The organism is Bacteroides ndongoniae (genome assembly GCF_900108345.1).
GTDB classification, from domain to species: domain Bacteria; phylum Bacteroidota; class Bacteroidia; order Bacteroidales; family Bacteroidaceae; genus Bacteroides; species Bacteroides ndongoniae.
This window is the reverse complement of record NZ_FNVV01000014.1, coordinates 2,132,659-2,248,001: the sequence shown is the minus strand read 5'-3', so window position 1 is coordinate 2,248,001 and position 115,343 is coordinate 2,132,659. Positions and strand designations below refer to the sequence as shown.

Below are 115,343 nucleotides of genomic sequence, written 5' to 3'. Positions count from 1 at the left end.
TGTCCAGTCCGTAGTCTTCCGCAAAGGCTTCTATTCCAATCAGACAATACCCCATATTGCGGTGTACCGTTTCTGCATTGATTTCCATAGAGTCATCTGTTCCTTTGGGGAGTACAGCCTGCTCCTTCAATTGACGGATCTTGTATTGCAGGCCGGAGGCGAGCCTTTCCATGTTCCTGTCATGGTAGGTCAGCCCGTCCTTGCGGATACAGTATTCCACTGTCTGCCCCATGAAAGAGTTGCGGAATATTTCGCAACCCAGTATGGTACGGATATGTTCCACCTCATAATACCGCATGGCCTGTACATCCTTCAAATCCTTTTGAATCTTCGGAATCCGGAATTGCGGGTCGTTGTCACATATTGTCTTTTCCAGCCATGTCCGGTGGAATGTAGTAATCTGTTTTCTGAACACTGTCTTGGCAGGCATATATCGGTTGGGATGGCGTGTCATGATAAGATAGTATTCACTTTCATGCCATCCGCGTTTACATTTTTGTAAGGCGATGTAAGCGAGTCCTATACGGCAGTATCGGCGGCTGTCATCACGGTCCCTGATATGCTTGAAATCCGTTTCACATCCATAGAATTCGGCTGGAAGCCCTGTATATTTTTGGAATTCCATGACCCGTTCCTTGAAATACCGGATATTATCCTGGTCTTTTTGACATAACAGCCTGGACATTTCAGGTGTGATGAATTCCATCCGCAGATAATGGAAGTATTGAGGCTTCTCCTTGAGAACCTTCTGGGCAAGTTTTCTGGTCTGTAGTTTCTTCGGCAGTTGAGGGAGCCAGCGCAGACTATGGCCGTATTCGGTGAAATATTCCACAAGTTCCCTGTTCCAGCGTTCCGATGGAATATCAGGGTAGAACGAATCCCTTCTGGCCAGTGCCATACAGACCTCTTTCGTCATCAGGTTCGGTTCAAGAATGAAGTTGTAACTGTTGATTTCTCTTTTTACTTCAAGTGTATGAATAAGTCTTTCCGGTGTCCGGAACCGTCTGGGAAGTTTGTTAAACAGGTTAGGTTCCAGCTCCATTGCTTTGTCAGCCATGGCATCATCCGCATGTTTGGAGAACCACTCGTAATGTCCGTATGAATCGAAAATGCCATGCAGGTTGCCTGTCTTGTGACAGATGGCCTTCCATACGGTGTCATAGTCAAGCCAGCGTGTATCCACTTCCTTGATACAGCGTATGGCCCATTCCTTGTAGTATGCTGCCTGTTTGAAACATTTAGGCATCATTTTGTCGATAGTCATGGTTGCGATACGTCCGTCATGGATCAGTTCTTTCCAAAGTCTGAAATCCTTGGCTTGTCGCGGAACGAAAGAAAGCATGACGCTTGTTTCATATAAGAACTGCTGTTCATACCTCTCTGAACAGTACCGGTAACCTCCGTTTTGCTGTACGTCACGGTAAAGGGAGTATATTGCATCACGGACTGGTCCGTTGTTCCATGAGGATGAAGGTATCAGATGCAGGTAGTGCATGAAATTCCTGTGTGCGAACAGCGATTCAAGTATGTCACTGTTCCTGTATTTTTCCGGTATGTCAGGAAAATTACTCTTTTCGGCCTTTATTGCCCTTAGACAAATCTGGCGATTACGTTTTTCTTCAGGTATCTTCGAAAGCTGCCAGGAACGCCATCCGTAATCATCTGTTTTGAATATACTGTCAAGTATTTCAGAAGTAATATATTTCTCCGGCAGATAGTTGACCAATTCCGGACGGTGTTCGGTTGCGGCCAGTTCAACCATTTCCATTGTAATGAATTTGTCCGGCATACATGATATGGCCGTTGTCATATTGATTTCTTTCATGATTCCAGTTTTTTAGGTTTGATGACTTTTATAAGTTGTGTTTTGCGGAATACATATACCGTTTTTCCTTTTTCACTGACTCTTTTGGGAAGGCTTTTCCAGGTATCCCATCCGTTTACAATTTCCGGAGTGAATTCCAGTTTTCCCGTTTCGCCGATTACGGCAAAGGAAAGTCCTTTGTCCAAAGGGGAAGGCGTATGGTCCTTGTCGGGAACAAAGACTGAAAATTCAGGATGGCTGATTTCATAAATTTTTCCTCCGTAGCCCAGAAGCCATCTGCCATTTTCATACAGGTAAGTCCAGTCACCGAGCAGGAAGAACTTTTCCTTGCCTGATATTTCCTTTGCTTCGTGAATGGGATTCTCATTATTCAAAGGCCAACAGCTTTTCTTGTTTTCGTTTGATGACAGGCTTCCTTCCAGATGGAACTGGTTTCCCAAAGCGAGCAGTTTTTTCACCCTGTTTTCCGTACTGTAGAATGTCCTGAGTATTCTTCCGCAGTTTTCAAAATCCCCTTTTTCAAAAACGGTGATGTACCGTATTCCTTCCGGCAGGGACATTCCGATGTAAGTGCTTTCGCCATTTGTCATAGTCGTATATTTTTATATGATTGTTTATGAATGGGATTCTTTGTCATTCCAAGTCTCTTGCACGGACTGGATTGTAGGGACAGGACTGTACCAGGTAATTGGTATTCCTGCCCTGAGTCTGACTGTGCTGTCTGAAACATTCGACGTCATCTTCCTCCAGTTTCAGTTTTCTTCTGTTCTTCTGCAGGAAGTCTGCTGCCTTTTCTATGGAAGAGAAAACTGCCTTTGGTTCGAATGAACTGTATTCGTGCCATGCGTTGCAGCTGAAAAGGATATACATTTCAGCCTTTTTTCTGTTACTTGCTGCCATATCTTATCTGATTATTACAGTTAATAAAATACAAAGCCCGATTCCGCTGGTGACGGAACCGGGCCTGTTGTCTTCGGTCTCAGATTCTAATTCTGGTTATATGAAAGCAGGAAATCGGCCATTGCTCCATTTTGTGGAATCATGGCAGGAAAATCAGTCTTTCCAGGCTTGTAGATTTCTGTCGCTACATTGTAGACATCCCACGCTGTAATGCGTGGCTGTTCAAGTGAGAGTTTGAGCAGTTCTTCCGTAAACACGGAAATCTGTCCCTGGTTAAGCGGATAGGTGTCCACCTGTGATGCCAGTCTTTTGTCTGCACTGTCATGGGATACACGCAGAGCCGTCAGCATACCGATGATCATGTACAATTCACCGGGTGTCAACACCTTTTCCTTGAGCCTTTGGATTCGGCTTCTGTCCGCATCCATGTCACGCTCAAAATTGCGCATCCAGCATCTACCTTCCCGAACAGTTCCTCGGTAGTCACCTTGTCCTTGCCGTAGTTGGCAACGCTTCGTTCGGGTGAAAGGATACACTGGTTGTGGCAGATACGTACACAGGGACCTATTGCCGCCTGGATACCGTCCTGATGGTAGGCTACCACGAGTGTGGTTGTCAGTTCATCGGTATCCCCGTTCAGAATGCGGATGGTCGTGAAGATCCTGCGCAGTACATGTGCTTCTACCGCCTTCTCTCCATAGGTCTGTTCCACCTGTGGCAGGATGACCACTCCGGGCTGTGTACGGTTCTTGTTCTGGGCGGCGAAGATTTCCTCCACCTCGTAGTTCAGGTTGTGACGGCGGCAGATGTCCGTCATGCGCTGGATGACCTGGTAGTGGTAGATTCCCCTTACCGGATTGCCGTAGATGTCGTTCTCCTTGTAGGTACGCTGTAGTGTTTCAAGGTCCATTACTTCGATTCCGTTGTTCTGGAAATCAAACTGTCTCTGATTGTTCAATGTTGCTAAAGCTTCCATAATTATATTTTTTAAATGGTTGGTAATTATTTGTCCAATAGGTTGATGATACGGACTGCCTCTTTGAAGCGTCCGATATTTTCCGGAAGAGGATTCCTGTATTCCTCTTCCTTCATGCGTCTTATAGAAGGTATTCCCGTCAAGGGCAGAGCCTGGTTGACTTTCCATCCGTCGGTGAATGCCTTCGGCTGGAGACTGTCATGACAGATCACTTCCCCGACACATCCGTGGACGAGCATGTTGCATACGGTCATCATACAGCAGGTCCGGCTGATGTCTTCTCCGACCAGATAGTTTCCCGGATTGTGCGCATGGTATGCCAGCAGGAGCCTTCCGCTGCCGCATGTGGGGTCTCCCATCCTCTGTCCGGTCTCTTTTTTACCTGCCGCGCACATGACCATGAGTTCACAGATATGTGACGGCGTGAAGAACTGTCCGTTTGCCTGCTGTCCCGGTTTTGAGCAGTAAGCCATGTGGAGTTCACCGAAAGCGTCGAACCAGCCCGACCTGCCGATTTGTTTCTGCATGATACGTGTCCATTCGGCTGTCATTTCCATGAACGAGGCGTTTTGCTGACGCTTGTATTTCCATTTGCTTATTGGCGGTGCTCCCGGAGAGAAGCCGTGGATGATGAAACGCAGCAGGTCGTTGAATACGGTCTGTATTTCATAGCCGCATGAGGAGGCAAAGCCTGTGATGAGCCTGTCGAGCGGCCTGACTTCGTTGGAGATTTCATATCGTGCCATATTCCTTTATTTTATAAATGGTTATAGACTGTCGTTGATTCTGTATACTGTTACGGTATGGTTTTCATTGTCCGTGTGGATTCTGACCGGACCGTATCCCATGAATTTCATGCGGATTTGTCCGTGCTGTCCCATACCGTTCCACTGCTCACGTGATATTTCCCTTATATCCATGCGGTAACCCCACTTTCCGTAACTCTTTTTCTGAGATGAGATGTATAGCGTTCAGCCTGTCGGGTGATCATATCACAGAATTTCTGGCCGTTTTCTTCCTCACCCCTGAAATAGGCGACCATCATCAGCAGGTTCTTGTTGTAATAATGCACCCATTTGTCATGGAAATGTGCGCCGGGAACCTGTCCGAATGTTTCCTGAAACAGTTCCAGTGTCAGATCCTCGTCCTGTCTCCTGTTGTATTCCCATATTGCCAGAAGCAACATATCATTGTAATTCAGTCTCATATTGCGTTGGTATTTGAAGTGGCCATTATGATGTTGCAGCAACCGATTTCCCCGACATTCTCCTTCAGCTTTCCGTTGTTTACCAGTCTGTCGTATGCTTCATGCACAAACCTGTATGCAGGCGAATCATATCCGATACCGTGCAGATGTGATGTCGTCGCCACATTTATCCGTGATGCCATCATGGAAAGTATGTCCTCTTTCCCTGCCCGGCGGTTGCTGAAGGCATCCAGTATATTCCGGTGGATGCACGTTCCGTATCTGGCACGGTAATATTCCATTTCTTCTTCATCGGTGAAGGAATACACTTCTTCCGCTATCGTATTCTTTACAAGACGGAATGTGCTGCCTCCTTTTTTCAGTATGGCTGTAACCTTTGGAATATGCAATGTCTCACAGTAGCCGCTTATTTCCATAGGATGCACGTGCAGGCGTGTCTTTCCTTTTACAAGATACATGGCCAGTGACGTACAGCCGGTTCTGACCGTATCGAATTCTTCTTCATGAAATTTTTCTTTTATTTCCTTGTAGAATGCGTCCGTTTTCTCATGGGAAAGATCTTTTTCCCATTCATATCCGGTTTCCAGACTGAAAAGCAGATGGAAGAGGGTTATCCGTCCGGTCTTGCTTTCCCAGTATCCGTAAAGGTCGGCCGTACTGGATTTCGGTCCGAACCTGTATCCGTCTGGAGTATAGCTTTCCATCACTTCCATGAGTGAATTCATGAAATTTTCCGATTCTTCGGAATTCCACCATTCTGACGTATCGTCATCCATGGCATAAGCCGGTATATGGTTCATAACCTGCAGATATTCCGGAGTCTCTTTCAGAATGTCCAGCATCCTTGTGACGGCTTCCTTCCTTTTTCTGATGGAGAACAGTGCCGTTCCGGTATCCGCGTGAAGCCTGTTCTGTGTCTTCTGGTCTGTAATCATGACTTCTGATATTTATTGTTATATATCGTCTGCCTGTAAGGTACAGGCATTCTTATTTCTTGTTGTCCCTGTTGTCTGTTTGCCCGCATCCTTGCAAGGCTTGGCGGGAAAAAATACCGGAGCGAAGCGAGGATGATTTTTTCCCGCCAACCAGCCCGGCAGGGCCGCCTTGCGGGAGTTGCGCGGCAAACAGCTATTTTTGCAGCAAGAAATGAGGATGCAGTCATTTTATCCTTGTAAAAACTGGGAATTTAATGATTATGATTATAGTAATAACATGCACATATGCCGAATTATGAAGCCTGCAAATATGGCTAAAATGATGTTGTAGGCTTTGTCTACATATAACACTGAAGACTTATAAACTAACGCCTTAGATTTTCCCGATAAATGTATCTTTGCTAAGATTAGCTTTGCTTACATATATTAATTTATGTACCTATAAACTCTTATAAATAATCATATTAGGACTATAAAACACATGAAGTCTTTATACAAAAACTGAAACAATTAGAAACTTAAAGATGATTGTTGCCTTTTGGCAAATGTTCATTATCGTAAAAAACAAAAGATTGCCTTGTGAAAAACTTCAAATTTTATAGGGTGAAAAAACACAATATTAGCTATAATAAAAAAATCCTATCAGTTCCTCAATAGGGAGTCTGATAGGATACTTTTCATATTCACCCTTTTATAATTTGGATGAAATATTCAATATAGTTTTAACTTTTACTTTATTAGAATTTAGTGTTGATGTTTCAGTAAGATCAAGTTATTAATAATATAAGACTATAAACAGTTGCAGCGAGTATCGCACTTATTGGAATCGTAAGGGTCCAAGCCGTCATTAAGCTTTTGGTAATTCCCCAACGAACAGCTGATAAACGACGGGTAGCACCTACTCCTATAATGGCTCCTGATATGGTATGGGTAGTACTTACCGGAATCTTTAGGTATTCTGTGAGATAAAGAGTGAATGCACCCGCAGTCTCAGCAATGACACCTTCTAAAGGGGTAACTTTGGTAATTCGATTTCCCATGGTGCGCACTATTTTCCATCCTCCCGACATGGTTCCCAGTGAGATTGCGGTAAAGCAGGAAAAAGCGACCCAGTCGGGTAAATCGCCTACGTTGTTTACCCCCATGCCAATGCCTTGCGAATGGGCTGCTATCAGGGCAGCTGCAATGATACCCATTACCTTTTGCGAGTCGTTAAGTCCATGCCCGATGCTGAACAGGGCGGATGAGAGCAACTGTAGTCTTTTAAACCATTTCTCTGCGGTGTGGGGATGGGCCTTACGGCACAGATTCAGCACTATCAGAGTGAAGAGGAAGGCTACAAGCATACCTATGACTGGAGCCAGAAAAATGAAAAGCACGATTTTCAGGATAACCGAACTTTGAATGGCACCAAATCCATAAGCTGCAATGGCGGCTCCCGCAAACCCGCCGATAAGTGTATGGGATGAAGAAGAAGGAATTCCTCTCCACCAGGTCCACAGGTTCCAGATGATGGCTGCAATCACTCCAGACAAGATGACTGGCAAAGTAATGTATTGCTCATAGACTGTTTTTGACACAGTGTTGGCAATGCCGAAATCACCGATAAGGTATTTAGCGATGAAAAACGCCAGAAAATTGAAAAAGGCAGCCCAGATTACAGCCTGGAGCGGAGTCAGCACCTTGGTAGAAACAATGGTAGCTATTGCGTTGGCTGCATCATGAAAACCGTTGATATAGTCAAAAATCAGGGCCAGTACAATGATGGTGATGAGTAATTCCATGTGCAATTCTTTTTTTCAGGCATATTTTACGATAATGTTTCTCAGGAGCTTTCCTACATGGTCGGCGGCATCTGTCGTCTTTTCCAGTTCCTGCATGATTTCTTTTGTCTTGATCAGTTCAATGCAGTCTGTTTCTTCATTAAACAGTTGCATGATGAAAAGGTCATAGACCTCATCCGCATGGTTTTCTATCTCATGGAGCTTCTGACAGTAATCTTTCAGTCTGGACGGATTTTTGCTGAAGGTTTCCAGCTCATCCATGGCCTTGCAGATGATGGAGGCTCCTTGTTGTATGAGGACAGCCAGCTCTTTTCCGCTGTCTGAAATGGCGTGCGGCTTGTAGATGGCAATCCGCTTCGAGGCACTGTGAATGCGGTCGGTCACGTCATCGATGGAAAAGGCCAGGTCATGTATGTCTTCCCGGTCAAAGGGGGTGATAAAGGTCTGGCCTAGCTCCATGAAAATCTGCTGGGTTATCTGGTCGCCTTTTCTTTCAGCCTCCTTCACTTTGTGATAATACTCCTGCCATGTCTCTGGTGTGTCATGGTTCATGCTGTCAATCAGAAGTTCAGAAGCATTGAGTACGGTTTGTGACAATTGGTTTAATAAAGGAAAGAATTTGCTTTCTTTGGGTACAAATCGGTTTAACAGGGAATTTTTCATACTGTTGTTCGTTTATTTTTTATTCGTATATATTCAATGAGGGCAGGGCAGAGTGAAACCAGTACGATGCCCATCAAAAGTATTTTGAGGTTTTGCTGCACAAAAGGGATGTTTCCAAAGAAATAGCCTGTCATGCAAAAAAGTAAGACCCAGACAGCTGCCCCGACAAGGTTGTAAATCATAAACAAGTAATAATTCATGTGTCCCATTCCGGCGACAAACGGTGCAAAAGTGCGGACAATGGGGACAAAACGGGCAATGATTATGGTTTTTCCGCCATATTTCTGGAAGAAATGATGGGTTTTCTCCAAATGACTTTGCTTGAAGATCTTTGAGTCTGGTTGGGAGAACAGTTTTTTCCCGAAATAATGTCCAATCAGGTAGTTGCAGGAATCACCAAGCACGGCTGCGATGAAAATAACCATCATCAGCAGGCTTATTTCCAGTGGCATCCCCGGAAGGGATGCCACTGCACCGGAGACAAACAGAAGGGAGTCTCCGGGCAGAAAGGGGGTGACTACAAGTCCGGTTTCACAGAAAATGATTAAAAACAACAAGGCATATGTCCATTCATGGTATTCCTGCACGAGTGTAATCAGATGCTGGTCTATATGTAGGAAAATATCAATGAAGAAATCCATGTGACGTATGCAGGTTTTTTATGAATGTACTGGCTTTTTCTCCTTTCAGGCAGCACAGTTCTGTGACTGGTTTATACAAGAAAGAACTATAGGTCAGCAGTTGAAATGCGGCATATTGGTTGTCTTTTGAGTGAACAATCAGCAAATACAGCTGCGGCTCTTCTCTTGACATGGCAGGCAGGTCACAATAATCTGCCAGGTATTTTTTCAAGCCTTGGAACTGTTCTTTGCTGAATGTCAGGCTTTTTTTGCATACCATGCTGCCTGTTCCTGCATAGGCCTGATAGCGGGCACGGAAAATCAGAAAATAGAATGAAATGACTGCCAGCAAGCTTCCGGCAGCGATTTTCAGGGCATTAATATTGGATTCTGAGGTGCTTTCCGGTAAGAAAAACAGACTGATACCGGCAGCCAGCAAACAAATTGAAAGGCCTATGGTGAGGAAACTGGTGCGTTTCCGTATATCCTGTGTGGGATATGACTGTGATAGATTAAATGTTTCCATGAATTTCTTGTTTTTGTAGTTGAAAATTAAAGAGAACTATTGGGTAGCCTGAAGCCCTTGCAGGGCCTGTCTGGCCGTAGCGTTTTCCGGATCAAGTTCCAGAATTTTGTTCCAGTATGCTTTAGACTTTTCATAGTCCTTTTGCAGGAAATAATAGTATCCCAGGTAACTTTCACATTCGATGAGGAGTGATTTGGACGCGTCTGCTTTCTTTTCCAGCAAGGCCAGAGCCGATTCGTAATAAGGCTTGGCCAGTCCTTCCGTACTTTCAGGGTCGGCCATGGCATTGGTGCGGGCTCTCCAGAAATAGCCCAGGTAATTGTCGGGTACACGTTGAGATACTTCTGCAAAGATTTCGTCGGCTTTCTTCAAATAAGCTTCTTTTTCGGTTTCATTGGCGGTACTGCTTCCGGCCGCTATGTAATACAGTCTTCCCATCAAGAACATGTCGCTCACCTCGGCCTTTCCTTTCAGCCCGTCCAGATACACTTGGTACAGGCGGATGGCTTCAGGGTAATTTTGCAATTTTTCGTGGGCGGCAGACGCTTCCTTGGCTATTTCCGGATGCTCATGTGCCGCATCCGCTTCGAGGGCTTTTTCAAACCATTGCATTGCCTCGTCGTTCCTCTGGTCTGCCAATGACAGACGTCCACGGTATAGAAAGTCCAGGTAGACGTAGTCGCTTCCGTCCGGACGGTCAAAAAAAGCGTCAGCAGCTTCAAGCCCTTCTTTATAGGCGGCAATTTCATACAAATCGTACATACGCAGACGTTTCAGGAGATGGTTGTCCTTGTCTGTAGCAAGCCCTTTCTCTACGGCCTTCAGTGATTGCGCATAGTCTTTGTTCAAATATAGCAGCATGGCGTAATACCCGTAGTCTTGCGCATCAGGAGTTCCTTGTTGCATGAATTCGTCGTAAGCAGATTTTGCTTTGCCATAGTACCCTGCCTGATAGTACGCATTGGCTAATTCACGGTTTACTTCCAGCAGTTCAGGATGGTTTGCCTTCAATTTTGTCAGCATGTCAATAGAGAGCTGAGGGTTCACCCCGATGTAGGCACGTGCGTATTTGTAATAGGCATCGTAGCAATCTGCATCGAACAAAATGGCCTGTTCGTAATATCCGCATGCCGTGCCTACATTTTTCTGTGCCAGGGCAATGTCACCTGCCAGCATATATACCGGAGCCGATTTGGAGTCTGTTTTCATGGCACGGTCAGCATAAACTTGTGCTTCAGCCGGGCGGTTATGATCCAGATAGGCGTTGCCTATGGCAACCAGCAAGGAGATGTTTTTCTTGTTTTTCCCCTTTAGTAACTCGCTGAATTCTTTGGCGGCTGTTTCCGGTGTTTCATTGATACCGGAAGCTATCTGTGTAATTAGCCTGTGGGTTTCAGCTGTAAGAGTTTCCTGGGCATAGCAGTATGAGGCAGAAAATATCATTCCGCTGCATACAAAGCATAAAATTTTATTTTTCATCATAAATTGCTCATTAAATTAGAAATCATCTTTTACGTTTACAATCCGGACTGGCTGTGTAGCCGGTATCAGTCCTGACTTGAGGATAATCCGTTGTCCGCGCTCTCCTGTCAGAAACGTCATCAGTCCGGTAGGGAGTGCTCCTTTGGGGTCATTGATAAGGATGTACACCTCATTCGTCAGCGGATATTGTTTTAACGCCAGATAAGCCTGATAAGGTCTGTAACTGTTTTCTGGAGTAGCTTCACTGCTTTCCGAAACCGACATGACCCTGACTCTTTGGTTGAAGGAGAGCCGTGTCGTATCTGCCTTGTTGCCTATCCAGTTGGCACCGATAATGCCAATGGCATCCGGTGTGGCAGCTACATAATCAATTACTTCTTCATTGCTTTTCCGTGCCTTTAATGAGGAAGAAAGAGGTTTCCCTTGGCAGATGGAGTCGATGACATAATGTACGGTTCCTGAGTTCGGATTGTCGAACACTACTTGCATGCGTCCCAGCCTTGACTTTGGGTTTAACTCTTTCCATTCCGTGATTTCTCCGGTGGCGATGCGCCGGAAGTCTTCCACTGTAATGAGTGAGTCGGGATTGCAATGGTGGGTAATCAGTGCGATTCCGCTGGAAGCCATTTGAATGGATTCCGGAAAGAATTTGCGTGTATGAAAAGAAATTAATTCCTTTTCTGTCAGCCGGCGGTTGGTGATTGCCAGACGTACGCTGTCTTTCAGCAACAGGTTGACAGCTTCTACCTCACTGCAATAAACCGGGGTGATTGAAGCCTCGGGAGTCAGTGCCTGATATACTTGCAGCTCTTCTTCCATGATAGGCTTGAACGATTCGTCTACGGCAATGCGGATTTCTCCCGAATACAAGGTTTCCTCTTTACCGTTTTTCCCGGAGGAATTACAAGCCGAGAACGTGAGCATGCACAACAGATATAGCATTAATTTCTTTTTCATACACTTGGTGATTACTGTAATTTAAAAACAATAGGGCAGGTATAATAAACCGGTACGTTACGGCCGTTCTGTTTCCCGGGAATCCATTGTGGCAGCGATTTTACCACGCGTATCGCTTCTTTGTCGCAATAAGGATCCAGTGAACGGAGCACCTTGACATTTTCCACATGGCCTTGTGCATTGACAACAAAACGCAGAATGACTTTTCCTTGTATGCCATTCTCTTGTGCAATGACCGGATACTTCAGGTTTTTGGCTATGTATTTAAGAAGCTCTGCTGGCCCTCCCGGAAATTGTGGCATCTGTTCTACCATCATGTAAGGCTCTTCTTCTTGAGCTTCTGGTGCCTGGGTAATGACTTCCTGCAAGTCGGCAATGTCTTTTCCGTTCAGTTCGTCATTGCCTTTCACGTCGGCGATGGATATTTGTACCTTGGTCTCTGTCAGCTCATCCTGGCTCTTGAGCTCATCGTCATCGTGCACTTCCTCGTCTTTCTTGATGACCGGTGCCGTGAATTTGATGGTACTCTTGAGAGCCGGAGGGGGTGGGGCAATGGGTTCTACCTTTTTCAATGTTTCTTCTTTCACTTCCGGCTCCTCCAGGGCAGAAAGCTGTGTCACTTCCACCATTTCTTCTTTCTGTTCCGGCATAGCCATTTTGACAAGACGGGGTAAGGTGAATCCGGCAAATGCCACAACTGTGACAATAACCAGAGAGGCCGTCTGCCGTCTTCCCAGGTCACGGCGCATTTTATAGGCACCGTAATTTTTATTTCTGTCTTTGAAAATGAGTTCGCACCATTCCAAAGAAGTTAAATCAACCTTTGACATTTTTCCCTTTTTTGAAGTTATACATTCCTATCTGTCGCTTTTTGACTTAACTCACCATGAGAGAGGTAGTTGTCTATCAGGAAACGGTCGCCGTCCGTAATGTCGACAATTACGTATTTCCCTATGCTGCAAATCTGCATTTCGTCCAGCGCATCTATCAGATTCTTATAAGTCGACTTGTCCATTGCCTTAATGATGACGGTAGGAGTGTTTTTTCCCGATTTCACGCTGGCAATTTCCTTCTTACATTCCTCTTCGGTGATTTCAAGCCTTGCTTTCTTATCCTTAAGCTCACGTACTTTCTTGACTGCTTCGTAGTTTTTGCTGAGCAATAGTTTACGCAATCCGCTGGCTTCGTAGGTGGTTTCTTTTAGTGAAGCATAGTTCTTGTAGTCCGGTTCGCCTTCGTAATAATAGAGTTTTCCGTCCTCGCCCAGCAATAAAGTCAGTGCCTGAGAGGCCTTGACTTTATTCTGTTGCTCTTCGGTGATGTTTTTATCATTGGATGGCATGCTGATTTCCATTGTTTGCGGCTTGCTCAATGAAGTACACAGCATGAAAAAAGTAATCAGCAGCATATTCATGTCGACCATGGGAGTGAAATCCACGCGGATATTCATTTTTTTCTGCTTGTTACCTTTCTTTTCTTTATTGTTGTTTTCTTGAATTTCAGCCATATTTCTTTTTCTTTATTCTTCCGGACCCGATTTTAAGGAGGTAATCAGATTGTATCTGTTTTCCTTGAGGTCTTGAAGAGAGTTCATCACTTTTTTTATGACCGCGTAGGGTGTTTGCTGGTCGGCCTTGATGGCAATGCGCAAGTCATGGTTCGTGGCACGTGCATTGCGCACCCATGCTTTGAACTGGTTGTCGATACTGTCACAAGGGATTCCCTGGTTTTTTAAGGTGCGGTCCTGCTGTTCTGTGCTAAGGGCCAGGAAAGATTTCATGTGGCTTATTGGTACTCCGAAAGTCTGGCACAAAGAAAATTTCTTTATTTCTTGCGGGGTAAATGAAAGCCCGTATTCCTTTCCCATTGCTTCTAATGTGGCTGCCATGTCACTTTGCTTGTCAAGACTCATAAAGATTTTTCCATCAGGGCCTACCAGGATGGACATGATGTTTGTTTCGGGTATCTTTATTTCAGAAATTGATGCGGGAGTGACAACCTGCACAGGCTCTTTTTTCACAAAACTGGCTGTCAGCATGAAAAAAGTAAGCAGCAGTACGGTTACATCGCTCATGGCTGTCATGTCGATGAACATGCTTTTCTTCTGAATTTTAGCTCTACTCATAATTGAAAATTTTAAATCAAACTTCTGTTTCTGTCTGCATGAGGAAAACCTCGGCTGGCAGAATTAATGAGTAGCTGCGAAAGTCTGTACAATGGAGAAGCCCACTTCGTCAAGGCTGTACGTCAGCTTGTCTATCTTGTTGGTGTAATAGTTATAGGAAATAACGGCCAGTGCACCGGTCAAGATACCAAATGCGGTGTTAATCAAGGCTTCAGAGATACCTGTAGACAATGCAACTGAGTCAGTACCTCCTCCGGCAGAAAGCGCGGCAAATGAACGGATCATACCGATTACGGTTCCCAGCAATCCCATCAAGGTGCCTAAGGTAGTGATGGTAGCGATGATAGGCAAGTTCTGCTGCATCATGGGAAGCTCAAGTGCGGTGGCTTCTTCCAGCTCTTTTTGTATGGCAAGAATTTTCTGGTCTTTCGCCAGTTCATTGTTCTGCTCCATTTCGCGGTATTTACGGAGAGTGGAGCTCACTACATTGGCCACTGAGCCGCGCTGCTTGTCACATAATTCTTGTGCTTTCTCCATGTCTCCTTTATTCAAGGCATCTTTAATCTGCGCCACGAATTTGGAGAGCTTGCTTCTTCCGAAAGAGGCGCGAAGGGTAAAATAACGTTCTACGCTTAAGGTGAGCACAGTCAACAAAAGAGTTTGGATAACAGGCACAATGATACCTCCTTTATAGATAGTTCCCAACATGTTTCCTGGAAGCGGATGATTGTTAGGGTCATTGTTCATGAAGTTGGCCGGGTTTCCAAACACAAAATGATAAATGCAAATGGCTACGATGAAACATGCGATGATGATTAAACCTGCGGCTTCTATTCCTTTGAAAGATTGTTTTGAGTTATTCGTTTTCATAATTTAATCGTTTTATAGAGTTTTGTTTTTTTTGAAAAGTTTAGACAATAAGTAACTGGCTTGCGTCAAGCATGTGAAGCAAGAAATCCATATCCACTCCGACACTTTGCAAGGGTGCCGGAGCAGTGAAAAACAACTAACCTATAAAACGGCTAAATAATGATTTTCCTCATGGCAAATACATAGTATTCGCATGAAGGAATCACACAATGAATGTTTGTTGAAGGGTAAAGGCTCTCCTTGTCCTTCAATAAACCTACCTCACGTAGGGAATGATAGAATAATAATAAACGTAAGGAAAACTTGATGTTTTGTTCATCATTGCGCATCACACGTTTATCTAGCAATCTGTTGAATGAATGGTCGTGGGTAAGCGTGCTGAACAAATCATGCGTTTTATCCAGAGTCGCATAGATAAAATGGAAGGTTTCGTCTGCATCCGTCTGGTTTGATACCGCAGATGAGGTCTGGGCATCATGGAACGCATGGTTACATGAAACAGCCTCTGCCATCTCTACTCTCATAAAGATGACCGCCAGTAACAGCATTATTTTAAATATGGTCTGTTTCATATATTCAATTTCTATTTTTACTAAAACTCCGGCAAATATAGATAATATTCTTAATCTGGGCAAAATATTAATGAACTATTTTCCGTTTCTTCTAATTTTAAACTGTAATTAGCATAAAAATATCGGGTTTGTAATAATAGCATCGTAAGTTTTTCCGGACTTTTACTTTGTAAGTAATAAGAGGAATAATATAATACGATTCCTTGGAATTGTTATACTTCATTTTATAAGGTATATCTGCCTAATTCCTGCATAAAATATTTGTAGTTTAAATATATCAATATTCTAATTGATTTTGAAGTGAGTTTATCGATGTAATTACATGGATGAAGTATTTATAGGATGGAAAAACGTGAAAGTTTTATATACAAAAGACTATAATCTTGAAAAATTCCTGTCGTTGACAATGTAAGCATACTAGATTCAGTGATGCCTATATTTCCAAGGTTTTGTTTTCTTTATAAATTTCTAGACTTTAAGGTACATTATCGGATTGATATCAGTTATTGTAAAACTTAGGATCTATGTATGTATGCTCCATCCGTGGAAACGTTCCATGATGACGGCAAAGGACTCGTCCGGATTTCCATGATACAACAGTCCTCCGACAATGCCTGTATTTCCGTCCGGATAGCGTTCGCAGAATCCGAACGAATATGGTGCATGGTCGTAATAAAGTTCGATTTCGCATGGACGGTTCTCGTTCTTCTCCCATTGTTTGAGACGTTCAAGACAGTTTTCTAGGGTCTTGTCATTGATGGATTTTGCATACTGTACGACCTTGTCGTAATACTCTTGTGAACAGCAGATTTTCATATAATTTGAATTTATTGGTTAGTAAATGTTTTTTTAGTCAATCCAGAAAGTACCGCAATGAGGGCATCTGCATCCGGCAGGATACTCATTCGAATATCGCACGTCACGGTGGCGTTTGTAGTTCATGTCACCGAAGGTGCATTTCCCGCTTCGGAATGTCTGCTCGTAAGCGGCTTCCTGTTTCTTGTATTCAGCCATCCGGCTTTTTCGGACTGATCCGGTAAAAGGTTTCATGCCCGTTGCCCATTTTGTGGAATCACACCAATCATTGGTCATACCGCAGACTTCATTGGCATAAGAATAATGTACCTGTGAATCGACAAACAGGTTCTCCCTTCGGAAAGGGAAAGTGATGTCCAATGGAATCCGTACATGATGTCCGGAACCGTTCCGGCTGTCGGCAATGGCCACCACTACATTCCCGTGGAAACGGATGCTCTTGAAATCCTTCTCAGGGTCTTCACTGATGAGCCTGTCAAACATGGCGTTGAAGTAGATGCGCAGTTCTCCACCGTACGTGGCATTCTCTACCAGTTCTTCAATCTTCTCGTCAAACTGCCCCTTTTTCAGATGCAGTGCGCGGCGTACCTTATGGCAAGCCATGGCGACCGATTCTCCCCGCAGTGAACAACCTGTCAGATATCCGATGATTTCCACTCCAAGCGAATAGAAAAAATTAGTAACGGACGAGTTGCGTATCAGGTCCTTTACCGGGTCGGAATCGTTCCGGTCGTAGATAAGTTCCCTGATTTCATCCTCATGCTCTTCAAACTCTCCGGCAAGATTGTCCGCTTCCATATTCTTTCTTGTCTCCTCCAAATAGTCGTGCATGTTTGAGCTTTCCTGTTCCTCATACCATTCGTATGCCTTTTCATAGAGTTTTTCCATATTGTTGGAACGGATGCATTCCTCCTGGATGTCTTCATGCTCATCAAGATCATCCCGGTAGTCCACGTAGTAGAGGCTTACATACTGTGGAATATAGTCTGTAAGTTGTAATGTCTGGTTCATGATTCCTGATTTTAAGAGTTATACAAACGAAAAAGCCCTGCTTGTCGTGCAGGGCCTGATTCTTGTGGAACTGAAACCTTTGGAATGTCTGTTTGTATGGTATCTCCATGTCTCAAGCAGATAATCCTTGGTTCCCTTGATACTTCCGTGTACCATACATCCCTTTTCATCGTACAGGTAGCAGGTGTTAAGGAGAACCGGTATGCCGTCATGCACCTTGTACATGTGCAGCTCAATATCATTCTTTATGGCGGCAGACTTTTCCTTTTCCACTTCCGCATCTTCCTCGCTCAAATCATGGTTTTTGTAGTTGCACCACACGAAAAAGGCTTCCTGTTCGGTGTCGCCCAACTTTTCCACCGCATCCCGCAAGGTGAAGAAGTTCCCGGAAATCCAGCTTTCGGAAATCAAATTCTCCGGGATATTCTCGTAATCCTGAAACATAAATTCCGCATCTTCCTCGTCCTTGTGAAGCTCCCGGCAGGCTTCGTAAAATTCTTCTTTATCCGCATAGTCCGACAAGTCCAGCCATGCGCCGAACAGTGAACCGTTGTTATACTTGCCATAAGTGCCTACATAAACGCTCGCTTCTGATAATGCTGTTGTTTTCATATCGCTGTAATTTTTTAAGTTTTTAATTTTTATGCGGATTCGAGAGGTGAGGGAGTTGAAGTTTCACTGAACTTTTTTCCGTTTCCCGTAAATCCGACCTTTTTTTTATGCGTCTTCCGGTCGGGTCGGTCGTTTTCGTTTCACATAGGCAGGTTTGTGAAGGGGTCTTGCTATGCAAATTTTTCCGACAAAAAATTTTCCCCGACCAACGGAAGACGGAACAATTTTTTTCGATGAAACCTAATTTGCAGAGCCAAAAGCCCCCGTAGCTACCTTTGCCTATTGAAGCGTGAAAAACGACCTCCCGGCTGGGGGACTGCGTAAGGGGGAGGGTTTACCGATAGGGAAACGGGATAAAAGTTCTTGTTCCCTTTTATCTGATAGGGAACACTATACGAAGCGGGCGGGAAAGGCAAGGGTGTCGGAAGCCCGTCTTTCGATACGCTTGTGCGGTTTTCCGAAGGCTCTTTTCACGAAAAACAGTCAGCCATGCCCCGCACGGCTGGCGTTTCGGGGAATGTGCCGGAGGAAAAGGAGATAAAAAAATGCGGGTAGCCCGGTGGACTGCCCGCAAGATGAATGGATGCTATTTGTTGGAATACAATCCATTAAACAGCATTTCGTTACCGAAACCGTTACCTGTCTGTTCCCGGTTCGTCATAGGTAACGAATCCGATTCTGCGGCGTTGCTTTTGCTCTTGGGACTGGCTCAAAAGCTGTGTCAATGCCTGATAGATGTCGTTGAACTGTGCATCGGTGTTGGCTTCCAGTTCCTCAATGCGTTTCAACAGTTCCTCATACCCTGCGACCATCTGACGCATAAGGACAAATGCCCGCATGATGGAAATGTTCACCTCGATGGCGGTCTGGCTGCGCAAGACGGATGAAAGCATGGCTACGCCCTGTTCGGTGAAAGCCATAGGCAAGGCTGCGCCAAAGTTGTAATCAGGGGGTATCACATTTTGTGATACCCCTATGGATAACAATAAGTTGGCTTCCTCTTTCGAGAGGACAAACATAAAGTCGGACGGGAAACGACCGATGTTGCGTTTGACTGCCTGTTTCAAGGCTCGTGTTTCCACTTGGTAGAGTTCCGCCAAATGGAAGTCAAGCATCACCCGGCAACCCCTGACTTCAAAGATTTTGTTTTGAATGACCTGCAAATCCATAAACTTCAAAATTTTATTGTGATTAAACGCTTGTTTTCCTTTCATTCAGTCTTTGGGCGAACATATCCATGTCGGCACTCAGTTTCGTGTCGATGATTTGTAGGCTCGGCTGTCGGCGCCATGCCACCTTACGGTGGTAGGTTTCCGACAGCCTGCCTCCGAACCGTACGTACACGTCTCCATGTATACGGCTCTCCGCCCATAACGGCATTTTAGCTATTCTCCGCATGAATCATGTTATGACATTCTGCACAGACGATTAAAGATTTTCTATGCATTTTGAGCATTTTACGTTCCCATTCGGTTTTGCCTCTTAATTCTGAGAGTTTCCTGACGTGGTGTGACACAACATTTCCTTCTTTTCCGCACAACTCACACTTATTTGCAGTCAGTCTTTCGACCAGACTCATAGATGGAGTGTTGAACAGGTAGGGCAAGTTATCACATTTTTGAGTTCCCAAGTCGGTAATACGCTTGAAGCCCTCATTGTAAAACACCCTTGGTTTGCGTTCGCCTTTCTTGTCCGTATACCACACCACAAATTTATCATCTTCACGATACTTGTCTGTTATGGTTCTGACGGAACTGTTAAGTTTTTGCGCAAATGTCTTTAGCATACTGAACCTCATGATACATCCAAATGAACGTCCAAGTGCCGATGCATTGTTTGCAATGGAGTAGTAGTTGTAGAATCCTCTGATTTCTGTGTTGAAACGTGCTACTATGTCTTGTGGCTCATTGTCTATCAGGTATGTTCTACCTTTAGACCTCCACACTTCTTTGCCATTTTGTGTTTTCACATTCATGGCTTCAAGACTCAGTAACTTCTTCTTTATTACTTCTCGTGATACGTGTAGTATCACATTACCATTACGATGTCTACGAGTTTCTCCTCTTGCATTTTTCTGCGTTGTGTAATCTTTACGGACTGATATTTCATAGCCGAGAAATTTTGCACTGTCTTGTGCGTTGGTTATCAAGGTCTTTTCTTGCGACATCTCCAACTTTAGCTTTTCTTGCATAAATTGTGTAACATCCGCCTTGATTTTCTCGCACTCTGCTTTATTTCCAATGACCCCTATAAGGAAATCATCAGCGTAGCGTACATAATTCAATCTACGGAAATTCTCATCCATATCGTTACCGCTCGGCATAGTCAGTATTTGCTGTTGCTTATTACGAACTTCCTCCCGCATTGCTTCCAATTTATCAACGTCCGTCACCTCCTTCATTCTCTTCTTTAGATAGTGAACTCGATTGTTCAGTCTGCCGATATCCTTGTTGCGGTGTCTAACTTTACCCTTATGGAAATCTTGTGCATACTTCTTCATATACTTATCGAACTTGTCCAAGTAGATATTAGCCAGTATTGGACTGATAATTCCACCTTGAGGCGTACCCGAATAAGTTCTATTGAAGTGCCATTCTTCCAAATATCCAGCGTTGAGAAATTTACGTATTAACCGAAGGAAACGCTCGTCAGATATGCGTTCCCTCAGAATTTCTATCATCACGCCATGGTTGATATTGTCAAAGAAACCTTTTATGTCTCCCTCAATGAACCACTTTGTTCCGTTGAAATTATTCTGTAGACTCTTAAGTGCCGTGTGGCAGCTTTTGTGTGGTCTGAAACCATGTGAAGTCCGTTCAAAATATCCTTCGTATATGGCTTCGAGAACCATTCTCACTACCTCTTGCACTAATTTATCTGCAAACGTAGGGATACCGAGCGGACGTAACTTTCCGCTCTTCTTCGGTATGTAAACCCTCTTTGCCGGTTTAGGCCTATAGACTTCGCTTTTGAGACTGTCTATTAATGCGTGTATCTTGTCAATGCTCATGCCGTCCTCCGTCTGTCCATCAGTACCGGGTGTCATATTGCCTGGTTTTGCATGAATGCGCTGATATGCGACTAAGAACATCTGCTCATTGAACAGAATACGATAGAGTCGTTCGTATTTGTAACCTGACTCGTTGCTGTGTTCAGCTAAAATGTTTAATACTTGCTCGGGATTTCTCATACGTCTCTCACGTTTTCCTTTGTTTGTACTAAAGTTATGGACTGTTCCCCTTCGCCATGTACAAGCCGTTAACTTGCTCGGACTACTATGGGAACTCCGTTGCCATATCAGATATTCAGAGACCAGCTCTCATAGCCTTTGAGGCGTTCTGACTTAGGCAATCCCCAGTTAGTTTCACTTGATAACTATTAGCGTGACATATTGTCGGATGCGACTTTCGTTCTTGTCCGCTTATTGCGGCTGTGTCATAGTCGGTTCTTAATGCTCTGCACTAACGCACAAAATAGCCAGAGTACTATGAAATAGCGTATATAAAAGCCTTCCGCTATTGCAAGATGTGGTACCACCGAACTATCGTTCAACCAATCAAGGCTTCATCCTTGTATATGTCGTTTCGTCTTGCCCTTCAGTCGCTACTTGGCTATTAGTAGACTCAGGACTTTAATCAGCATGCTACACTCCCCGTTAGGTTTCCCCGTCGGATAAGCTGATTGACGATAGGATTATATTGAACCCAATCCTAACTTCTTACTACAGAAGTATTTATCAAGCGACCAATCTGGGCGCACTAGCGTAAATTTGTGTGGTTCTGATGTTTGTGTGTCCCAACATCTTGGAAACACTCTCAATGGGTACGCCGTAACTGATACTGAGGGTCGCGAAACTATGCCGGGCAACGTGATAGGTGATTTTCTTGTTTATGCCGCACACCGTTGCGATTTCTTTCAAGTAATCGTTCATCTTTTGGTTGCTGATTACTGGAAGAATCTTGCCGTCAGGCAACTTCCCGTCATACTTCTGTAAGATGGCTTTGGGAATATCCAACAAACGGATATTGGACGTTACGTTTGTCTTGTGTCTTTTCTTGATTATCCACAGGTTGCCGTCAAAGGAAACCTTGATGTTCTCCGCCCGTAACTCGCACACATCCACATACGACAAGCCCGTATAACAGCTAAAAATGAACATATCACGTACCTGCTCCAGCCGCTTGCTGGCAAATGTCTTCTGATAGATGCGGTCTAACTCGTCTTGTTCGAGATACCCCCTTTCCACATACTCAAACTTCAACTTGTATGCCCCGAAAGGATTAAAGTTAATCAAGCCCAGATTGTGGGCGAACAGCACAACGGTTCTGAAACGCTGCACAAACTTCATGGCGGTGTTGTGGGTACATGGATAGTTATCACGGATGAACAGGTAGAAGCCCTCGATGAACACCACGTTTATCTCCCGGAAGCTGATGTCCTCCACATGGTAGTTCGTGCGGATATATTCGGCGAGACGATTCTTTGTAAGTTCGTACCGGGTGTATGTCCGGTGTGTGGCGGTCTTTCCCACTTTCAGCGCATACTGCTCGTTATGCTGTGCGAACACTTGCAAGAGGGTCTTAGCCTTTTCCTCTTTGCCTAAAAAGGTGTTGCGTACCTTTTCAGCGGTAACATAACCGTCCCTTTCAGTATGGTCTGGTAGTGCTTGTACAGGGTGGCTTTGATACCGTCCAGCATTTCATTCATGCGGGTAAACTCCGCTCCACGTCCGGACACCTTTCCCGTCTTGGCTTGCCAGTTCTTGGGATTGACTTCAAGTTTAGTGTTGAACTGTGCCAGTTTCCCGTCAATGGTAATACGTGCCATAATAGGCATATTACCGTTCTTTTTTACCTTGTCCCGCTTCAAGAAGAACAATACTCGGAATGTCGATTTCATACCTCATTTTTTAAGTTACAAAACTACTTTTATTAACTCATAATGAGATAAATGCAGGGTCGCCAAATCCCGACAGCGTTCCGCCAATTTCCGACAAATCGTACCCCTTTTTTGAAAATCTTGTCGGGGGTACGAATTGGGTACTAATTTTTGTCCGTCAATGCCCTCTTTTTGGCGGTCAAGGTCGCCAAAGGGCAATAAAAAAAGTCCCACAAAATATTGATTTTGTAGGACTTGTCTTTTTATTGTCGCCTTTTGGCTTTTCTTTTGGTGATCCGCTTGGGGCTTGTTCCGAGCGAACCTATCTCCCTGATTACAAATCTCTTTAATCCATCTTAAAATCGTACCGTAACGATTTAGTAACGATTTTGGGTGATGCTCTTTGTCTGCCATCGGCAGCCGTTTGTCATCCGTTTTTGGATGCTGCAAAGGTAAGCAATCGCTTTTTATTTTCCAAACCTTTGATTATTAAAATCTTAATTTCCTCATTCAGTGCAAGGTGCGAGCCTATATATAGGATAGGCTTGCACCTTGCACTTGAAAAATGGTTGCATCCTGCTTAATACACCTGCAATTTTCGGGTTTCACCAATTTCCATCCGTCAGGAAATCGGCAATGTGCCGGTGTCTTACCCCTTCGATATTGTCCTGCCAGACATCATCCATACTCACAACATATTTGGGGTAATGGTCGCTGATGGCAAGCAAAGGGGCGAACTCGCGCTCTACCGTCGCGTCCGATTCCATCCGATAAGTTACCTGAACATAAATTTTTTCGTCCTTGCGGATGCCTACGAAATCGACTTCACGATTGTCCTGCTTACCAATGAACGTGTCATATCCGCGACGCTTCATCTCCCAATAGACAATGTTCTCCAACGCACCTGAAATCATCCGGTCTTTATAGCCCATTACGGCGTAAACCAGCGACAAGTCGCTGACAAAATACTTCTCGTTGGTCTGCAACTGTTCTTTCCCCTTGATGTCGTAACGGGGCACACGCTGGATGATGAATGCGCCCTGCAAGGCATCCAGATAATTATAAACGGTGTTGATGTCCACCCGCCGTTGCTGGCTCTTGAAGTAGTCGGCGATATTCTTTGCGTTAAGCCGGTTGCCGATATTATCGAACACGAAGCGTACTACCCGTTCCAGCAGTTCCACGTTGCGGATGCCATGCCGCTGTACTGTGTCGCGCAGAATGACGGAAGAATAGATGTCATACACCAGCTTATAAATGGATTCGAAGCTGTAATCACCCGTATGGACTGCCGGGAAACCACCCATGCGAAGGTATTTCTGAAACTCTTCCCTCAATGCTTCTTTGTTATCTGGATTTATACCATGAAACAAAAGATATTCATTGAAAGACAACGGCATGATATGGAAACTGACATACCTGCCTGCCAGATAGGTGGACAACTCGGAGGAAAGCAGCCGGGAGTTAGAGCCGGTTACATAAACATCTACATCCCAATCCACCATGAAAGAATTGACGGCCTTTTCCCAATCCTTCACCTCTTGTATTTCATCCAACAAGATATATACTTTCCCATCGGTCTTTTCCACTTTATCCTTGATATACAGGTACAAGGCTTTCGCATCGGCAATATCCATCCATTCAAAACTCTCAAAGTTCATATAGACAATGTGCTCTTTGGCAACCTCCTGACGCTCCAATTCTTCTGCTATCAGTTGCAATACGACTGACTTTCCGCACCGGCGGATACCGGATATCACCTTGACGAACGGACGGTTCATAAAGGACCGGATTTGTTTCATATATAGTTCTCTTTCTATCATGGCTGCGCGTATTTATGATTATACCTGCAAATATAGTAGATTTGTTTTTATTATTTATGGCTATAACCATAAAAACTGCAATTTCAGTACAATTTATATGGCATACAAAATGAGTATAGAGTTCTGACTAATGGCGGAAAACAAAAAATGATGGTGTAGTATACGTATAGTATACCATGCGTCCCTTTTTATTCCCATTCTTTTGCAGCAAACTAATTCAAAAAAGAGTTTGCAATGGAAGTAATCACAATGGAAAGCGACGCCTATAAGAGGCTCGTGAACAAAATCGAGCAGATAGCCGATTTTGTGGCGGAGGCAAAACTGCCCTCCGAAGAAAAGAAAGAAGCGTGGCTGGACAGCAACCAGCTTGCTGACGCGCTGGGCATCAGCACCCGGACGCTGCAACGGCTCAGGGACGACAATCTTATCAGCTACTCGATGCTTCGGGGACGGTGCATGTACAAGCTCTCGGAAGTGGAGCGTTGTCTGGAAGAACGGACTATCCGGTGCAAGCCGGGGAATCTGGAAGAATTTCGCAGGAACTACCTAAACAGAACGGGACATGATAAGAAAAGATGACATTCTGAAGGCAACCGACAAGGGGATTCATGTATTCCGCCATTATCTCGGCAAGGATTTCAAGGTGGGGAAGAATTTCCTGAACCCGTTCTACCGGGACACGAAAGCATCGTGCAATATCTATTACGACCGCAAAGCCGGGGTGTTCAAGATGAAGGATTTCGGCAACGAGGAATATTCGGGCGACTGCTTCGAGCTGGTGGGCAGGTTGAACGGACTGGACTGCCGCAATCCGAAAGATTTCGTGGAAATTATGCGGATTATCGACCGGGACCTGTATCTGGGGCTATCAAGGAATGATAACTTGGAGGAAAACCGTCCTATGGGAACCAATAGTGAGTTTGATGTGCCGGCTGATATTCCTGTAGAACGGCGCAAGCGTCCGTATGCCACCGTACAGAAGCCGTTTTCGACATTGGAACTTGCTTTTTGGGGCAAGTCCGGCATCCAGGAAAACATCCTGAAGCAATATCGGGCGGTTTCATTAAAGAAGTTCAGCAGCGAGAATGCGGATGGCAAGCCCTACACCCTTATCGCGACAGAACAAGAACCTATGTTCGGCTATTTAGGACGGAAACATGTCAAAGTATATCGTCCCCAATCGCAAATACGTTTCCTGTACGGGGGCGATATGGGGGAAAATTACTGTTTCGGGTTGGAACAGCTTCCGGCCAAAGGCGACCTGCTGTTTATTACCGGAGGGGAGAAGGATGTAATGAGCCTTGCCGCGCACGGGTTGAACGCCATCTGCTTCAATTCGGAAACAGCCATGATACCGCAAACGCTCATCCACCGGTTAAGTTTCCGTTTCAAACACATCGTGCTGCTTTTCGACACGGACAAGACCGGGCTGGAAAGTTCTTTGAAACGGGAGGAAGAACTCAGGCTATATGGAGTTAAAAGGCTGGTATTGCCGCTTTCGGGCCAGAAGGAGGAAAAGGACATCAGCGACTATTTCGCGTTGGGCAACAGCCGCGAGGATTTGATAAGGCTATTTCTGGAATATCTTGATACATTATATAACGAAGCTATGTCAGCACTAAAATCATGCGAGTTGGATTTCAACAACCCGCCACCTGTGGCACAAATGATAGTATCGGTGAACGATGTGCCGCTGGGAACACAAGGGAACCTGCTCTGCATCACCGGCGGGGAAGGTACGGGGAAAAGCAACTATGTGGCAGCCCTGATTGCCGGAGCTGTGAAACCGGAAAACGCGGAGGGCATCGACACGCTGGGCGTTTCCATCGAAGGGAACCCGAAAGACAAGGCGGTGCTGTTCTATGACACCGAGCAAAGCGAGGTGCAGCTATACAAGAACGTAAGCACCCTGCTGCGCCGTTGCGGACGCGACACGATGCCGGAATGGTTCAAAGCGTATTGCCTGACGGGGATGAGCCGCAAGGAGCGGTTGAAGTCCATCGTGCTCAGCATGGACAAGTTTCACTACCAATACGGGGGCATCCATCTGGTGGTGATTGACGGCATTGCCGACCTGATACGCTGCGCCAACGACGAGGCGGAGAGCATCGCCGTCGTGGAGGAACTCTACCGGCTGGCGGGCATCTACAATACGTGCATCGTCACGGTGCTGCACTTCATCCCCAACGGGCTGAAGCTGCGCGGACATTTGGGCAGCGAACTGCAACGCAAGGCTGCCGCCATCCTCTCCATCGAAAAGGACACGAACCCCGCCGTTTCGGTGGTGAAAGCCCTGAAGGTACGGGACGGAAGCCCGCTGGATGTGCCGCTCATGCAGTTCGCATGGGACAAGGAGAAGGCGATGCACGCCTACTTGGGCGAGAAACCGAAGGAGGAAAAGGACAAGCGCAAGGAGGAGGAACTCGTGGCAGTAGCACGCGAACTGTTCAGCCGGAAACGCTTCATCGGCTACATGGAGCTTTCAGAAGAGCTTCAAACGGCTTTCGAGGTGAAGGAACGCACGGCCAAGAGCTATATCCGCTTCATGCGAGAGAAGGAAATCATTGTGAAATCACCCGACAGCCCGAACAGCTACATGCTGGGCGAGGTATAAAAGCACAGGAGGAACGGCCATGTTAGTGGACAAGACTGAATTTGAGGCATGGATGGAGCGCATCATGGGCGAGCTTTACCGCATATCGCGCAAGCTGGACAAGGCGGAGAACCGGCAGAAACACCTGAACTACCTGAACGGGGAACGGCTGTACGACAACCAGGAGGTGTGCCAACTGCTGCGCATCAGCAAGCGCACGCTCCAGCGATACCGGAACAACGGGGCGTTGAAGTTCCATTCAATATACCACAAGACCTATTACAAGGAATCAGACCTGCACGAGTTCATCCGCAACAACTTTGACGAGAACGAAATCAAACGTCAGGCACGGAAGGACAAGCTGTCGGAAACCTATCCGATGCCCGAAGAAATAGATGAAAACGGCAGGGAGAAAGAAACAGAAGGAAAAGAACTCTCAGATGATTGTGGATAATGCATCTTGGATGTTCATCGTTCAGGGATACTCTCTACCGCTGTGAAGCAGGAAGTTCCCGCTATTTAGGTTAAACAACCGGCTTCATTCTGTCGGGAGGACAGGGTGAAGCCATTCTTTTTGCAATCCGGGAAGGTGTTTTATCATTTTTATTCTCCAAAATTTGTAGATTTTGCTGTTATAATCTTCAAAATTTGTAAGGCAAGAATTGGTTAGGGTACTTTTGCACATCAAAATTTGTGTCCTCAGTGAATAAAATTCCAGTTTCGTGTCGCAAAAGCTGGAATATGCTCCATTGGAAAAGCCACCAAACATATTTCATTTCCAGTTTTGCCATTCAAAATATGCTATTATTTCGTTGCTATGGTAGAGAAAAAACAGTATCTTTGCAACAGGTAACATTCACATAAGTAATGAATATTAGGTATTTCCTGCTAAAAATATGATAGATACAATAACCATAAAGAATTTCAAGTCCATTACATCGGCCACTTTCTCAATAGGAAATGTCAATGTATTTATCGGAGCCAATGGTTCCGGCAAATCCAATATATTGGAAGCTGTTGGGATGGTTGCCGCAGAGCGCTCTTGCCAAATAGAGGTCAATGCCATGATACAAAAAGGTATCCGTATTGCCAAACCGGATTTGATGTTCAGCTCTTTTTATGGGCAAGCGGCCAATAATACCATAAACGTGAATCTATCCGGTACGGAAGGAGAACGTATCCAATATGCAATAAATAATCCAACGCCAGAAGATATATATTCTACTTGGGCTGCTTCATGTTCAACCGGAGCAAACCGGGGAAATATGGATGTCGTTACAAGGAAAATGGAGATATTGCGGGCATACATCGCTAAATACCTTATCTATTCATTATCTATCAATGCACTTCGCGGATTGACTTCTGACAGTATGCAATATCCGTTGGGTGTGAACGGGGAAGGTCTTGATGTATTGCTGAACAACCTTCCCAAAGAGGAAATCGTCCAAATCAAGGAATCCGCAAAAGAATATATATCATGGATTGAGGACATATTTTTCGACAGTGAAGAAAGATATAAGATGCAAGGATATAAGTTGGGACGGAGCAAGTCCAATCTTTATTTCAGGGACAAATTCATGCAGAAAAAGAACAACTTGTTTTCTGCGGAAAATGCCAATGAAGGCGCATTGGAAGTATTGTTTTACCTGACTTTGTTCATCAGCAAGAAGACACCGGATTTCTTTGCCATAGACAATATAGAGAATGGACTCAATCCTCGTTTGTGCAGGTTTTTGATGAAAAAGATTGGCGAATTGGCTCTGAAGAACGGCAAACAGGTATTGATTACCACCCATAATCCGGCTATTTTAGACGGGATGAACTTGAATGATGACAGCCAACGGTTGTATGTCGTAACCCGTAATGACGAAGGGAAAACGCAGGTCAAACGTATCCAGACCAAGGAACAGAGCGGAGAACATCGCATGATGCTGTCTGAAATGTGGATGAAAGGATTGATTGGTGGTGTTCCCTACAATTTCTGACCATATGAGATTAGGAATAATAGCCGAAGGAAAAGCTGATATTGCCGTGATAAAAGCCGTCTTGAAAGCGGCAAAAGGCATTGACGGTAGCGACATCGTACAATTACGCCCGAGCGAGCAGTTTGACGAAACGGATTTGAACGAATTGAACTTCAGCAACTGGAATCTGGTCTTGAAATCATGCGGAGATGAACATCTGCTGCAACCATTTTTCGATGGTTTAATGGGAGATGCCCTGCTGGTTGTCCAGATTGACACGGCAGAACGTGGAGAGGCCGGATATGACATTGCAGAACCTTTACGCACGAAAGATACCGATTGGAAAGCATACAGCGAACAACTTTATGGCAACGTAAAAAGTAAGATAACCGAAATTATTCCAGAAGCATACCGGGACAAAATTGCTTATGCAATTGCCATAGAAGAAACCGATGCTTGGCTGATACCTTTGTTTGATACCTCTTGCAAAGAAACAGCCCAATATGCAAATCCTAAAGAACATCTACACTATTTGATTAACCGGATTGACCGTAAGAAAAGGAGCAAGTATATAGATACTGATAAAAAGAATCTGGATTATAGCAATATAGCCAAAGATATGAAGAAAGGGTTAAGGCTATGCAGACAAAAGAATAAAAGTTTGGATTTGTTCTGTTTGGACATTGAAAATAAAATAACGGAATAGGAAGTATGGCTCGACCGATTAAAGAAACGCCGGTGGTTACCGGTAAGGACGCTAAACGCTTTGCGGAGAAGATGGCTCACTTGAAACCTGAAAGCAGGGAAGAAAGGGAGGCTGCAAAGAATGTTTATGAGAAGTTCAAGGCTCAATATACATTCTGGTGAAAAACATATCAAGAATGTATTCGAGATTTGAGATAGAAAAACTTGGCAACTACCATATACGTGTAAGGAGGTTGCCAAGTTTTTCATTAAGTGTGCCCTGCTCACAGCTTCATCCTCCATTTCGGTTTTTCCTGCGGTTTCTCCGTGCCGTCCTCCGGCTGGGGGATGCCGTCAGTCATTCCCTTTTCCTTACCCGCGCTCATCAGTTCCTTGATGCTGATGCTCTTGGGCATGGCGTGCAGCACCGGCGGTTTATGCTCCGCCGCATGTTCCATATAGTCGGGCATACGGTGGATGTATGGCTCGGACGATGCCGGGACGGCAGGGTTGCCGGGCATTGAGGGGGCGGGTTGCGCTACCGATGGAGCTTGTGGCTCCGGCCGGATTTCCGTTACCCCTTCGGTGTTGGCCTCCTGCGCATCGACGGATTTGAGGGAGAGCAATATCCGGCGGTCGAGTGCGGCAAGCTCGGCCTTGAGCTGCTTTAGTTCATCCTCCTTCTTCCATGTTTCGTCCACGACCTGTTTCAGGACGGGGATTTCCTTTTCGATGTCGGCATTGTCCCGCGTGTATTTCTCTATCAGGCGGGGGATGCTGTCGAAGGCGTTGATGAAGTTCCGGCAGGCGGTCTGCGGGTCGGCCGCCAAGCGTCCGTTGTTGTAGTTGTACAGGAGCTTGCCCGCGCCGCACACGAAGAAGCGGTTCTCGCAGAAGTCCAGCCCTTCCTTGACGGTGGTGTCGGTCTTGACCACGATTTCGAAGCCGTAGAGGGAGCCGATGGGAACCGGCTGGCCGTGCGTGCGCTCCTTGTCCTCTATCTCGTGCAGTCGGGCGGCAATGACTTTGGGGTCGCTGCCCGTTACCCCGTCAATCTTCAGCGGGTTGAGCTTCTTGCCGTCCTTGTCGTACTGCACGCGGCTCTCGAAGTCGGCCATGTCCTGCCGCGCCCTCGCGATGATGTCGCTGTTGGAGGCTTGGTTAGCCAACAGGGTCTCCAACCGGATGCGCGAATCGCCCTTGCCGCGCTGGAACGCCTTGCGCTCGCCCTCCAGCCCTGCAATCTTCTTCTCCAGACGCGCCTTGTCCAAGAGGTCGGTGTTGCCGGAGAGGATGGCGACATACTCGGAGTAGTTCATGCCCCCTTTCTCGTCCATGCTGCCCTCGTCGATGGTGCGGCTGCCCATGCGGTTCTGCTTGAGCTGGGTGATGAAAAGCTGCTTGTTGTGGAGCAGGTTGAACTTGTAGCTGTCCAATGATTTCTCCACCGCATAGATGATGACATCGACCTTGTTATCGGCATAGAGCTTCGCCACCTCGTTGCCCTTGCGGATGCCGCGCCCGTCGCGCTGCTGGAGGTCGCTTGGGCGCCACGGTGCGTCCAAGTGATGGATGGCCACGCATCTTTTCTGCGCATTGACACCCGTGCCCAACATTTCGGTGGAGCCGAACAGCACACGGATGCGCCCCTCGTTCATCGCCTCAATCATCGCCTTGCGCTTCTTCTCGGTCTTGGCTTCCTGAATGAAGCGTATCTGGTCTTCGGGGATGCCGTGGTCTTCGACCAGTTTGCGCTTGATTTCGCTGTACGGGTTCCACTGGTCGGGCTTGTACGTGCCCAAGTCGCTGAACACGAACTGCGTGCCCTTATGCTCGGCGTATCGGTTGTAATACTGCGCAATCATGTCGGCGCAGTGGGTCGCCTTGTTGTCGCGGTCGTCGTCATATTTCAGCGGGTCGATAAGCCTCATGTCGAGCGACATCTTGCGGGCATAGTCGGTGGCGATGAGCATCTTGGCCTTTTCTTCCTTCTCGGTCAGCGGCGGACGGCCCAATACGGTGGCGTTGCCGGTCTTGGCGAACTCCATGAGCCTGGCGATGAACTCCTGCTGGTCGGGCGTGGGCGCGATGTTGTGCAGTATCTCGTTCTTCTTCGGGCGGTCGATGCCGATGTCCTCCGCCGTGCGGAAGTCGGTAATCTCGGAATAGAACGAGGCGAGTTCGGGCACCTTGATGAAATAGCGGAAGCGTTCCTTCTGCACAATCTCGTTGGTCACGGAAAACTCATAGTCAATGGACTTGCGTGCGAACACCGCCGCCCATGCGTCGAAGGAGCGGATGCCCTGCCGCTCCAGTTCGTTGGGGCGCAGGTATTTGAACAGGAGGTACAGCTCGGTCAGTGAGTTGCTGATGGTCGTCCCCGACAGGAATGTGGCTCCCAAGTCCTTGCCGGTGCGCTGCTGGATGGTGCGGATGGCAAAGAGCATGTTGAGCGCACGCTGGCTGCCCTCCGAGTTGCCCAGCCCCGCCACACGGTCGTGGCGCGTGGTGAACATGAGGTTCTTAAAGCGGTGGCTCTCATCGACAAAGATGTGGTCGATGCCCATGCGCTTGAAGTCCGCCACATCATCCTTGCGGGTTTCTATCTCGTGCGTCAGCTCCTTGAGCTTGACTTCCAAGTTCATCTTGCGCTTTTCCGCGCCCTTGAGTTGGGCATTGGTTACCTCGCTGCCTAACTGGTGCAAGACTTCCAAGTTTTCCTCCACGCTGTCCAGTTCCTGCTGCAAGATGTCGCGCTGGATTTCGGGCGACTGCGGTATCATGCCGAACTGCTCGTGCGAGAGGATGATGGCATCCCAGTCGTTGTTCTTCATCTGGTTGAAGATTTCCACGCGGCGGTCGGGCGTGAAGTCCTCCTTGCCCGGATAGAGTATCTTGGCATGGGGATAGGCGGTGCGGAAGGTCTGCGCAATCTCGTGGATGTTCGCCTTCAGGCCGGTAATGAGCGGCTTGTGCGCCAATCCGAGCCGCTTCATCTCGTAGGCGGCGACGCACATTATCAGCGTCTTGCCGCCACCCACCTCATGGTCAGCGATGCCGCCGCCGTTCATCTTCAGCATCCAGATACAGTCTTTCTGAGATGGATACAAATCCTTGATGCCCAGCCCTTTCAAGTCAAGGTCTGGAAAGGTCTGGTGGCTGCCGTCAAACTTGGGGCGCACGAAACAGTTGAACTTGCGGTTGTACATGTCCTCCAGCTTCTTCTTGAACTCCGGCGACTGCTCCATAAGCCAGTCGGAGAAGCCTTCACGTATCTCGTCAATCTTGCTGTTGGCCAGTTGCGTGGCTTCGGGGTCGCGCACCTTGATGTCCTTGCCGTCCTTGTCCGTGACGGTCTTGGTGATGTTGGGCGTGGTGTTGTGGATGGCGTGGCGCATGAGGGCCACGCCGTTGAACAGGCGCGTTTCGGAACGGACTGCATATTGGTTATAGATACGCGGGCTGAGTTCGGAGGCACGGATATTGTACTCGTCCGCGCTGGCGTTGTAGCGGACGGACACGTCGGTGTCGAACAGCCATGAGGCATAGCGGCTGTACACGGCAGCCGGTATCCAGCGTTCGCCGAAGTTGAAGTCCAGTTCCTCAAAAGGAATGGGTACCGGTGCCGCCTTACGCAATGCTTCAAGCGAAACGCGCGATTCGGCATCTTCGGGATGTGTCTGCAAGTATTCCTCGATATACTCCGCCTTTGCCACGACATTGCCCGCGATGAAGCGGTCGGCAATCTCGAAACGCTTCGCCAGCGGGTTGTAGAACACCCTGCCGCGCAGTTCATCCAGCAATTGTGCCTGCGGCTTGTCGGTGAGCGATTCCATATATTCCATGTCTGCCTCGCCATATTTGTTGAGCGAGGCCGCCAATGCCTCGTGCACATCGTCGGTGTGGGTAATCTCGTTCACGTTGTACGACACGGGATGGTCAAAGATGTCGGCCTTGACCGCCTTGCCGTCGGTATAACGCTCCAAGGCGAGGATTTCCCGGTTATCGGCATCCATGCGGAACAGGTCGATGTTCTTCTTGTCGTTCAGGTTGCCGAACTGACGGACAAAGCCGTCGTACAGCCCGTTCAGGCCCGCACGCAGTTCCCCGTTCTCCTGCCGGTGTTCCGCTTCGTCGTTGTACAGGCGGTGGTAGGTGTCGCGAAGTTCAATGTAGGATGCGGCACGCTGCTGCTGGCGGGCAGGCAGTTCCAGCGGATGGAACACAGGGATTCCCTTATCCATGCCGGAGAGGTAGCCGATTTGCCCGTCCATATCCACCAGTGAGCCGTTCCGGTAGTGCTCCAGCCTTTCGCCGGTGAAGGGGCGTGGCTTCATGCGCTCCTGCCGTGCGGCCTCTTCCTCCGCCCGGCGGCGCTCCCGTTCCCGGAGTTCTTCTTCCGACGGGGCTTGGGGTGCGGCTGCCGGTTCGGGCTGTGCAGTCCGGGCAGGCTTTTCTGCGGGCGATGCGGCAATGGCATCCCCCTTGTCGGGTACGGACTGGCCGCTGAGCGGTTCCACAATGTCGAACAGGGAGAGCTGCGGGGTGTCCTGCTTCTTCTTCCGCTTGGGCTTCCGTCCGGTGCTGAACGCCTGCCGTTCCTCCTGTGTGAAACCGAAAAGGTCATACAGGGACATCAGTGGCTCCTGCGTGACGGGTTTCTCCGGTTCAGAGCGGACAATGGGCGGTTCTTCCACAACCGCCTCCGGCGTTTCCGTCGCGACACGCTGCTGTTCCGGCTTGGATAACGCCCGCACCTGTGCAATGCGTTCCTGAAGACTTTCCGCCCGTACTTCCGCCAGTTCGCGCAACTCGCGCACCGGCGAGAAGCGGAGATAAAGGTCAAGGTCGAGGTTTTCCGACAGGTTCTTGTCCAGCATCCATTTCAGGTCTGCGGCGATGGCATCCATGCCCCCGTCATGCAGGAAGACGCGTGCCGGTTTGCCGTAAGGGTCGGTTCCCACATGGCCGCGCGTATGGACAATGGCGGCGGTACGCTCGAAGTATTCATTCTGGGTCGTGCCGTCGGCCTGCGTGCTGACTTCCACGAAGGCTTTTTCAAGGCCGGTGTATTCCCTTCCGGATGCCGTGTCCTTCTGCAACACAATGAGGTCGCTGCCCACCTCCGTACCGGCATAGTCGGTAAACAGGTTGTTGGGCAGGCGGATGGCGGACAGGAGCCGCGCCCTTTCCATCAGATATTGGCGCACGGGAGTGCCCATCGCGGAGTTCATCACCCCTTGTGAGGTGATGAAAGCCACGATGCCGCCCTCGCGCACGGCATCCAGCCCCTTGACGAAGAAATAGTTGTGCAGGGAACCGAGCGCGAAACGCCGTGCCGTACCATCGTCCATCAACGGGTCAAATACGCGGATGTCGCCGAAGGGGATGTTGCTCGCCGCCACGTCGAACCGCCCGTTGTCCTGCGGGGGAAGCTCCTCGAAGCCTTGCACACGGACATCCGTACCGGGCTGAAGCTGCCGGAGGATACGCCCGGTCAGCAAATCCTTTTCGTATGCCGCCATTTCGGGCTGGGCGGTGGCCGTGAAAAGATGCGATTGGAAAGCGGTGATGAAGTTACCCGTGCCCGATGACGGGTCAAGGAAGCGGTGCGGCGACACGCCATGCTCACTTAATGAGGATGCCAGTGCACCGATGATTTCCGGCGGTGTATAGAACGCGGTAAAGGTGGATGCCTTCACACTGTCCACCAGCCGTTTGTATTCCCGTTCATCCGTCGCCCCCTCGCGGAGCACGCCATGCAGTTCCGACACAAGGGGAAAGAGTTCGCGGTCGCTCTGCGTCCAGCGGAGGATGTCGGTGAGCTTGCCGAAAGGGGACAGCACCGCCTTGATGCCCCCGAAACCGGAATAGGCGGCCAATACCGCCTGCTCCTCCGGGGTGGCGGCACGCCTCTCCCGTTCCAGACGGAACATCAGGCGGATGGCCTCGATGTTGTCCCTAAGATGTGCCTTCTTGTTATATGCCATTTTCTTCGAGCCAGATTGAGATTACACCGGCCAGTTCCCCGCACAGCCGGTCAAAGTCGGGGGTAAACTCAAAACCGTCGCTCAGGTCGTAACCGCTGAACACCCTGCCGCATTCGGGCAGGAGCTGGAGAGCTACCTCGCGGGCGCGGCCTGCGGGTACCTCATCGGCAAACTCGTTCCACAACACGGTAATGAGCGTGTCGAGCCGGGAAAAGTGCAGACCCTGAAACAGCACCTCGTCCGCCTGTTGGACGGCTTCGTCATAATTCATGCCCGACCTGACGGCATTGCTGAACGCTTCGGCGGCAAGTTCGGCACGCGCGCGGATAAAAGCATCGTCGGCAGCCCGTTCGGGATGCGATTCGCGGAGGTAGGACAACAGGGTAAGGCGGTAATAGGACAGTTCGTCCGGCTCTACCGACGGAGCCGGCATGTTCGGTTTGTTCGGATTCATGATTCTTCTTTTTATTCGTGTTACAAAATACATTTTATGCCTGTATAGGATGAAGCCGTACCTGATGTAGCATCAAGCCGGACTTCATGGCACATCAAGTCCGACCTCATCCCGCTTCAAGTCCGAGTTGATGTCGGGAGGGTCATTTCTTGGAAGATTTGCCTTTGGATGGTTTCTTGTCGGCAAACTCGTAGCCCACGGAGAAGTCGGGGCGCAATACCAATGAAGCGTCGAAAGCCTTGCCCTCCCTGCTTCTGAAACCTTTGATAACACCGGTTCTGCCTTTGGTCAGGAGTTCGGCAAGCTGTTTGTCCGACAGTTCCTTGCCGCCCTTGTTACGGAAGAGGGTAAAGCCACAGTCCACATCGGCGCATTTGACGACCTTGGGGAAGAACAGCACCCGGCTGTTCCGGCATTTGGGACACGGGTATTCGCTTTCCGAAGGCGCTACGGACACTTTGGTTTCCAACAGTTCGGTCACAATCTGTGCGGTATATGCCTCGATGTCGCGCCGGAAGGCGGCTGCGTCGGCTTCGCCCGATTCGATGCGTGCCAGCGTGTCCTCCCATGCAGCAGTCATTTCCACATTGGCAATCTTCTTGTCCTTCACCGTTTCATAGACCGCCATGCCTTTGTCGGTGGGCACAAGGCTTTTCTTCTCCCTCCGGATATAACCGCGTGCGAACAGCGTTTCGATGACGGCAGCACGGGTGGCAGGGGTTCCGATGCCCGTCTCGCGGATGCTCGCCCGTAGCTGCTCGTCGTCAATCTCCCTGCCGCAATGCTCCATCGCCGAGAGCAGCGAGCTTTCGGTGTGCAGCGGCTTGGGTTTGGTCTGCCGCTCTACCGCTTCGAGTGCCTTTATCGGGAGCGTCTCGTCCTGTTCCAGATTTGGGAGTGCCATACCCCCGCCATCGTCCTCTTCCTTTTCGCCGCGCACGGCACGCCATCCGGCGGACTTGACCACCGTGCCCTTGGCCTGCACCGTGTCGTTGCCCACCGCCGCATGGATTTCCGTTACCTCCTTGATGCAGGGGGCGGAAAAGGCTTCGAGCAGGCGGGCGGCTACCATGTCGTAGATGGCCTGTTCGTCTTTGGACAAGCCGTCGGGCAGGTTCTCGGTGATAACCAGCGCATGGTGGTCGGTTACTTTCCCTCCGTCCACGCTGCGGCGGTTGAGCGGTGCGCCGGAAAGCGACGCGGCATACTGCCCGAAACGCGGATGTTGCCGCAAGAGGGCGATGCGCGAGGGGATTTCGTCGAACACGTCTTCGGAAATGTACCGGCTGCCGGTGCGCGGATAGCTCAGCACCTTTTTCTCGTACAGGCTTTGCGCAAGGGAGAGCGTGCGGTCGGCGGAGAAGTCCAGCCGGGTGTTGGCATCCCGCTGAAGGGCGGTCAGGTCATAGAGCAGCGGAGGTTCTTCTTTGACCTCCCGCCGGGCAAGTGCTGTTATGCGGAGCGTGCCGCACGCTTTCATTTCGCCCAACGCACTGTCTGCGGCGGTCTTGTCCTCGTAACGCTGTTCCGCTGTGGCATGGAACGCAATGCCATCCTTCTCCACCGTGATGCGTATCTGCATGTACTTCTTCGGGGCAAACGACTTGTTCTCCAGATAACGGGAGCAAATCATGGCCAATGTGGGTGTCTGTACCCGTCCGAGCGAGAACACGCCCCGCCCGGCGGCAAGGCTGAGCGCCTGCGAGCCGTTGATGCCGATGAGCCAGTCCGCTTCGCTACGTGCCTTGGCGGAAAGATAGAGATTATCATAATTGCTGCCCGGCAGCAACCGTTCCATCCCTTCGCGGATGGCCTTGTCGGTCAGGCTGCTTATCCACAGGCGGACAAACGGTTTGGTGCAGCCTAAATAATGGTAGATATATCTGAATATCAGCTCCCCTTCGCGTCCGGCATCAGTCGCCACGATGATGCGGTCGCCACCCTCAAACAGTCCTTTGATGATGTTCAACTGGCGCACTACGCCGGGGTCGTCCTTGTATTCCTTCCCCTCACGCTTCTGGCGGGGGATGAGCGTGAATTGGGCTGGCAGTATGGGCAGGTTCTCCTGCCGGAAACCGGCAAACCCGTAGGCTTCGGGCATGGCCAGTCCGACCAGATGCCCGAACGCCCATGTTACGGCATAGCCGTTGCCTTCCAGATAGCCGTCCTTCCGCTGTTCGGCTCCTACAATCGCCGCGATGCTTTGCGCCACCGACGGCTTTTCTGCGATAATGACATTCTTCATATACATTAGTTATTATAGGTGAATACTCAAAGCGATACGCCGGCACCTTTCTTCTCGGACTTCCGGACACGGCGGTTCTGCGTGGCGGCCTGTGCAGGCTTTTGTGCCTGTGTTTCTGCCTGACCTTGCGACTGCTTCTTGCTCTTGTCGGGATTCCAGCGGAAGAAGTCGAACTTCATCTTCTCGTAGTTGGGGCGTACATAGGCGTTGAACGTGCCTCCGACGCCGTCGGACATGCCCTTGACATAGGCCGCCTTGCCTGCTTTCAACGCATCTTTCTGTTCCTGGCTCAGTTCCACCCCTTTCAGCTTCTGCGGGATGATGATTTCGCGCTGTCCGCTCTGGCTCTGCCTCTGCTCCACCTTGCGGTTCAGCCCCCGGAAGTCGTAATCGAAGCCGCCCTTGCAGACGTTGTACTGGAGGCGTGCGTCGTAATGCTTCTGCCTTCGCTCAGACCACATGCCCTCGACCAGTACGGACTCGCCGTTCATCAGCCGTAGTCCCTGGTCTTCGGTCAGCGCGACCCCGTTGATTTCGCGTACCTGCTTCATATCCTGCATGGGAAGGTGGTGCAGGCGGTTGGTCTTGGGATTGAAGGACAGAAGACAGGACTCCACCGTACCGTCAGGTTGGCGGATGTCAATGGTTCGTCCGGCGTTATTCGTTTTCAGCAGGTTGTCCTGCACTTCTTGGGGCAGTTCCGTTCCCATGTACTCCTTCAAATCCGGATACCGTTTGCAGCATTCGATGTTGAGTACGGGTTTTCCGTCGGGCGATTCCACCAGCCGGATGCAGGCCGGTGTTTCAAAGCTGATGCCCTCGAAGTTGGTGCGGATGTCAAGCACGGCGGATTCATGCCCGTTGAGCAGGCGTGCCGTACCGATTTCGCCCAACGATTCGGGCGTGATGCCCATGCGTGCGAGCTGCTGCCAGTCCACCTGCTCCATGCTCCACTTCGTGGATTGCTGCGGGGCGGGTTCTTCGGTGGCGGGAGCCTGCCGCAAGTCCTGTTTCTGTACGTGCTGTTCCGGGTCTAACCTGTACCCGTCAATCATGGCCGCGTTCTCTTCCGGCTTGCGGAACAAGTCCGCCATATCCTTGGCGGCAGCAAGCAGTTCCGCCGGGATGTGGTAGAAACGGAAGTCGGACGGGTTGTCAAACTGCCGTTTGAAATTGGAGAAGAAGGCTTCGAGGATGGATTCGCTGCGGCCGATTTTCAGGAAATCGCCGTCGGGCTTGGCCTTTGCCAGCGGCTGGGTCTTCAATGAGCCGTCCTGTTCGATGCGCTCTACCACATGGGGCTTGTTGCCGTCGGAAGCGTTGGTCATTACCAGCACTTCGTCTTTCATGTCCTTGAGGTTGTCCATATACAAATGAATTAAATCGTGAAACAATAAGTTGATTGCGGCACGAAAGTAAACGGGCTGCCTTGCCGGGCAATGGGAAATCGGCGGACGGGAGGCAAGTGGCTATGGGGTGGCGTGAAGTGTCCGCCCGCTTCTTTTGAAAAAACATCCGACCACCCGGTTTGCCCTTCCGATTCTTTTCGTATCTTTGGGGCAGTGGGATTAGATATGTGCCTGACGGTGTGCTGAATACCGGGCAGGTTATTTACCATTAGCAATAAGATACGGCCATGAACATTAAAAGCAATATTTTAGGATGCCTTTCCTACATCGGAATAGCCATAGAGTTTCTGTTGATAATTCAAACCTATATATTCTTGGATATGGGGAAATACGGCTATATGTTGGTAACCGGAAGCCTTGCGGTGATTCCGTTTGCCATTATGTACTGGAATATGCGGAGAAGCCAAAGGCGGGAAGAAGACAACAAAAAGAAACACAAGGAATGGCTCCGTTCCAAAGGCGTTGCGTTGGAAGTGGATTTGAACAGTTGCAAAATTTCCGAAAACAAACGAACCGTCCATTATACCCGGATGGACATTCCTGCTTATTCGTTAAAAACACGTTTACATGCGCCTGCTTCACTGGATGAACCGGATTTGCCCTACCAATCATGGCGCAGCCAGAGTACGAATGCCAGCGAAGCACTTATGAATCCAGACCGGATGTATGAACCGTTTTCTTATGAACGCTGCTATTGCATCGTAAAAGCAACCTTGGATTACAAGGGTAAACGGACGCAGTTTTTCAGCGAACCCATACTGATGGACAAGTGCAGTTTGGGCGTTTTTCTTGCCTTGCATAAAAGCGGAATCATTTATGTCAATCCCCGAAATAAAAAGGACTACTTTTTCGACCTTGATTTCCTGAAGTGAGTCCGATATAATTCAGAACATCGTAAGTTGCCCGTCTATGAGAAAATTGAGGTCATTGGCTGCACTTCATCTAATCGTTTTGCGCCAAATGCTTGCCATAAACACAATATTTCCTTATCTTCGCTGACCAAAAAACATAAACCTACGCATCAGCATGATAACCAACCGGGAAGAAATCATTGACAGGGCATTCGGGGTATTTGTCAGGATGAACTATGAGAAGGCAAGCATCATCACGCTTGCCAGAGCCTGCGGACTGACCAAGACGGGCATCGTCTATTATTTTCCGCACAAGCTGGACTTGTTCATGGCTGTGGTGGACAAGTATGTGCTGCAAATACACAAGCCGGACAACAAGTTTGCCGCTCCCGCCGATACGTTGGCGGAATTTATCGGGCAATACGTGGCGGGAGTAGCCGCTTCCATGAAAAGGATTCTCGAACTGATTGGCGATAACCACAGCCCGCATGATTGCAGCCTTAATTCCTATTACTTCCATTTTCTCTCGCAAGTGCGCATGTACTATCCGGACATCAAGCAAAAAATCGAGCGGATTTTCCAACTGGACTATGAACTTTGGGAGAAAGTCATACAGAAAGCGAAGGAAAGCGGAGAAATCGGGAGCGACACGGACGTGAAGAAAGCGGCAGCCCTGTTCCGGCAGATGTTTCTCGGACTGTCCTACGAACAGGCGTTCCTGAACGGTCTGGACGTGGACGAACTGGAGAAAAACTTCCGCTATGTTTATTCCCTGCTTAAAGCCTGACGCCGTTTAGTCTTTTTAACTTCCATTATTTTGAACGATTGTTCAAAATATACCGTTTTTTCACTACCTTTGAAGCCATGAAGCAAAATTCGACGACATGGACAAGGCTCAGAGGCAAAGAGGGAGCATCATCCTGCACAAGGAAGAAAAGGATGGTGTGGATTATGTCCGGATAGAGTATGCAGGAAACGGGGCAATCCCCCTGCTGCTTGCCCAGGATACAGGCGTGGAAATGACCGGCAAGGATTCCGCTTGCATGGCGGCTGCCGTTTTCAAGCTGTCGGATTTCTACGACCGCTACTCTCCCCATGCCTACATTGATTACAGCCGGGTATATGTGCGGCATCCCAGACCCAAGAGGGAATACACGCTGCCGGAAGGCTATCTGGAACTGCTGGAACAGAAACGCTACAGCCCATCCACCATAAAGACCTACCGGGCTTATTTCAGCGACTTCGTGGAGTACCACAAAGGGCGCAACATCGACCGCCTGAAAGTGGCGGACATCAACAGGTACATTCTTTATCTTGTAAACGAAAAGAAAATTTCCGTTTCACAGCAGAACATGCGCATCAACGCCATCAAGTTCTACTACGAGCAGGTGAAAGGCGGGAAACGGCAATACTACGGCGGCATTACACGGGCCAAGGAGTACAAGACACTGCCGGAAGTGTTGAGCCGGAACGAGATAAAGCGTATCCTTGACCAACTGTCCAACATCAAGCACCGCTGCATGATTTCTCTGGTTTACTCTGCCGGATTGCGGCGGAGCGAACTGCTGAACCTCACCCCCAAGGACATCAACAGTGAAACAATGTCCGTGCGCGTCATGGGTAAGGGCAAGAAATGCCGCTACTCGCTGCTTTCGCCCAAACTGCTGGAAGAGCTGCGGCGGTACTTCCGTGAATACCGACCGAAGAAATGGCTGTTTGAGGGCGAAACGCCCGGACAACCGTACTCGGCAAGCGCATTGGTGAAAGTGCTGAAAGAAGCCGCACAACGTGCGGGCATCAAACACCGGGTGCATGTACACATGCTCCGCCACTCGTTTGCCACCCACCTTTTGGAACAAGGGACAGACTTGCACACGATACAGGAACTGTTGGGACACAACGATATAAAGACTACTGCCATATATCTTCATGTGTCAAGTGCGCACAAAGCCAAGATACCCAATCCGCTTGACGCTCTGGATGATTCGTAGGGTACAGCTATTAGAGATTAGGAAACGCACCTGCCGGGTGTCGATTATCGAAATATTTTACACCTAAGGGTGCATTTATTAATACATTCAAGGCAAATTAAAACAACTAATATACAGCAACTTACAAACAAATGAACAAATGTAAAAATAATAACGGTAGTGAATGATTGATTTGATAGATTACATAGAAAGGTGTAGTTCCCGGAAAAGCACATATCGCTTGGCGGACTTTTTCAACCGCTGGTGGGACGAGTACGCACAGCACCCTGCGGAGTACATCACCCCCGAACAGTACAAGGCGGTGAACGCTATCCGTGTGTGCCGTACAGCCGCTTTGGGAATAGACACATACGCCTGCCCCGATTGCGGGGAGGTGCGGGAAATCAGTCATAGCTGCAAGAACCGTTTTTGCCCGTCATGTGGCTGGCGTGATACGCTGAAATGGGCGGCACGCATGAAAGAAAAGTTGCTGCGAGTGCCGCACCGCCATGTTGTGATGACCTTGCCGCATATCCTGCTGGACTTGGTGAAGCGCAACAAGAAAGAAATACTGAACATTCTGATGCGGACTTCGGCAGACACGCTGAAAGACTGGATGATGCACAAGTTCGGATTGAAAACCGGGGTGATTGCCGTGCTGCACACCTATGGGGAAACAAAGCAGCTTCATGTACACACCCACATGATTATGTCGTGGGGCGGCATCGACAGCGAAGGTAAAATAGCCGTTCCCGAACATGATTACGTGCATATTCCCTCTATCCGCAGGGTGTTCCGCTACAAGTTTGAGAATGCGCTGATAGGACTGTTCGATGCGGGCAGGCTGGAACATGACTTTCACGACCGCATGGAGTTTATGGGCTTCATCAAAAGGGTGGCGAACAGAAAGGACTGGATTGTGCATCTGGAACCGCCCATACAAATGCCGGAGCAGGTGATACAGTATGTGGGCAGGTATTCCAAGCGGGCATGTTTGAGCGAGTACAAGATTACGGCAATGGACGGCGAGAACATTTCATTCCGATACCGTGATTATAAGAACTCACCCGACAGGAGAAACCCGGTGGAAAAGGAACTGACGCTGCATTACCGTGAGTTCTTTCCCCGGCTGCTGCAACACGTTCCCCTGCGCTATTTCCGCATCGTGAGGTATTATGGCTTCTACTCCAACAAAGGCAACCTGCCGGAAGAATACTTCGGACGGGATGAAAGCGAGATAGAGGAAGCCGGAGTGCAACAGGCAGAAAGTGAATACGAGAACCCTTATTTCTGCGAGCATTGCGGACGGATGAGATTTTACAGCCACACTACGGTAACGAGTGGCGGCATCACATATACGGTTGTATTGGAACATTGCGACATACACCGGGAAAAATCGGCATGACAGCAATATGGGATAGCTATGCCCTGCCGTGAACAGAAACAGTAAAATTCCATAAAATAGAAGAAAGGAGAACAAAAAAATGAATGAAATACGGATAAGAGCTGTAATAAAACGAACCGGGTGCAGGAATGAACTTCACACCCCTTTCTGCCGGAAACAGCAGTCAAAAATTGAAGTTCTATATAAATATGTAATAGTGCATGGTGGGTAAAACTGCCTTGAACAAAGAAATGAAGCACCTAAACGGTGCTTATTTCCGAACCATTAGATATAATTGATTCATGAGATATACAGTTAATATAATAGTGAGTATAAAGGACGTTATTAAAAAGATGGATATTGGAATACCAGAGTACATTTCAAATATCCAGTCTTTCTATTTATATCTTAAAGAGAAATGTGATTTACCACATGTTAATCAAGGTGAAGTCTGTATTTGCAGTAAGGATAAGAATAGAGATATAACTTTATTTGTGATAACTGATACAGAATCAGTTCTTTACTCTCCCTTTGAAGATATAAGTATGTTTGCCTCTATTTCTCCTCTTTATATTTCTTATTGTAACACTATTGCACGAGCAGAAGAAATATTTCTCGCAAATGAAGGTTCTCACTATTATATGTGGCATGAAGGCTATGAAGATGAGTATTCAAAGTATGGAATCGCTAAAGAATTGGAAGAAGAATGGCTTCAAGAATACTGTTTATCTCCCAAGATTCCTTAAATATATCTAACAAGGTCGAGATAACAGCTGAACGCTGTTGCTCACCAAACCATTACCAACTAAAATATATAAATCATGAATAGAGAAACATTATTTGAAAGTTTTTATACAAAAGCAGAAAAAGCGATTAATAAAATGGGGAAACAAAACATCAAAGATATCTATGCTATTTCCTTTTGGAAAGATAATCTTGAAGACGACCCCCGATGTCCTGTTATTACAATAGGCTATAACACTTTAACTCAAGTGGAAGTAGCAAAAAGGAATGCCAGTAGTTTAATGGAAGCCAAATGGAATTATGCTTTTTGGCTACAAAACGAAGTGGGTACTATTGGTGGTAATGACAAGAATCTCCGTCTGTATTTTAAAGAAGCCAATTTATTCTATACTCAACAAGAGTATTCGAGAGCCGAAAAAAATGGAGAAGAAAATAAGTTGGATGAACAAGACGACCAAATGCAGTCGGTCTTTATGGATATTATCATTTCTGTTATTCAAGAACTTCATAAAAAAGGTGTCATAAAAGAGCAATTAGGTAAAGAAGTTCCTGTCATTGTTCACGAATTGGAATATTACGACTTACCTATTATGTGGACTACAAGAAGTAATCCGAAATCATTGATTGATGAGTTCTTGAAATCTTATAATGATGGATGTTTATAAAAAGTTGGTAACAAGCGAATGAGCTGCCCTAACGGTCTGCTATTCACAACCCATTAGTAACAACATTGTTATGAGAAAAGAAGTTGAACAATTAGCTTTAATGGGTGCTATGCCCAATGAAACAGACGAACGAATAACGGCTGAATTAATTTATGAATATGAAGACTTATTATGCAAGATAGTTAAGCCTATCACTTGGGATGAAGCACATATTTTAATCAAGCTCTTTCCGCCGACTGCTTTATATGGAATAGAATGGACATTGTTACATTTAATAGAGTCTGTGTATTCAGAAATAAATTCTCTTGAATACAGAGAACTTATAAATGAATGTAATAGTACAGAGTTTAAGGAAATGCTTGTTCAACGTCTTAATAACTCACAACAGAAAAAAGTTACTAACAAAGCGTGATAACGCTTGACAGCGTTCCCCGCTATCCCATTAGCGAAAACAGAAACCAGTATGATACAGCAAATAGAAAAACTGAAAGAAATAATCAATCAAAATAGCATGGGGCATTTGCCTTTACCCTATCGTGTTGATTTGATGAAACAAATAGGCAACTCCCGGACAGTGCAAAAAGTGTTGTGTGAGTGCTGTAAGAAAGCCTGTTCCAGCTTCCCAGAAGAATTTTGTGCTGAAAACCTGTTGGTTGAAGTCTTGTCGGAAATGGACAGTTATCTGTACAAGAATAAAGGAATTGCCGAAAGCATATTGGTTTCTGTAGAACGGCTGCGCAATTATGTGGAACAATCCGCAGACAGTCCTGACAACATGGCAAGCTGGGCTATCATATCTTTGGGATATGCAATCCGTTATGATGCAGCTTCCATATTAGCAATAGAAGACTATAATGGTGAAGATGATGATGCTTTTGATTTCGAAAGCTGGAATGCGGATTTTATATGCTCGATAGCTTGTTCCGGCAGCAATCCCTTCGTGGAAACTGGAAACGTAGAGAAACGTAAAGAGTACTGGTTGTGGTATGTAAAAATGGTATTGGAAGTTTCTCAAAATCCAAATGTCAAATACCAGTCATTACCAGTATGCAAAAGAGCAACTCCTTTAATTGATATACCTGTTCGTCATCAATTAGATTTAGTAAAAACAAATAAAAGAATATCTTTTGATGATATTAGAGATGCTATTTTACTTCAAATACCTTCTGGGATAAAATGGGATTTTATAGATGTTTTATTTGTATCATGCACCAGCAGTATGTTAAATATACATTCTTCTACTGGAGATAAGATAAAAATAGGGACGATGGCGACCATCAATATATGCAAGGAATTTAGATTAAAACGAAAAGAAATGTATATGTATTATCCAAAGGAAGGAGCTTGGTTCTCTCTAAAAATGGTCATTAACTCAAATAGTTCTTACAATTTGGATTTTAATTATGATAATTGGGATGAAATTCCAAGTTATTTCCAGGAATTAGATTGGATTTTGAGCTTTTACACCAAATTTCCACGAAGTATAGAATATACCCCTAAGTGGTTAAGGAAAATAGTTGGAAGTAGAAAGCTGTACTTGACTTAGTTTCTGTGAGTATATAAAATAATTTCGCTAACAACGCAGGATAACGGCAAGCCGTTCCCTGCTGAACCATTATAAACAATAAAACAATTTTTTATGGAAGATTCTGATATTCTAAAGAGATTTGACAATGATAAGCTAATAGATGTTGTAAAAAATTATAAGCGTTACGGCTATGATGATGAAATTCGTGATTATGCTATTAATTTATTGAAAGAAAGAGGCTGGAGCGTTGAGGATTTGAAAACATTCGGTTATTGGGAAAATTCCGATTACGAAGAAGCATTGATACAATACAAAGCTTATTGTAGAAATTCACTGATAGCTGTCTGTGTCTTGGTATTAAGTCTTTGTATGCTGGTGCCTATCTATCTTGTATTTGTTTTTATGGCATATCGGAATGTATGTAAGTTCTATCAGGCATTAGGGAGAAAGGAAGAAGCTGTATTCTCCTTTGACTTGTGTTGGCACGTTTTGTTGTTCTTTTACCTAAAAGAGAAAATGAAAGAGGAGTTGAAAGGAATAAGATAAGTTTATAACAAGGTCGAGATAACAGCTTAACGCTGTCCCTCACCAAACCATTAGATACAATTAGATATGAATATACCTACTGCAATAAAGGAAATACTTGTTCATAACCATTGGGATGAATTTAACTTTCAAATGATGTCGGATTGTTACGCTGATAAGTTGAAACAATCCTATTCAAAGTTTGATTATCCTTTGAATGACGGTATTATAAGCAAGATTGCTCTATTCTATAACATGAAATTAGAACTGAACCAATCTAATATTCTTTATTTTGATGTCAAGAAAATAAAGAAATACAGCCCGGAAGCTATGCAGAAAGTGGCTGTGAAGTTAAAGGTCAATAAGGTTATCTATTTAGCAGACATTCATCCCGGTTATTTGACTGTATGGTTAGATGAACGAGAACAAGTGTGGGCTGATTATGATAATCTTGTTTATTATTATGGCAGTGATATATTCAGTGGTGTTCAAAATATTATATCGGGCAATGTCCTTGAAACCATAAATTTAGTATCTAACAACGAAAGATAGCATCTGACGATGCTCCTTTCTAACCATTACCAACAAATAGCGTACATATATGAATAATACAACAAAAGTAAGAATTGTATATGAATGTAGCATAATAGGCATTGTTTTGCTGACATTCTTAAAAAGTATGTTCCCATACATGGGGGCATGGTGGCAAGTAGCTATTATCGCCTCACTTGTAGGGCTATGGTTCTCGTTGTCTTATCTGAAACGTCATAATTATAAATGGGGTTTCAGCTACATAGAAAATCACTTATACATTGACCTGTTATTGAAAGTACAGAAATGGTTTCAGAACGCTACAATCATAGCCCTATTGATACCTGTCTTCTTAACAGACCTCATGTATAATCATTTTTGTTTTGTAGCATATATATTGCTTGTAGGCATGTTCTTAGGTGTGAAGCTGGCTACTTACACTGTAGAGTACGCCATATATAAAAGCAAATTCATTGGAAACAAAGGAAGATAACCCCTGAACGGGTGTTTTCCACCAAATCATTTGTCTGTTCTATTACTGTATCTATGTCGTTTCCCTTGTTGTCCAGTTGGCGACTTTTTATCTGTTGCTTAGTAGCGCATGAGGAAATTCAAATTGGAAAGTAAAATAATTATGGACTATATTACAGCAGAAAGATTGGGTAGAGTTCTTATATGGGCATGGAACAAGTATGTGAAGAAAACTGCCATTCCTTACAAGGAGATTGACTTTCATTATCCGGATTGGGTCTTTCTCTTGACAGGTCTTGTCTTTTGTGGAATTGCGCTGGGGATTATCCTGCTTTATTTTGCATTTTGGAGAACATAATCGTTTTGGATGAATGAAACAATGAGCAAACCGGGCAAATTAAAGGCATTTGGCAGGGAACGATAAACATAAACAAGCTAAATCCCTACTGTGCGGCATTTCCGGCGGAAATCGGAACAAGCGGACACGTGCAACCGGTTATCTTTACGAATTCATCGAACAATAAAAAACATACCGCTTATGAATACAGACTTCATCGAACAGTTGTCCGCCACCGCCCCGGCAGGCTTGGAACAGACCACCGCCGCCCTGTGCGGAGAAATGAAAGGGCTGCTGAAAGCCCGCACCCCGAAGCATTACCTCGCGCTGGAACCCTACGCGCGGGACACAAGGCTATGCCACCACATCCTTGACCTACTGACGGGACAGCCCGCGCTGCCGGAGGTGTCGGCTCCCGGATGCCGCCCGCTGCTGATGCTGCTCGCCCTGTCGGAAGACACGGAGGTGCAGAACCGGCTGCTGCACGAACTGGCAGAGCCTTGGCGGAAAGCCTGCCGCACGCCGGAGATGCTCTACCTGTGCGACGTGCTGTACCAGACCGGCATCCCCCGCCCCCTGTACAACCTGTGCAACGAGGTGTGCGACTATTTCTTTGTGGAGCGGCGCAAGCAGATAAGCCGCCAGCCCACACCGCTCACCGAAGCGGAGCTGCAACATGCCGAGAAACGGCTGAAGCCCCTGTATGCCGCTGTGTTCCGGCTGAAGGTGAACCGTTACAGCTACCGCACGAACAGCGTGGAGGAACTGGCGGGGATGCTCTGCATGAGTGTATCGACCTTCCGCGAGAAATTCAGCAGAATCTACCGGAAGTCCGCCAACAAATGGTTGCAGGAGCAGCGCATCGGTCAGATACGGCGGGACTTGAAATACCACTACGACCGCCCGCTCAGGGAGATAGCCGAGAAGAACGGCTTCGAGTCGGCCAACCGGTTCTGGGAGTTCTGCACGGGACAGATGAAGCAAAGCCCCAGCGAGCTGCACAAGGAGCTGTACGACGAGCTGTGCGAGGAACGGCGGAAGTTCTATCTGGGCGAGTGACGGCATTTCCGGCGAAAAGCGGAACAGCCGCGCCTGTCCCCGCCGCTATTTTTGTCATCCATAACCGACAAAAATAGTTTCATATGGATATCTTCTATCTGTGCCCCTACCTGCTGTTGCTGGAACAGGGGGATTGCGATACCGAAAGGCTGAATGAGGCAAGCGACGATTTCATACGCCACCTCAGCCATCTGCATGAGGAACACGGCAACCACACCTGCGTGTTCCTCCATCTCCAATACACGAAGTTCCGGCTGACCATCCTGCGGGAACGCTACCACAACAACGGGCAGAGCCATCTGGTGTGCTACTGCCACGTGGTGGGAGCTATCATGTATGTGGAAAACACGATGGAAAGGATGGAAAAAAGACGGGCGGGTTCCGGAAACGGAGAAGCCCGTCCGCCCGGCGACGGGCCTCCCGTGCTGTGGACGGACGACGCCATCCACCTTGTCGAACTGCTTTATGCCTGCCATGAACTGAAGCTGTTCAATAACGGCGAAATCACACTCAAGCAAGTGGTGGAATACGTGTGCGGCGTGCTCGGCGTGGACGTAAAAAACGCTTCGAGCTACTATGCCCGGATGCGGCGTCGGAAAGGCGACGACCGCACCTATTTCATCGACCGGCTCCGGGAAGTCCTGCTGCGGAAGATGGACACGGACGACGAGAAGCAATACCGGCGGAACAAGTAGCCTACGCCTGTTTGTTCAGTTCCAGCAGGTGCTTCAGATTCGGGTCACTCCCGATACGTTCCAGTTCGTCGGCGACAATCTGCCGGGCTTCCTCCTTAATGCGGTTGTAGTTCTCCTGCACCATTTCCTTCATGCGGTCGATGCCGTCGGCATCCCGGAAGTCGGTGATGACGGGTATCTTCTGGTAAGTCCTTTCTTCTTCCGCCACCTTCTTGGCATCGACCACAATCTCGCAATGGAAAATCTTCTGCTCGATTTTCTCGCCGAAGTTGTCCGCCACCGAACCGACAAACATGCCCTGCGTCAGCGAGGAAATCTTGCTCGGCGGGATAAGGCTGTCCATCTGGGTGGAGATGGAGGTGGACACATCGTTGCGGTTGATGGAGATGGACTGCCGTTTCTGGAGAATCTTGCCGAAGCGCTCGGAGAGCGTCTTGGCCGTCTCGCCCACCACCTGCCCGGAGAAGATGTTGCCGACGGTGTTGATGATGACCTTCGCCTCCTTGTCGGTATAGTCGCGGATGAGCTGCGAGAAGTCCTGAAAGCCCAGCAGCACGGCCACCTTGTTGCTACGCGCGGTGGCGATAAGGTTATCCAGCCCCTTGATGAACACGGTGGGCAGCTCGTCGATGATGATGGAGCTTTTCAGTTTGCCCTTCTTGTTCACCAGTTTGACGATGCGCGAGTTGTACAGTCCGAGCGCCGCCCCGTAGATGGCCTGCCGGTCGGGGTTGTTGCCGATGCAGAGTACCTTCGGCTCGTCGGGATTGTTGATGTCGAGGGAGAACTCGTCGGCGGACATCACCCAATAGAGTGCCGGGGAAATCATGCGCGAGAGCGGTATCTTGGCCGAAGCAATCTGCCCCATGAGCTGGTCGGCAGCCCCGGCGAGCCATGCGTCGAGGAAAGGGCTGAGGTAGTTCTCCAGTTCGGGATAGGAGGACATGATGGGGAAAATCTGCTCGTAGGGCTTGTTCAGGAACTCGACCGCATGGGGGAAGGTGCAATACTTTCCGTTTTTGTAAATGCGTAAAAACCAAATAATTGCAGCAAATAAGATGGTGGGCGACTCGACGAAGAAGTCGCCCTGCTTGGCCGCCCAAGTACGGTTGAGGTTGAGCATGATGTTGTAGGAACTCTCGTAGGCATCGGAGATGTCGGTCATGAACTTCGGGTTGAGCGGGTTGCAGCGGTGGCTGCGCGAGGGGTCGTCGAAGTTGATGACATAGAACTTCGGCCTGACCTTGTAGCCGTCCAGATGGCGGAGCAGGTGGTTGTAGGCGATGGTGCTCAAGTCCGGAAACTTGAAGTCGTAAATATAGGTGGCATAGCCCTTCTCAATCTGCTGTTTGATATAGGAATTGACCACGGCAAAGGATTTGCCGCTGCCCGGCGTGCCCAAGACAATGGAAGCACGGAAAGGGTTCACCACGTTTATCCAGCCGTGCCACATCTTTTTCCTGTACCAGAAGCGGGTGGGCAGATTGACGGAATACTCGTTCTCGATGAGCCGTGTCTCCTGCATGAAGGATTCGTTCTCGTTGTTGAACACATCCTCCATCAAGTTCTGCCGGAGCAGGCGGGACATCCATACCCCGGCGGCCAAGAGGCAGCCGTAGCCTGCGGATAAGGTGAGCAGATAGAAACCGGTACGCGCCGAAAGGGGCAGCGGCAGGGCAAGCAGCCACCAATTGAAGAAGAACAGCACGATACCGGCGGCAAGCGCCGCCCAGATATGCGGCCACTTAATCTTTTCCTCTTTCACGCCTTTTGTCCCCAAGCAGGAGAGCGCGAGGAACACAAGGGCGAACAGCTTTGTCCAAAGAATGGACGAGAACAGCCCGGTCGTCCGCTGGAAATTGAGCAGTATCCTGTCCACCACCCCGATGTCGATGTTCCATTCCTTCATCGAGGGGTAGCAGAACCAATATACATTGACTATGACGAACAATACGCTGAGGGCACGCATGAAGTCCATGACCTTGGCCAGCCCTCTCAAATCATCTTCCTGTGACATAAGTTATACTTGTTTTAACGGTGATTGAAATTCGGTTGAATGTTATCCGGGCTGCATTCAGTCCTGCCGCCCGTACCTGCGGCGGCGTTTCTTCTTGTCAGGCTTGTGCAGGCGCGGATAGCGCGGAACGGCACCGGTTTCCGGCTCAATGACGGACAACAGCCCTCCCAGTACCTTACCGTCCGTATCGGGTTCCGGCGCAGATGTTGCTATATGTGGCTGTACCTCTTCCGACAGTCCGGGCTGCGCCACGTTGAAACGCGCTTCCAAGGCATTGGCGGAGAACTCCTTGCCGAGCCGGGAGCCGTTGAGCACGGTACGGCTCGTGTGGTCGATGAAGGTTACCCCGTAAATCCTGCCAGATTCATTGCGGCGTAGCACCAAGTCCATGTTCATGACAGCCAGACGGCGGCGGAAATCCACTTCATCCCCGGCCTTGCGCAACGCATCGGCCAACAGAGGGCGCAGCCGCTCGCGGCAACCGTCCGCCCTGATGCGCGAGGCTGACCACTCCATGCGCCGTTGCAAGCCCTCCGCACCCGCCATCCTGCCCAGCCTTGCCGACTTGATGGGGGTCGCCACCTTGTTCCCGTCCGCATCCAATGCCGTATAGACAATGCCGTGATAGGCGCGTCCGCCCGCTTCGCCCCAGACTTCCTCCATGCCTATGTTATATAAAGAGAGCAACGCCCGGAACTCGCCCATCGACTGGAAGCGGTAGAGCTTGAGCAACGGCTTGACGGTATCAGCTATCTGCCGGCGTATGTCGCCCTTCGTCGCATCCACCGGGCGGAGCTTCCACTCCTCCGCCTTCTTCTGCCCCTCTGCCGGATGCAGCTCGTACTTCAGTTCCAACTGCTCGGTTATTTCCTTGCTCCGGCGGTGCTCGAAGCGGTCGGAAATCTTCCTGCCCCCGCTGTCCACGCGCAGGGACACGATGTGGATGTGGTGGCGGTCGATGTCCTCGTGCTTGAAGATAAGAAAAGGCTGGTTGCCGTAGCCCAACTGCTCCATGTACTCCCTGCCGATGGCGGCAAGCTGCCCGTCGGTCAATGCATCGTCGGGATGCGGATTGAGCGAGATGTGGATGACCGGCTTCTCGGTGCGGTAGTGCGAGGGAAGCCATGCCGTGAAAGCCTCCATTGTTCCGCCCATGCGGAAACGCCCGTCCTCCGGGTACGGAAGCAGGTTGGCATCCAATATCTTCGCGTGCCCATTCTCCACCTTCGTCTGGTTGTAAGCCAACGCACCGTACAAGTCCTTACCCGTGCTGATTTTCGCCACCATGCCGCCTGAGTTCTTCGGAAAGTCCGACAATGCGGCGGCTGAGCGCCACCAGTTCGAGGGTCAGCTTCTCCAATTTATAGAGCAATGCCAACGCCTTTTTCTCGGTAAAATGCACATGCAGTTCCTTGACCGCCTGGTTGTAGTTCACACCGATAGCTCGGTACTGCTGGTACAGGGCGGTGAGCTTGGCCACATACTCCATCGTGCCCCGGTCGGTGCGTATGACCCGGAAGCTGTCGCCGAAGATACGCGCGGCGATGAACTTCGACTTGGACGAAAGGCCGGACTGCTCGTAAAGGGTGAGGAACCGGGCGTGCTGCGCGGCGTCGAGATTGACGGTCTCGCGGTGGAAGGCGGGCGCGGACTTGGGTGTCCGTCCGCCTTTCCTTCTTTTCGGGTGTTGCTGTTGTTCATTCATGCTTGCTGTCATTAAAAGGTGAAACCTGCCCGTCCGTGGCCGTGCCGCCGTTATGCCCCATCCTTACAATTTGCGACTTCGGAGCCAAATTGCGCCCCCTGCAAGGGCAAGCGTTTTTTGCGGCAGAAGCGGATGCGTGCTGCAAAAAACACAGCTTGCTATGTTCTGGCGAACATACGTTTTCCCCACCGGTGGAGAAAAGCGCTTTCGGGGAAAGCGGACGATAACCAGACGGAAAGCCTCCGACCACGCCAACGGATTCATGCTGCAAAGGTAGGAAGCGGAGCCGTTTGCAGCACAACACCCCGACTGGCCATATTATGCCATAGGACAGCCACTTTGCCCGGAGGATGATTCCGACGGTAGCCAGCACCTCCGTTGCAACGTTGGGACAGCCAACCGGACAATCAGACCGACAACCAAACATACCGACAACCGGGCGGTTGCAGAACCGGACAACCCGTCAAGCGGCTAATGACACAAACAGCCAGCCATATCAGCCACCGGTGCATCAGCCATTCCACCCGGCAATCATACGGATGTCCAACGGACTATCCGGACAATCAGATGTCTGACCAACCAGCCAGCCACTCCACGCCAAAGCCGAGCCACTCGCGCCCCGAAGCGTGAAATCCTTTTCCACCGTTCCCGTTTCTCTTTTCCTTTGCCGCATCATTTGAAACGGAACGGTTATGCCAACAGAAAAAGAAACACTTTACATCGCCTTCTCCACCCAGAAGGGAGGGGCGGGCAAGACGACCCTGACGGTGCTGGCGGCCAGCTACCTGCACTACGTGAAAGGGCTGAACGTGGCGGTGGTGGACTGCGACTATCCGCAGCACAGCATCGCCGAAATGCGCAAGCGCGACTTGAAAACCGTCATGGAGGACGAACACTACAAGGCGATGGCCTACCGCCAACTGCAACGTATCGGCAAGAAGGCCTACCCGGTCATCGAGGGCACGGCGGAGGATGCCGTGGAAAAGGCGGAAGGACTATTAGAGAAGCTGCCCGGCACGGACATCGTGTTCTTCGACCTGCCCGGCACGGTAAACAGCGGCGGCGTGCTGCGGACGCTGGCGAACATGGACTACATCTTTTCGCCCATCGCGGCAGACCGGGTGGTGATGGAAAGCACCCTGCGCTTCGCCACCAAGTTGAAGGACACGCTGATAGACCCGGGCAAGACGAACATCAAGGGGCTGTACCTGCTGTGGAACATGGTGGACGGGCGCGAGAAGTCGGAACTCTACGGAGTATATGAGGAAATCATCCGGGAGCTGGGGTTGCAGGTGCTGCAAACCTTCCTGCCCGACAGCAAGCGGTTCCGGCGCGAACTGACGGGGGAACACAAGGCGGTGTTCCGCTCGACGCTGTTCCCGGTGGACGGCACGCTCGCCAAGGGGAGCCATATCCGGGAGATAACGGAAGAGATACTCACCATTATCGGGAGGTAGCTATGGGGGAACGGAAGAAAATCAGTCTGACGGAACTGGACGAAAGCTCCATCGTCGCCTCGTTCAAGGAAGAACAGCCCGCTCTGGCCGTCCCTCTGGCGGTGGAGCCGGAAACGCCCGCATCCCGCCAGACGGAACAGCCGGACATCAAGCCAGCCCATGAGAATGAGAGCGAATACCTCCGCCTGTTCATCCACGAGTCGCCCGTATGCGCCCGGCTGGGCAAGACCATCTACTTGCGCAAGGAGTTCCACGAGCGGATACAGCGCATCGTGCAGACCATCGGAGGCAACCGGGTATCGCTGTTCAGCTACGTGGACAACGTGTTAGAGAAGCATTTCGCCGACTGGCAGGGGGACATCGAGCGCGAATATGAGCAACGGAATACGGGAATCTTTTAGAAAACAATCCATCTATGACAACCTTTATCACGTTATGCGTCGTGGGCTACCTGCTCTGGACAGCCGCCTATCTCCTGTATGAGCGGCATGAACGCCGGAAAAGGCAACGCGAAAGCGAGGAAACACTGCCCCGAAAAGTAGCCGACGCGGAAGACATTTTGGGCAAAAGCACATTTTCCCTGTGCCACTCCACGCCACAAGTACCCGAGAAAACAGAAACCGTGAAACCGGAAAGCGAAGCGGGTACTTTTGCAACGGAATCGGAACGATACCCCAAGGTGGTGTCCGCCGACGAGCTGGACGCGCTCTTTGCCGAAGGCGGGTTGGAACCTGTGGAGGGGCAGGACGAACCGATGGAATACCGGGAAACGGATGCCGGTGAGCCTCCAATAGACGAAGATGAAATGCTGGAAGGTCATGCGCCCAAAGCGACAGGCCTCCGTTTCGAGGACATGGGGTTGGCAGTGCGCATGGCGATGGATGACAGCACCGCCACCGAAGCAGAACGGCAGCAGGCCGGACGTGCACTTGCCGAACTCAAGGGCACGCCGATGTTCGACCAGCTCACCGCCGGGGATGCGGAACGGGAACGGCGCATCGCCTCGCTCATCGAGCTGCATCTGGCGGACTACCGCAGGCGGCGGCAACCGGAGCCTCCCGCCGAGCGTATCGTACCCGGTGATTTTTCCATTGACGACATTGTTTAACAGCGGTCTATCCGCATAAAACCAACTTTTTATGAACACAACAAAGAGAATCTTTTTCATGGCGGCCTGCCTGATGGCAGCCGGTGCGCTCTATGCGCAAGGTAACGGACAAGCGGGCATCACGGAAGCCACGCAGATGGTCACCTCGTACTTCGACCCGGGAACGAAACTCGTCTATGCCATCGGTGCGGTGGTCGGCCTGATAGGAGGCATCAAGGTATATAACAAGTTCAGTTCGGGTGACCCGGACACGAGCAAGACCGCCGCCTCGTGGTTCGGGGCGTGCATCTTCCTGATAGTCGCCGCCACCATCCTGCGCTCGTTCTTCCTCTAATCCCTATACATAAATAATATATAGAATAGGATTATGGAATATGAACTGAACAAGGGCATCGGGCAGAGCGCGGAGTTCAAGGGGCTGAAGGCACAATACCTGTTCATCTTCGCCGGAGGACTGCTTGCCGTGTTCGTGGTGTTCATCGTGATGTACATGGCAGGAACAGGCCAATGGGTGTGCATCGCCTTTGGCGCGGTATCCGCATCGATACTGGTATGGCTCACATTCCGCCTGAACGCCAAGTACGGCGAGCACGGGCTGATGAAACGGCTCGCCAAACGGCAGCACCCGCGATACCTGATTAACCGGATTAGCGTCCGGAAGTTATTCACCCCAAAGAGAAGCCTATGAGAAATATATTGAAAGCCGCCACGTTGGAAAGCAAGTTCCCGCTGCTGGCCGTCGAGTCGGATTGCATCGTCTCGAAAGACGCGGACATCACCGTGGCCTTCGAAGTGGAGCTTCCCGAACTGTTCACGGTAACCTCTGCCGAATATGCCGCCATCCATGCGGCATGGTGCAAAGCGGTTAAGGTGCTGCCCGACTATACGGTGGTACACAAGCAGGATTGGTTCGTGAAGGAACACTACCGCAGCCGGACGGAGGGCGAAAAGCTCGGCTTCCTCTCGCGGAGCTATGAACTGCACTTCAACGAACGGCCTTTCCTGAACCACTGCTGCTACTTGTATCTGACCAAGACGACCAAGGAGCGGATGCGGATGCAGAGCAGCTTCTCGTCGCTGTGCCGGGGCTTTATCATCCCCAAGGAAGTGAACCGGGACACGGCGGCACGTTTTTTAGATGCCGCCGGGCAGTTCGCCCGCATTGTAAACGACACGGGACTGGTCAGACTGCGCCGTCTGTCGGGCGACGAGGTAACCGGCACGGAGGAACAGTCCGGCCTGCTGGAGAAATACCTCTGCCTGTCGCTGGAGGACACCGGCACGCTGGAGGACATCGAACTGGGCGACGAGGGGGTGCGCATCGGCGACAAACGGCTGTCGGTCTATACGCTCTCGGAACTGGACGCGCTGCCGGGCCGGGTCGGTACGGACAGCCGCTATGAACGGCTCTCCACAGACCGGTCGGACTGCCGCCTCTCCTTCGCCAGCCCGGTGGGGCTGCTGCTCCCATGCAACCACATCTACAACCAGTACCTCTTCATCGACGACAGCGCGGAGAACCTGCAACGCTTCGAGAAGACGGCACGCAACATGCAGTCGCTCTCGCGCTATTCGCGGAGCAACCAAATCAACAAGGAATGGATAGACCTGTACCTGAACGACGCGCATTCCTACGGGCTGACCTCGGTGCGCTGCCATTGCAATGTCATCACGTGGACGGACAACCCGGACGAAGTGAAGGTCATCCGCAACGACACGGGCAGCCAGATTGCCGCAATGGAGTGCAAACCGCGCCACGACACAGTGGATGCCGCCACGCTCTATTGGGCGGGGATGCCGGGCAACGCGGCGGACTTCCCGGCGGAGGAATCGTTCTACACCTTCATCGAGCAGGCCGTCTGCTTCTGGACGGAGGAAACGAACTACCGCAGTTCGCTTTCCCCTTTCGGACTGAAGATGTCAGACCGCATCAGCGGGAAACCGCTGCACGTGGACATCTCCGACCTGCCGATGAAACGGGGCATCACCACCAACCGCAACAAGTTCGTGCTGGGCGGTTCGGGTAGTGGCAAGTCGTTCTTCATGAACCACCTTGTCCGCCAATATTACGAACAGGGCACGCACATCGTGCTGGTGGATACGGGAAACTCGTATGAGGGGCTTTGCTCGCTGATACACCAGAAGACCGGCGGGGAGGACGGCATCTACTTCACCTACACCGACGAGCACCCGATAGCCTTCAACCCGTTCTACACCGACGACCGGGTGTTCGACATCGAGAAGCGGGAGAGCATCAAGACGCTGCTGCTCACCCTGTGGAAGAAGGACAACGAACCGGCCACGCGCTCGGAGGAGGTGGCGCTGTCCAACGCCGTGTCGCTCTACATCGAGCGCATCCGTTCGGGGGAAGTGGAAGAACCCTCGTTCAACACCTTCTACGAGTTTGTGAGGTCGGACTACCGGCGGATACTGGAGGAGAAACAGGTACGGGAGAAGGATTTCGACTTGGCGGGCTTCCTGAACGTGCTGGAACCCTATTACCGGGGCGGCGAGTACGACTTCCTGCTCAACTCGGACAAGCAGCTTGACCTGCTGACGAAACGTTTCATCGTCTTCGAAATCGACCAGATAAAGGACCATCCCATCCTGTTCCCCGTCACGACCATCATCATCATGGAGCTGTTCATCAACAAGATGCGCCGTCTGAAGGGCATCCGCAAGATGGTGGTCATCGAGGAAGCGTGGAAGGCCATCGCCTCGGCGAACATGGCGGACTACATCCGCTACCTCTACAAGACCGTCCGCAAGTTCTACGGGGAGGCGGTGGTGGTCACGCAGGAAGTGGAGGACATCATCTCCTCGCCGATTGTGAAGGAGAGCATCATCAACAACTCGGACTGCAAGATTCTCCTTGACCAGCGGAAATACCTGAACAAGTTCGACCAGATACAGACGCTGCTCGGGCTGACGGACAAGGAGAAGGGGCAGATACTCTCGGTGAACATGTCCAACGACCCGACGCGCAAGTATAAAGAAGTATGGTTCGGGCTGGGCGGCGTGCAGTCGGCGGTGTATGCGACGGAAACCTCGCTGGAGGAATACCTCTGCTACACCACCGAAGAGAGCGAGAAGGTGGAAGTGCAGCGCATGGCGGAGAAGCTCGGCGGCAACATCGAGCTGGCCATCAAGCGGCTGGCGGAGGAGAAACGGAACGCAAGGGAGGGATGAGCCTATGGAGTATGCCACGTTGTTCCCGCTCGACCGCATCTGCGGACGGTGGAAAAGCCGGGGCAAGTCGCCCCCGGTCAGGGTGTACCGCGAAGGGCACACGTACCGCATCGCCCTTGCCTATCGCTGGGGAGCCGTGCTGACCGCCACGCTTTACCGGAACGGACAGGGAACGTGGGCGGAGCTGCCCGAAAGGGTGCAGGTCGCCTATGACGAAGATAACGAGCGGCTCGTGCTCGCCTCGGAAGGGGTGTATGTACGGGACTGCAAGGAATACGAATATTGACAAGGACATTTTAATCATCAACGGACATGAAAAGAATACCAATAGCAATTTGCCTTACGGCCTTGCTCTGCACCGCCACGACGGTCCGGGCGCAATGGGTGACCTTTGACCCGTCGAACCTCGCGCAGAGCATCGTGAACACCACGCGGAACGTGATACAGACCACCACGACCGCCGAGAACATGGTGAAGAACTTTCAGGAAACGGTCAAGATTTACGAGCAGGGAAAGAAGTACTACGACGCGCTCAAGTCGGTACACAACTTGGTGAAGGACGCCCGCAAGGTGCAACAGACCGTGCTGCTCGTGGGGGAAATATCGGACATCTACGTGAACTCGTTCCAGAAGATGCTTGCCGACGAGAACTACACGACGGACGAACTGGCCGCCATCGCCTCGGGCTACACGAAGATGCTGGAGGAAAGCAGCGGGATGCTCGACGAACTGAAGACGGTCGTCACGCAGACCGGCCTTTCCATGACGGACAAGGAGCGCATGGACCTGATAGACCGCATCTACCGCGATGTGAAGAACCACCGCAATCTGGTGCGCTACTACACGAACCGCAACATCGGCGTGTCGTACCTCCGGGCAAAGGAGAAGAACGACACGCGGCGCGTGCTCGACCTGTACGGAACCGATAACCAAAGATACTGGTAGCCATGACGGGAGAAAGTACATTCGGCAACCTGCATGAAGTGCTGCGCAGCCTTTATGACGAGATGATGCCGCTCTGCTCGGACATCACGGGCGTGGCCACCGGAGTGGCTGCATTGGGCGCATTGTTCTACGTGGCCTCGCGGGTGTGGCAGGCGCTCTCACGCGCCGAGCCGATAGACGTGTATCCGCTGTTCCGCCCGTTCTGCATCGGGGCGTGCATCATGTTCTTCCCCACCTTCGTGTTGGGAACCATCAACGGCATCATGAGTCCCATCGTCACCGGCTGCCACGGCATCCTGCAAGGGCAGACGCTTGACATGGAGGAGTACGCCGAGAAGCGGGAGAAACTGGAATACGAGGCATTGGTGCGGAACCCGGAAACGGCCTATCTGGTCAGCGACGAGGAATACGAGCGGCAGATTGAGGACTTGGGCTGGACGCCGTCGGAACTGAAGACGATGGCGGGGATGGCCATCGAGCGCGGCAAGTATGAAATCAAGCAGACCATCAGCAACGCCTTCCGCAGTTTTCTGGAGCTGCTCTTTCAGGCGGTGGGGCTGATACTGGACACGCTGAGGACGTTCTTCCTTATCGTGCTTTCCATCCTGGGGCCGCTGGCATTCGCCATCTCGGTGTATGACGGCTTCCACAGCACGATGGTGCATTGGATATGCCAGTATATCAGCATCTACCTGTGGCTGCCCATCTCCGATTTGTTCAGTTCGGTGCTGGCACGCATCCAGACGCTGATGATCGAGAAGGACATCGCGGCATTGACCGACCCGAACTTCGTGCCGGACACGAACAACTCGGCCTACATCATCTTCATGCTCATCGCCATCGTGGGGTATTTCACCATCCCGACGGTATCGACATGGGTGATTCAGGCGGCCGGAGCGGGCAACTACGGCAAGCAGGTGAACAACTCCGCCGTCAAGACCGGCAAGGTGGCGGCAGCGGCTACCGGTGCCGGAGCAGGGCACATTGCGGGCAAGCTGCGGGGCAAGTAAGCTCAAACGGCGTATGAGATACCCTCAGACGGCGTGTGAGCCTGCCTCATACGCCGTCTGAACAGAAAGCATCAATAACAAGAATAAAAGAAAATGGAATTCAAATCATTAAAGAACATCGAAACGAGCTTCCGGCAGATACGCACGATGGCGATAGCCTTCGTCGTGCTGTGCGCGTTGGTCACGGGCTACGCGCTGTGGAGTTCGTACAGCTTCGCCGAGAAGCAGCGGGAGAAAATCTACGTGCTGGACAACGGCAAGTCGCTCATCCTCGCGCTCTCGCAAGACCTCTCCCAGAACCGTCCGGTCGAGGCGCGGGAACACGTAAGGCGGTTCCACGAACTGTTCTTCACGCTCTCGCCCGACAAGGCGGCCATTGAGAGTAACATCCGCCGGGCGTTGTACCTGTGCGACGAGAGTGCCTTCCGCTACTACAAGGACTGGGAGGAGAAGGGGTATTACAACCGCATCATCTCGGCGAACATCAACCAGACCGTGCGGGTGGACAGCGTGGCGTGCGACTTCGAGCGTTACCCATACATCGTGACGACCTACGCCCGCCAGTCGCTCGTCAGGAGCAGCAACATCACCGAGCGGAGCCTCGTAACCCGCTGCCGCCTGCTGAACTCGGTGCGGTCGGACAACAACCCGCACGGCTTCACGATGGAGCAGTTCACCATTCTGGAGAACCGCGATTTACGGACCATGGAAAGGTAAAAGCGTATGGGAAAGACAAGGAAGTGGCTCCATTACATCCCTGACCGGATAAGCGACGGGATGCGCTACGTGTGCGGGCGGATGTCGCCCGATGTGCGGCTCATCGTGGTGGTGGCGATGCTCGTGGGATTCAGCGCCCTCTCCATCTACATCACCGTGTCGTCGATATACAACATCGGCAAACGCCGGGGAGAGCAGATGAGAATAGAACGGATGCGGCAGTTGGAACTGCATCCGGACATAAGCAAAGACAGTATCCATTTTAATCATGACAGGAAACATGAAAGAGAACAAAACGGAAAAACAGCCGGAAACGGCAAAGAAGAATGAACGCGGGCGGAAGGAGTCCCAACCGCTGACTCCCGAAGAAATCCGGAAACGGAGGAAGATGCTGGTCTATCCGCTGTTGTTCCTTGTCTTCGGCGTGGCGATGTGGCTGATATTCGCACCGTCGGACGAAGGGGAGAGCCTGCCCGACGGCTTCAACGTGGAAGTGCCCATGCCGGAGGAGAAGAACCTGCCTTCGGACAAGCGTGCCGCCTACGAGCAGCAGGACTTCGAGCGCAAGCAGCGGGAGAAGATGAGCACCCTGCAGGACTTGGCGGTGGCGGAGGATGATACGGAAAGGGAGGCCGTGGAAGATGTGTTCCAGACCGAAGAAACTGCATCATCGGGCGGGTCGTCCATCCGCACCTCGGCGGATGCCTACCGGGACATCAACCGGCAGATTGGCAGCTTCTACGAGCAGCCGGAGCCGGAGGACGACCAGAAAACGCTGGAACTGGAATGGCGCATACAAGAGCTGGAACGCCGGGCGGAAGAGGAACGCAAGGCAAAGGAAACCGCCGACGAACAGCTCCGCCTGATGGAGAAATCCTACGAGATGGCCTCGCGCTACCTGCCGCAAGAGGGTGGCGGAGCGAAGTCCGTACCCGTAACGGAAACGGACAAAAGGACGGTCAGCCCGGTCACGCAGGTGGCGGAACAGGTCGTGTCGATGCTGGCACAACCGATGTCCGATGCCGAGTTCATGGAACGGTACAGCCGTCCGCACAACATGGGGTTCCACACGGTAACAGACCAAGCGCACACGGCAGGCAGGAACAGCATCCGTGCCTGCATCCGGCGCACGGTTACAGTGAGCGACGGCAAGGAGGCGGAAATCCGCCTGCTGGAACCGATTGACGTCGGGGGCATGTATATACCGGCCAACACCGTGCTGACCGCCACGGCACGCATCAACGGGGAGCGTATGGAACTGACCATCAGTACCATTGCCTATAAAGGGATGGTCGTGCCGGTGGAACTGGAGGTATATGACATGGGCGGCATGAAAGGCATCTCGGTGCCGGGGTCGCAGGAACTGACCGCACTCAAGGAGATGGCGGCCAACATGGGTTCCACGATGGGCAGCAGCATCAACATCTCCACCGATGCCGGGGCGCAACTGGCCTCGGACTTGGGACGCGGCGCGATACAGGGGCTGTCGCAATACCTCGCCACGAAGTTCCGCACCGTCAAGGTAACGCTCAAGGCGAACCACGCGGTGCTACTCGTGGCCAAGAAATAATCTTATGTATCACTATTATTCACAAGGAAAAATGAAGAAAATTATGCTTATGGCGGCGTTCATCGCCGCAATGACCCATGCCCAAGCGCAGAGGGTCGTGGAAGAAACCGACTTGAAAGAAACGGAAGAAACGGCTGTTCCGGCAACTTCCGATGATGGCGGGGTGAAACGAAGCCCGTCCACCGGCGATTTGTTCGACGGGCTGACACGCCCGATAACCTTCGACCGGATGATACCACCGTATGCGCTGGAGGTTACGTTTTACAAGACCGTGCATATCATCTTTCCCTCCGCCATCAAGTATGTGGACTTGGGTTCCGCCGACATCATTGCGGGCAAGGCTGACGGCTCGGAAAACGTGCTCCGGGTGAAGGCCGCCCTGCGCGACTTCTCCCGAGAGACCAATCTGGCGGTGATAACCGAGGATGGGAGCTACTATACTTATAACGTGAAATATGCCGACGAGCCGGTCAAGCTGAACATCGAGATGAAGGACTTCCTGCACGACGGGGAGGCGGTGAACCGCCCGAACAACTCGCAGGAGGTGTACCTGAAGGAGTTGGGCAACGAATCGCCGCTATTGGTGCGGCTCATCATGAAGTCCATCCACAAGGACGACAAGCGGCTGGTGAAGCACATCGGCTGCAAACGCTTCGGCATCCAGTACATCCTGAAGGGCATCTACACGCACAACGGGCTGCTTTATTTCCATACGGAACTGAAGAACTCCTCCAACGTGCCGTTTACGGTGGACTTCGTGTCGTTCAAGGTGGTGGACAGGAAAGTGGCGAAGCGCACCGCCATCCAAGAGCAAGTGATTGTACCGCTGCGTGCCTACAACTACGTGACGGAGGTCGGCGGCAAGAGCCGGGAGCGCACGGTGTTCACCCTGCCCAAATTCACCCTGCCGGACGACAAGCAACTGGTGGTGGAGATAAACGAACAGAACGGCGGGCGGCATCAGCAGTTCACGGTTACCAATGCCGAACTGGTGCGTGCCCGTGTCATCAACGAACTGAAGGTGAAGTGAGATGAAACGGACAGTGTTTATTCTAATCGGCATGGCGCTGTGCCTTGTCCTTGCAGGCAAGGTGCAGGCGCAACGCTGTCTGCCGGGCATGAAAGGGCTGCGCCTGACGGCGGGCATGGCGGACGGCTTCCATTCGGCAGGCCGGCGCAATGAGCTGGGCTACCACTTCGGGCTGTCGATGGACTCGTACACGAAAGGGTGCAGCAAGTGGGTGTTCGGTACGGAGTACCTGCAAAAGTACCATCCGTACAAGGACACGCGCCTGCCGGTGTCGCAGTTCACGGCGGAAGGGGGATATTACTACAACTTCCTCTCGGATGCGAACAAAGTGTTCCTCTGCTACGTGGGCGGCTCGGCGATGGCGGGTTATGAAACGGTGAACTGGGGCGAGAGCCTGCTTTATGACGGGGCACGCATCACGGACGGCGACGCTTTCGTCTATGGCGGCGCGGTATCGCTGGAGATAGAAACCTACCTCACCAACCGGACAGTACTGCTCCTCCATGCGCGTGAACGCTGCCTGTGGGGTGGCGGTACGGGAAATTTCCACTTCCAGTTCGGGGTGGGGCTGAAATTCATATTGGACTAATAAATCATCAAGACAATGAAACGAATGACTGAACTGATTTTTACCGCCGGTTTCGCATTGGTAGCCGCCGTGCTACTTTGCGCCTGTTCCGACAAGCTGGACATCCAGCAGGTGTATGAGTTTGATTTGGCAACCCTGCCGGTGCAGACCACCATCGTGGAAGGCGGGGAAGCCGAGATACGCTGCCAGTTGGTACGCAGCGGGCGGTACGAGGAAACGGAGTATTTCATCCGCTACTTCCAGCCTACGGGCAAGGGGGAGCTTCGTCTGGAGGACGGTACAGTGCTGCAGCCCAATGACCTCTACCCGTTGCCGGGCGAAACCTTCCGGCTCTATTACAAGTCGCTCTGCACAGACCAGCAGACGATTGACATCTACATTGTGGATTCGTTTAACCAGACGGTAACCAAGAGCTTTTCGTTCAACAACGAGACGGAAGAAGGAGTAGAGAACCCGGAACAGCCTGCTCCATAATACTGACGGCTATGCTTTGTTTTGCCATTGCTTACTTGACACTTCTTGCCGTAACCGGCTGTTGCATCTGGCGTGCCATACGCCATGCCCCGACTGATACGGAGCTTTGGGGCGAGGAAACGGACTGACATGCCTGTGGTGTGAAACGGTTGCAGCCCGTCGGATTGGTTCCGGCGGGCTGCTTCTGCAAGCGCATCATCCCTCTACAATTCCTTCATTTCCGCTATGGGCATGTAATGTTCCAACCATTCCCTTACGGGCTTCATGTTGTATTCGGATGTGATGACTGCCGTATAGCCGTTTATCGGGGTGAAGCGTGTGGTCTCGTAATCGTCCACCCACTTCTTCAGGCTGTCCACGCCCCATGTGTCGATGTCCTCAAACCTACCGTCCAAAACCTCGATGGGTTCGCTAAATGTGATTATCAGCGTTTCGTAACCGTCATTCATTGCCGGCCTCCTTTCTTTCCTTTTCCGATAACCATGCATCGCGCCTGCGGCGGCATTCCTCCAAAGTCGGAGCCACGCAGGAGAACAATTCCCCATCGGATGCCCTGTAATCGTACTGCACAAGCGTGCGTTTTCTTCTCCCAAAACCAGTCTGGAATTTCTCGAATTGTTCCGTTCCTGCTGCCCGGCAGGTCGAAACGCCGTTTTCTGTCATTCTTGTAACCATCATACAATTCCTTAAAATTCGACAATCAATAAGCGGTTCTCCATGCACTTGTCCGGGTCAGATGCCATCCTTTGTTTGAGCCAAAAGTGGCTGCTCCCGTATCCGAAAGCGAAGAAGCGGTTGAACTCCTTGCTTTGTGCAAATACTTTCACCAGTTCGCGAAGCTCCTGTTCGTCCTTTGTCAGCGTCACGGAATTGATGAACTTTACCAACACTTCGGGTATCCGCTCGTCCCACCCGAAAATCATGCTTTCAATCTTTACGTCCATACATTATATATTTATAGGTGAATAATCAAAAAAGGCTCAACTGCTGCGGGGCGGTATAGCGTAACTTCAGTTCCCGCAATCCGGCTTTCAACTTGCGGATATACTTCGGGTTGTAATTTCCCTTGTCTGTCAGGGAGTGGCGTTCCGCATAAGTGTAATGCCCTTCCAGCCGATGTATTCCCGTGCGTACCGCTTCCTTGTAGTCGGAAATGGGTTCATCCCATACCGATGGGTGGCTACCGCCTCCTGCCGTGCCGGTACACCAGCTCACCGTAACGGCATACGTGCCATTCACGGACTGGCCGATGTGTATCACGTTGGATGTGTCCAACCGTATTTCCTCCACGATGGGCAACATGCCATTTATCCATCCATATTCGTTGAACTGCTTGTCCACATAGCCGAAAACAAGCCTGCGCTCGTAGGTATTCACGTTCAGCACAATTTGATGCACGCTTTCGCCGAAGCTCTCGAAATAGGCGGTCTGTTCCGCATCTTCCCGGCGGAGTGCCTGGATATAGCGGAGAATGATGTGCCGCTCACGCTTGCAGGCATGGTAGTCCGCCAAAGCCTGCAATTTTTCTTCTTTCGTCATTTGGGATATTATCTTGTCCATACCGTAATTCTTTAGATGGTTGCTTTCAGTATTTCCACGTGGTATTGGGGATTGACTTCCCACAACAGGTATTCGATGAACAGCCTGCGTGCGTCCTTCTCCAGTTCCTTGAACAGCCGGGTAAAGGTGCTGTGGTTGCCGTTGATGTAGGTTTCCACCATGTACTCGAAAATGTCCTCCACTTCATAATACTTGCACTGCTGTGCGATAGTCTTGCTGTACCGTTTCATAAGCGTTCTTATTTATAAAGGTTTATAATTATTCTGTTCAGCATCTGCGCCTTTCCTATGGTATAGTATGTGCCGCCATAGGGCAGTCCGTCCCAATAAGCGAGCATGATTGCCGCATGTTCCACCAGAAAGTCGTTGCGCCGGTGGAAACAGCCCTTGTGATAGCTTTCTGAAAGGATAACCGTCTTGTCCGCTTCTTCCAACAGACTGATGTAAAGCCTCTTGTTCGTGTCGGAATAGCGTGCGGACTGCTTCCGGAAAGGGATGGCAGCTACCAACCGTATATCGGTTAATTCGTTTCTTACCGTCAAGACTGCCTTTGCAAAAATCAAATCGCTGCCTTCCGCCATGCCTGAGAGAAAGTTACGGTAGCCCAAAGCATACAGTCTTTTGATTTCCGTCACCATGCCTGTAAAAAGAGTAAGCATGGGTTGGCTTATCCTGCCGGAGCGGTGTCCGGTAAACGAAACGTTTTTTGAAATGTCTGTTGTTTCCATGATGATGTGAGTTTAGAGTGTTAATACCCAGACCATGAAAGCGACAAGCGAAACAAATGCCAACAGGAACACAAGGCAGCCCCACAGGAAACGTACTACACCCGCAAGGAAGTTCCACACCAGCCACAACCCGACGAACCACACCAGCAGGGAGCCACCGTACAGGGATGTGCAGAATGCCGCAAGGGAGAACCTCACCGCCACGCCCACGAATTTATGCAGAGGCAGATTGGGAAGCGACTTATTTCCATTTGTTTCTCTTGTTGCTTTCATAATCACGACATTTTTTTTATGCATTGACGAGTTGGGTGAGCTGACTTATTTCGTAAGCGGGGCAAAGGATAGGGTTTTGCAGAAGCAAATTTTTTCGGTGGAATACTACCTGAGCCTGCGAAGTGTGGAGATTGTGCCTAAAAAATTTGATTAGTCCGTCAAAACCCGAAATTACCTTTGCGCACGTAATAAGTCAGCTCCCCCAACCTTTCAATAGCACATTGTGGAGTGATGGGGAATGAAAGCGGCAAGGGAAACATACCGTAGGAACGTTGATTTCTCTCCGCAATGGACTTTTCCGAAGGAGGTTTTTTAAGGATGGCAATGGATTATTGGCTTTATTTTCTTACCTTTGTGCCAGCGGTGCAAATAGCATCGTGGTAATGTTGTTCATTTACCGGCATCCAGAAATCGCCAATTTCAAAACACGAAGGTAAATGAACCGGGTAGGTTATACCTTGACGTAACCTGCCGGTTCACTTCGTGTTAAGCGTTTGGCGATGCTTTGGGTGCGGTGGCCGGCAGCGTTACGTCATTTGTTAATACCCGAAAGATATGGAATTACAAGCTACCGCCCTGAAGGGCATCGTCCGTTCTTCCGATGAAGGACTTTTCTATCTGTTTCCCATCCAAGATGTGTCCACCTTGCAGCAGACGAAGGCGCATCTGACCTGCGCCATTGATGTATTGAGCCATCCGGAGGAATGCTCGCCGGAACAGCGGCTGGATGCCGTGCGCACGTTGAACAGCCTCGTGGCGGCATTGAGCGTGCATGACGACGACCATTATAGTGCTTTCGACTCCGCCCTCGAAGGCGGCAACGTGCAATAACGGGCGGGTCGGGCAAGCGTAAAAGCCTACCTTGCGGCAAAATCGGTCAAAGAAAGGTGGCGTATGGGATATGGTGTGATGATTTGGTTCATCACGCTTGACCATGCGGCATGTTTCTACGGTTTTGCGTAGGCGGCAAGGGTATTTCCATTCCCGACGGGAACGGGGATATGCTTGCCGACGGAAATGACGGGCTTTTACATTCCGCTGCATGGGTCGGGGATTGGAATATTGTATTCTTTGCATTTATCCCAAGCCTGCAAGTCGCCCAACCCGTTTCCGTGAGTTGCCCAACTCAGCACTTTGGGTTGCTCGACTTGCGGAAATGTCGAAACCAAGGGTGTGTCTTTTTTATTCTTTCCCCATTTTCACCGTCCGTCCCAAGAATAACCCGGTAACGGAGTTGGCTCCAAGCTGCATCAGCCTGCGCTTCATCTGCGTGAAGTTCTCGCCGGTGGACACGATGTCATCCACAAGAAAGACATCGCGTCCTTGAAAATAGACGGGGTGGAAAATAAGGTTGGAGAGCTTGTCGAGGCCGTGAGTGCCTTTCATCTGCTCACGGTCTTCCCTTATCCATGTGGCACGGAAGCCGTCGGTGATTTTCAGGCGGCGCGAAAGGAGGCTGCAAAACCGGGCGAACCGGGCGGCGTTGCGCTCGCGGGTAGCCGCCGGGATGGGGATAAGCACGGCATTGGCCGCCTTTTCCTTGTAGAAAGGCATACGGGCGATGCAAAGGGAGAAGATTTTGGCGACAAGGGCTGCCTGCTGTCCTTCCTTGAAGCGGAAAACCAAATTGCTGGTCTTGCGGTCTTCCACGCCGATATTTTTGCAGCGCGTGGGGTAATAGTCGTGGATATAGAAGCACAATGCGCCGTCGATGCGCATCTTGCCCTTGAAACGGGTGTTGTAGGGGAAGAACCGGCGCACGAAATCGCTGTCGAAGGTGAAACGGAGGATGTCGCGCCAAAGGGAGAGCGTGGCTTCGTCCTGCACGCGATAGACCTCGCCGTCGATGCTCTCCTTGTCAGCCAGCCCGATGCCGATGCTCAGGCGGTCGTTGAAAGCGTCCTTCGACACGATGTACCAGTCGAAGGACTCGCATATCCGCACGATGTCGCACTCCCGGCTACATAGGAAATAGAACGTGTTGTCGGGCTTCTGGATTATCAGGAACTCGCCGGGCATCTCGGAGAGGATGAAGTAGTTGCCTACCTGGGCTTCGGGCACTTCATTGAGGGGAACGGATATGTGGAGGTCTGTTATCATCTTGGGGCTTTTTCTGCCCAAAGATAAGGGTTTGGAGGATACAAAACGAGCCTTGCCCGGTTTATTTCACGGACAAGCCCCGTTTTTGTGGGATTTCAGTTTTCAGGTTTCGTTACTCTCCTTCAATCGGCAGCGTTCCTCCTTCGCCTTTTTCTTTGCTTCCTTCTTCGCCTCCAGTTCGTTCAGGATTTGCTTCAAAGGCTTCACTGCATCGGGACGTTCTTTCTTGAAGTGTTTGAAATAGATGTCCTCGATGAATTGGGGTAAAGGGGCTTTCCATGTTTCCTGCCGATGGTTGTCTATCTTGCCTAACTTATCGGGATTGAGACCGAGTTCACGCGCCATCTGTACGTGGGTGTCGGACAGCCGATGTTTTTTCTGCGCCGTTATCCACTTTTCTATCTGCGATTTGTTTGTAGCCATATTTCCTGTTACTTAATTGTATGAAATGAATGTCTGGTTGTCCGAAGCGTTGAACACGACAAGGACTTCGGGCTGCTTCTCCTTCAGCCGCTTGTACTCGCACAGGGAGTTCAGCACCCATTCGCGGAACAGCTTCGTACAATAGGTGTTGATGCGGAAGCTGAGGAAAATGACGGCCTCCAGATTATAGTAGGTAACGTATCGCTTATCCTGCTTCTCCGTGATGGTTGCCTCGCTCTCGTTCAGGATGCGCGACTTGAAGATGGAGCGCATATTGGCGTCTATCGTCTGGATGAACACTCCGAACAGGCGGGCAAGCTCGTGCTTAGTAAGCCATACGTTGCCGTTCTCCAACTTGACGCTGACTGTGGGGTGACGGTTGATGTCCTCCAGCCCGGTGATGGTGATATTTCCTCTGTGTAGCATAGGGGTATCGGTTTAATTGGTGGGACAAATGTACTAATTTTAACCGGCTTTCTGCGAAGAACCATTCTGAGCTGTCCTTAATTTGCGTTCCAGCACGTTCATATCATGGCTCAATTTCCGGTCCACAACACGGGCATAGATTTGCGTGGTCTGGATATTGGTATGGCCAAGCATTTTTGATACGCTTTCAATGGGCACACCTTTGGTAAGGCAAATTTCGGTCGCGAACGAATGTCGCGCAAGATGGTAGGTTATCCGCTTGTTTATCTGACAGATAGCTGCAATTTCCGCCAAATATTCGTTCATCTTCTGGTTGCTGATGACCGGCAGAAGTTTGCCGTTTCTTGTCTTGCCTTCGTATTTGGCAAGTATTTCCAACGGGATAGGCAGCAAGGGGATAAGCGATTCCACTCCGGTCTTTCCCCTGTCCTTCATAATCCACTTCTTGCCGTCCACCCCGATTTGGATGTCTTCAGCGGTCAGCGTATAGATGTCGCAATATGGCAAACCGGTATAACAACTGAAGATGAAGGCGTCGCGTACCTGTTCCAAGCGTTTCGATTGGAACTCCTTGTGGTAAATCGTATCTATTTCCTCCTGCGTCAGATAGCCCCGGTCGGTCTTGTCGAAGTTGAAGCGGAAATTGTTGAACGGGTCAAGAAAAGACAGGCCGCTTTTCTGCGCGAACAACAGAATCGTATGGAAACGCTGCACGAACTTCATGGCCGTATTGTTGCTCACCTCGCATTGTTCCCTTAAATAAAGGTAGAAATTCTCAATGTGGGTAACCGTGATTTCCTTGATAGGAATATCCGAAATGTTATATTCGCTTTTCAGGAACTCTATCATCCGCTGCTTGGTCAGCTCATAACGCGAGTAGGTCTTTTGCGTGGCGGTCTTGCCAACCTTTTTGGCATACTGCTCATTGTGTTGGGTGAAGTAGCTTATCAGCGTCTTGTCCTTTTCCTCCAACCCCAAAAAGGCATTGCGGATTCTTTCGGGCAGGGCATAGCCATCGGTATTCATCATGCGTGTGTAGTGCATGGTGATAGCCGCCCGGATTTCATCGAGAGTCTTGTTCAGTGAGGATACCCTGAGGTTTTCTTTTTTCTCCGCACTCTGTTTATTGACAACTGCCCGTCCGAGTTTCGTATCCCAATTGTCGGGATGAACATCCAGCTTGCTGCTGAACTGCACTTGGTCGCCATCCACCGTGATGCGTACCATAATAACCACATGACCGTTTTTCTTCGGTTCGTTCTTCTTTAGATAAAAGAGAATCTTGAATGTCGATTTCATAACCGTAACGTTTTTAGTTTGCAAAAGTAATTTTCCACATCCAAAATTACGGCGACATTCGAGTGCCAATATTCGACAAATGAATGACTTAGCATCAAAATCGTTACGGTTTTTATCGTAACGGAAAACCGTAACGATTTAGTAACGAATAATCTTCATAGGGTGGCTTTTTAAGGTCATTTCCCTGTCGCCACAGGGTAAGAAAAAAGCCCCCTAATCTGTTGGATTAGAGAGCTTTGTCTTTGTTTGTCAGGAGCTTGTCTTTTCTCCTCAGTGATCCGCTTGGGGCTCGAACCCAAGACCCCAACATTAAAAGTGTTGTGCTCTACCTGCTGAGCTAGCGAATCAAACCTGTTTGCTATCATTTCCTGATTGCGAGTGCAAAGGTAGGGACTTTTTTTGAATCTACAAGGGGTTTGATGATTTTTTTTCGTCTTCTATATCACTTTTTTTACATGTCTCTTGATTATCAGTGATTTCCACCTTACTAATTTTTTCCCGGTTAATGATGAAACGTTGGTAATAAGAGAGCATCAGGGTAGTAAGGGGAAGGGCAATGATCATACCCAGCATCCCCATCAGCGAACCCCATACCGACAGAGATAGCAGAATGATGGCCGGATTGAGCCCTGTGATCTTTCCCATCACACGCGGCACGATGAAGCCGTCCTGGATAATCTGTACGACAACAAAGACGGCAAGTGCGGCAGCCAGAATAAGCCAGAAATTGCCTCCGGTGTCGGCTGCTTTCAGGATAGCCAGTATGATGGTAGGGATAAAGCCGATGATTTGCAGGTACGGAACCAGGTTTAAAGCTCCGATGAATAGTCCCAGACCGATGGCCATCGGGAAGTCGATAATGAGGAAACCGATACTGAACAGAATGCCTACGCACAAGGCAACGAAGGCCTGTCCGCGGAAGTAACGGTTCATGCCGTTTTTAACGTCGTTCAGTAAGTCGGTCACGAACTTGCGATATTTTACGGGTACAAGATAGGGCCATCCTTCAGAAATGCTTTCATAGTCGAGCAGGATGAACACTATATATAATAGGATAATAAAGAAGGTGAACACGCTGAACAGCAAGTTGACAGACTCGGAAAGTATGGTCCATACGCCAGGTAAAGTTTCTTTTAGTGCAGCCAGCAGGTCCTTTTCGTTGAATATCTGTATCAGTAAGCGAGTATCAATGTTTTCGCGCAGGAAGTCGGACAACGACTTGGGGACGTTGCCGCCTGTAGTAGTGCTCGAAAAGTATTCGATTAGCAGATCCTTCACTCGCCCGAATTCTTCTATCATGGGCGGTACCAGCAGGAAAAAAGCGGCTACACCTACCAGCACAATACTGAGCAATGCGCAGAAGATGGAGACAACCCTGTTCTTAAGCCGAAGCTTATACTGAAAGAAGGTGACCAGCGGATATATCAGATAGGCTATCAGCCAGGCAATGAAGAAGGGAAGAAGCACGCCGCTCAGGCGTTCGAGCAGCATAAGAATACCGATGATGATGGCGCCGATGATGACGCCGCGGATGAAGCTGTCGAAAGTGATTTTCTTGCGTTCCATATTCTGACGTTTTTTTAGGAGTGGGGCAGGGGATTGTCGTTGTGCTTACGGTCTTCGGCTATGGCTTGCTGGTAGCACGAGCGGCACAGTGGCTCGTATTCTTCGGTTTCGCCAAGCAACACCTGTTTGTCGTTCTTTACGGTACGGTGCGAGAAGGCGGCCAGTTGTCCGCATTTCACGCAGATGGCATGAACTTTCGAAACTTCGTCGGCAATGGCACACAGCCCCGGCATCGGTCCGAACGGGCGGCCACGGAAGTCCATGTCAAGTCCTGCCACGATGACACGGATGCCATTGTTGGCCAGCTGGTTACAGACGTCAATCAGTCCGTCGTCGAAGAACTGGGCTTCGTCGATACCTACCACGTCTACTTCCGAGGTGAACAGCAGGATGCTGGCCGACGAGTCGATGGGAGTCGAGGAGATAGAGTGGCCTTCGTGCGACACTACGTCTTCTTCCGAGTAGCGTGTGTCAATGGCGGGCTTGTAGATTTCGACCCGCTGTTTGGCAAACTTGGCGCGCTTGAGGCGGCGTATCAGTTCTTCTGTCTTTCCGGAGAACATGGAGCCGCAAATGACTTCGATTCTGCCCCGGCGCTTGGTTTCCTGTATATGATCTTCCGAGAATAGTACCATGTCTTTATACTGTTATGTTGGCCACAAAAGTAATACTTTTGTTGGCTTTAAGATATTATTTCATTATTTATTTCTACATTTGTGGCATTAACATGGATGGACATTGAAAGGTTATGCAGACTTTATTGACAGACATTGAACTGGATATTCAGGAATTGAAATGTGTGATGCAAGCCGTTGAGCAAGGAAATAATCCGGCTTTGCGCGAAGTAGCCAGACGGAATATCCGTCAGATGCAGGCTCGTTTGAGCGAATTGGAGCGCCTGCTTGACGAGACGACTGCAACTACTTCGGTCGAAACGGTAGCTGTGGCAGAAGCTGTTCCGGCAGCTGAGCCGGTAACACATGAAGCTCCGGTTGAGGCCGATCTGGAAGAACCTGTTCCGACTCCGGTTGTTGTTCCGGTGTTTCAGGAAGAACCGGCAGAACCGGCACCTGCCGAAGAGCAGGTACGTGTCCCTGTCGAAGAAGTAGTTCCTACCGTACAGCCTACTTCCATCCTGGCCGAGCGTATCAGATCCGCTACCGACCTACGCCACGCCATCAGCCTGAACGACGCGTTCCGTTTCACGCGCGAACTGTTTAAAGGCGACGGAGCGCGGATGAATGAAGTGGTGGAGCAACTGGGCAATGCAGCTACGCTGGACGAAGCGTTGCGCATATTCTATTCGACCGTGGTGCCCGATGAGGAAAACGAGGCAACCGCTGATTTTATCGAACTTCTTAAGAAATACTTCAGTTAAAGCAGACTATAAAGATATGGGAAAACTGTATGTAGTGCCTACCCCTGTAGGAAATCTGGAGGACATGACCTTCCGCGCCATTCGCATATTGAAAGAAGCCGATCTGGTGCTGGCCGAGGACACCCGGACCTCAGGCATTTTGCTGAAACACTTCGAAATTAAGAACGCCATGCAATCTCACCACAAGTTCAATGAACATAAAACGGTGGAAAGTGTTGTTAATAGAATAAGGGGGGGCGAAACTGTAGCCTTGATATCCGATGCAGGTACGCCGGGTATTTCCGATCCGGGCTTCCTGCTGGTACGCGAATGCGTGCGTGCAGGTATCGAGGTGCAATGCCTGCCTGGGGCGACGGCTTTCGTGCCGGCTCTGGTGGCTTCGGGATTACCCAATGAGAAGTTCTGCTTCGAGGGTTTCTTGCCACAGAAGAAGGGACGGATGACCCGCTTGAAAGCATTGGCCGAGGAACCACGCACGATGGTGTTCTACGAGTCGCCCTATCGTTTGCTGAAGGCTTTGACCCAGTTTGCCGAGTTCTTTGGAACCGAGCGGCAGGCATCCGTGTCGAGAGAAATATCGAAAGTGCACGAAGAAACCGTGCGGGGCACTTTGGGCGAACTGATAGAACACTTCACGGCTAACGAACCCCGTGGAGAGATAGTAATTGTAGTAGCAGGAATAGACGATAAATAAACACTTTTATTAATTCAAACGTAAGGAAAGGAAAAACGTATGAAAAAGTTTGCAGTATTAGTGGCATGCACGGCTGCGTTGGTATCGTGCAATAATTTTTCGGGAGGGAACAACGACCGTTTGCAGGCCGAAAACGATTCGCTCTTGATGGAGCTGAACCAGCGCAATACCGAGTTGGACGAGATGATGGGAACATTCAACGAAATTTCGGAAGGATTCCGTCAGATCAATGCGGCTGAAAACCGGGTGGACTTGCAGCGTGGAGCCGTTGCCGAAGGCTCGCTGAGCGCTAAGGAACAGATTGCTTCCGACATCGAATTCATCCGCAAGCAGATGGAAGAGAATAAGGAACAGATTGCCAAATTGCAGGCAATGCTGAAGAACAGTAAGAACAACTCGGCTCAGCTGAAGAAAGCTGTTGAATCGCTGACACAGGAGCTTGTTGTAAAAACGCAACGCATCGAAGAATTGCAGGCCGAACTGGCTTCGAAGAACGTCCGTATACAGGAACTGGATGCCGCCGTATCCGATCTGACGGCTGTCAAGGAAGAACTGACCACTGAGAACGAAGCCAAGGCGAAGACTGTGGCCGAACAAGACAAGGCTCTGAACACCGCTTGGTTTGTTTTCGGAACGAAGAAAGAGCTGAAGGACCAGAAGATTCTGTCCAACACAGGTCTGTTTAAGAAAGGTGAGGTAATGCAGGATGCCGATGTCAACAAGGACTACTTCACTCAGGTAGATATCCGTACGACGAAGGAAATCAAGCTTTATTCGAAAGATGCCGAAATTCTGACTACTCATCCAGCTGGCTCGTATGCGCTCGACAAGGACAACAAAGGCCAGCTGATTCTGAAGATTTCCAATCCGAAAGATTTCTGGAGCGTATCCAAGTACCTCGTTATTCAGGTAAAATAAGTCTAATTTTATTCTATTAATTTCGGGTACGGGCTGTACGGATTGCAGCGGAACACTTCGACTGTTCCGTCTGCACTGTGTGCAGCCCGTTTTTTTGAAACGTACAGGCTTTAACCCTCTTATGACTGAACTCTTCAGCCTGAACCTTTTCCTGTTTCAATCCATATACGCATGGCATATAAGAATCTGTTCTTCGACCTCGATGATACGCTGTGGGCTTTCACGCAGAATGCCCGCGATACGTTCGAGGAATTGTACGACAAGTATCGTTACGACCGTTTTTTCCATTCCTTCCAACATTACTATACGCTCTACCAGCAGCACAACCTGGAGCTGTGGGCTGCATACGGGCGCGGGCAGCTGACCAAGGACGAACTGAACCGTCAGCGCTTTCTTTATCCGCTCGAAGCTGTCGGTGCGGGCGATGCCGAGTTGGCAAAAGCCTTTACGGACGATTTCTTTACGCTGATACCTACCAAGAGTGGACTGATGCCGCATGCGCGCGAGGTGCTCGAATACCTGCATCCACGCTACAACCTGTACATCCTGTCCAATGGTTTTCAGGAGTTGCAATGCCGCAAGATGCGTTCGGCCGGTATCGACCGTTACTTCAAAAAGGTAGTCCTGTCCGATGATATCGGCGTGCTGAAACCCCGTGCTGCCATCTTCCATTTTGCTCTTTCGGCCACCCAGTCGCAGTTGGGCGAGTCGCTGATGATAGGCGACAGTTGGGAGAACGACGTGGCTGGAGCTGCCGGTGTGGGCATGCATCAGGTGTTCTACGACGTCTCAGGCAACAGCCCTCTTCCTTTTAAGCCTACTTATCGGATAACCGATTTGAAAGATTTGCTCGGAATCTTGTAGCACATGTCAGATTTAGTCGTATTTTTGTGTATTCAATACTATACTTAAAATTCTGTATTATGGAAACCCTTATTCCTTTTGCATTACTTTGCTTTACGTCTTTTTTCACACTGACCAATCCGCTCGGCACCATGCCTGTGTTTCTGACCATGACTCAGGGTATGACGGAGCGTGAACGCCGTTCAGTTGTTTCGCGTGCTACGCTGGTGGCATTCATCACCATCATGGTATTTACTTTCGCGGGCCAGTTTCTCTTCAAGTTCTTCGGTATTTCGACCAACGGTTTCCGTATAGCCGGCGGATTCATCATTTTCAAGATAGGTTACGACATGCTGCAGGCACGCTATACGCCGATGAAGCTGAAGGACGAGGAAATCAAAACCTATGCCGACGACATCTCCATTACGCCGCTTGGCATCCCCATGCTTTGCGGACCGGGTGCCATTGCCAATGCTATTGTGCTGATGCAGGATGCCAACACCTTTGCCATGAAGGGAGTGTTGATAGGCATGATTGCCTTCATCTATCTGCTTACATTCTTTATCCTGCGTGCTTCTACCCGCTTGGTAAATGTGCTGGGCGAGACGGGCAACAACGTGATGATGCGTCTGATGGGTCTGATTCTGATGGTAATCGCCGTTGAGTGTTTCGTGGGTGGTGCGAAACCGATTCTGGTCGAGATACTGAAGGAAGGTATACCGGGTATTACTCAGTAAGGTACTTGTTTGTCTCGTGTGAGATACAGGTGTTTATAGCTTATTCCACCGTTTTTACCCAATACCCGTTCCCATACTTCGTATGCACCCTGCGCCCCAACTGCGCCAGCAGTCGGGCGAACGACGTACACGAACAGTCCTTCAGAGCAGCAGGATTCTTCTTCTTCACAGTTGTATAAATATCCGCCGCCGACATTAATCTTGCACCCTGCTCGCCCGGCTCGGCGAAGCGGAAGCACGAGCTGACCAGTTCTTCGGCGGGTGTAACGCGGTAGAACGGGCGATTGGCTTGCTGAATCTCGTTTTCCTCTTCCTTGCTGAACCAGCAGCGTTCGCCGTTCTCCAACTCGTGCAGCAGCTGGGCGTAGAGTTGTTCATAATCCACCGGCGTGGTGCAATCAATGGGGCGTTCCACCTCCACACAGATAAAGCGACGGCTGCCCGAAAGGTCGGTCAGCAGGTCTCGGCGGTTGCTGGTGCCGATGAAGGAGGCGATGCGGGGCAGCGGCTCTGCCGTGCGACGATAGGCACGGCGCACGCGTAAGGCTTCCATCTGCATCAGGTTCTTCAGCTGGGGCATCCGGCTAGCGGGCAGGCGGTCGAACTCGTCCAGATTGATAAGTCCGTACGAGGCTAGTTTGTTCTCCGCCGCCGTGACGTTGGTCAGGTCGAAGCTTTCGGTAAAGTAGTCACGCAGTTGGGGCGGGAGCAGCAGGCGGCAGAAGGTAGATTTGCCCAAACCTTGTGCGGTGCTGATTAAGAGCGGTGCCACACTGTTGGCACGGCGTCCCTCTCCGCCACGGCCCGTCCACTGGGCGGTGACGGCCAGCATCCAGCGGTGGAAGGCACGTGTCCAAAGTTCGCTGTCAGCAACCCGTTGGGCCAGTTCGGTCACACGGTCGGTGCCGTCCCATGCGGGAAGGTGCTTGAAGTAGAGGTCGAACGGATGGTAGGCCTGCACGTGGTCGGACTCCACGTAGCGTTTCACGTCGCGGTCCCAACAGTCCACGCCGCTGTCGATGGCATCGAGGGCAATGCCGTTCAGCGTGCGGCTGTCCACGGGGGTATAAATAAGGTGGTGCGGATCGGCTGTGCTGGTAGTGTCCAAGCGGGCGCATTCCGTGCGTTCCGTCAGCAGGTTGTAGCGGAAGGCATAGTGCAGCTTCAGGTAGCGCGTCAGGCATTGCATCATCTGTTGCTGGCGCGAGGGCTTTTCGGGTTGGACAGGGGATTCTTCAGCAGGCGCGGCGACCTCTTCTTGGGGAGCGCCTTTTACCTCTTCCTTTTCCGCATTTTTCACCGTATCCTTTTCAATAACAGGTGGTTGCTCCATCGTCAGGATGCGTGCTTCGGCGGTTTCGTCGGGCTGTGCATCCACCCATTCGATGATTTCGTTTCCGCCGTTCAGGCTGAACATGCGCTTCTGTTCGCCTTTGGCACGGTCGTCGGGTGTCCAGGTCATGCGGACGCTGAACTCGCCGCCGCCCATCACTACAAAGACTTCGCCTCCGGGCAGGCGGGTGCAGACGTGTTGCAGGTCGGCGAACAGTTGTTCGTAGGTGGAAGCGGTAGAGGCGGCTTCCGTCGTGCCGGTCGTGTTAGTTGTCTCGTTTGTCGTGTTGTCCTTGCGTGTGGTGTTCCACGGAAGGAACCAGCTTTTCAGGTTCATAATCAGGTTCATAGCAATTTGTGTGTTTAAGTGAAAATGGACGGGGGACGCGGTTACAAACCCCGAGTTTCCCCGTTCCCTTGTTGACTCGTCAACTCGTCAACTTGTTAACTCGTCAACTTGTCAACCGTTCCCCAAAGATACAAAATCGGAAGTCCTTTGTCAAGTATTTGGCGGGAAATAATCAACAAAAATCAACTTCTTTTTCAAGCACCACGGAGAATGCGGGGGCTTTTGGGGGTCACCACGGAGGACACAGAGTTTCACAGATTAATTTACTCAACTTTCGCAAGCTCAAGTTGCAGTTGACAAGCAACAAGTTGACGAGTTAACAAGGCGTTTGTAGCAAGCCGTTTCAAGCGGCACTTTATCAAACAGGGAGTTCCAGCCTTGTAAACTTGTTAACTGAAGCCTTGTTAACTAATAAGTTGAGCACTTGCGAAACTTAAGTTAATTTATACACACGCACACCCTCCAACGTTTAATCCGTACTAATCCGTGTCATCCGTGGTGAATATCCCCCGTCATGCCGCACGAATATTTCTTTTCAATGTTTGGAAATGTAGCAAGAACTTCGTTTATTTGCGTTATAAACTTCATTTTGAAAGACTATGGCAAATTACATACGTTTCGACTGGGCCATGAAGCGGCTGTTGCGCAATAAGGCCAATTATGCTGTATTGGAAGGACTGCTGACCACGTTGTTGGAAGATAAGGTGAAAATCTGCAAGTTGCTGGAAAGCGAAAGCAACCAGGAGGATGAGTATGACAAGTATAACCGTGTGGACATGCTTGCCGAGGACTCACGGGGCGAACTGATCCTGATAGAAGTGCAAAACAACAACGAGTACGCTTACTTCCAACGTATGCTGTTCGGCACGTCGAAGTTGGTGACGGAATATATCAACCGTGGCGAGGGATATGAAAAGGTGCGCAAGGTGTATAGCGTGAACATCGTCTATTTCTCGTTAGGGCACGGAAAGGACTTTGTCTATCATGGCAAGACGGAGTTCCGTGGCATTCACGAGGGAGACCTGTTGGAGCTTTCGCCATTCCAGCGTCAGACTTTCAAGGTCGATCAGGTGAGCCAGCTTTATCCGGAGTACTACATACTGAAGGTGAACGACTTCAACCGCGTTGCAAAAACTCCTTTGGAAGAATGGATTTATTACCTGAACACGGGCGAAGTGCCGGAAGGTGCCACCGCACCGGGACTGGACACCGTGAAGGAACAGTTGCAACTGGACCGCATGAGTCAGGATGAACTGAAAGCCTATTATCGTCATTTGGACAATATCGTCATCCTTCGGGACAATATCCAGACAGAACGGGCCGAAGGAAGGGCCGAAGGTAGGGCTGAAGGTAGGGCTGAAGGAAGAGAAGAAGGATTGGCTGAAGGTAGAGCTGAAGGAAGGGCTGAAGGTGCCAAGGAAGAGCGTCTAAAAAACGCTACTGCCATGAAAGCCGCCGGCATTCCAATCGAAACAATAGCCCAAATCACCGGACTCACAGTCGAGGAAATCAAAACTTTGTAAACGGTCACTGAACCACGGAGGACACGGCTATTCAGTTTTGTTTCACTACGGATTACACTGATTTCACAGATTAATTTATACACATGCACCCCTCCAAACGTTTAATCCGTGCTAATCCGTGTCATCTGTGGTGTTATTACCGGTTTGCCACGTGAAGTTTCACCGTAATCTTTTAATAATGAGTCGTTTGTGGTGAAAGATGGATACGCGGACTACACGGAATGAGCGGATGAACGCGGATTTTAATTATTCATTTTTAATTTTTAATTGAATCAACGTGAAGCTTTATCTTTCACCACATCCGTCTGATTTTCAGCACTAATTTTCCTTGTTGAAAGCGTGAACCCAATTTCTCCTTTTCTCCTTTTCATCCGTGTTCGTCCGTCCTCTCCGCGTCGTCCGCGTATCTATCCTTCACCCACTAAAGTGCTACTTGGTGCTTGTAACCACCTACTTTAGCGGCATAACATCGGTAGTTAGCCGGCCCAACAAGCAATGCTGCCGAGTCTGACAAGCAATCCCGTCGAGTTTTACAAACAATGCTGTCAGGTTTTACCTGCAAAGTCCGCGGGTTTGGTAAGCAAAGCCCGTGAGTATTGCCTGCAACTCCCGCGCGTATGGCAAGCGTTGCTCGCGTGCCCTGCAAGTGTGGCTCACGAGCCGTGCTTGTGTCGCTCGCGAGCCGTGCAAGTGATATGAGACACTGTTCGTATTTTTTTTGATGTTAAAAGCAAAGGGCATTTCGGCTCTTTTCCATTTGTTTGCAGTAAGCTTAAATCTTTTTACAAGAATTCACAAAGTATTTACGTAGAAAAGGGAATTTGTATAGCCAATCTACCTGAATGGATTGGGCTATAACAAATTCCCTTTTGTTTTATAGGAACAATATAACTATTATTCGATAGTTACTTCTGCATAAGCAAAATGAGGTATTCCTGCGTTTCCTCCGTCAATAATGAGAGCTACCAATGAATCAAAGCTAATGGTCTTTCCTTGAATGCTTCCAATATTATCTCCTGCGAATAAATCTCCAGTATTGGGATCCAACATGCAGTATTGATAAGGACCATAATTAGGTTCATCGACGATTTGTTTATCTGGAATAACCACAGTGCCTTTCTCCAGATCGAAAATCATTTTTACAGGTTCCAATGCCAAGGTAACACCGGCAAAAGAAGATAATCCTTTGATATACGCCACTTTTTCGTCTTCTTCATCAGCCACGATTTCTATGTTTACCGGAACAATAGGAGCACCTTCTATGCTGAGGTTATATCCGCTCAATGTCCGTTTACCAAGGAAGTCGCCCAAGTAATGACTTTCTGTAGTAAAACTCTTTACATCAGACGTTACTATACGATTGGCTGTAAGTGCATAAGCACAGGCGTAAAAAGTAGTTCCAGGAGCCAACGTAGCTTGAATGGTAGCCTGGCTTTCGCTCATATCAGCGGCAACAATGGTAGAGTTGTTCAGGTCGGGCTGTGCCTCTGTACTAATTAGTACTCCGCATTCATATGCTTCAGGCGTTCCTTTTTCATTCAGATCGATTGTGAATGAAGCAGTGTATTTATTCACTGTGACACTTTGTAATGATATGCTTGGTGCGGCAACTTCCGCAACCCTTGTTTCATCAAGGGTTGCATCGGTTTCGCAAGCTGTATTAATGGCAAGCAGGCTAGCTGCCAATATCATTGCTCTTATTTTTTTCATACTCAGATATCTAAAAATAATAAACTGTAATACTTTTATTTGAATTTGCTTTCAGTCGGTGCGGGATTCTGTTCAGAAGCATCAATAGCGTCGTTGTTGTCAAGTTCTCGCAACGGTAATTGGTAAAGGAAATACCAGCTTCCAGCATCGATGGTGTAACGTGCACTGCTCAGGTGGTTGCTGCCTTCGTAGTTGCGGTCGATGCCTTTTTTCAGTCGCAAATGGTCGAACAAAGAGAAACCTTCACCCCATAATTCCAGACGGCGTTGCTGATATACGTCATCGGCTGTGACTGAATTAGCTTTCCACGAAGGATCTCTTTGCGACATCAACTCCTTTAATACTTGTGCAGCACCTGTGTAGTCGCCTTTGTGAGCAAGTGCTTCTGCTTCAGTCAATATCATTTCAGACACTCGCATGTATACATAGTCGGCTTCCCAATTGGCAACTTTTTTAAACTTGATGTTGGTATATTCGGGGAATGCAGCCTCTTTCGGAGTATACTGAACGCCCGTACTGGTGTGTTTGAAGAGTTTTTTTCTAACATCTGTCGGATTCATGGAGTCGTACAGGCGAGCATCAATCTTACGATACTGACCTACGTCGCCACCGTATCCGGCATCATAGGAACACATGAATGAGAAGAACGAAGCGAATGCTGTAGAGGTCTCCGGTGTAATGTCGGCACCCCACATCCATTCCTTTGCACCGATATTATTGAATGCATTGTCTGCCAGCAGTTCTTCGGGAGTGTATACGCTGTATCCGGCACGAGCTTTGCGTGCATACGTAATGGCATCGTCCCAGTTGTTTGTAACCAGACATACGCGTGAATACAAACCGGCAGCAACTTGTTCGTCAATCATGGTTTTGTTGGGACGTTTCCAACCTGCCAACAGTTCCATACCTGCTTTAAAGTCTTTCTCTACTTGTGCATATACTTTCGACAGAGGAGCACGGCCTGCATACGCATCTGCTGCTTCTTCTGGAGTCAAAACAATGGGCACGCCCGGGGCTTCTTCGTTTCCTACATAAGTCTGTTGGTACATCTGTGCCAAGTAAGCATGAGCGAATGCTCTATATACCAAAGCTTCTCCTCTGTATGCCTTTAAATCAGCATCTTGCACGTCAGTTGAAATCTTCGAAATAATATCATTCGCTTTGTTAATGATAGAATAGAAGAAGTTCCAATAAAAGAAAGGACGTACATATTGTTCTCCCCAATAATCCAGCTGATAGTCAAATGTAAACCAACCGCTTCCTGCAACTTCAAATGCGAGGTCGTCGTTCATTACATCGCCTAAGTGGTAGATACTCATCAAGCCAAAATCGTTGTGTACTGTGCTAGCGCTAGATTGCGTATTATATTGATATGTATAATTGTTCAAGCCCAACATTAACGGCTCAACCACTTTGATCAGTGCATCGGGGCTGCTTGAACCGATTTCGTCAATTTCGTCTTTGCTGGCCACTCCGGCATTTTCAGTGTCGAAAAAGTCGTCACCACATGCAGTCAGAAGCGAACATGCAGCAGCCAAAAGGAAAATTTTTCTAAAATATTTCATATACTTTTCTTTTTATCTGTTATTAAAACTCTAAGTTGATACCGAATGATACTGTACGCATGGCCGAATAGTTGTATCCGGTCTGTCCGTCCAGAATACTCTGACGAGGATCGAATCCACGACGTGCAGACAACAAGAAGAGGTTATCGCCTACAATATACAAGCGTAACTTTTCAATATGTACTTTTTGCAACCAATTCTTGGGAAGCGAATAACCTAATGTCAGGTTACGCAGACTCAGGTAAGAAGCCTTGGTCAGAGCACGGTCACCTGAACAACCTTGGTTAAGGTCGTTGGTCTGCAGGCGAGGAACATCGGTATAACGGTTTTCCGGAGTCCAACGATTAAAGATATCTTTGTGCCAGTTCTTTCCGGCAGATCCAGCTCCCATGAATCCTTGGTAAAGTGAATCGTATACCCATCCGCCAATTTGGTATGCGAAGTTTGCATTCAAATCAAATCCGTATGTTTCGATGGTTGTCGAGAAACCGCCGTACAGATCAGGTATTGGAGACTTGCCTAGTTCGTAGCGGGTTGCAAGCTCTGTCTTGTTGACTGTTTTTTGTCCGATTACGTTTCCGTTTTCATCTGTTTCGTCGGCCCAATACAATGCGTCTCCGTTTTCAGGATCAACTCCTGCATATTTGTAATCGTAGTAATTGTATAAAGGTTTACCAACTTTACGGAAATAGTTTCCTGTAGCCCATCCGTCTTGCGGGCGGTCAGCTGGCAATTCCAAAAGTTTGTTTTTGTAGTGGGTAGCATTCAAGGCTACATTCCATTTGAAATTATTGTGAGTGAAGATATCGTAGTTCAATTCGATTTCTACACCTTGGTTACGCATGCGCATGGTATTTTCGTAAATACCGCTCGGTACACCTTGTGAAGGAGGAAGTGGCTTGTAATACAGAAGATCCCAAGTTGTTTTGCTGAAGTATTCAATGTTACCTGAGAGCCTGTCCCATAATTTAAATTCCACGCCAGCATTGAAGTTGTTACTCTTCTCCCATGTAATGTCTTTATTTCCACGGAATACGTATTGAGTACCAATGGCACCGTCATTGCTAACCACTATGTATTGGTCTTTATAAGGCTGATTGTTACCAATATTATCGTTTCCTTGTGTTCCGAAGCTGGCTTTCACTTTCAAGTCGTTAATCCAAGTCAGGCTCTCCATGAACGCTTCTTTGTTCATTCTCCACGAAGCACCTACTGACCAGAAACTTCCCCAGCGATTGTCTGGATGGAAACGTGAAGAGGCATCTCTACGGAAGCTTCCTGAAACATAGTATTTCTCATCAAAGTTATATTTTACTTGACCAAAATAACCTTCCAATGCATATTCTGCTGCAGACGAACTGGCATCAGATAATTTGGCAGCATTATCAAGTTCCGGATTATCAGGTACAAAGAAATTCTCTTTCTGTGCCCAGAGGCTTTCGCTACGGTCCTGTTTGGTTTCGTGCCCCAATAATACCTCTACATTGTGTACTTGATTGTAAGTGTGAGACCAGTTCAATAACTGGTTAGCGTTGATTACAAAATAGCGACTCATTTCGGTTGTTCCACGTCCGTTTACATTCAGAGCATCACCTCCGATTGGCGTTTGGAAACTAACAGAACGACTATTGAAATTGTCGATACTGGCATTTACGGTTAATTTAAAATCTTTCAGGAAAGAAAATTCTGCGTATGCCTTGGCATTGACAACATCTGTTGACCCTCTGTAAATGTCATTCAGTTGTTGATCAATGGGGTGAACGTTAGATCCTTGTGGACGTTTACCCATTTCCGTACCATAGTCATAACGTACGTTCCCTTGGCTGTCATATATTTTATTTCCTTCGCTGTCGTACATGTATACCGGATAAATCGGTGCAATAGTCTGTCCGAAGTAGAAAATGGATGAGTAATTTGAGCCTCCAACGTTAGGTGAATTTGTTTTTACATTGCTGTATGCCAGATTGAATCCAGCTTTAAACCATTTATTGACTTCCTGATCTATTTTGACACGTGCATTGATACGGTTCATGTCCGAGTTTACCGTATACGAATTGTCGTATAGATAACCCAATGAAGCGTAATACGTAGTCTTGTCTGTTCCACCGCTAAGCGAAACGACATTTTCCTGTCGCATACCGGGGCGGAAAGCTTCTTCCAACCAATCATCGTGATACAACAGCCGGGCGCTGGAATTTAACCGTCCAGTAACAGGATTTATTAGTTCTGTATCTGATACATTATAGTTGTTGTATCCTCCTAATTCTTTAATAAGGTTCTGTGAAGCAAAAATTCCCGCTTGGGCATAAGACATACCTTGGTTGAAATGCGCATTGTTACGAATCGCTTCCCAATAAAGTTCATAGTACTCAGCCGGTGAGGTCAATATATCATAGCTGGGAATTCCACGTGTATTTACACCTGTACGGTTTTCGAAAGTAACTTTTACTTTACCACTTTTACCTTTTTTAGTTGTAATCAATACAACACCATTAGCACCACGCGCACCATATAGAGAGTTTGCAGCTGCATCTTTTAATACTGTCATGGACTCTATATCGCTTGGAGCTATCTGGTTCAGATTTCCTTCATATGGAACACCATCAACGACAATCAGTGCTTCTTTTCCGGCGGAAATAGAACCGATTCCACGTACATAAATGTTAGCTGAAGAACCCGGCTGTCCGCTACTTTGTGAAATTTGCACACCTGCCATTGCTCCTTCCAATGATTTAGAAACATTTGAGGTTTGCATCTTGGCAATTTTCTCACCGCTTACTACGCTAGCCGAACCTGTAAATGATGACTTCTTAGCTGTACCGTAAGCTACCACCATTACTTCATCCAATACTTCTGTGTTTGCCTTTAGTACGATACGCATACTAGGTTTAATTTCAGCCTCTTGCGTTTCCATACCAATGTATGAAATCTGCAGAGTCTTCGCGGAACTCAAGGCATTTGTTTTAATCTGATTTTCTGGCGTTTATGAATCTTCCATAGAACGGGATTATTATTCGTTTTCCCGCTCTATGGGTTTACAAGGCATGATAACTGTCCACGATTCTACCCTCATTCTACTGATTTTGATTATTTATTGCTAATAATCAATAAATTATAAATATCTCGGATGAAAATAGGAAATCCTTAAATGATACTTTTTTCTTTTCCTGCTATGATATAAATTCTGGAAATAAGCATGTGACACCAATACTGGCTGGCTAATAGTGTATGATAGAAGTCAGTGTTTGGATAATGCAAAAGGTTTGGACAGTTGATGTTTTTCCAGATCTTGAATCACAGTCATATCCATGATATCTGTATAAACCTGCGTGGTCCGAACACTTTTATGACCTAAAAGTTTCTGTACAGTTGTAATATTTACCCCTTTATATATTAATAAGGTGGCATTTGTATGACGGGCAGCATGAAATGATATTCGTTTGGAAATACCAGCCAACTGCATCAATATTGCTAAAGTTTTGTTAACGTTTGAATTGTTGCCCAAACAAAAGAAGTCGGTTAGATTATTGACATATTTTTGAAGAATTAGCAATGCTTTACCGTTGAATAATAGATAGAGTGGTAAACGTACTTCTATACCAGTCTTAACCGATGTGTACATCAGCCATGTTTTCTTACCTATAGATTGAATGTTATCGGAAGTAAGATTAGTGAAGTCTGAGAATCGTAATCCGGCATAACAACAGAATAAGAAAGCATCCAAGGTTTTCCTATATTTAGAGTATTTCCCATCCAATGAAAGCTGTTCCAGTCTTTCCAATTCTTCGGGTAGAAGATGTGTATGGCTACTTGCAACCATTTTGATTTTATATTTTCGGAATGCATATTTCTCAAAAACCAAATAGCCCTTGTTAATAGCTACATTTATATAACGTTTCAAGTGTTTCATGTGCTTGGCAATCGTGTTCGTGTGATATCCTTTATTGCGCATGAAAGCCTCAAAAGCTGTTATGAAATCAAAGTTAAGCTCTCCGAATGTTACGTTTTTCCGAAATTCTTGGAGCAGCAGAAGCGTAGAGCGATGATTATGTTTAGTGCTATCGCGTAGTGATGATGTGTCTATTTCATGTCGAAAAAAAGGTAAAAAACGATTTTGGTTACCTTCATTTTCGACTTCTTCTTTCAACAGGTCAAGTGTGATGATTCGTCCTTGCCGCCACAAATCCAATTCCTTTTGTTCCATTGATATGACAAAACTATGGATGATTCTATTCAGTTCGTTGGCATTAGGATGTTTTCTGACCAATCGCTTTCCAGTATCCCATTGTTCGGGGCGCAAATAAACCTTTGTCGAAAAATACTTCTTCTTTCCGTTCAGATAGGCTTCGACCTGAACTAATGCCAAGCCTCGCTTATTGAGGCTTTTTTTGCGGTTGTAAACCAGGTTGTAGGTAATCTTGTTCATCATAAGCTATTATATTTAGTCATATTATAGACGTTAGCAGACTAAATAAAAACAGTATTTTACAATTTTACCCCATATGATAACAATCCGCAATATTTTCCATTGCGGATAGAAATGGATTATTTCTACCAAAGTATAATAAATTTGAATAAATAGCACGATATTTGCCACTCATCCTGTCAATCTGTCAAGGAACACACGGGAGAGGAATTCTATCATTCAAATTTGTATTGTTGGATATATAGTTTAATATACAGCATTTAAAATAAAAAGATCTTTTTTACCCTGCCATAGTCTTTTTTAGGTTATAGAAACTTTAAAAACGGTACGATAATTAACGTTTTTATGTTAAACGAGCCATTCTTCAAAACAGAAAAAGATAATTTTATCAAATCAGAGTGATAGTATTTCTTCCGCCGTTTATCTTTTATTAATACCAAAAATCTGTTGTTAAACATAAAAACGAGGAATTCGATAACAAATTGATAGATTTACAAGGTTTTTTTGATAAAACAGTTGTCCGTTTCATATTTATTAATATATTTGCATTTTGTTAGAGTAAAGAAACAATTAATGTAAAGTTAAACTTTAAGAGAGAATTTATGAAAAGAAAATTAATGCTGTTATTGGCCTGTCTTTTTGTAGGAATAGGCTTAGTAACTGCCCAAACTCAGAAAGTCACGGGTGTCGTGATTTCGGAAGAAGACGGGCAGCCAGTTATTGGAGCGTCTGTATTGGTGAAAGGTACACAGATTGGTATTGTGACCGATATAGATGGTAAATTCGAATTAACGAACGTACCAAGTTCCGCGAAGACTCTGCAGGTTTCGTACATTGGTATGGAGACGCAAGAAGCTGAAATTAAGCCTACTATGCGCATCATATTGAAATCGAATACTGAGATTTTGGATGAAGTGATGGTGGTGGCTTATGGTACGGCTAAGAAGTCTGCATTTACCGGTTCGGCTACAGTAGTAGGGTCAGAGGAAATCGGTAAAATTCAAAGTTCCAATGTGGCTAATGCCTTGACTGGTAAGGTTGCAGGTGTGCAATTAAATACTTCTTCTGGTCAGCCGGGCGCAACAACTCCTTCGATCCGTGTACGCGGTATCAGTTCTATTAATGCAGGTAATGATCCGTTGATCATTTTGGATGGTGCTCCCTATGATGGAGATTTGAACAATATAAGCTCTCAAGATATTGAGTCAATGACTGTGTTAAAAGATGCTGCATCTAATGCTTTGTATGGTGCGCGTGGTGCTAATGGTGTGATTATTATTACTACTAAGAAAGGTAATTCAGGAAATGCCAGAGTTACGGTAGATGCTAAATGGGGTTCGAATTCACGTGCAACGCAGGATTATGACTTCGTGAAAAATCCTGCACAGTATTATGAAATGTATTATGGTGCACTGAAGAATTATTTCTTGTCGCAGGGGCAGAGTGAATTTAATGCGCATGTTAATGCCAACAACAATATGCTTGGAAGCGGTGATTATGGTCTGGGTTATAACGCTTACACCATTCCGGATGGACAATTCTTGATAGGTACAAACGGTAAATTGAATCCGAATGCTACATTAGGAAATGTTGTTAATTATGGGGGACAAGACTATCTGATTCTTCCAGATGACTGGTTGGAAGAAGCTTATCACACAGGTTTGCGTCAAGAATACAATGTGTCAGTTTCAGCTGGTACAGACAAATCTTCGTTCTATACTTCTATCAGTTATTTGAAGAATGAGGGTATTGTAGATAAATCAGATTTTGAACGTCTGACAGGACGTATGAAAGCCGATTATCAGGTGAAAGATTGGTTGAAAGTAGGTGCCAACATGTCGTACACACATTTCGATGCCAATTCGTTGGGGGAGGATGGTTCGTCTAATTCTTCAGGTAACCTGTTTGCTTTGGCTACTCAAGTAGCTCCTATTTACCCGTTGTATATACGTGATGGAGAAGGAAATATCATGATAGACAAGAACGGATTCACCGTTTACGATTTTGGTGACAAGGATAATGCTGGTCTGAAACGCCCATTCCTTCCAGGAGCCAATCCTTTCGCGGCTAATTTATTGGATACTAATAATGCTGAAGGTAATGCCATGACGGCTACTGGCTTTGCTGAAATACGTTTCTTGAAAGATTTTAAATTTACTTGGACGAGTGGTGTCAATATTGATGAAACACGGGGAAATGGTTTCACGAATCCTTATTATGGCCAGTATGCACCATCTAACGGTATCGCAAGTAAATCGCATACCCGTACGCTGTCGTACAACCATCAACAGCTGCTGAATTGGCGTCATTCTTTCGGCGCACATAACATAGAGGCTATGGTGGGACACGAATCTTATTACCTTAAAGTTTATGGATTGAGCGCTACGAAGTCTAATGTTTTTGATCCTAATAATATCGAACTTGCAGGTGCCATTACCGAACAGGGAAGCTCTTCTTCTGTTTCGGACTACAACACAGAAGGTTATTTTGGCCGTATACAGTATGACTGGAATGAAAAGTATTATTTCTCTGGCTCTTATCGTCGTGATGCTTCTTCTCGTTTCCATCCTGACCATCGTTGGGGTAACTTCTGGTCAGCTGGTGCTGCCTGGATTATTTCCAAAGAAGATTTTTTCGATGTAGAATGGGTAGATTTGCTGAAATTAAAAGCATCTTATGGACAACAAGGTAATGACAATATCGGAAATTATCGTTATGTTAACCAGTATAATATTGTAAACGCAGGTGGACATCCGGCTGCACTGCCTGTGACCATGGGTAATAAGGATATTACATGGGAAACCAACGGTAACTTTAATGCCGGATTTGATTTTGAGATATTAAAGAATCGTATGAGCGGTACGGTGGAATACTTCAACCGTAAGACTAGTGATATGTTGTTCAGTTTCCCATTGCCTCCTTCGTATGGTTACACTTCTTACTATGCTAATGTGGGTGACATGCGTAATCAGGGCATTGAAATCGAACTGAAGGGTACCCCAATACAAACCCGCGAACTGACTTGGGAAATAGGTGTGAATCTTACGCACTATAAGAACAAAATCAGTTATCTGCCTGAAGAACGTAAGACCATGGAAGTAGATGGGGTTAAAGGTTATAGTAGCGGTAGCTATTATTTCGGTGAAGGTGAAGCTCTGTATACTTATCGTATTAAGAAGTATGCTGGTGTTGCAGAGGACGGACAGGCTATGTATTACAAGAACATTGTGGATGCCAACGGTAATGTAACGGGACGTGAAACAACTACCAGTTATGCTGAAGCTGATTATTATTTGTGTGGAACAGCATTGCCTACTGCTTATGGCGGTTTCAATACTAGCCTGAACTATAAAGGATTTGATCTGAGTGTTGATTTCGCTTACCAGCTGGGTGGTCAGGTGTACGATAGTGACTATGCTGGCATGATGTCTTCACCGACCAAGGATAGTAAAGGTACCAATTTCCATGCCGACCTGCTGAAAGCTTGGACACCGGAGAATCCCAACAGTAACATTCCACGTTTCCAATATGGCGATGTTTATACTACGGCTTCTTCCGACCGTTTCCTGACCGATGCATCTTACCTGAGTTTACAGAACATCAATTTCGGTTACACACTGCCGGCTAGCCTGACACATAAACTTGATATTGAAAAAGTACGTGTTTACTTAAGTGCTGACAATGTTTGGGTATGGTCAAAACGTCAAGGATTGGATCCGCGCCAAAGTATCAGCGGTTCAGCTACCAACTCATACTATGCTCCTATGCGCACTATTTCAGGAGGTATTACTTTGACTTTCTAAGTGTTATAACAACTTAATTAATTGATATAAATATGAAAAAAAATATAACGAAAATATTGGCGGGAATTTGTCTCTCATCCACCCTCTTCATGACGACGGGGTGCATTGAGGAAACTTTTCCTACAGGTTCGGCTACTGAAGATCAGTTGACATCTTCCAGTATGGCCACTTCTGCTATGTTGTGGGCTATACCGGGCAGTTTGAATGTTCCCGGAAGAATTAGTAGTGACTATCACTGGGACTGGGGCTATGGCTCTATAATGCACGTACGTGATGTGATGACTGAAGATATGGCTGTAGTCAGCTCAGGTTACGATTGGTATCAGTCTTGGGAGATGAATCAAAATCAGGGTGAAAGTTATGTGTATCCTCAATTTATCTGGAACAGTTATTGGCAGTCGATGTTGCCGGTCAATAAACTTATTGGTGCTACTAATCTCGAAACAGCTACCGAAGCTCAGGTGGGGTATGTAGCTGCTGCGCGTGCTTTCCGTGCCATGCTTTACATAGATATGGCGCGTATGTTTGAATTTTTGCCCAATGATAAGACACAGGGTGCCAATGTAGAGGGATTGACAGTACCTATCGTAACAGAAGCTACTACCGAAGCGGATGCACGAAACAATCCACGTGTTACAAGGGAAGAAATGAAGGAATTCATTTTGGCCGATCTTGATTTTGCTGAGGCGAATATTGAGAAATCATATGTACAAGGAAAACCCATGTCTAAGACTTTGCCTGATCTAGCAGCAGTATACGGTTTGAAAGCCCGTTGTTACATGTGGCTGGAAGACTATGCTAACGCTCGCGACTACGCCCGTAAGGCTATTGCTGCTTCGGGACTGCTGCCTATGACTGAAGATCAGTGCCTTAGTACTTCGAAAGGTTTCAACGACATAAATTGTTGGATTTGGGGTTCTAAGATGGTATCTGAGGATGACGTGGTAAAGACCAGTTTGCTGAACTGGACTTCTTGGATGTCTAATGAAACAGCTTTTGGATATTCCGGTCATGGTCCTTTTATCATGATAGGAAAGAGTTTGTATGATCGTCTGAGCGATACAGATTTCCGTAAAAAGATGTGGAAAGCACCGCAAGGCGGTATGCTGGAGGGAGAAGAGCCTTTTATTTCGGGCTATGAAAATGTATTGCCTGAATATGCTTCTATCAAGTTTCGTCCTGCTGAAGGTAATACGGAAGATTTCAATGTAGGGGCCGCTTCGGCTTATCCGCTGATGCGTGTGGAAGAAATGTTTTTCATCGAAATGGAGGCTGCTGCACAACTGGGTGATGCTAATGCATTGAGCTTACTGACTGGATTTATGACTACCTATCGTGATCCGGAATATGCTTTCGCAGGTACTGGCGAAAAACTGATTGAAGAAATTATTTTCCAAAAACGTATTGAACTTTGGGGAGAAGGCCAGACATTCTTTGATGTGAAAAGACTGAATATGTCGGTAACTCGCGGTTACGAAGGTACTAACTTCTCGGATGCAGTACGTTTCAATACCAATGGTCGTCCGGCATGGATGAACATCTGTATCGTGCAGACTGAGAAGAATAATAACGAGGCACTGAGAGGTTACGAAAATCCTGACCCGAGCGACAAATACGAGGCATGGATTGATCCTAATGCTCAGAATTAAGAAAATAGGTAGCTTTTAAAATATAAACACGTATTGTATATGAATAAGATAAATCATTTAATGCTTTTCCTGATGGGCATCATGATGCTCGGATGGACATCGTGCTCCGATAGTGTAGATTATATTGCTCCCGGAGCAGTGGAAGGCTTGGGAGCCTATTTCCCAGCTACCGTAAAGACGGCGTATAAATTGGACGGATCTGAAGGTACTATTACGCTGGAGGCTATGCGTACAGCTGTAGGTGGCACTGTTGATGCACAACTGAATGCAACTTTTAATGAAGGTGGAGAACAAGTTTTCACTGTACCCTCAACAGTTCATTTTGAAGATGGGGAAAATACATCAAGCGTGACCATTAATTATGAAGGCTTGAAGCGTGGTACTAACTATGAGATAGCGTTGAGTTTCGACGAAGGTACCCCTTATTCTAATTCCGACATAACTTTGGCCATAGTATGGCCCGAAGAGGTTGTGTACGAGTGGGAAGTAGTGAGTGATGAGGCTATTTATACCGAAAATTTATTTGCTATGTATGGTGCTACTAATATAGTAATGACTAAGTTAGAAGTGGAAAAAGCTAAAGGCTATGACCTTTACCGTTTCAAGAGTCCTTATACCAATGAATATTTCGAGTATGTGTTTGGCATGGATGTATTCCCTGATGATTACACTGATTTCCCCTATATTATGTTGGATGGTGAAACATTTAAGGAATATAAGAAGTGGTATGTGCCTTCTACTAACCTGCGTTTTAGAATGGTAGATGGAGAGGGACCAGCCTTTGATACAGAATGGAATACATTTGGTTCATTTGCAGGTAATCTTTCTACTAGTGAAGGACCTATTCCGCCTACAAGTACCGATTATCCGTTAGGCACATTCAACAGTATGAAGCAGTTGTTTGATTTTGGTGCTATTTATCACCGTTTGGATGGTGTGGGATACTACACCACAGGTACTTTCACCTTGGCACTGAATCCTGCATTGTTAGAACCTGACTATGATCGTGATTATACTTGGGAACCATTGCCTGAAGCTACAGGTTATTTTACTACTACTTCAAAAGAGTTGGAGGAGAAAAACTGGATGCAGGCTGTAGAGCAGTCTAATGAGGATGCAACTTTCTACCGTATGCCTAACTTGTATTCAGCTGCTGATAAAGCTCATATTTATTTCCATCTGAAGGAAGAAGACGGAGTGACAACTGTGGAAATTCCAAGAGGACAGAATACGGGTATGGTTACGTATGGTAATACTGTTTATTTGGAAGGTACACCTAACAAGTCGAGCTTTGATCCCGTTACCGGTACACTAGTACTTGGTTTTACGTTCTATATGGCTGATGAAAGTGGCAAGAAAGTAGCTGAATTAGAGAAAGTAACAGAGACCTTCTTATGGGGACAGAGTGAACTTGACCAGTTACAGAAGAATGTTGCCATTGATAAGTATGTTGGTAATTGGATAGCAAACTGCACAGACGGGAAAGAAGAAGTACAAGTATTGGCTCGAATCACGAAGTACAATGATAATACGTTGCTGGTTAATGGTTTGTCGGGAGCGAGAGACTATGATGATACAATGGCTTTGACGTATGATCAGGAAAATGGCTATTTGTATTTCAATATGCAACAATGTGGCGATATTCAGGGATTTTCGAGTATGATTGCTCCATTCGATACTCAATCAGGTAGTTTGGATGATGAAAGATTGATAGGTGGTTTGACTAAGGATGGTAAATTGAAGTTCTTGAATGACGAAAGCAATGAGGGTATTTATGATGCTATGATATATGTAGTTTTGGTAGGAGATCAGCCAAGTCCGTTAACTGGTTACTGGAACAATCTGATATGGACGCCTTATAAAAATGAAGCTTCTTCTTTCGTAACAGAACTTGATAAAGTTAAGGTATCGTTGGACTTCAAAGCTATAAGTCGGGATGTAACCCCGCGTCGCCACTATACAAAAGACTTGAAAATCAATCCTACAAAGTTTAAAATGGATTTGAATGTTACTCTGGATAAAAGTAATGCTTCATTCAACGATTTTTCTTTGGTGAAATGATTTTACTCAAATTGGACTAGTATAAGTTATACGCTGAAAAATATGGCGTATAACTAACATAATTAGCGAGCCGTATCAGGTACTCTTAGAGGTCGTGATGCGGCTCGTCTCTTTGTAATAGCTCGAATTCTATTGTCTGGCAGTGGACCATTACTCGTTAACCGTTGTTGCATGGGCGACCAACTAGATAGATATAACTGGTACATGCCAAAGAGAATAGCTCTGTATTGCCACTCTCATTAGCATTGGAAAAATGGATTTCAAATCTTGATAGGATTTCTTTATTAATGGGTAGGATCGTTTACTTCGGACAGATAATATAGTAATTATTCCCGATAAATCAGTATATTTGCCGCGCAATGATGCTGCGTATTGGCTGGAGCTGGGCAGTTGTCCGCACAGCTACCTTTGGAACGGACAGCATCGGAACAGTATATATATAAATAAGGTATAGAGAAATGGCAATGAAAGAATTTGTAATTTCCGAAGCACAGGTAGAGACAGCCGTGTTGGTGGGACTCATTACGAAGACGCAGGACGAGCGTAAGACGAATGAGTACCTTGACGAACTGGCCTTCCTGGCTGAGACAGCCGGGGCGGAAGTCGTAAAGCGGTTCACGCAGAAGCTGGACCAGGCTAACTCGGTGACCTACGTCGGAAAAGGTAAACTGGACGAAATCAAACAATACATCCACGATGAAGAAGAGGCAGAGAGAGAAGTCGGAATGGTAATCTTCGACGACGAACTGTCGGCCAAACAGATACGTAACATCGAAGGCGAACTGAAGGTGAAGATTCTGGACCGTACGTCGCTCATCCTCGACATCTTCGCCATGCGTGCACAGACGGCCAACGCCAAGACGCAGGTCGAACTGGCACAGTACAAGTACATGTTGCCCCGTCTTCAACGCCTTTGGACGCACCTTGAACGTCAGGGTGGTGGCTCGGGTGCCGGTGGTGGAAAGGGCTCTGTGGGACTTCGTGGACCGGGTGAAACACAGCTCGAAATGGACCGCCGTATCATCTTGAACCGTATGTCGCTGCTCAAGGAACGCTTGGTCGAGATAGACAAGCAGAAGGCCACGCAGCGCAAGAACCGTGGACGTCTGATCCGTGTAGCACTGGTGGGGTATACCAACGTCGGCAAGTCTACACTGATGAATCTTCTGGCCAAGAGCGAAGTATTTGCCGAGAACAAGCTCTTTGCCACGCTTGATACGACGGTGCGCAAGGTCATCATCGACAACCTGCCATTCCTGCTGAGTGATACTGTCGGTTTCATCCGCAAGTTGCCCACCGATCTGGTAGATTCTTTCAAGTCGACGCTGGACGAGGTGCGTGAGGCTGACTTGTTGCTGCATGTGGTAGACATTTCGCATCCCGACTTCGAAGAGCAGATAGAAGTAGTGAACAAGACACTGGCCGACATCGGTGCGGCCGGTAAGCCCATGATGCTTGTGTTTAACAAGATAGATGCATATACCTATGTTCAGAAGGATGAAGACGACCTGACTCCCCGTACCAAGGAGAACTGGACGCTGGAGGAACTGATGCGTACTTGGATGGCCAAGATGGAAGACAACTGTCTGTTCATTTCAGCTCGCGAGCGTATTAATCTGGAAGAAATGAAGAACGCGGTATATAAGCGTGTAAAGGAACTGCACGTACAGAAGTATCCGTACAACGATTTCCTTTACCAGAACTACGACGAAAACGGAGAAGTATAAGCATACGCATTGTTCCGGCCTTGCTGGAGAGAAACAAACTGAATCTCTATGAAACGTAAGCAGATGCGGCCCTAGACAGGCGGCTTCTGCTTGCGTTTCATGTGTTTTCGGGGCGTCCTGAAACAAGGATAAACAAACTGAATGAGATAACGAAGGTGTGTTAAAATGAGAGGCTATGGACTTTCTGTTATGGATTACGTGGAAAACACGGATATCAGAATAATCTGTGAATTTCCGTGTGATCCGTGCCTGAAGAAAGTATCTCCTTAATTGGGCACACCTGCATAAACCATGAATATCGAATGAATACGTATAGAAAACTGACCGAAGACGAAGTGCTTCGGCTCAAGAGCCAGTCTTGTCTGGCCGACGATTGGGAGAAAGTAAGTGTGTCGGAAGGCTTTTCGACCGAATTTGTACATCATACCCGTTTTTCGGGTGAGGTGCGACTGGGTGTGTTCCAGTCCGAATTTACACTGGCGGGCGGCATTCGCAAGCATTCGGGACTGCGTCATGTGACATTGCACAACGTCACTGTGGGTGACAACTGTTGCATTGAGAACGTGCAGAACTACATTGCCAACTACGAGATTGGGCACGACACGTTCATCGAGAATGTGGATATCATCCTCGTCGACGGCCTTTCGCGTTTCGGAAACGGTGTCGAGGTGTCGGTCCTCAACGAAACCGGTGGCCGCGAGGTACTTATCAACGATAAACTGTCGGCGCATCTGGCTTATATCATGGCACTTTACCGCCACCGTCCCGAACTCATTGCCCGGCTGAAAGAGATAACAGAATTCTATGCCAATAAGCACGCTTCTGCAATGGGTACGATAGGCGACCATGTGACGATTATGAATACAGGTTCTATCAAGAACATACGCATTGGCAGCCATGCCCGAATCGTTGGTACTTGCCGTCTCTATAACGGTAGTATCAACAGTAACGAGGCTGCTCCGGTATACATTGGAGATGGGGTTATCTGCGACGACTTCATCATCTCCAGCGGCTCGCACGTCGACGATGGAGTGATGCTGACCCGCTGTTTCGTGGGGCAGGCCTGTAAGTTGGGGCATAACTATTCGGCCAGCGATTCGTTGTTCTTCAGCAACTGCCAGGGAGAGAATGGTGAGGCGTGTGCTATCTTTGCCGGACCGTTCACTGTGACGCACCACAAGTCGACGCTGCTCATTGCCGGTATGTTTTCGTTTATGAATGCCGGTTCGGGCTCTAACCAGAGCAATCACATGTACAAGCTCGGCCCCATCCACCAAGGTACGCTGGAGCGTGGTGCCAAGACTACGTCCGACTCTTATATCCTGTGGCCTGCTCGTGTGGGCGCTTTCTCGCTCGTCATGGGGCGCCATGTCAACCATTCGGATACGTCCAACCTGCCATTCTCGTACCTCATCGAGCAGAACAACACCACGTATCTGGTGCCGGGCGTCAACCTGCGCAGTGTCGGTACGATTCGTGATGCGCAGAAGTGGCCCAAGCGCGACGGCCGCAAAGATCCCAACAAGCTGGACTTCATCAATTATAACCTGCTTAGTCCTTACACCGTGCAGAAGATGTTCAAGGGGCGTGAGACGCTGCTCAACCTGCGTCATGCCAGTGGTGAACTGTCCGATATCTATTCTTTCCACAGCGCCAAGATACGCAACTCGTCGCTGGCCAAGGGCATCAAATTTTACGAGATTGCTATCCACAAGTTCCTCGGCAACTCGGTCATCAAACGGCTCGAAGGCATTGACTTCCGCAACGATGATGAAATTCGCGCCCGCCTTCGTCCCGACACCTCTATCGGTACGGGCGAATGGGTGGATATCTCTGGCCTGATAGCTCCAAAGAGTGAGATTGATGCCTTGATGGATGGAATTGAAAACGGTTCTGTCAACAAGCTGAAAGAGATTAATGCCGAGTTCGAACGGATGCACCTCAACTATTATACGTACGAGTGGACGTGGGCTTACGAGAAGCTGGAAGAGTTTTACGGCGTGAAACCCGAAGCCATGACGGCTACCGACATCATTCGCATCGTCGAGAAGTGGAAAGAGTCTGTCATCGGCCTCGACCGCATGGTTTACGAGGATGCCAAGAAGGAGTTCTCCATGGCCTCCATGACCGGTTTCGGTGCCGACGGCTCGCGTCTGGAGAAGGAAATGGACTTCGAACAAGTGCGTGGCGACTTCGAGAGCAATCCTTTTGTCACTGCCGTGCTGAAACACATCGAGGTGAAGAGCGCGCTGGGGGATGAGTTGATAGGAAGAATGAAGAAGGTGGAGAATAAATAGGCTTGTACAGGCAGGTACGAAGAAACGATGTATTGGTAGGGAAGCTAATAAATTATTCCTAAAAACCTCCTTTGCCGCCAAAGAAAAGGCTTTCGATTAAAGAAATATTTCGATAATACTTCTTACCTTTGCAAGCAACAAGATTATAACAACTTTAAAGCAAGTAGTAATTATGGCAACAACACCTCCGTTCAAGTATCAGCCCATGTTCGAGAAGGGCAAGGATACGACTGAGTATTATCTGCTTACGAAGGACTATGTGTCTGTAAGCGAGTTTGAAGGAAAACCCATCCTGAAGATTGAAAAGGAAGGACTGACCGCCATGGCCAATGCCGCTTTCCGCGATGTATCGTTCATGTTGCGCCGCTCGCACAACGAGCAGGTGGCCAAGATCTTGAGCGACCCCGAAGCCAGCGACAACGACAAATATGTAGCACTGACTTTCCTGCGCAATGCCGAAGTGGCTGCCAAGGGACTGCTTCCCTTCTGCCAGGACACCGGTACAGCCATCATCCACGGCGAGAAAGGCCAGCAGGTATGGACGGGCTACTGCGACGAAGAAGCCCTTTCACTGGGTGTGTACAAGACATATACTGAGGAGAACCTGCGTTACTCGCAGAACGCTCCGCTCACCATGTACGAAGAGGTAAACACCAAGTGCAACCTCCCCGCACAGATTGACATCGAGGCTACCGAAGGCATGGAATACGAATTTCTGTGCGTCACCAAGGGTGGCGGTTCGGCCAACAAGACTTACCTGTATCAGGAGACGAAAGCCATCCTGAACCCCGAGACGCTCGTTCCCTTCCTCGTTGAGAAGATGAAGACGCTGGGTACGGCTGCCTGTCCGCCCTATCACATTGCCTTCGTCATCGGTGGTACGTCGGCCGAGAAGAACCTGCTGACTGTGAAGCTGGCTTCTACTCGTTTCTACGACAACCTGCCTACTACGGGCAACGAGTACGGTCGTGCTTTCCGCGACGTGGAACTGGAGAAGAAAGTGCTCGAAGAGGCTCACAACATCGGTTTGGGTGCACAATTCGGTGGTAAGTATTATGCTCACGACGTACGCATCATCCGTCTGCCGCGTCACGGCGCATCGTGCCCCGTTGGTTTGGGCGTATCGTGCTCGGCCGACCGCAACATCCGTTGCAAAATCAACAAAGACGGTATCTGGATTGAGAAGCTGGACAGCCATCCGGGCGAACTTATCCCCGAAGAACTGCGTCAGGCAGGCGAGGGCGACGCTGTACGTATCGACCTGAATCAGCCGATGGCCGACATCCTGAAGGAACTGACCAAATATCCGGTTGCTACCCGTCTGAGCCTGAACGGTACGATCATCGTAGGCCGCGACATTGCTCACGCCAAGCTGAAAGAGCGTCTGGACCGTGGCGAAGACCTGCCGCAATACATCAAGGATCACCCCATCTACTACGCCGGACCTGCCAAGACTCCGAAGGGCATGGCTTGCGGTTCGATGGGACCGACGACTGCCGGACGTATGGACCCGTACGTTGACCTGTTCCAGAGCCACGGTGGTAGCATGATCATGCTGGCCAAGGGTAACCGCAGCCAGGCTGTGACCGACGCCTGCAAGAAGCATGGTGGTTTCTACCTCGGTTCTATCGGTGGTCCTGCAGCCATCCTGGCACAGAACAACATCAAGAGCATCGAGTGCGTAGAATATCCCGAACTGGGTATGGAGGCTATCTGGAAGATTGAAGTAGAAGACTTCCCGGCATTCATCCTCGTAGATGACAAGGGTAACGACTTCTTCAAGCAACTGAAGCCCCGTTGCTGCAAGTAATAACAATCGTCGGGCAGATTTTCCGGTGGGTAAGTCTGCCTGATGCAAACCATAAAACGGATGGCCGCCGGAAGTCCTGTTGCTGATTGCGACAGGCTTCCGGCGGCTCTCTTTTTGGGGGTGCCTGACAGGGCTTTGAGCGACACTTGCACGGCTCGCGAGCAACACTTGTACGGCTCGCGAGCCGTGCAAGTGTTTCATAAATGGAATGCAAGTGTCTCTCGGAAGGGCTGTGAGAGTGCTTCTGGAAGGGGGAGAACTGCCGGACGGGGAAAGTTGGCTTCAGCCGGATTTTTGTGTGCGACTGTTTGGCAGATATCGCCATCGTTTACTATCTTTATGCGCTGAAATCATGAAGAATAGACATTATGGAACAATCTCTTTCACGACAAGACACTGGTCGTATTGTGTGGCTGGACGTGGTCCGGCTGGTGGCTATGTTCACCGTTGTGTGCTGTCATTGCACCGATCCTTTCAATTTCTTTCCGGGTACTTCGCCCGATATCGGTAAAATCAAGTTCTGGGGAGCTGTTTATGGGGCAGCGTTGCGCCCGTGTGTGCCGCTGTTTGTGATGATTACCGGTGCCCTGTTGCTTCCGGTGAGCGGCAGTAGCGGAACTTTCTACCGAAAGCGCATCGGGCGTGTATTCTTTCCGTTCCTCATCTGGTCGGTTATCTATAACCTGTTTCCGTGGGTGACAGGACTGCTGGGCGTGGAGCCGCAGGTGATTCTCGACTTCTTTCCTTATGCAGGCGAGGATGTGATGCGTCAGTCGTTTGCCGTCAGTCTGGGGTACATTGGAGGCATTCCGTTCAACTTCTCCATATTGGATGTACACATGTGGTACATCTATTTGCTGATAGGCTTGTATCTGTATTTGCCCATCTTTTCGGCTTGGGTGGCACAGGCTTCGGAGCGTGCCAAGCTGGGCTTCCTGGCCTTGTGGGGCGTGACGTTGCTTTTACCTTATTATAATGAGTTCGTAGCCGGGTATCTGTGGGGCACGTGCTCGTGGAATTCGTTTGGCATGCTGTACTATTTTGCCGGATTCAACGGTTATCTGCTTTTAGGCCATTACCTGCGCCACCACGACTGGAGCGGACGCACGCTGTTGCTGGTCGGGGTGCCGATGTTTGCGGTGGGCTATGCCGTGACGTTCGTCGGGTTCAGGCACATGACTTCTTTGCCCGACTATACGGACGAAATGCTGGAGTTGTTTTTTACCTACTGCTCGCTGAACGTGGCATTGATGACCATTCCCGTCTTCATGCTTTGCAAGCAGATTCGGATACGTTCAGAACGCTTGCAACGTGCGCTGGCCAACCTTACACTCTGTGGATTTGGCGTTTACATGATACACTATTTCTTTACCGGCCCTTCGGTGGTGTTGATGCGCACGCTCGATGTGTCCATCCCGTTGCAGATACCGCTGGCTTCGGTTGTGGCGTTCGGAGTGTCGTGGCTGTTGGTTTCGCTGGCTTATCGGTGCTTCGGGCGGAATACGCGGTGGGTGCTGGGCTAAGGTGCGAACGTGCCGGAGAGGACGTGCCCATCTGAATTCAGGCGCGGATTACGCGAGAATTCACGGATTATCTTTCTTTCTTCCGTGTTCTTCCGTGTAACCCGCGCCTGAAAACTACTATCGGATACCTTTGGGAGGGTATTCGCTTATTCCAGATACTTAGTCACCTTGCCACTGATTTGCAGCAACGAGATTTCGCAGAGTTTCGTGTTGTACTCGGCAGTCAGTATGCGTTCTTCGGCGTCGAGCAGGCTCTTCTGTGCCTCGCGCATTTCGATACCGGACAGGTCGCCCAGCATGTATCGCTCCATGGCGATGTCGTGGTTGTCCTTGGCAGCGATGAGGTTCTGCCGTTCCAGGTTCAGCATTTCGAGGTTATTGCGGTAGGCTTGCCACAGGTTGCTCAGGTCGGCGCGCAGGGCCAGTTCCAGCTCGTTGCGTTGCAGGCGGGCGTTCTTCACGGCGATGGCGGCGTTGCGGCGTTCGCGGCGGCGGTTACCGTCGAAGAGGTTGAAGCCAATGGTCACTCCGCCGTTGAAGCCGAAGTTGTTGCGGCGGTCGTAGTTGTTCACGTCGTACTTGTTGAAGGTGTAGCCGTAGCCGGCGTTCAGCCGTACGTAGGGATAGTTGCGCGAGTTCACCTTTTTATAGTCCATCTGTGCCAGCACGGTGTTTTGGTCGGCCTTCAGCAGCGAGGCGTTCACGGCCAGTGTGGCGTTCCACAGTTCGTCGAAGTCGAGTGAGGCGTTGACGTCTATCAGGCTGTCGCGCGTCATGATGAGCTGGTCCACGTTCTCGTTGCCCATCAGTTCGTTCAGGTTGATGCGCGAGGTGTGCAGCAGTTCCTGTTGCTTCATGTACTGGGCGCTGTCGGCGTTGAAGTCCACTTTGGCTTGCTGGTAGTCCAGTCGCGAGAAGTTTCCGATGTGGTAGCGAGCTTCGACGATGCGCAGGCGTTCCTTCGACAGCTGCACGGCGTATAGCAGGTTCTTCATACGTATCTTCTGCTGCACGAAGTTGTAGTATTCGGCGGCCAGCGAGGCGATGAAGTCTTCCAGCGCGATGCGTGTGTTCGTCTCGCCCTGCTCGCGCAGCAGTTTCAGTTGCTGGTAGGTGGTCGAGATGTTGAACCCGTCGAAAAGCGTCCAGTTCAGGTCGATGCCCAAGTCTACGGTCTGGTCGAAGACGTTTCGGCTCTTTTCCGTCTCGCCCGTGGCGCGCAGGCGGCTGTCGGTGTTGTTCAGTGTGGCCTGGTAGCCGCCCGTCAGGTCGATGGTGGGCAGTGCTCCGGCGTTGGCCAGTGTGGCGTTGTTCTTGCTGATTTGTTCTTCGTTGTGGGTGATGCGCAACGAGTAGTTGTTGAGCAATCCCTGTTCGAGGCACGACTTCAGCGAGTACGTGGCAATGTTCTGTGCCTGCGCCGCCAGCAGGACGCAGGCGGCAGCAAGCGATAATATCAAGCGTTTCATTATATCTCTTTTAGTTTACTTCGGTTAGTCGATATATAACTGTAAATAGCAGGTACGATGTACATCGTCAGCAGCGTGGAGACGAGCATTCCGCCTACGACGGCCGTACCCATGGCGATACGTTGGTTGGCTCCCTCGCCACTGGCAAAGGCCAGGGGGATAAGGCCGATGATGGTCGAAGCACTGGTCATCAGGATGGGGCGCAGACGTTGCAGCGAAGCATCTTTGATGGCTTGCATCTTGTCTTCGCCTGCTTCCTGTTTCTGGTTGGCAAACTCTACAATCAAGATACCGTTCTTGGCCACCAGTCCGATAAGCATAATGATACCGATCTGGCTGAAAATGTTCATCGTAATGTCGCTGAAGTACATGAATATCAGCGCTCCGGCAATGGCCAGCGGCACGGTAAGCATGATGATAAGCGGGTCTTTAAAGCTTTCGAACTGTGCGGCCAGAATCAGATAAATCAGGAAGATGGCCAGGATGAAGGCAAACATCAGACTCGATGCGCTTTCGCTGTAGTCCTTCGAGTCGCCCGCCAGTGCGGTGCGGAAGGTTTCGTCCAGCACTTCGTCGGCTATCTTGTCCATCTCCTCCAGTCCCTCGCCGATAGTCTTTCCTTCCGATAGTCCGGCCGAGACGGTGGCCGACACGAAACGGTTGTAACGATACAGCTTCGGAGGTGCCGTTCCGTAGACCAGTTCGACAAGGTTGTCCAGCTGAATCATTTCGCCGGCATCGTTGCGGATGTACAGTCCCGTCAGGTAGGCGGGCTTGTTGCGTTGCTGGCGGTTGATTTCACCCAATATCTCGTACTGCTTGCCGTTCATGTAGAAATAGCCCATGCGCTGTCCACTCAAACCATACTGTAAGGTCTGCGCGATGTTTTTCGTACTGACTCCCATCACTCCAGCTTTGTCACGATTGATCTGAATGCGGGCTTCGGGCTTGCTGAACTTCAGGTCGACGTCGGCCATCTGGAATACCTCGTTCTCGTAGACACGCTCCATGAATTTGGGAAGCACTTCCTGCAACTTTTCGATGTTGGTGGCCTGCAACACGTATTGTACGGGCATGCTGGCACGCCGTCCACCAAAGGATGAAGGCTGGCGCAGGAAGGCGCGCGCTTCTGTCTCGGGCTTCAGGGCGCGGGTCAGCTTCTCGGCTACGTCCATCTGGGTGTAATCGCGTTCGCGTATGTCTTTCAGGGTGATCTGTACGTTTCCGCTACCGCTCGATACACGTGCCGTTACCGCAGCAGCGTCGGGGATAATAGAGTCGACTACATCATTGATGCGTTCCGTGTAGTCGCGGATGTATTCGTAGCTGACGCCCTCGGCGCCGATGGTGCTGATCGTGATTTGCGAACGGTCCTCCAATGGAGCCATTTCGGCAGGAATGCTGTTCCACAAGACGAAGATGATGCAGAACGTGGCCAGCGTGAATACCAGCGCAATCCACCGCTTACGCAAGAAGGCAGCCAGCGAACGACTGTACAGGCGGTTCATACCCTCGAAGAAAGGTTCCGTTTTGCGGTAGAACCAATTCTTCTGTTCCTGCCGTTTCAGCAGCTTGGTAGCCAGCATCGGTGTGAACGTAAGCGCGGCGAACGAAGAAATGATGATGGAGCCTGAAATGACGAAGCTGAACTCGCGGAACAGGCGGCCCGTGGTGCCCTCCATGAAGACGATGGGGAAGAACACCGCTACCAGCGTGATGGTAGTGGAGATGACGGCAAAGAAGATTTCCTTCGCACCCTCGATGCCCGCCTCTTTCGGCGGCATGCCGCGCTCAATGCGTACATAGATATTCTCGGTCATCACAATGGCGTCGTCTACTACCAGACCTACGGACAGGACAACAGCCAACATCGTCAGCACATTGATGGAGAAGCCAGCTACATACATTACGAAGAAGGCACCGATCAATGATACGGGAATTACGATACAAGGCACCAACGTCACGCGCCAGTCGCGCAGGAACAGGAAGATGATGATGATAACCAGCACGAAAGCCTCATAAACGGTGCTTTCCACTTCACTGATGGAGGCGCGGATGAACTTGGTGTTGTCGAAACCGTAGCTGTAGGTGACGTCTTCGGGCAAGTCTTTCTTCATGCGTTCCATACGGTCGTATACGGCGTCGGCTATCTGGATGTGGTTGGCACCGGGCTGGGGCACCACGACTACGCCCACCATGGGCACGCCGTTCATCTTCATGTAGCTCTTGATGTCGGCGGCACCCAGTTCGGCACGGCCTATGTCGCTGAAGCGGATGATACGGTTGGCGTCTTCCTTGATGATGAGGTTGTTGAACTCTTCAGGCGTGTGCATCAGTCCTAATGTGCGGATGGTCAGTTCGGTTGTATTACCTTCGATACTGCCCGAGGGGAGTTCGATGTTTTCCTGGTCGATGGCGTTCTTCACATCGACAGGCGTGATGCCGTAGCCCGACATCTTGGTCGGGTCGAGCCACAGACGCATGGAGTACTTCTTCTCACCCCAGATGCTGACGCTACTTACGTCGGAGATGGTTTGCAACTGTTCCTTGACGGTGAGGTCAGCAATCTCGCTCAGCTCCAGCAGCGAACGCTTGTTGCTTTGCAAGGCCACCATCAGGATGGGTACGGCATCGGCGTCGGCTTTCGACACGGTGGGAGGGTCGCAGTCGCGCGGCAGGTAGCGTTGGGCACGCGACACCTTGTCGCGCACGTCGTTGGCGGCCGTTTCCAGGTCGACGGAAAGTTCAAACTCCACCGTGATGCGGCTCATTCCCTGCTGGCTGACGCTGGTCAGCGAACGGATGCCGGGGATACCGTTGATGTTCTGCTCCAGCGGCTCGGTAATCTGGTTCTCGATAACGTCGGCGTTGGCACCCGTGTACGAGCAGGACACGGAGATAATGGGATTGTCGACCGACGGATATTCGCGCACACCGAGGTAGGTATAACCAATGAAGCCGAAGAGCAGGATGATGATGGTCAGTACCGTTGACAACACGGGGCGGCGTATGCTTAGTTCGGATATGTTCATGTTAGTCAGTGAATAGGAAATAATTAATAATGAAAAACGGGAAAGGCGTTGACAGGCTCTACAGAAGCGGCGGTCGCGGTGCCGTCTCTCCGTTCCTAACTATTAATTATTAATTTTTAATTATTAATTCTATCGATGGTCACAGCCATTCCCGTGCGCAACTGTTGCGTACCCGAGATGATGACGGTATCGCCTTCGGCCAGTCCTTTTACGACCTGCACAAGTGCTTCGGTGCGGATGCCGGTGACGATTTCGGTCGGTTCGGCTTTACCCGAGCGGTACAGGAATACCTTGTCCTTACCCATTTCGGGCACGATGGCTTGCGAAGGAATGGCCAGTGCGTCTTTGAACTCCTGTTTCTTCAGTGTGATAGAGGCGTAGCGTCCCGGCATGATGCCTGTGGGGTTAGGGTAGAGGGCGCGTACGGTCAGTGTGTGGGTGTTGATGTCGAGGCTGGACTCGCGTGCATAGACTTGTGCGTGATAGTCCTCAAGCGATCCTTCGAGGTTGAAGGTGAGGTTGGTGCCCACCTTGATGTCGCGGGCATAACTTTCCGATACCGAGAACTCCAGCTTCAGAGGCGATATCTTGGTCAGCTTGGCCACGATGGTCGTTGGTGAGGCATAGGCACCTACGCTGACCTGACGCAAACCGATGACACCGTCGAAGGGGGCACGCAGTTCGGTCTGTGCTATCTGGGCTTCGACGCTTTCGATGTCGGCGTTCAGCGTGGCCAGTTCGGTTTTCACCTGTTCGTAGGCTTCTTGGCTGACGGCGTCGCGCTTCAGCAGGGCGTCCTGACGGAACACGCGGTCTTCGGCCAGCTTCAGTTGGGCTACAAGGCGTTGCAGCTGTGCTTGCAAGGGGCGGTCGTTTACCTTGGCCAGCAGCTGCCCTTTCTTGACGGCGGTGCCTTCTTCAAAATTGATTTCGGTGATTTTGCCCGATGTTTCGAACGACAGGTTTACTTCTTCGTCGGGTATCAGACTACCGATGATGGGGATTTCGTCGGTAAGGACTTGCGGGCGTACAATGACGGCGTTGATGTTAAGCGCCTTTTTCCCTTTACTTTGATTAGTCATCACTTTGTTGGCTTCGGCCAACTCTTCGTTTGGTTTGGGCATTTGCGAATAAATTCCCCAGCCTGCCAGGCCGGCGCCTATCACGGCGATGATGCCCCATTTTACTCTCTTCTTCATGCTCTATTGTCGTAGTATTAGTAGTGTATAATTCAGCCATTTGATTGGGCTTCTAAATTACGCAAAGGTTTAAAGCGAAGAAAGAAGATTATGCTTTATTAACAGAGGTGGTTAATGAACACAGACATGGGCAGATAAAAGAATATGGTTCTGCCATCGGGAAACCGATGCCGGGCAGAACCATATATGAGAGAGGTCCTAAAACGAAAGTGCGTTTATCCTTTCAGAGCTGTCAGGACAGAGGGCAGCAATGCTGCGATCTTGTTTTCGTTTTGGGCGGTGTAGAAGTTTCCGTCCGTCTCGGTAGCGTTATCGGTGGCTGTTCCGTTCACGATGGCGGGTTTTGCCAACGGATGCACAGCCAATTTCCTGCCTTTTGTGATGCCGGCTTTTTCGAACATCAGTGCGGCTGCGCAATGTCCGATCATGATTTTTCCTTTTTCGCCAAACGTTTTCAGAACTTCCATCAACATGATGTTATGTGGCTCGTCGGCATGTTGGGCAAAGACAGGAATGGCATCGCCGCAGGCAAAGACCAGTGCATCGTATTCGTCCTCATGCCCTTTCAGGTTAGCTATAACATCGTCTGCTTGCAGGGCAATGCCCGAGTTGGTCCGAATGTCTTTGGTGGGAGATACGGCATATATTTTGTAGGAAATGCCGTTTTCGTAAAATGCCTCCAGATACTGGAACAGGCCCGAGCCGTTTACTGGGTTTACGGCCAATACTGCTACTCTTTTTTTCATAAGTTTAAATGTTTAAATTGTACATTGGTTATTCAAAGTAACTTTCTTACTTTTGTGTGGACAAAGGTAGCGGGAAACTTGCTACGTGGCAAGAAGGCACTTGATTGTAAGATACTTACACGTATGTAACTTTTGCTGGATATGAACGGATTGTAAAAGGTTAAAAAGAATGAAAAACTTTCATCATGTAGGTGCCTGTCCTGTGCGCGACGTGCTGGACAGGCTGGGAGACAAGTGGACAATGCTGGTACTTATTACGCTGAAAGCGAACGGAACGATGCGTTTCAGCGATATCGCGAAGTCTATAGGTGATGTGTCGCAACGGATGCTGACCGTCACTCTGCGGCATTTGGAGGCAGACGGGCTGGTGAGCCGGCAGGTTTATCCTGAGGTGCCGCCGCGGGTAGAATATGAACTGACGGAAAGCGGCTATAGCCTGATGCCCCATATTGAGAATCTGGTGGCGTGGGCGTTAGAGCATCAGGACGAAATTCTGTCGAGACGTAGCCGGGCAGAGGGGTAACAGTCAGACTTAATACCCCGAACGGTACTTGCCCTCTTCCTTATCTTCGAGCATGCTGAGGTAGGACTGGTAGCGTGACTCGCTGATGTAGTGTTCTTCGACGGCGCGGAGAACAGCACAACCGGGCTCGTGACGGTGGGTGCAGTTGCCGTAGCGGCAGTCGGCCGAGGTGCGGAAGATTTCGGGGAAGTAGTGGCCTATTTCCTCTTCTTCCATGTCGAAGGTGCCGAAGCCTTTGATGCCCGGCGTGTCGATGATGTAGCCGTCGCCTTCGACGGGGAACATTTCGGAGAATGTAGTGGTGTGCATTCCCTTGTTGTGGACGGTAGATATCTCGCCCGTCCGTGCGTCGGCTTCGGGCAGGATGGCGTTGATGAGGGTGGACTTGCCTACGCCCGAGTGGCCCGAGAACAGGGTGACGCGTCCGCGCAGTTCGGCCTTGATGGCGTCGATGCCCAGTCCTTGCTTGGCCGATACCTTGAAGCAGGGGTAGCCGATGGTGGTGTAGAGGTGGATGAGGCTGTCCAGATAGTGCAACTCGTCTTCATCGTAGGCGTCTACCTTGTTGAAGATGATTTTGACGGGTACGCGGTAGGCTTCGGCCGAGGCCAGAAAGCGGTCGATGAAGGTAGTAGAGGTTTCGGGATAGTTGACGGTGACGATGAGCATGCACTGGTCGAGGTTGGAGGCGATGATGTGCGACTGTTTCGACAGGTTCGAGGCGCGGCGGATGATGTAGTTCTTGCGGTCCTCGATTTCGGTGATGAAGGCGGTGCCTTCTTTGTTTTGGATAATCTGCACGTAGTCGCCCACAGCCACGGGATTGGTGCTGCGGATGCCTTTCAGGCGGAAGTTGCCTTTTACCTTGCATTCGATGCATTGGCCTTCGTCGGTCTTGACGAGGTACCAGCTGCCTGTATTTTTGATGACAAGCCCTCTCATTTAATTAGAATCGGGGAAATGAAGAATGAAGAATGAAGAATTGGGCTGCGCAACAGCCACCCGTAAGGAAATTCTTCATTCTTCGTTCTTCATTCTTCATTCAGTTTATACCGTCATGATTTCTTTCTCTTTAGCGGCCAGCATTTCGTCGATCTGCTTGATGTACTTGTCGTGTACCTTCTGCAGCTTTTCTTCGCCGCCCTTCTGTGCGTCTTCGGCCAGGCCTTCCTTGACGGCTTTCTTCAGTTGGTCGATGGCATCGCGGCGAGCGTTGCGTACGCTTACTTTGGCTGTTTCGCCTTCGCCCTTACACTGTTTGGCCAGTTGCTTACGGCGTTCCTCGGTCAGCGGCGGTATGCCGATGCGGATGATTTCGCCGTTGTTTTCGGGCATGATGCCCAGCGATGAGTCGATGATGGCTTTCTCGATGACGCGGAACATGTTCTTGTCCCACGGCTTGATGGCGATGCTGCGTGCGTCGGGTGTCGTCACGGCTGCCACGTTGTTGATGGGCACCATGCTGCCGTAGGAGTCAACACGGATACCGTCCAGCAGGCGTACGTCTGCCTTTCCGGCACGGATGTGGGCCAGTGCGTCGTCCAGATACATCACTGCCATGTCCATTTTCTCCTGCGCTTCGCCTAAGATGTCTTTTACGTCTTTCATATCGTTTCGTTCGTTATAGGATGGTTGATTTGATTAAGTTTAGCAAATGTAGCGTATTATTCCTTTTCTTGCAACAAAGTGGAGATTTTTTTGCTCGTTCGGTTCGTCGGGAATGCTTGTTGCGGAGGAAAACAGGGCTTTTCGGCTCGGAAAACAGCGTTTTCGGCCTTCGGAAACCTTGTCTTTTTTCTATTTCAAATGTCCGTATTTTGCTATCGCTCTGTATCTGAGGCGAATGCGAAAAATTGCTTCCGTTTTTTCCGACGGACGGGCTGTGGGGCGGAAATATCGGATTCTAGGCGGGTTGGCGATGCAAAGTGTCAAAATGTCGACTGTCGGTTGTCGGCGCGCAAGGTGGGCGGATGGCTGTCGGCGGGCGGTTGAAAAAAAACTCCTGATTGCCGGTACGCCATTTGGAGGAAATACATATCTTTGCTCATCGCCAACAGGCGAACGAAGTTAAATATCGAAATAGATGAAAAAAGGCTTGCTGTTTTTCTTTCTGATGTGTGCCGGTGCTTGTCTTCCGGCCTTGGCCCAACAAGATGATGCGAGGGCTCTTCAGTATCACGAGATGCGTTATCAGCCCCAGCTGCACTTTAGCGTGGGTGTGGGGGCGAATACAGATATGAGCGAACCGTCGCCCAATCCGGCTTCCCTGCTGTTCGGGGTACGTCCGGAGACGGTGCCCGCATTCGACTTGCGGATGATGCACCTGTTTGCACCGCGCTTCGGGTGGTATGCCGACGTGCGTTTCAAACTGTTTAAGAGCCGCAACGTGTACGAAACTCTGGGGTCGCAGCTGGGTGAAGCGTTGCTGAACAAGCTGTTGCCGGGAATCGACCATCTGCATCTGGCCTACAGCATAGGCGGTGTGTTCCGCATCGAGGGCGACCGCTGGCAGTGCTATCCCCGTCTCGGAATCGGGCAGAGCTATTATGGTACCAACCGCAAAGCAGAAAGCATTAAGGAGGGCGAGAAGGAACTGTTGCTGAACTGCGACGGGGCGGCCATCTGCCTGAACTTCGGTGTATCCACGCAATATCGCCTGACGCCCCGGATGGCTTTGCTGTTCGACGTATTCTGGCAACAGCCGCTCAGCACGGCCAAGAGCTACCTGTACGAAAAAGAAGGCGAGGCCGAAGCTCAGGAGTATGTCTACCGCAGCAGCACCATCGGGCGCGAACTGAATGTCAGTCTGGGAGTCAACTTCTGCTTCGGCCCCGCCCGTCGTTAGTTGTGTACCAGCGTACCTATTTCCTCGCCGGCGATGACTTTCTTCAGGTTGCCCACGGTATCCATGTCGAAAACGATGATGGGCAGGTTGTTTTCCTTGCACATGCAGGTGGCGGTGAGGTCCATCACTTTGAGGCCGCGGCGCAGCACTTCGTCGTAGGTGATGTCGTGGAACTTCGTGGCTGTCGGGTCCTTTTCGGGGTCGGCGGTGTAGATGCCGTCCACGCGCGTACCTTTCAGCATCACGTCGGCTTCAATCTCGATGCCGCGCAGTGAAGAGCCTGTGTCCGTGGTGAAGAAGGGGTTGCCCGTTCCGGCA

The 115,343-nt window shown here is 49.1% G+C and carries 111 protein-coding genes, 1 tRNA gene and 3 pseudogenes (2 of these 115 only partly in view); 51 read left to right on the top strand and 64 right to left on the bottom strand.

Annotated features, from left to right (window positions below):
* The 28 genes and pseudogenes from BQ5591_RS19960 to BQ5591_RS19820 form a co-directional block, all read right to left on the bottom strand.
* Window positions 1-1,825, bottom strand: the 5' portion of a protein-coding gene (locus tag BQ5591_RS19960) for a hypothetical protein (protein ID WP_071150667.1). The gene continues 110 nt to the left of window position 1, outside the view; the window shows 1,825 of its 1,935 coding nt (coding positions 1-1,825); its start codon is at window positions 1,823-1,825; its stop codon lies off the left edge, out of view.
* The gene (locus tag BQ5591_RS19955) at window positions 1,822-2,415 is read right to left on the bottom strand and encodes a hypothetical protein (RefSeq protein WP_071150666.1); all 594 of its coding nucleotides are present in this window, start codon (window positions 2,413-2,415) and stop codon (window positions 1,822-1,824) included. Before BQ5591_RS19955 ends, BQ5591_RS19960 begins: the two co-directional genes overlap by 4 nt.
* A gap of 43 nt (window positions 2,416-2,458) precedes the next feature.
* Complete coding sequence (locus tag BQ5591_RS19950) at window positions 2,459-2,725, bottom strand: hypothetical protein (RefSeq protein ID WP_004326296.1); 267 nt, start codon at window positions 2,723-2,725, stop codon at window positions 2,459-2,461.
* A gap of 86 nt (window positions 2,726-2,811) precedes the next feature.
* A pseudogene (locus BQ5591_RS19945) lies at window positions 2,812-3,701 on the bottom strand (DUF932 domain-containing protein).
* Window positions 3,702-3,727: 26 nt separating this feature from the next.
* Window positions 3,728-4,447 (bottom strand): N-6 DNA methylase, encoded by a 720-nt coding sequence (locus BQ5591_RS19940; RefSeq protein WP_071150665.1) that lies wholly within the window; start codon window positions 4,445-4,447, stop codon window positions 3,728-3,730.
* A 21-nt stretch (window positions 4,448-4,468) separates the two neighbouring features.
* Entirely contained in the window at window positions 4,469-4,621 is a 153-nt protein-coding gene (locus BQ5591_RS21250; protein WP_235817124.1) for a DUF4121 family protein, read from the bottom strand.
* Window positions 4,612-4,908 carry a hypothetical protein gene (locus tag BQ5591_RS19935; RefSeq protein ID WP_071150664.1) on the bottom strand — a complete coding sequence of 99 codons (297 nt, stop codon included), beginning with the start codon at window positions 4,906-4,908 and terminating at the stop codon, window positions 4,612-4,614. The genes BQ5591_RS21250 and BQ5591_RS19935 overlap by 10 nt, the downstream gene beginning before the upstream one ends.
* Entirely contained in the window at window positions 4,905-5,843 is a 939-nt protein-coding gene (locus BQ5591_RS19930; protein ID WP_071150663.1) for a hypothetical protein, read from the bottom strand. The genes BQ5591_RS19935 and BQ5591_RS19930 overlap by 4 nt, the downstream gene beginning before the upstream one ends.
* Before the next feature lie 767 nt (window positions 5,844-6,610).
* The gene (locus tag BQ5591_RS19920; protein WP_071150662.1) at window positions 6,611-7,627 is read right to left on the bottom strand and encodes an inorganic phosphate transporter; all 1,017 of its coding nucleotides are present in this window, start codon (window positions 7,625-7,627) and stop codon (window positions 6,611-6,613) included.
* Between the two features lie 15 nt (window positions 7,628-7,642).
* Window positions 7,643-8,290, bottom strand: a complete 648-nt coding sequence (locus tag BQ5591_RS19915) for a DUF47 domain-containing protein (protein ID WP_071150661.1) — start codon at window positions 8,288-8,290, stop codon at window positions 7,643-7,645.
* Window positions 8,287-8,931, bottom strand: coding sequence for a DedA family protein (locus BQ5591_RS19910; protein WP_071150660.1), 645 nt, complete (start codon window positions 8,929-8,931; stop codon window positions 8,287-8,289). The genes BQ5591_RS19915 and BQ5591_RS19910 overlap by 4 nt, the downstream gene beginning before the upstream one ends.
* Window positions 8,915-9,436 carry a DUF2207 domain-containing protein gene (locus tag BQ5591_RS19905; RefSeq protein ID WP_159434531.1) on the bottom strand — a complete coding sequence of 174 codons (522 nt, stop codon included), beginning with the start codon at window positions 9,434-9,436 and terminating at the stop codon, window positions 8,915-8,917. Before BQ5591_RS19905 ends, BQ5591_RS19910 begins: the two co-directional genes overlap by 17 nt.
* Before the next feature lie 36 nt (window positions 9,437-9,472).
* Entirely contained in the window at window positions 9,473-10,918 is a 1,446-nt protein-coding gene (locus BQ5591_RS19900) for a tetratricopeptide repeat protein (protein ID WP_022054406.1), read from the bottom strand.
* 15 nt (window positions 10,919-10,933) lie between these two features.
* Window positions 10,934-11,875: a PstS family phosphate ABC transporter substrate-binding protein gene (locus tag BQ5591_RS19895; protein WP_022054407.1), complete on the bottom strand. Its 942-nt coding sequence runs from the start codon at window positions 11,873-11,875 to the stop codon at window positions 10,934-10,936.
* A gap of 11 nt (window positions 11,876-11,886) precedes the next feature.
* Complete coding sequence (locus BQ5591_RS19890; RefSeq protein ID WP_022054408.1) at window positions 11,887-12,705, bottom strand: energy transducer TonB; 819 nt, start codon at window positions 12,703-12,705, stop codon at window positions 11,887-11,889.
* 17 nt (window positions 12,706-12,722) lie between these two features.
* Window positions 12,723-13,382 (bottom strand): ExbD/TolR family protein, encoded by a 660-nt coding sequence (locus BQ5591_RS19885; protein ID WP_022054409.1) that lies wholly within the window; start codon window positions 13,380-13,382, stop codon window positions 12,723-12,725.
* Window positions 13,383-13,394: 12 nt separating this feature from the next.
* Window positions 13,395-14,000 (bottom strand): ExbD/TolR family protein, encoded by a 606-nt coding sequence (locus tag BQ5591_RS19880; RefSeq protein WP_071150658.1) that lies wholly within the window; start codon window positions 13,998-14,000, stop codon window positions 13,395-13,397.
* A gap of 63 nt (window positions 14,001-14,063) precedes the next feature.
* Window positions 14,064-14,870 (bottom strand): MotA/TolQ/ExbB proton channel family protein, encoded by an 807-nt coding sequence (locus tag BQ5591_RS19875; RefSeq protein WP_022054411.1) that lies wholly within the window; start codon window positions 14,868-14,870, stop codon window positions 14,064-14,066.
* Window positions 14,871-15,022: 152 nt separating this feature from the next.
* Entirely contained in the window at window positions 15,023-15,442 is a 420-nt protein-coding gene (locus BQ5591_RS19870; RefSeq protein ID WP_071150657.1) for a hypothetical protein, read from the bottom strand.
* Window positions 15,443-15,964: 522 nt separating this feature from the next.
* Window positions 15,965-16,258 (bottom strand): DUF4120 family protein, encoded by a 294-nt coding sequence (locus tag BQ5591_RS19865; protein WP_071150656.1) that lies wholly within the window; start codon window positions 16,256-16,258, stop codon window positions 15,965-15,967.
* A 33-nt stretch (window positions 16,259-16,291) separates the two neighbouring features.
* On the bottom strand, window positions 16,292-17,269 hold the full coding sequence (locus BQ5591_RS19860) for a hypothetical protein (RefSeq protein WP_071150655.1): 978 nt from the start codon (window positions 17,267-17,269) through the stop codon (window positions 16,292-16,294).
* A gap of 252 nt (window positions 17,270-17,521) precedes the next feature.
* Window positions 17,522-17,881, bottom strand: a pseudogene (locus BQ5591_RS22255) (antirestriction protein ArdA); the annotation flags it as partial.
* Window positions 17,882-18,516: 635 nt separating this feature from the next.
* Window positions 18,517-19,050: an ORF6N domain-containing protein gene (locus tag BQ5591_RS19845; RefSeq protein ID WP_071150654.1), complete on the bottom strand. Its 534-nt coding sequence runs from the start codon at window positions 19,048-19,050 to the stop codon at window positions 18,517-18,519.
* A 22-nt stretch (window positions 19,051-19,072) separates the two neighbouring features.
* On the bottom strand, window positions 19,073-19,225 hold the full coding sequence (locus tag BQ5591_RS21965; RefSeq protein ID WP_235817123.1) for a hypothetical protein: 153 nt from the start codon (window positions 19,223-19,225) through the stop codon (window positions 19,073-19,075).
* 37 nt (window positions 19,226-19,262) lie between these two features.
* Window positions 19,263-21,071 (bottom strand): reverse transcriptase domain-containing protein, encoded by a 1,809-nt coding sequence (locus BQ5591_RS19835; RefSeq protein ID WP_071150653.1) that lies wholly within the window; start codon window positions 21,069-21,071, stop codon window positions 19,263-19,265.
* 546 nt (window positions 21,072-21,617) lie between these two features.
* Window positions 21,618-22,780 (bottom strand): annotated as a pseudogene (locus tag BQ5591_RS19830) (site-specific integrase).
* A 15-nt stretch (window positions 22,781-22,795) separates the two neighbouring features.
* The gene (locus tag BQ5591_RS19825) at window positions 22,796-23,173 is read right to left on the bottom strand and encodes a hypothetical protein (protein WP_159434530.1); all 378 of its coding nucleotides are present in this window, start codon (window positions 23,171-23,173) and stop codon (window positions 22,796-22,798) included.
* 191 nt (window positions 23,174-23,364) lie between these two features.
* Window positions 23,365-24,582, bottom strand: a complete 1,218-nt coding sequence (locus BQ5591_RS19820) for an ATP-binding protein (RefSeq protein ID WP_071150651.1) — start codon at window positions 24,580-24,582, stop codon at window positions 23,365-23,367.
* A 234-nt stretch (window positions 24,583-24,816) separates the two neighbouring features.
* On the opposite strand from BQ5591_RS19820, the gene BQ5591_RS19815 reads away from it, so the two are divergent.
* The 6 genes from BQ5591_RS19815 (at window position 24,817) to BQ5591_RS21640 (ending at window position 30,006) form a co-directional block, all read left to right on the top strand.
* A complete protein-coding gene (locus BQ5591_RS19815; RefSeq protein ID WP_071150650.1) occupies window positions 24,817-25,161 on the top strand; it encodes a helix-turn-helix domain-containing protein in 345 nt (114 codons plus the stop codon).
* Window positions 25,145-27,196: a bifunctional DNA primase/helicase gene (locus BQ5591_RS19810; RefSeq protein ID WP_071150649.1), complete on the top strand. Its 2,052-nt coding sequence runs from the start codon at window positions 25,145-25,147 to the stop codon at window positions 27,194-27,196. Before BQ5591_RS19815 ends, BQ5591_RS19810 begins: the two co-directional genes overlap by 17 nt.
* A gap of 19 nt (window positions 27,197-27,215) precedes the next feature.
* The gene (locus BQ5591_RS19805) at window positions 27,216-27,629 is read left to right on the top strand and encodes a helix-turn-helix domain-containing protein (protein ID WP_071150648.1); all 414 of its coding nucleotides are present in this window, start codon (window positions 27,216-27,218) and stop codon (window positions 27,627-27,629) included.
* 442 nt (window positions 27,630-28,071) lie between these two features.
* Entirely contained in the window at window positions 28,072-29,160 is a 1,089-nt protein-coding gene (locus BQ5591_RS19800; protein WP_071150647.1) for an AAA family ATPase, read from the top strand.
* A complete protein-coding gene (locus tag BQ5591_RS19795) occupies window positions 29,141-29,845 on the top strand; it encodes a TetR family transcriptional regulator (protein WP_235817121.1) in 705 nt (234 codons plus the stop codon). The genes BQ5591_RS19800 and BQ5591_RS19795 overlap by 20 nt, the downstream gene beginning before the upstream one ends.
* Before the next feature lie 5 nt (window positions 29,846-29,850).
* Entirely contained in the window at window positions 29,851-30,006 is a 156-nt protein-coding gene (locus BQ5591_RS21640) for a hypothetical protein (RefSeq protein ID WP_162841934.1), read from the top strand.
* A gap of 101 nt (window positions 30,007-30,107) precedes the next feature.
* On the opposite strand, the gene BQ5591_RS19790 is transcribed toward BQ5591_RS21640, so the two are convergent.
* The 4 genes from BQ5591_RS19790 to BQ5591_RS19775 all read right to left on the bottom strand — a co-directional run bounded on the left by BQ5591_RS19790 (window position 30,108) and on the right by BQ5591_RS19775 (window position 39,879).
* Window positions 30,108-35,813: an N-6 DNA methylase gene (locus tag BQ5591_RS19790; RefSeq protein WP_071150645.1), complete on the bottom strand. Its 5,706-nt coding sequence runs from the start codon at window positions 35,811-35,813 to the stop codon at window positions 30,108-30,110.
* Window positions 35,803-36,267, bottom strand: coding sequence for a DUF1896 domain-containing protein (locus BQ5591_RS19785; protein ID WP_071150644.1), 465 nt, complete (start codon window positions 36,265-36,267; stop codon window positions 35,803-35,805). The genes BQ5591_RS19790 and BQ5591_RS19785 overlap by 11 nt, the downstream gene beginning before the upstream one ends.
* Window positions 36,268-36,409: 142 nt before the next feature.
* Complete coding sequence (gene topB, locus BQ5591_RS19780) at window positions 36,410-38,512, bottom strand: type IA DNA topoisomerase (RefSeq protein ID WP_071150847.1); 2,103 nt, start codon at window positions 38,510-38,512, stop codon at window positions 36,410-36,412.
* A gap of 26 nt (window positions 38,513-38,538) precedes the next feature.
* Window positions 38,539-39,879, bottom strand: a complete 1,341-nt coding sequence (locus tag BQ5591_RS19775) for a DUF3945 domain-containing protein (protein ID WP_071150643.1) — start codon at window positions 39,877-39,879, stop codon at window positions 38,539-38,541.
* A gap of 269 nt (window positions 39,880-40,148) precedes the next feature.
* Here BQ5591_RS19775 and BQ5591_RS19770 point away from each other — a divergent pair, with 269 nt between their 5' ends.
* The 14 genes from BQ5591_RS19770 to BQ5591_RS19705 all read left to right on the top strand — a co-directional run bounded on the left by BQ5591_RS19770 (window position 40,149) and on the right by BQ5591_RS19705 (window position 50,681).
* Window positions 40,149-40,793, top strand: a complete 645-nt coding sequence (locus BQ5591_RS19770; protein ID WP_071150642.1) for a hypothetical protein — start codon at window positions 40,149-40,151, stop codon at window positions 40,791-40,793.
* A 154-nt stretch (window positions 40,794-40,947) separates the two neighbouring features.
* On the top strand, window positions 40,948-41,559 hold the full coding sequence (locus tag BQ5591_RS19765) for a TetR/AcrR family transcriptional regulator (RefSeq protein ID WP_071150641.1): 612 nt from the start codon (window positions 40,948-40,950) through the stop codon (window positions 41,557-41,559).
* Between the two features lie 97 nt (window positions 41,560-41,656).
* Window positions 41,657-42,763, top strand: coding sequence for a tyrosine-type recombinase/integrase (locus tag BQ5591_RS19760; RefSeq protein WP_071150640.1), 1,107 nt, complete (start codon window positions 41,657-41,659; stop codon window positions 42,761-42,763).
* Between the two features lie 163 nt (window positions 42,764-42,926).
* On the top strand, window positions 42,927-44,147 hold the full coding sequence (locus BQ5591_RS19755; RefSeq protein ID WP_071150639.1) for an IS91 family transposase: 1,221 nt from the start codon (window positions 42,927-42,929) through the stop codon (window positions 44,145-44,147).
* 332 nt (window positions 44,148-44,479) lie between these two features.
* The gene (locus tag BQ5591_RS19750) at window positions 44,480-44,872 is read left to right on the top strand and encodes a hypothetical protein (protein WP_083381069.1); all 393 of its coding nucleotides are present in this window, start codon (window positions 44,480-44,482) and stop codon (window positions 44,870-44,872) included.
* A 75-nt stretch (window positions 44,873-44,947) separates the two neighbouring features.
* Complete coding sequence (locus BQ5591_RS19745) at window positions 44,948-45,535, top strand: hypothetical protein (protein WP_025893102.1); 588 nt, start codon at window positions 44,948-44,950, stop codon at window positions 45,533-45,535.
* A 70-nt stretch (window positions 45,536-45,605) separates the two neighbouring features.
* Window positions 45,606-45,947 carry a hypothetical protein gene (locus BQ5591_RS19740; RefSeq protein WP_013616518.1) on the top strand — a complete coding sequence of 114 codons (342 nt, stop codon included), beginning with the start codon at window positions 45,606-45,608 and terminating at the stop codon, window positions 45,945-45,947.
* Between the two features lie 51 nt (window positions 45,948-45,998).
* On the top strand, window positions 45,999-47,081 hold the full coding sequence (locus BQ5591_RS19735) for an Imm5 family immunity protein (protein WP_071150846.1): 1,083 nt from the start codon (window positions 45,999-46,001) through the stop codon (window positions 47,079-47,081).
* Window positions 47,082-47,174: 93 nt separating this feature from the next.
* Window positions 47,175-47,609, top strand: a complete 435-nt coding sequence (locus tag BQ5591_RS19730) for a hypothetical protein (protein WP_005650150.1) — start codon at window positions 47,175-47,177, stop codon at window positions 47,607-47,609.
* A 66-nt stretch (window positions 47,610-47,675) separates the two neighbouring features.
* Window positions 47,676-48,140 carry a hypothetical protein gene (locus BQ5591_RS19725; protein WP_041584086.1) on the top strand — a complete coding sequence of 155 codons (465 nt, stop codon included), beginning with the start codon at window positions 47,676-47,678 and terminating at the stop codon, window positions 48,138-48,140.
* A gap of 49 nt (window positions 48,141-48,189) precedes the next feature.
* Window positions 48,190-48,612, top strand: a complete 423-nt coding sequence (locus BQ5591_RS19720) for a hypothetical protein (RefSeq protein WP_071150637.1) — start codon at window positions 48,190-48,192, stop codon at window positions 48,610-48,612.
* Between the two features lie 141 nt (window positions 48,613-48,753).
* Window positions 48,754-48,948, top strand: a complete 195-nt coding sequence (locus BQ5591_RS19715; protein ID WP_071150636.1) for a hypothetical protein — start codon at window positions 48,754-48,756, stop codon at window positions 48,946-48,948.
* Window positions 48,949-49,128: 180 nt separating this feature from the next.
* Window positions 49,129-49,986 (top strand): helix-turn-helix transcriptional regulator, encoded by an 858-nt coding sequence (locus tag BQ5591_RS19710; protein WP_018711308.1) that lies wholly within the window; start codon window positions 49,129-49,131, stop codon window positions 49,984-49,986.
* A gap of 83 nt (window positions 49,987-50,069) precedes the next feature.
* Entirely contained in the window at window positions 50,070-50,681 is a 612-nt protein-coding gene (locus BQ5591_RS19705) for an RteC domain-containing protein (protein WP_071150635.1), read from the top strand.
* Window position 50,682: 1 nt separating this feature from the next.
* Here BQ5591_RS19705 and mobC read toward each other — a convergent pair whose 3' ends face one another.
* The 4 genes from mobC to BQ5591_RS21505 all read right to left on the bottom strand — a co-directional run bounded on the left by mobC (window position 50,683) and on the right by BQ5591_RS21505 (window position 55,079).
* Window positions 50,683-52,698, bottom strand: a complete 2,016-nt coding sequence (gene mobC, locus BQ5591_RS19700) for a conjugal transfer protein MobC (protein WP_071150634.1) — start codon at window positions 52,696-52,698, stop codon at window positions 50,683-50,685.
* Window positions 52,699-52,755: 57 nt separating this feature from the next.
* Window positions 52,756-53,985, bottom strand: coding sequence for a conjugal transfer protein MobB (mobB, locus tag BQ5591_RS19695; RefSeq protein WP_071150633.1), 1,230 nt, complete (start codon window positions 53,983-53,985; stop codon window positions 52,756-52,758).
* The gene (gene mobA, locus BQ5591_RS19690; RefSeq protein ID WP_071150632.1) at window positions 53,960-54,403 is read right to left on the bottom strand and encodes a conjugal transfer protein MobA; all 444 of its coding nucleotides are present in this window, start codon (window positions 54,401-54,403) and stop codon (window positions 53,960-53,962) included. Before mobA ends, mobB begins: the two co-directional genes overlap by 26 nt.
* Window positions 54,404-54,914: 511 nt before the next feature.
* Entirely contained in the window at window positions 54,915-55,079 is a 165-nt protein-coding gene (locus tag BQ5591_RS21505) for a hypothetical protein (RefSeq protein WP_159434529.1), read from the bottom strand.
* A gap of 16 nt (window positions 55,080-55,095) precedes the next feature.
* Between BQ5591_RS21505 and BQ5591_RS19685 the strand changes: the two genes are divergently transcribed.
* From BQ5591_RS19685 to BQ5591_RS19615, 15 genes are all read left to right on the top strand, one after another.
* Entirely contained in the window at window positions 55,096-55,860 is a 765-nt protein-coding gene (locus tag BQ5591_RS19685; protein ID WP_071150631.1) for a ParA family protein, read from the top strand.
* 2 nt (window positions 55,861-55,862) lie between these two features.
* Window positions 55,863-56,261: a DUF3408 domain-containing protein gene (locus tag BQ5591_RS19680; protein ID WP_071150630.1), complete on the top strand. Its 399-nt coding sequence runs from the start codon at window positions 55,863-55,865 to the stop codon at window positions 56,259-56,261.
* Window positions 56,262-56,275: 14 nt separating this feature from the next.
* The gene (locus BQ5591_RS19675; RefSeq protein WP_071150629.1) at window positions 56,276-56,968 is read left to right on the top strand and encodes a conjugal transfer protein; all 693 of its coding nucleotides are present in this window, start codon (window positions 56,276-56,278) and stop codon (window positions 56,966-56,968) included.
* 31 nt (window positions 56,969-56,999) lie between these two features.
* Complete coding sequence (locus BQ5591_RS19670) at window positions 57,000-57,302, top strand: DUF4134 domain-containing protein (RefSeq protein ID WP_071150628.1); 303 nt, start codon at window positions 57,000-57,002, stop codon at window positions 57,300-57,302.
* Between the two features lie 33 nt (window positions 57,303-57,335).
* On the top strand, window positions 57,336-57,656 hold the full coding sequence (locus BQ5591_RS19665) for a DUF4133 domain-containing protein (protein ID WP_071150627.1): 321 nt from the start codon (window positions 57,336-57,338) through the stop codon (window positions 57,654-57,656).
* Window positions 57,653-60,157, top strand: a complete 2,505-nt coding sequence (locus BQ5591_RS19660; RefSeq protein WP_071150626.1) for a TraG family conjugative transposon ATPase — start codon at window positions 57,653-57,655, stop codon at window positions 60,155-60,157. Before BQ5591_RS19665 ends, BQ5591_RS19660 begins: the two co-directional genes overlap by 4 nt.
* A gap of 4 nt (window positions 60,158-60,161) precedes the next feature.
* On the top strand, window positions 60,162-60,443 hold the full coding sequence (locus BQ5591_RS19655) for a DUF3876 domain-containing protein (RefSeq protein ID WP_071150625.1): 282 nt from the start codon (window positions 60,162-60,164) through the stop codon (window positions 60,441-60,443).
* 26 nt (window positions 60,444-60,469) lie between these two features.
* Window positions 60,470-61,102 carry a DUF4141 domain-containing protein gene (locus tag BQ5591_RS19650; RefSeq protein WP_071150624.1) on the top strand — a complete coding sequence of 211 codons (633 nt, stop codon included), beginning with the start codon at window positions 60,470-60,472 and terminating at the stop codon, window positions 61,100-61,102.
* A 2-nt stretch (window positions 61,103-61,104) separates the two neighbouring features.
* A complete protein-coding gene (gene traJ, locus BQ5591_RS19645) occupies window positions 61,105-62,112 on the top strand; it encodes a conjugative transposon protein TraJ (RefSeq protein WP_071150623.1) in 1,008 nt (335 codons plus the stop codon).
* 93 nt (window positions 62,113-62,205) lie between these two features.
* Window positions 62,206-62,829: a conjugative transposon protein TraK gene (traK, locus tag BQ5591_RS19640; RefSeq protein WP_071150622.1), complete on the top strand. Its 624-nt coding sequence runs from the start codon at window positions 62,206-62,208 to the stop codon at window positions 62,827-62,829.
* A gap of 6 nt (window positions 62,830-62,835) precedes the next feature.
* Window positions 62,836-63,159, top strand: a complete 324-nt coding sequence (locus BQ5591_RS19635) for a TraL conjugative transposon family protein (protein ID WP_071150621.1) — start codon at window positions 62,836-62,838, stop codon at window positions 63,157-63,159.
* Window positions 63,098-64,399, top strand: coding sequence for a conjugative transposon protein TraM (gene traM / locus BQ5591_RS19630; RefSeq protein WP_071150620.1), 1,302 nt, complete (start codon window positions 63,098-63,100; stop codon window positions 64,397-64,399). The genes BQ5591_RS19635 and traM overlap by 62 nt, the downstream gene beginning before the upstream one ends.
* Window positions 64,400-64,430: 31 nt before the next feature.
* Window positions 64,431-65,429 (top strand): conjugative transposon protein TraN, encoded by a 999-nt coding sequence (gene traN, locus BQ5591_RS19625; RefSeq protein ID WP_113740935.1) that lies wholly within the window; start codon window positions 64,431-64,433, stop codon window positions 65,427-65,429.
* A 1-nt stretch (window position 65,430) separates the two neighbouring features.
* Entirely contained in the window at window positions 65,431-66,018 is a 588-nt protein-coding gene (locus BQ5591_RS19620; protein WP_071150619.1) for a conjugal transfer protein TraO, read from the top strand.
* 15 nt (window positions 66,019-66,033) lie between these two features.
* A complete protein-coding gene (locus BQ5591_RS19615) occupies window positions 66,034-66,492 on the top strand; it encodes a DUF3872 domain-containing protein (protein ID WP_071150618.1) in 459 nt (152 codons plus the stop codon).
* A gap of 31 nt (window positions 66,493-66,523) precedes the next feature.
* On the opposite strand, the gene BQ5591_RS21500 is transcribed toward BQ5591_RS19615, so the two are convergent.
* From BQ5591_RS21500 to BQ5591_RS19580, 8 genes are read right to left on the bottom strand one after another with little or no spacing between them, the layout of a single operon-like run.
* Window positions 66,524-66,691, bottom strand: a complete 168-nt coding sequence (locus BQ5591_RS21500; protein ID WP_158098078.1) for a hypothetical protein — start codon at window positions 66,689-66,691, stop codon at window positions 66,524-66,526.
* Between the two features lie 4 nt (window positions 66,692-66,695).
* A complete protein-coding gene (locus BQ5591_RS19610; RefSeq protein WP_071150617.1) occupies window positions 66,696-66,941 on the bottom strand; it encodes a DUF6956 domain-containing protein in 246 nt (81 codons plus the stop codon).
* Complete coding sequence (locus tag BQ5591_RS19605; protein ID WP_071150844.1) at window positions 66,934-67,167, bottom strand: DUF3873 domain-containing protein; 234 nt, start codon at window positions 67,165-67,167, stop codon at window positions 66,934-66,936. The genes BQ5591_RS19610 and BQ5591_RS19605 overlap by 8 nt, the downstream gene beginning before the upstream one ends.
* Window positions 67,168-67,178: 11 nt before the next feature.
* The gene (locus tag BQ5591_RS19600) at window positions 67,179-67,436 is read right to left on the bottom strand and encodes a hypothetical protein (protein WP_071150616.1); all 258 of its coding nucleotides are present in this window, start codon (window positions 67,434-67,436) and stop codon (window positions 67,179-67,181) included.
* Between the two features lie 25 nt (window positions 67,437-67,461).
* On the bottom strand, window positions 67,462-68,052 hold the full coding sequence (locus tag BQ5591_RS19595) for a hypothetical protein (protein WP_071150615.1): 591 nt from the start codon (window positions 68,050-68,052) through the stop codon (window positions 67,462-67,464).
* Window positions 68,053-68,063: 11 nt separating this feature from the next.
* A complete protein-coding gene (locus BQ5591_RS19590; RefSeq protein ID WP_071150614.1) occupies window positions 68,064-68,282 on the bottom strand; it encodes a hypothetical protein in 219 nt (72 codons plus the stop codon).
* A gap of 8 nt (window positions 68,283-68,290) precedes the next feature.
* Window positions 68,291-68,779 (bottom strand): SLOG family protein, encoded by a 489-nt coding sequence (locus BQ5591_RS19585; protein ID WP_071150613.1) that lies wholly within the window; start codon window positions 68,777-68,779, stop codon window positions 68,291-68,293.
* Window positions 68,780-68,791: 12 nt separating this feature from the next.
* Window positions 68,792-69,052 (bottom strand): hypothetical protein, encoded by a 261-nt coding sequence (locus BQ5591_RS19580; RefSeq protein WP_071150612.1) that lies wholly within the window; start codon window positions 69,050-69,052, stop codon window positions 68,792-68,794.
* Window positions 69,053-69,607: 555 nt separating this feature from the next.
* Here BQ5591_RS19580 and BQ5591_RS19575 point away from each other — a divergent pair.
* Window positions 69,608-69,883 (top strand): hypothetical protein, encoded by a 276-nt coding sequence (locus tag BQ5591_RS19575; RefSeq protein WP_071150611.1) that lies wholly within the window; start codon window positions 69,608-69,610, stop codon window positions 69,881-69,883.
* Window positions 69,884-70,080: 197 nt separating this feature from the next.
* Here BQ5591_RS19575 and BQ5591_RS21495 read toward each other — a convergent pair whose 3' ends face one another.
* The 8 genes from BQ5591_RS21495 to BQ5591_RS19540 form a co-directional block, all read right to left on the bottom strand.
* Window positions 70,081-70,221: a hypothetical protein gene (locus BQ5591_RS21495; RefSeq protein ID WP_159434528.1), complete on the bottom strand. Its 141-nt coding sequence runs from the start codon at window positions 70,219-70,221 to the stop codon at window positions 70,081-70,083.
* Window positions 70,222-70,234: 13 nt separating this feature from the next.
* Window positions 70,235-71,152, bottom strand: coding sequence for a ribonucleotide-diphosphate reductase subunit beta (locus tag BQ5591_RS19570; RefSeq protein ID WP_071150610.1), 918 nt, complete (start codon window positions 71,150-71,152; stop codon window positions 70,235-70,237).
* 102 nt (window positions 71,153-71,254) lie between these two features.
* Window positions 71,255-71,575 (bottom strand): hypothetical protein, encoded by a 321-nt coding sequence (locus tag BQ5591_RS19565; protein WP_071150609.1) that lies wholly within the window; start codon window positions 71,573-71,575, stop codon window positions 71,255-71,257.
* Between the two features lie 12 nt (window positions 71,576-71,587).
* Window positions 71,588-72,001 (bottom strand): virulence RhuM family protein, encoded by a 414-nt coding sequence (locus tag BQ5591_RS19560; protein WP_071150608.1) that lies wholly within the window; start codon window positions 71,999-72,001, stop codon window positions 71,588-71,590.
* A 39-nt stretch (window positions 72,002-72,040) separates the two neighbouring features.
* Window positions 72,041-73,300 carry a site-specific integrase gene (locus tag BQ5591_RS19555; protein ID WP_071150607.1) on the bottom strand — a complete coding sequence of 420 codons (1,260 nt, stop codon included), beginning with the start codon at window positions 73,298-73,300 and terminating at the stop codon, window positions 72,041-72,043.
* Between the two features lie 274 nt (window positions 73,301-73,574).
* Window positions 73,575-73,647: transfer RNA gene (locus tag BQ5591_RS19550), tRNA-Lys, on the bottom strand.
* A gap of 58 nt (window positions 73,648-73,705) precedes the next feature.
* Window positions 73,706-74,866, bottom strand: coding sequence for an AI-2E family transporter (locus BQ5591_RS19545; RefSeq protein ID WP_071150606.1), 1,161 nt, complete (start codon window positions 74,864-74,866; stop codon window positions 73,706-73,708).
* A gap of 14 nt (window positions 74,867-74,880) precedes the next feature.
* Window positions 74,881-75,501 (bottom strand): thymidine kinase, encoded by a 621-nt coding sequence (locus BQ5591_RS19540; RefSeq protein ID WP_022161622.1) that lies wholly within the window; start codon window positions 75,499-75,501, stop codon window positions 74,881-74,883.
* Window positions 75,502-75,614: 113 nt separating this feature from the next.
* Between BQ5591_RS19540 and BQ5591_RS19535 the strand changes: the two genes are divergently transcribed.
* From BQ5591_RS19535 to BQ5591_RS19515, 5 genes are all read left to right on the top strand, one after another.
* Window positions 75,615-76,244 (top strand): hypothetical protein, encoded by a 630-nt coding sequence (locus BQ5591_RS19535; protein ID WP_071150605.1) that lies wholly within the window; start codon window positions 75,615-75,617, stop codon window positions 76,242-76,244.
* 16 nt (window positions 76,245-76,260) lie between these two features.
* A complete protein-coding gene (rsmI, locus tag BQ5591_RS19530; RefSeq protein WP_022161620.1) occupies window positions 76,261-76,938 on the top strand; it encodes a 16S rRNA (cytidine(1402)-2'-O)-methyltransferase in 678 nt (225 codons plus the stop codon).
* Between the two features lie 39 nt (window positions 76,939-76,977).
* On the top strand, window positions 76,978-77,856 hold the full coding sequence (locus tag BQ5591_RS19525) for a Cbp1 family collagen-binding glycoprotein adhesin (RefSeq protein WP_071150604.1): 879 nt from the start codon (window positions 76,978-76,980) through the stop codon (window positions 77,854-77,856).
* A 171-nt stretch (window positions 77,857-78,027) separates the two neighbouring features.
* On the top strand, window positions 78,028-78,720 hold the full coding sequence (locus tag BQ5591_RS19520) for a YjjG family noncanonical pyrimidine nucleotidase (RefSeq protein ID WP_071150603.1): 693 nt from the start codon (window positions 78,028-78,030) through the stop codon (window positions 78,718-78,720).
* A 59-nt stretch (window positions 78,721-78,779) separates the two neighbouring features.
* A complete protein-coding gene (locus BQ5591_RS19515) occupies window positions 78,780-79,436 on the top strand; it encodes a MarC family protein (protein ID WP_071150602.1) in 657 nt (218 codons plus the stop codon).
* Between the two features lie 40 nt (window positions 79,437-79,476).
* Here BQ5591_RS19515 and BQ5591_RS19510 read toward each other — a convergent pair whose 3' ends face one another.
* A complete protein-coding gene (locus BQ5591_RS19510) occupies window positions 79,477-81,117 on the bottom strand; it encodes a VapE domain-containing protein (RefSeq protein ID WP_071150601.1) in 1,641 nt (546 codons plus the stop codon).
* A 599-nt stretch (window positions 81,118-81,716) separates the two neighbouring features.
* On the opposite strand from BQ5591_RS19510, the gene BQ5591_RS19505 reads away from it, so the two are divergent.
* Window positions 81,717-82,640: a PD-(D/E)XK nuclease family transposase gene (locus BQ5591_RS19505; RefSeq protein ID WP_071150600.1), complete on the top strand. Its 924-nt coding sequence runs from the start codon at window positions 81,717-81,719 to the stop codon at window positions 82,638-82,640.
* A gap of 894 nt (window positions 82,641-83,534) precedes the next feature.
* On the opposite strand, the gene BQ5591_RS19500 is transcribed toward BQ5591_RS19505, so the two are convergent.
* The 4 genes from BQ5591_RS19500 to BQ5591_RS19485 all read right to left on the bottom strand — a co-directional run bounded on the left by BQ5591_RS19500 (window position 83,535) and on the right by BQ5591_RS19485 (window position 90,341).
* Window positions 83,535-84,350: a hypothetical protein gene (locus BQ5591_RS19500; protein ID WP_159434527.1), complete on the bottom strand. Its 816-nt coding sequence runs from the start codon at window positions 84,348-84,350 to the stop codon at window positions 83,535-83,537.
* Window positions 84,351-84,385: 35 nt separating this feature from the next.
* Window positions 84,386-85,915 carry a RagB/SusD family nutrient uptake outer membrane protein gene (locus BQ5591_RS19495; protein WP_071150598.1) on the bottom strand — a complete coding sequence of 510 codons (1,530 nt, stop codon included), beginning with the start codon at window positions 85,913-85,915 and terminating at the stop codon, window positions 84,386-84,388.
* A 22-nt stretch (window positions 85,916-85,937) separates the two neighbouring features.
* Window positions 85,938-88,868 carry a SusC/RagA family TonB-linked outer membrane protein gene (locus tag BQ5591_RS19490; protein ID WP_262483126.1) on the bottom strand — a complete coding sequence of 977 codons (2,931 nt, stop codon included), beginning with the start codon at window positions 88,866-88,868 and terminating at the stop codon, window positions 85,938-85,940.
* 285 nt (window positions 88,869-89,153) lie between these two features.
* Window positions 89,154-90,341 (bottom strand): site-specific integrase, encoded by a 1,188-nt coding sequence (locus BQ5591_RS19485; RefSeq protein WP_071150843.1) that lies wholly within the window; start codon window positions 90,339-90,341, stop codon window positions 89,154-89,156.
* Between the two features lie 602 nt (window positions 90,342-90,943).
* Between BQ5591_RS19485 and BQ5591_RS19480 the strand changes: the two genes are divergently transcribed.
* The 7 genes from BQ5591_RS19480 to BQ5591_RS19450 all read left to right on the top strand — a co-directional run bounded on the left by BQ5591_RS19480 (window position 90,944) and on the right by BQ5591_RS19450 (window position 105,211).
* On the top strand, window positions 90,944-94,144 hold the full coding sequence (locus BQ5591_RS19480) for a SusC/RagA family TonB-linked outer membrane protein (RefSeq protein WP_071150596.1): 3,201 nt from the start codon (window positions 90,944-90,946) through the stop codon (window positions 94,142-94,144).
* Between the two features lie 32 nt (window positions 94,145-94,176).
* Window positions 94,177-95,793, top strand: a complete 1,617-nt coding sequence (locus BQ5591_RS19475) for a RagB/SusD family nutrient uptake outer membrane protein (protein ID WP_071150595.1) — start codon at window positions 94,177-94,179, stop codon at window positions 95,791-95,793.
* 39 nt (window positions 95,794-95,832) lie between these two features.
* Window positions 95,833-97,854 carry a hypothetical protein gene (locus tag BQ5591_RS19470; RefSeq protein WP_159434526.1) on the top strand — a complete coding sequence of 674 codons (2,022 nt, stop codon included), beginning with the start codon at window positions 95,833-95,835 and terminating at the stop codon, window positions 97,852-97,854.
* 464 nt (window positions 97,855-98,318) lie between these two features.
* Complete coding sequence (gene hflX, locus BQ5591_RS19465; protein ID WP_071150593.1) at window positions 98,319-99,581, top strand: GTPase HflX; 1,263 nt, start codon at window positions 98,319-98,321, stop codon at window positions 99,579-99,581.
* A gap of 302 nt (window positions 99,582-99,883) precedes the next feature.
* Window positions 99,884-101,878: a DUF4954 family protein gene (locus tag BQ5591_RS19460; RefSeq protein ID WP_071150592.1), complete on the top strand. Its 1,995-nt coding sequence runs from the start codon at window positions 99,884-99,886 to the stop codon at window positions 101,876-101,878.
* Window positions 101,879-102,050: 172 nt separating this feature from the next.
* The gene (locus tag BQ5591_RS19455; RefSeq protein ID WP_022162677.1) at window positions 102,051-103,688 is read left to right on the top strand and encodes a fumarate hydratase; all 1,638 of its coding nucleotides are present in this window, start codon (window positions 102,051-102,053) and stop codon (window positions 103,686-103,688) included.
* A gap of 368 nt (window positions 103,689-104,056) precedes the next feature.
* The gene (locus tag BQ5591_RS19450; RefSeq protein ID WP_071150591.1) at window positions 104,057-105,211 is read left to right on the top strand and encodes an acyltransferase; all 1,155 of its coding nucleotides are present in this window, start codon (window positions 104,057-104,059) and stop codon (window positions 105,209-105,211) included.
* A gap of 146 nt (window positions 105,212-105,357) precedes the next feature.
* On the opposite strand, the gene BQ5591_RS19445 is transcribed toward BQ5591_RS19450, so the two are convergent.
* The 4 genes from BQ5591_RS19445 to BQ5591_RS19430 all read right to left on the bottom strand — a co-directional run bounded on the left by BQ5591_RS19445 (window position 105,358) and on the right by BQ5591_RS19430 (window position 111,657).
* Window positions 105,358-106,680 carry a TolC family protein gene (locus BQ5591_RS19445; RefSeq protein ID WP_071150590.1) on the bottom strand — a complete coding sequence of 441 codons (1,323 nt, stop codon included), beginning with the start codon at window positions 106,678-106,680 and terminating at the stop codon, window positions 105,358-105,360.
* Window positions 106,680-109,712 (bottom strand): efflux RND transporter permease subunit, encoded by a 3,033-nt coding sequence (locus BQ5591_RS19440; protein WP_071150589.1) that lies wholly within the window; start codon window positions 109,710-109,712, stop codon window positions 106,680-106,682. Before BQ5591_RS19440 ends, BQ5591_RS19445 begins: the two co-directional genes overlap by 1 nt.
* A gap of 116 nt (window positions 109,713-109,828) precedes the next feature.
* Window positions 109,829-110,911 (bottom strand): efflux RND transporter periplasmic adaptor subunit, encoded by a 1,083-nt coding sequence (locus BQ5591_RS19435; protein ID WP_022162673.1) that lies wholly within the window; start codon window positions 110,909-110,911, stop codon window positions 109,829-109,831.
* A 215-nt stretch (window positions 110,912-111,126) separates the two neighbouring features.
* Window positions 111,127-111,657, bottom strand: a complete 531-nt coding sequence (locus tag BQ5591_RS19430) for a DJ-1/PfpI family protein (RefSeq protein ID WP_071150588.1) — start codon at window positions 111,655-111,657, stop codon at window positions 111,127-111,129.
* 169 nt (window positions 111,658-111,826) lie between these two features.
* On the opposite strand from BQ5591_RS19430, the gene BQ5591_RS19425 reads away from it, so the two are divergent.
* Window positions 111,827-112,180 carry a winged helix-turn-helix transcriptional regulator gene (locus BQ5591_RS19425; RefSeq protein ID WP_071150587.1) on the top strand — a complete coding sequence of 118 codons (354 nt, stop codon included), beginning with the start codon at window positions 111,827-111,829 and terminating at the stop codon, window positions 112,178-112,180.
* A 9-nt stretch (window positions 112,181-112,189) separates the two neighbouring features.
* Here BQ5591_RS19425 and rsgA read toward each other — a convergent pair whose 3' ends face one another.
* Both rsgA and frr read right to left on the bottom strand, forming a co-directional pair.
* Complete coding sequence (rsgA, locus tag BQ5591_RS19420; protein WP_022162670.1) at window positions 112,190-113,122, bottom strand: ribosome small subunit-dependent GTPase A; 933 nt, start codon at window positions 113,120-113,122, stop codon at window positions 112,190-112,192.
* Window positions 113,123-113,227: 105 nt separating this feature from the next.
* Entirely contained in the window at window positions 113,228-113,788 is a 561-nt protein-coding gene (gene frr / locus BQ5591_RS19415) for a ribosome recycling factor (protein WP_071150586.1), read from the bottom strand.
* A gap of 475 nt (window positions 113,789-114,263) precedes the next feature.
* Between frr and BQ5591_RS19410 the strand changes: the two genes are divergently transcribed.
* Window positions 114,264-115,025, top strand: a complete 762-nt coding sequence (locus BQ5591_RS19410; RefSeq protein WP_071150585.1) for a hypothetical protein — start codon at window positions 114,264-114,266, stop codon at window positions 115,023-115,025.
* Here BQ5591_RS19410 and pyrH read toward each other — a convergent pair.
* Window positions 115,022-115,343: the 3' end of a UMP kinase gene (gene pyrH / locus BQ5591_RS19405; RefSeq protein ID WP_022162665.1), read on the bottom strand. 389 nt of this gene lie beyond the right edge of the window; 322 of the gene's 711 nt are visible here — the last part of the coding sequence; the start codon falls outside the window, past its right edge; the stop codon is at window positions 115,022-115,024. The genes BQ5591_RS19410 and pyrH overlap by 4 nt on opposite strands.

Excerpts from the sequence above, each read along its gene's own strand:
- frr (WP_071150586.1), bottom strand. The coding sequence starts at position 113,788 with ATGAAAGACGTAAAAGACATCTTAGGCGAAGCGCAGGAGAAAATGGAC.
- BQ5591_RS19865 (WP_071150656.1), bottom strand. The coding sequence starts at position 16,258 with ATGAAAATCTGCTGTTCACAAGAGTATTACGACAAGGTCGTACAGTAT.
- BQ5591_RS19435 (WP_022162673.1), bottom strand. The coding sequence starts at position 110,911 with ATGAAGAAGAGAGTAAAATGGGGCATCATCGCCGTGATAGGCGCCGGC.
- BQ5591_RS19545 (WP_071150606.1), bottom strand. The coding sequence starts at position 74,866 with ATGGAACGCAAGAAAATCACTTTCGACAGCTTCATCCGCGGCGTCATC.
- BQ5591_RS19635 (WP_071150621.1), top strand. The coding sequence starts at position 62,836 with ATGGGAAAGACAAGGAAGTGGCTCCATTACATCCCTGACCGGATAAGC.
- BQ5591_RS19805 (WP_071150648.1), top strand. The coding sequence starts at position 27,216 with ATGTTAGTGGACAAGACTGAATTTGAGGCATGGATGGAGCGCATCATG.
- BQ5591_RS19935 (WP_071150664.1), bottom strand. The coding sequence starts at position 4,908 with ATGAGACTGAATTACAATGATATGTTGCTTCTGGCAATATGGGAATAC.
- BQ5591_RS19565 (WP_071150609.1), bottom strand. The coding sequence starts at position 71,575 with ATGGCTACAAACAAATCGCAGATAGAAAAGTGGATAACGGCGCAGAAA.
- BQ5591_RS19810 (WP_071150649.1), top strand. The coding sequence starts at position 25,145 with ATGATAAGAAAAGATGACATTCTGAAGGCAACCGACAAGGGGATTCAT.
- BQ5591_RS19665 (WP_071150627.1), top strand. The coding sequence starts at position 57,336 with ATGGAATATGAACTGAACAAGGGCATCGGGCAGAGCGCGGAGTTCAAG.
- rsmI (WP_022161620.1), top strand. The coding sequence starts at position 76,261 with ATGGGAAAACTGTATGTAGTGCCTACCCCTGTAGGAAATCTGGAGGAC.
- BQ5591_RS19745 (WP_025893102.1), top strand. The coding sequence starts at position 44,948 with ATGAATAGAGAAACATTATTTGAAAGTTTTTATACAAAAGCAGAAAAA.
- BQ5591_RS19480 (WP_071150596.1), top strand. The coding sequence starts at position 90,944 with ATGAAAAGAAAATTAATGCTGTTATTGGCCTGTCTTTTTGTAGGAATA.
- BQ5591_RS19800 (WP_071150647.1), top strand. The coding sequence starts at position 28,072 with ATGATAGATACAATAACCATAAAGAATTTCAAGTCCATTACATCGGCC.
- BQ5591_RS19880 (WP_071150658.1), bottom strand. The coding sequence starts at position 14,000 with ATGAGTAGAGCTAAAATTCAGAAGAAAAGCATGTTCATCGACATGACA.
- BQ5591_RS19475 (WP_071150595.1), top strand. The coding sequence starts at position 94,177 with ATGAAAAAAAATATAACGAAAATATTGGCGGGAATTTGTCTCTCATCC.
- BQ5591_RS19950 (WP_004326296.1), bottom strand. The coding sequence starts at position 2,725 with ATGGCAGCAAGTAACAGAAAAAAGGCTGAAATGTATATCCTTTTCAGC.
- BQ5591_RS19440 (WP_071150589.1), bottom strand. The coding sequence starts at position 109,712 with ATGAACATATCCGAACTAAGCATACGCCGCCCCGTGTTGTCAACGGTA.
- BQ5591_RS19770 (WP_071150642.1), top strand. The coding sequence starts at position 40,149 with ATGAACATTAAAAGCAATATTTTAGGATGCCTTTCCTACATCGGAATA.
- BQ5591_RS19430 (WP_071150588.1), bottom strand. The coding sequence starts at position 111,657 with ATGAAAAAAAGAGTAGCAGTATTGGCCGTAAACCCAGTAAACGGCTCG.
- mobA (WP_071150632.1), bottom strand. The coding sequence starts at position 54,403 with ATGAATGAACAACAGCAACACCCGAAAAGAAGGAAAGGCGGACGGACA.
- BQ5591_RS19750 (WP_083381069.1), top strand. The coding sequence starts at position 44,480 with ATGGATATTGGAATACCAGAGTACATTTCAAATATCCAGTCTTTCTAT.
- BQ5591_RS19495 (WP_071150598.1), bottom strand. The coding sequence starts at position 85,915 with ATGAAATATTTTAGAAAAATTTTCCTTTTGGCTGCTGCATGTTCGCTT.
- BQ5591_RS19915 (WP_071150661.1), bottom strand. The coding sequence starts at position 8,290 with ATGAAAAATTCCCTGTTAAACCGATTTGTACCCAAAGAAAGCAAATTC.
- BQ5591_RS19410 (WP_071150585.1), top strand. The coding sequence starts at position 114,264 with ATGAAAAAAGGCTTGCTGTTTTTCTTTCTGATGTGTGCCGGTGCTTGT.
- BQ5591_RS19655 (WP_071150625.1), top strand. The coding sequence starts at position 60,162 with ATGGAGTATGCCACGTTGTTCCCGCTCGACCGCATCTGCGGACGGTGG.
- BQ5591_RS19620 (WP_071150619.1), top strand. The coding sequence starts at position 65,431 with ATGAAACGGACAGTGTTTATTCTAATCGGCATGGCGCTGTGCCTTGTC.
- BQ5591_RS19870 (WP_071150657.1), bottom strand. The coding sequence starts at position 15,442 with ATGAAACAGACCATATTTAAAATAATGCTGTTACTGGCGGTCATCTTT.
- BQ5591_RS19675 (WP_071150629.1), top strand. The coding sequence starts at position 56,276 with ATGACAACCTTTATCACGTTATGCGTCGTGGGCTACCTGCTCTGGACA.
- BQ5591_RS19515 (WP_071150602.1), top strand. The coding sequence starts at position 78,780 with ATGGAAACCCTTATTCCTTTTGCATTACTTTGCTTTACGTCTTTTTTC.
- BQ5591_RS19930 (WP_071150663.1), bottom strand. The coding sequence starts at position 5,843 with ATGATTACAGACCAGAAGACACAGAACAGGCTTCACGCGGATACCGGA.
- BQ5591_RS19535 (WP_071150605.1), top strand. The coding sequence starts at position 75,615 with ATGCAGACTTTATTGACAGACATTGAACTGGATATTCAGGAATTGAAA.
- mobB (WP_071150633.1), bottom strand. The coding sequence starts at position 53,985 with ATGGTGGCGAAAATCAGCACGGGTAAGGACTTGTACGGTGCGTTGGCT.
- BQ5591_RS19685 (WP_071150631.1), top strand. The coding sequence starts at position 55,096 with ATGCCAACAGAAAAAGAAACACTTTACATCGCCTTCTCCACCCAGAAG.
- BQ5591_RS19610 (WP_071150617.1), bottom strand. The coding sequence starts at position 66,941 with ATGAATGACGGTTACGAAACGCTGATAATCACATTTAGCGAACCCATC.
- BQ5591_RS19705 (WP_071150635.1), top strand. The coding sequence starts at position 50,070 with ATGGATATCTTCTATCTGTGCCCCTACCTGCTGTTGCTGGAACAGGGG.
- BQ5591_RS19835 (WP_071150653.1), bottom strand. The coding sequence starts at position 21,071 with ATGAGAAATCCCGAGCAAGTATTAAACATTTTAGCTGAACACAGCAAC.
- BQ5591_RS19760 (WP_071150640.1), top strand. The coding sequence starts at position 41,657 with ATGGACAAGGCTCAGAGGCAAAGAGGGAGCATCATCCTGCACAAGGAA.
- BQ5591_RS19785 (WP_071150644.1), bottom strand. The coding sequence starts at position 36,267 with ATGAATCCGAACAAACCGAACATGCCGGCTCCGTCGGTAGAGCCGGAC.
- BQ5591_RS19710 (WP_018711308.1), top strand. The coding sequence starts at position 49,129 with ATGAATACAGACTTCATCGAACAGTTGTCCGCCACCGCCCCGGCAGGC.
- BQ5591_RS21250 (WP_235817124.1), bottom strand. The coding sequence starts at position 4,621 with ATGGATATAAGGGAAATATCACGTGAGCAGTGGAACGGTATGGGACAG.
- BQ5591_RS19845 (WP_071150654.1), bottom strand. The coding sequence starts at position 19,050 with ATGGATTTGCAGGTCATTCAAAACAAAATCTTTGAAGTCAGGGGTTGC.
- BQ5591_RS19500 (WP_159434527.1), bottom strand. The coding sequence starts at position 84,350 with ATGAAAAAAATAAGAGCAATGATATTGGCAGCTAGCCTGCTTGCCATT.
- BQ5591_RS19650 (WP_071150624.1), top strand. The coding sequence starts at position 60,470 with ATGAAAAGAATACCAATAGCAATTTGCCTTACGGCCTTGCTCTGCACC.
- BQ5591_RS19900 (WP_022054406.1), bottom strand. The coding sequence starts at position 10,918 with ATGATGAAAAATAAAATTTTATGCTTTGTATGCAGCGGAATGATATTT.
- BQ5591_RS19730 (WP_005650150.1), top strand. The coding sequence starts at position 47,175 with ATGGAAGATTCTGATATTCTAAAGAGATTTGACAATGATAAGCTAATA.
- BQ5591_RS19505 (WP_071150600.1), top strand. The coding sequence starts at position 81,717 with ATGGCAAATTACATACGTTTCGACTGGGCCATGAAGCGGCTGTTGCGC.
- BQ5591_RS19670 (WP_071150628.1), top strand. The coding sequence starts at position 57,000 with ATGAACACAACAAAGAGAATCTTTTTCATGGCGGCCTGCCTGATGGCA.
- BQ5591_RS19585 (WP_071150613.1), bottom strand. The coding sequence starts at position 68,779 with ATGGAAACAACAGACATTTCAAAAAACGTTTCGTTTACCGGACACCGC.
- BQ5591_RS19725 (WP_041584086.1), top strand. The coding sequence starts at position 47,676 with ATGAATATACCTACTGCAATAAAGGAAATACTTGTTCATAACCATTGG.
- BQ5591_RS19660 (WP_071150626.1), top strand. The coding sequence starts at position 57,653 with ATGAGAAATATATTGAAAGCCGCCACGTTGGAAAGCAAGTTCCCGCTG.
- BQ5591_RS19445 (WP_071150590.1), bottom strand. The coding sequence starts at position 106,680 with ATGAAACGCTTGATATTATCGCTTGCTGCCGCCTGCGTCCTGCTGGCG.
- BQ5591_RS19455 (WP_022162677.1), top strand. The coding sequence starts at position 102,051 with ATGGCAACAACACCTCCGTTCAAGTATCAGCCCATGTTCGAGAAGGGC.
- traM (WP_071150620.1), top strand. The coding sequence starts at position 63,098 with ATGACAGGAAACATGAAAGAGAACAAAACGGAAAAACAGCCGGAAACG.
- BQ5591_RS19600 (WP_071150616.1), bottom strand. The coding sequence starts at position 67,436 with ATGGACGTAAAGATTGAAAGCATGATTTTCGGGTGGGACGAGCGGATA.
- BQ5591_RS19790 (WP_071150645.1), bottom strand. The coding sequence starts at position 35,813 with ATGGCATATAACAAGAAGGCACATCTTAGGGACAACATCGAGGCCATC.
- BQ5591_RS19940 (WP_071150665.1), bottom strand. The coding sequence starts at position 4,447 with ATGGCACGATATGAAATCTCCAACGAAGTCAGGCCGCTCGACAGGCTC.
- BQ5591_RS19815 (WP_071150650.1), top strand. The coding sequence starts at position 24,817 with ATGGAAGTAATCACAATGGAAAGCGACGCCTATAAGAGGCTCGTGAAC.
- mobC (WP_071150634.1), bottom strand. The coding sequence starts at position 52,698 with ATGTCACAGGAAGATGATTTGAGAGGGCTGGCCAAGGTCATGGACTTC.
- BQ5591_RS19895 (WP_022054407.1), bottom strand. The coding sequence starts at position 11,875 with ATGAAAAAGAAATTAATGCTATATCTGTTGTGCATGCTCACGTTCTCG.
- traK (WP_071150622.1), top strand. The coding sequence starts at position 62,206 with ATGGAATTCAAATCATTAAAGAACATCGAAACGAGCTTCCGGCAGATA.
- BQ5591_RS19775 (WP_071150643.1), bottom strand. The coding sequence starts at position 39,879 with ATGGACAACCTCAAGGACATGAAAGACGAAGTGCTGGTAATGACCAAC.
- rsgA (WP_022162670.1), bottom strand. The coding sequence starts at position 113,122 with ATGAGAGGGCTTGTCATCAAAAATACAGGCAGCTGGTACCTCGTCAAG.
- BQ5591_RS19905 (WP_159434531.1), bottom strand. The coding sequence starts at position 9,436 with ATGGAAACATTTAATCTATCACAGTCATATCCCACACAGGATATACGG.
- BQ5591_RS19460 (WP_071150592.1), top strand. The coding sequence starts at position 99,884 with ATGAATACGTATAGAAAACTGACCGAAGACGAAGTGCTTCGGCTCAAG.
- BQ5591_RS19525 (WP_071150604.1), top strand. The coding sequence starts at position 76,978 with ATGAAAAAGTTTGCAGTATTAGTGGCATGCACGGCTGCGTTGGTATCG.
- BQ5591_RS19470 (WP_159434526.1), top strand. The coding sequence starts at position 95,833 with ATGAATAAGATAAATCATTTAATGCTTTTCCTGATGGGCATCATGATG.
- hflX (WP_071150593.1), top strand. The coding sequence starts at position 98,319 with ATGAAAGAATTTGTAATTTCCGAAGCACAGGTAGAGACAGCCGTGTTG.
- BQ5591_RS19560 (WP_071150608.1), bottom strand. The coding sequence starts at position 72,001 with ATGCTACACAGAGGAAATATCACCATCACCGGGCTGGAGGACATCAAC.
- BQ5591_RS21500 (WP_158098078.1), bottom strand. The coding sequence starts at position 66,691 with ATGATGCGCTTGCAGAAGCAGCCCGCCGGAACCAATCCGACGGGCTGC.
- BQ5591_RS19580 (WP_071150612.1), bottom strand. The coding sequence starts at position 69,052 with ATGAAAGCAACAAGAGAAACAAATGGAAATAAGTCGCTTCCCAATCTG.
- BQ5591_RS19910 (WP_071150660.1), bottom strand. The coding sequence starts at position 8,931 with ATGGATTTCTTCATTGATATTTTCCTACATATAGACCAGCATCTGATT.
- BQ5591_RS19715 (WP_071150636.1), top strand. The coding sequence starts at position 48,754 with ATGGACTATATTACAGCAGAAAGATTGGGTAGAGTTCTTATATGGGCA.
- BQ5591_RS19520 (WP_071150603.1), top strand. The coding sequence starts at position 78,028 with ATGGCATATAAGAATCTGTTCTTCGACCTCGATGATACGCTGTGGGCT.
- topB (WP_071150847.1), bottom strand. The coding sequence starts at position 38,512 with ATGAAGAATGTCATTATCGCAGAAAAGCCGTCGGTGGCGCAAAGCATC.
- BQ5591_RS19605 (WP_071150844.1), bottom strand. The coding sequence starts at position 67,167 with ATGGTTACAAGAATGACAGAAAACGGCGTTTCGACCTGCCGGGCAGCA.
- BQ5591_RS21640 (WP_162841934.1), top strand. The coding sequence starts at position 29,851 with ATGGCTCGACCGATTAAAGAAACGCCGGTGGTTACCGGTAAGGACGCT.
- BQ5591_RS19590 (WP_071150614.1), bottom strand. The coding sequence starts at position 68,282 with ATGAAACGGTACAGCAAGACTATCGCACAGCAGTGCAAGTATTATGAA.
- BQ5591_RS19575 (WP_071150611.1), top strand. The coding sequence starts at position 69,608 with ATGGAATTACAAGCTACCGCCCTGAAGGGCATCGTCCGTTCTTCCGAT.
- traJ (WP_071150623.1), top strand. The coding sequence starts at position 61,105 with ATGACGGGAGAAAGTACATTCGGCAACCTGCATGAAGTGCTGCGCAGC.
- BQ5591_RS19955 (WP_071150666.1), bottom strand. The coding sequence starts at position 2,415 with ATGACAAATGGCGAAAGCACTTACATCGGAATGTCCCTGCCGGAAGGA.
- BQ5591_RS19825 (WP_159434530.1), bottom strand. The coding sequence starts at position 23,173 with ATGGCAGACAAAGAGCATCACCCAAAATCGTTACTAAATCGTTACGGT.
- BQ5591_RS19595 (WP_071150615.1), bottom strand. The coding sequence starts at position 68,052 with ATGGACAAGATAATATCCCAAATGACGAAAGAAGAAAAATTGCAGGCT.
- BQ5591_RS19510 (WP_071150601.1), bottom strand. The coding sequence starts at position 81,117 with ATGAACCTGATTATGAACCTGAAAAGCTGGTTCCTTCCGTGGAACACC.
- BQ5591_RS19875 (WP_022054411.1), bottom strand. The coding sequence starts at position 14,870 with ATGAAAACGAATAACTCAAAACAATCTTTCAAAGGAATAGAAGCCGCA.
- BQ5591_RS19920 (WP_071150662.1), bottom strand. The coding sequence starts at position 7,627 with ATGGAATTACTCATCACCATCATTGTACTGGCCCTGATTTTTGACTAT.
- BQ5591_RS19765 (WP_071150641.1), top strand. The coding sequence starts at position 40,948 with ATGATAACCAACCGGGAAGAAATCATTGACAGGGCATTCGGGGTATTT.
- BQ5591_RS19615 (WP_071150618.1), top strand. The coding sequence starts at position 66,034 with ATGAAACGAATGACTGAACTGATTTTTACCGCCGGTTTCGCATTGGTA.
- BQ5591_RS19735 (WP_071150846.1), top strand. The coding sequence starts at position 45,999 with ATGATACAGCAAATAGAAAAACTGAAAGAAATAATCAATCAAAATAGC.
- BQ5591_RS19425 (WP_071150587.1), top strand. The coding sequence starts at position 111,827 with ATGAAAAACTTTCATCATGTAGGTGCCTGTCCTGTGCGCGACGTGCTG.
- BQ5591_RS19485 (WP_071150843.1), bottom strand. The coding sequence starts at position 90,341 with ATGAACAAGATTACCTACAACCTGGTTTACAACCGCAAAAAAAGCCTC.
- BQ5591_RS19740 (WP_013616518.1), top strand. The coding sequence starts at position 45,606 with ATGAGAAAAGAAGTTGAACAATTAGCTTTAATGGGTGCTATGCCCAAT.
- traN (WP_113740935.1), top strand. The coding sequence starts at position 64,431 with ATGAAGAAAATTATGCTTATGGCGGCGTTCATCGCCGCAATGACCCAT.
- BQ5591_RS19570 (WP_071150610.1), bottom strand. The coding sequence starts at position 71,152 with ATGATAACAGACCTCCACATATCCGTTCCCCTCAATGAAGTGCCCGAA.
- BQ5591_RS19890 (WP_022054408.1), bottom strand. The coding sequence starts at position 12,705 with ATGTCAAAGGTTGATTTAACTTCTTTGGAATGGTGCGAACTCATTTTC.
- BQ5591_RS19555 (WP_071150607.1), bottom strand. The coding sequence starts at position 73,300 with ATGAAATCGACATTCAAGATTCTCTTTTATCTAAAGAAGAACGAACCG.
- BQ5591_RS21505 (WP_159434529.1), bottom strand. The coding sequence starts at position 55,079 with ATGATGCGGCAAAGGAAAAGAGAAACGGGAACGGTGGAAAAGGATTTC.
- BQ5591_RS19885 (WP_022054409.1), bottom strand. The coding sequence starts at position 13,382 with ATGGCTGAAATTCAAGAAAACAACAATAAAGAAAAGAAAGGTAACAAG.
- BQ5591_RS19450 (WP_071150591.1), top strand. The coding sequence starts at position 104,057 with ATGGAACAATCTCTTTCACGACAAGACACTGGTCGTATTGTGTGGCTG.
- BQ5591_RS19540 (WP_022161622.1), bottom strand. The coding sequence starts at position 75,501 with ATGGTACTATTCTCGGAAGATCATATACAGGAAACCAAGCGCCGGGGC.
- BQ5591_RS19720 (WP_071150637.1), top strand. The coding sequence starts at position 48,190 with ATGAATAATACAACAAAAGTAAGAATTGTATATGAATGTAGCATAATA.
- BQ5591_RS19860 (WP_071150655.1), bottom strand. The coding sequence starts at position 17,269 with ATGAACCAGACATTACAACTTACAGACTATATTCCACAGTATGTAAGC.
- BQ5591_RS19680 (WP_071150630.1), top strand. The coding sequence starts at position 55,863 with ATGGGGGAACGGAAGAAAATCAGTCTGACGGAACTGGACGAAAGCTCC.
- BQ5591_RS19820 (WP_071150651.1), bottom strand. The coding sequence starts at position 24,582 with ATGATAGAAAGAGAACTATATATGAAACAAATCCGGTCCTTTATGAAC.
- BQ5591_RS19755 (WP_071150639.1), top strand. The coding sequence starts at position 42,927 with ATGATTGATTTGATAGATTACATAGAAAGGTGTAGTTCCCGGAAAAGC.